Annotated in this window: 76 protein-coding genes, 3 tRNA genes and 1 pseudogene; 26 read left to right on the top strand and 54 right to left on the bottom strand. The window is 54.8% G+C overall.

Annotation, left to right across the window (positions count from 1 at the left end):
* Positions 1 to 20: 20 nt before the first annotated feature.
* The 11 genes from F3J28_RS21795 to F3J28_RS21745 all read right to left on the bottom strand — a co-directional run bounded on the left by F3J28_RS21795 (position 21) and on the right by F3J28_RS21745 (position 8673).
* Positions 21 to 97 (bottom strand) — tRNA-Arg (locus F3J28_RS21795).
* A gap of 66 nt (positions 98 to 163) precedes the next feature.
* Positions 164 to 240, bottom strand: a tRNA-Arg gene (locus tag F3J28_RS21790).
* Between the two features lie 4 nt (positions 241 to 244).
* A tRNA-Ser gene (locus tag F3J28_RS21785) sits at positions 245 to 337 on the bottom strand.
* 304 nt (positions 338 to 641) lie between these two features.
* Entirely contained in the window at positions 642 to 827 is a 186-nt protein-coding gene (csrA, locus tag F3J28_RS21780) for a carbon storage regulator CsrA (RefSeq protein WP_008458257.1), read from the bottom strand.
* Positions 828 to 1071: 244 nt separating this feature from the next.
* Entirely contained in the window at positions 1072 to 3699 is a 2628-nt protein-coding gene (gene alaS, locus F3J28_RS21775) for an alanine--tRNA ligase (RefSeq protein WP_166879739.1), read from the bottom strand.
* A gap of 139 nt (positions 3700 to 3838) precedes the next feature.
* Complete coding sequence (locus tag F3J28_RS21770) at positions 3839 to 4354, bottom strand: regulatory protein RecX (protein WP_166879736.1); 516 nt, start codon at positions 4352 to 4354, stop codon at positions 3839 to 3841.
* Positions 4355 to 4430: 76 nt separating this feature from the next.
* Entirely contained in the window at positions 4431 to 5495 is a 1065-nt protein-coding gene (gene recA / locus F3J28_RS21765; protein WP_008458263.1) for a recombinase RecA, read from the bottom strand.
* Positions 5496 to 5580: 85 nt separating this feature from the next.
* A complete protein-coding gene (gene pncC, locus F3J28_RS21760) occupies positions 5581 to 6090 on the bottom strand; it encodes a nicotinamide-nucleotide amidase (protein WP_166879733.1) in 510 nt (169 codons plus the stop codon).
* 131 nt (positions 6091 to 6221) lie between these two features.
* Positions 6222 to 7100 (bottom strand): metal ABC transporter substrate-binding protein, encoded by an 879-nt coding sequence (locus F3J28_RS21755; RefSeq protein WP_166879730.1) that lies wholly within the window; start codon positions 7098 to 7100, stop codon positions 6222 to 6224.
* Positions 7097 to 7981 carry a metal ABC transporter permease gene (locus tag F3J28_RS21750; RefSeq protein WP_166879728.1) on the bottom strand — a complete coding sequence of 295 codons (885 nt, stop codon included), beginning with the start codon at positions 7979 to 7981 and terminating at the stop codon, positions 7097 to 7099. The genes F3J28_RS21755 and F3J28_RS21750 overlap by 4 nt, the downstream gene beginning before the upstream one ends.
* Positions 7978 to 8673, bottom strand: coding sequence for a metal ABC transporter ATP-binding protein (locus F3J28_RS21745; RefSeq protein ID WP_166879725.1), 696 nt, complete (start codon positions 8671 to 8673; stop codon positions 7978 to 7980). The genes F3J28_RS21750 and F3J28_RS21745 overlap by 4 nt, the downstream gene beginning before the upstream one ends.
* Positions 8674 to 9074: 401 nt before the next feature.
* Between F3J28_RS21745 and srlA the strand changes: the two genes are divergently transcribed.
* The 7 genes from srlA to gutQ all read left to right on the top strand — a co-directional run bounded on the left by srlA (position 9075) and on the right by gutQ (position 13998).
* Positions 9075 to 9623, top strand: coding sequence for a PTS glucitol/sorbitol transporter subunit IIC (srlA, locus tag F3J28_RS21740; RefSeq protein ID WP_166879722.1), 549 nt, complete (start codon positions 9075 to 9077; stop codon positions 9621 to 9623).
* A gap of 9 nt (positions 9624 to 9632) precedes the next feature.
* A complete protein-coding gene (gene srlE / locus F3J28_RS21735; protein WP_166879718.1) occupies positions 9633 to 10601 on the top strand; it encodes a PTS glucitol/sorbitol transporter subunit IIB in 969 nt (322 codons plus the stop codon).
* An 11-nt stretch (positions 10602 to 10612) separates the two neighbouring features.
* A complete protein-coding gene (gene srlB, locus F3J28_RS21730; RefSeq protein WP_166879715.1) occupies positions 10613 to 10975 on the top strand; it encodes a PTS glucitol/sorbitol transporter subunit IIA in 363 nt (120 codons plus the stop codon).
* Between the two features lie 29 nt (positions 10976 to 11004).
* Positions 11005 to 11784, top strand: coding sequence for a sorbitol-6-phosphate dehydrogenase (srlD, locus tag F3J28_RS21725; protein WP_166879712.1), 780 nt, complete (start codon positions 11005 to 11007; stop codon positions 11782 to 11784).
* Positions 11785 to 11841: 57 nt separating this feature from the next.
* A complete protein-coding gene (gene gutM, locus F3J28_RS21720) occupies positions 11842 to 12201 on the top strand; it encodes a transcriptional regulator GutM (RefSeq protein WP_008458281.1) in 360 nt (119 codons plus the stop codon).
* A 68-nt stretch (positions 12202 to 12269) separates the two neighbouring features.
* Entirely contained in the window at positions 12270 to 13055 is a 786-nt protein-coding gene (gene srlR / locus F3J28_RS21715; RefSeq protein WP_166879710.1) for a glucitol operon DNA-binding transcriptional repressor SrlR, read from the top strand.
* On the top strand, positions 13036 to 13998 hold the full coding sequence (gene gutQ, locus F3J28_RS21710) for an arabinose-5-phosphate isomerase GutQ (RefSeq protein WP_166879707.1): 963 nt from the start codon (positions 13036 to 13038) through the stop codon (positions 13996 to 13998). The genes srlR and gutQ overlap by 20 nt, the downstream gene beginning before the upstream one ends.
* A 41-nt stretch (positions 13999 to 14039) precedes the next feature.
* Here the strand turns inward: gutQ and mltB are convergent, their stop codons facing one another.
* Together mltB and trpS are read right to left on the bottom strand one after the other, a co-directional pair.
* Positions 14040 to 15116 carry a lytic murein transglycosylase B gene (gene mltB, locus F3J28_RS21705; RefSeq protein WP_166879704.1) on the bottom strand — a complete coding sequence of 359 codons (1077 nt, stop codon included), beginning with the start codon at positions 15114 to 15116 and terminating at the stop codon, positions 14040 to 14042.
* Positions 15117 to 15210: 94 nt separating this feature from the next.
* Entirely contained in the window at positions 15211 to 16230 is a 1020-nt protein-coding gene (gene trpS / locus F3J28_RS21700; protein WP_166879703.1) for a tryptophan--tRNA ligase, read from the bottom strand.
* Between the two features lie 277 nt (positions 16231 to 16507).
* Between trpS and F3J28_RS21695 the strand changes: the two genes are divergently transcribed.
* On the top strand, positions 16508 to 17179 hold the full coding sequence (locus F3J28_RS21695) for an HAD-IB family hydrolase (RefSeq protein WP_008458304.1): 672 nt from the start codon (positions 16508 to 16510) through the stop codon (positions 17177 to 17179).
* Between the two features lie 46 nt (positions 17180 to 17225).
* Here the strand turns inward: F3J28_RS21695 and F3J28_RS21690 are convergent, their stop codons facing one another.
* The 5 genes from F3J28_RS21690 to F3J28_RS21670 all read right to left on the bottom strand — a co-directional run bounded on the left by F3J28_RS21690 (position 17226) and on the right by F3J28_RS21670 (position 21323).
* Positions 17226 to 18266, bottom strand: coding sequence for a TerC/Alx family metal homeostasis membrane protein (locus tag F3J28_RS21690; RefSeq protein WP_166879700.1), 1041 nt, complete (start codon positions 18264 to 18266; stop codon positions 17226 to 17228).
* Between the two features lie 129 nt (positions 18267 to 18395).
* Positions 18396 to 19166, bottom strand: a complete 771-nt coding sequence (locus tag F3J28_RS21685) for an anti-sigma factor family protein (RefSeq protein ID WP_166879698.1) — start codon at positions 19164 to 19166, stop codon at positions 18396 to 18398.
* Positions 19163 to 19675: an RNA polymerase sigma factor gene (locus tag F3J28_RS21680; RefSeq protein ID WP_008458310.1), complete on the bottom strand. Its 513-nt coding sequence runs from the start codon at positions 19673 to 19675 to the stop codon at positions 19163 to 19165. The genes F3J28_RS21685 and F3J28_RS21680 overlap by 4 nt, the downstream gene beginning before the upstream one ends.
* A 20-nt stretch (positions 19676 to 19695) precedes the next feature.
* Positions 19696 to 20238 carry a cytochrome b gene (locus F3J28_RS21675; protein ID WP_166879695.1) on the bottom strand — a complete coding sequence of 181 codons (543 nt, stop codon included), beginning with the start codon at positions 20236 to 20238 and terminating at the stop codon, positions 19696 to 19698.
* A complete protein-coding gene (locus F3J28_RS21670; RefSeq protein WP_502706917.1) occupies positions 20235 to 21323 on the bottom strand; it encodes a catalase family peroxidase in 1089 nt (362 codons plus the stop codon). The genes F3J28_RS21675 and F3J28_RS21670 overlap by 4 nt, the downstream gene beginning before the upstream one ends.
* A 577-nt stretch (positions 21324 to 21900) precedes the next feature.
* On the opposite strand from F3J28_RS21670, the gene F3J28_RS21665 reads away from it, so the two are divergent.
* Positions 21901 to 23466 (top strand): methyl-accepting chemotaxis protein, encoded by a 1566-nt coding sequence (locus F3J28_RS21665; protein ID WP_166879692.1) that lies wholly within the window; start codon positions 21901 to 21903, stop codon positions 23464 to 23466.
* Positions 23467 to 23503: 37 nt separating this feature from the next.
* On the opposite strand, the gene F3J28_RS21660 is transcribed toward F3J28_RS21665, so the two are convergent.
* Entirely contained in the window at positions 23504 to 24220 is a 717-nt protein-coding gene (locus tag F3J28_RS21660) for a Type III secretion system effector HopBA1 (RefSeq protein ID WP_166879690.1), read from the bottom strand.
* 131 nt (positions 24221 to 24351) lie between these two features.
* Positions 24352 to 24768 (bottom strand): hypothetical protein, encoded by a 417-nt coding sequence (locus F3J28_RS21655; RefSeq protein ID WP_166879687.1) that lies wholly within the window; start codon positions 24766 to 24768, stop codon positions 24352 to 24354.
* Positions 24769 to 25050: 282 nt separating this feature from the next.
* On the opposite strand from F3J28_RS21655, the gene mutS reads away from it, so the two are divergent.
* A complete protein-coding gene (mutS, locus tag F3J28_RS21650) occupies positions 25051 to 27612 on the top strand; it encodes a DNA mismatch repair protein MutS (RefSeq protein ID WP_166879684.1) in 2562 nt (853 codons plus the stop codon).
* 67 nt (positions 27613 to 27679) lie between these two features.
* On the opposite strand, the gene rpoS is transcribed toward mutS, so the two are convergent.
* The 12 genes from rpoS to cysD all read right to left on the bottom strand — a co-directional run bounded on the left by rpoS (position 27680) and on the right by cysD (position 37448).
* Positions 27680 to 28672: an RNA polymerase sigma factor RpoS gene (gene rpoS / locus F3J28_RS21645; RefSeq protein ID WP_008458325.1), complete on the bottom strand. Its 993-nt coding sequence runs from the start codon at positions 28670 to 28672 to the stop codon at positions 27680 to 27682.
* Between the two features lie 56 nt (positions 28673 to 28728).
* Positions 28729 to 29862, bottom strand: a complete 1134-nt coding sequence (nlpD, locus tag F3J28_RS21640; protein WP_166879681.1) for a murein hydrolase activator NlpD — start codon at positions 29860 to 29862, stop codon at positions 28729 to 28731.
* A 130-nt stretch (positions 29863 to 29992) separates the two neighbouring features.
* On the bottom strand, positions 29993 to 30619 hold the full coding sequence (locus tag F3J28_RS21635) for a protein-L-isoaspartate(D-aspartate) O-methyltransferase (RefSeq protein ID WP_008458329.1): 627 nt from the start codon (positions 30617 to 30619) through the stop codon (positions 29993 to 29995).
* Positions 30613 to 31374, bottom strand: a complete 762-nt coding sequence (surE, locus tag F3J28_RS21630; RefSeq protein WP_039287134.1) for a 5'/3'-nucleotidase SurE — start codon at positions 31372 to 31374, stop codon at positions 30613 to 30615. Before surE ends, F3J28_RS21635 begins: the two co-directional genes overlap by 7 nt.
* On the bottom strand, positions 31355 to 32401 hold the full coding sequence (gene truD / locus F3J28_RS21625; protein WP_166879678.1) for a tRNA pseudouridine(13) synthase TruD: 1047 nt from the start codon (positions 32399 to 32401) through the stop codon (positions 31355 to 31357). The genes surE and truD overlap by 20 nt, the downstream gene beginning before the upstream one ends.
* Positions 32401 to 32880 (bottom strand): 2-C-methyl-D-erythritol 2,4-cyclodiphosphate synthase, encoded by a 480-nt coding sequence (gene ispF / locus F3J28_RS21620; protein ID WP_008458332.1) that lies wholly within the window; start codon positions 32878 to 32880, stop codon positions 32401 to 32403. The genes truD and ispF overlap by 1 nt, the downstream gene beginning before the upstream one ends.
* A complete protein-coding gene (ispD, locus tag F3J28_RS21615; RefSeq protein WP_166879675.1) occupies positions 32880 to 33590 on the bottom strand; it encodes a 2-C-methyl-D-erythritol 4-phosphate cytidylyltransferase in 711 nt (236 codons plus the stop codon). Before ispD ends, ispF begins: the two co-directional genes overlap by 1 nt.
* Positions 33591 to 33609: 19 nt before the next feature.
* Positions 33610 to 33936 (bottom strand): cell division protein FtsB, encoded by a 327-nt coding sequence (gene ftsB / locus F3J28_RS21610; protein WP_166879673.1) that lies wholly within the window; start codon positions 33934 to 33936, stop codon positions 33610 to 33612.
* Between the two features lie 185 nt (positions 33937 to 34121).
* Entirely contained in the window at positions 34122 to 34445 is a 324-nt protein-coding gene (locus tag F3J28_RS21605; RefSeq protein ID WP_008458338.1) for a DUF3561 family protein, read from the bottom strand.
* 50 nt (positions 34446 to 34495) lie between these two features.
* Complete coding sequence (cysC, locus tag F3J28_RS21600; protein ID WP_039287155.1) at positions 34496 to 35101, bottom strand: adenylyl-sulfate kinase; 606 nt, start codon at positions 35099 to 35101, stop codon at positions 34496 to 34498.
* Positions 35101 to 36528: a sulfate adenylyltransferase subunit CysN gene (cysN, locus tag F3J28_RS21595; protein ID WP_166879670.1), complete on the bottom strand. Its 1428-nt coding sequence runs from the start codon at positions 36526 to 36528 to the stop codon at positions 35101 to 35103. The genes cysC and cysN overlap by 1 nt, the downstream gene beginning before the upstream one ends.
* A gap of 11 nt (positions 36529 to 36539) precedes the next feature.
* Positions 36540 to 37448: a sulfate adenylyltransferase subunit CysD gene (cysD, locus tag F3J28_RS21590; RefSeq protein ID WP_008458345.1), complete on the bottom strand. Its 909-nt coding sequence runs from the start codon at positions 37446 to 37448 to the stop codon at positions 36540 to 36542.
* A gap of 278 nt (positions 37449 to 37726) precedes the next feature.
* On the opposite strand from cysD, the gene F3J28_RS21585 reads away from it, so the two are divergent.
* Positions 37727 to 38767: an aminopeptidase gene (locus F3J28_RS21585; RefSeq protein WP_166879667.1), complete on the top strand. Its 1041-nt coding sequence runs from the start codon at positions 37727 to 37729 to the stop codon at positions 38765 to 38767.
* 39 nt (positions 38768 to 38806) lie between these two features.
* On the opposite strand, the gene F3J28_RS21580 is transcribed toward F3J28_RS21585, so the two are convergent.
* The 5 genes from F3J28_RS21580 to cysJ all read right to left on the bottom strand — a co-directional run bounded on the left by F3J28_RS21580 (position 38807) and on the right by cysJ (position 46897).
* Positions 38807 to 40651, bottom strand: coding sequence for a glycoside hydrolase family 9 protein (locus F3J28_RS21580; protein WP_166879664.1), 1845 nt, complete (start codon positions 40649 to 40651; stop codon positions 38807 to 38809).
* Between the two features lie 24 nt (positions 40652 to 40675).
* Positions 40676 to 41992, bottom strand: coding sequence for an OprD family porin (locus F3J28_RS21575; RefSeq protein ID WP_286178427.1), 1317 nt, complete (start codon positions 41990 to 41992; stop codon positions 40676 to 40678).
* 373 nt (positions 41993 to 42365) lie between these two features.
* Positions 42366 to 43097: a phosphoadenosine phosphosulfate reductase gene (cysH, locus tag F3J28_RS21570; protein ID WP_166879663.1), complete on the bottom strand. Its 732-nt coding sequence runs from the start codon at positions 43095 to 43097 to the stop codon at positions 42366 to 42368.
* Positions 43098 to 43379: 282 nt separating this feature from the next.
* Positions 43380 to 45092, bottom strand: a complete 1713-nt coding sequence (gene cysI, locus F3J28_RS21565) for an assimilatory sulfite reductase (NADPH) hemoprotein subunit (protein ID WP_166879659.1) — start codon at positions 45090 to 45092, stop codon at positions 43380 to 43382.
* Entirely contained in the window at positions 45092 to 46897 is a 1806-nt protein-coding gene (cysJ, locus tag F3J28_RS21560; protein WP_166879657.1) for an NADPH-dependent assimilatory sulfite reductase flavoprotein subunit, read from the bottom strand. Before cysJ ends, cysI begins: the two co-directional genes overlap by 1 nt.
* Before the next feature lie 302 nt (positions 46898 to 47199).
* On the opposite strand from cysJ, the gene queD reads away from it, so the two are divergent.
* From queD to F3J28_RS21540, 4 genes are all read left to right on the top strand, one after another.
* Positions 47200 to 47565: a 6-carboxytetrahydropterin synthase QueD gene (queD, locus tag F3J28_RS21555; RefSeq protein WP_166879654.1), complete on the top strand. Its 366-nt coding sequence runs from the start codon at positions 47200 to 47202 to the stop codon at positions 47563 to 47565.
* A gap of 111 nt (positions 47566 to 47676) precedes the next feature.
* Entirely contained in the window at positions 47677 to 48951 is a 1275-nt protein-coding gene (locus F3J28_RS21550) for an FAD-dependent oxidoreductase (RefSeq protein ID WP_166879652.1), read from the top strand.
* Positions 48948 to 49220, top strand: coding sequence for a ferredoxin family protein (locus F3J28_RS21545; protein ID WP_166879649.1), 273 nt, complete (start codon positions 48948 to 48950; stop codon positions 49218 to 49220). Before F3J28_RS21550 ends, F3J28_RS21545 begins: the two co-directional genes overlap by 4 nt.
* Before the next feature lie 13 nt (positions 49221 to 49233).
* Positions 49234 to 49809: a glycerol-3-phosphate responsive antiterminator gene (locus F3J28_RS21540; RefSeq protein WP_166879647.1), complete on the top strand. Its 576-nt coding sequence runs from the start codon at positions 49234 to 49236 to the stop codon at positions 49807 to 49809.
* Here F3J28_RS21540 and F3J28_RS21535 read toward each other — a convergent pair.
* The 5 genes from F3J28_RS21535 to F3J28_RS21515 form a co-directional block, all read right to left on the bottom strand.
* Complete coding sequence (locus F3J28_RS21535; RefSeq protein ID WP_166879644.1) at positions 49793 to 50659, bottom strand: electron transfer flavoprotein subunit alpha/FixB family protein; 867 nt, start codon at positions 50657 to 50659, stop codon at positions 49793 to 49795. The genes F3J28_RS21540 and F3J28_RS21535 overlap by 17 nt on opposite strands.
* The gene (locus tag F3J28_RS21530) at positions 50656 to 51435 is read right to left on the bottom strand and encodes an electron transfer flavoprotein subunit beta/FixA family protein (protein WP_166879641.1); all 780 of its coding nucleotides are present in this window, start codon (positions 51433 to 51435) and stop codon (positions 50656 to 50658) included. Before F3J28_RS21530 ends, F3J28_RS21535 begins: the two co-directional genes overlap by 4 nt.
* Positions 51413 to 52768, bottom strand: coding sequence for an MFS transporter (locus tag F3J28_RS21525; protein WP_205247281.1), 1356 nt, complete (start codon positions 52766 to 52768; stop codon positions 51413 to 51415). The genes F3J28_RS21530 and F3J28_RS21525 overlap by 23 nt, the downstream gene beginning before the upstream one ends.
* A gap of 70 nt (positions 52769 to 52838) precedes the next feature.
* Positions 52839 to 54293, bottom strand: a complete 1455-nt coding sequence (locus F3J28_RS21520) for an FAD-binding oxidoreductase (protein WP_166879639.1) — start codon at positions 54291 to 54293, stop codon at positions 52839 to 52841.
* 70 nt (positions 54294 to 54363) lie between these two features.
* The gene (locus tag F3J28_RS21515) at positions 54364 to 55149 is read right to left on the bottom strand and encodes an SDR family oxidoreductase (RefSeq protein ID WP_008458368.1); all 786 of its coding nucleotides are present in this window, start codon (positions 55147 to 55149) and stop codon (positions 54364 to 54366) included.
* A gap of 350 nt (positions 55150 to 55499) precedes the next feature.
* Here F3J28_RS21515 and F3J28_RS21510 point away from each other — a divergent pair, with 350 nt between their 5' ends.
* Together F3J28_RS21510 and F3J28_RS21505 are read left to right on the top strand one after the other, a co-directional pair.
* Positions 55500 to 56798 (top strand): MFS transporter, encoded by a 1299-nt coding sequence (locus tag F3J28_RS21510; protein WP_166879637.1) that lies wholly within the window; start codon positions 55500 to 55502, stop codon positions 56796 to 56798.
* Between the two features lie 26 nt (positions 56799 to 56824).
* Positions 56825 to 58303 (top strand): FGGY-family carbohydrate kinase, encoded by a 1479-nt coding sequence (locus F3J28_RS21505; RefSeq protein WP_166879634.1) that lies wholly within the window; start codon positions 56825 to 56827, stop codon positions 58301 to 58303.
* Positions 58304 to 58348: 45 nt separating this feature from the next.
* Here the strand turns inward: F3J28_RS21505 and queE are convergent, their stop codons facing one another.
* Entirely contained in the window at positions 58349 to 59020 is a 672-nt protein-coding gene (queE, locus tag F3J28_RS21500; protein WP_166879631.1) for a 7-carboxy-7-deazaguanine synthase QueE, read from the bottom strand.
* A 262-nt stretch (positions 59021 to 59282) separates the two neighbouring features.
* Here queE and F3J28_RS21495 point away from each other — a divergent pair, with 262 nt between their 5' ends.
* Genes F3J28_RS21495 through F3J28_RS21485 form a run of 3 tightly spaced genes read left to right on the top strand, consistent with a single transcriptional unit; the run spans position 59283 to position 61572 of the window.
* On the top strand, positions 59283 to 59996 hold the full coding sequence (locus tag F3J28_RS21495) for a nucleoside recognition domain-containing protein (protein WP_166879630.1): 714 nt from the start codon (positions 59283 to 59285) through the stop codon (positions 59994 to 59996).
* Entirely contained in the window at positions 59989 to 60456 is a 468-nt protein-coding gene (locus F3J28_RS21490) for a YjiG family protein (protein ID WP_166879627.1), read from the top strand. The genes F3J28_RS21495 and F3J28_RS21490 overlap by 8 nt, the downstream gene beginning before the upstream one ends.
* 3 nt (positions 60457 to 60459) lie before the next feature.
* Complete coding sequence (locus tag F3J28_RS21485) at positions 60460 to 61572, top strand: M20 family metallopeptidase (RefSeq protein WP_166879623.1); 1113 nt, start codon at positions 60460 to 60462, stop codon at positions 61570 to 61572.
* Between the two features lie 141 nt (positions 61573 to 61713).
* On the opposite strand, the gene F3J28_RS21480 is transcribed toward F3J28_RS21485, so the two are convergent.
* The 6 genes from F3J28_RS21480 to rlmD all read right to left on the bottom strand — a co-directional run bounded on the left by F3J28_RS21480 (position 61714) and on the right by rlmD (position 70409).
* Positions 61714 to 62367 (bottom strand): hypothetical protein, encoded by a 654-nt coding sequence (locus F3J28_RS21480; RefSeq protein WP_166879620.1) that lies wholly within the window; start codon positions 62365 to 62367, stop codon positions 61714 to 61716.
* Positions 62368 to 62598: 231 nt separating this feature from the next.
* Positions 62599 to 63903 (bottom strand): phosphopyruvate hydratase, encoded by a 1305-nt coding sequence (gene eno, locus F3J28_RS21475; RefSeq protein ID WP_166879618.1) that lies wholly within the window; start codon positions 63901 to 63903, stop codon positions 62599 to 62601.
* 87 nt (positions 63904 to 63990) lie between these two features.
* Positions 63991 to 65628 (bottom strand): glutamine hydrolyzing CTP synthase, encoded by a 1638-nt coding sequence (pyrG, locus tag F3J28_RS21470; protein ID WP_008458383.1) that lies wholly within the window; start codon positions 65626 to 65628, stop codon positions 63991 to 63993.
* A 225-nt stretch (positions 65629 to 65853) separates the two neighbouring features.
* The gene (mazG, locus tag F3J28_RS21465) at positions 65854 to 66645 is read right to left on the bottom strand and encodes a nucleoside triphosphate pyrophosphohydrolase (protein ID WP_166879615.1); all 792 of its coding nucleotides are present in this window, start codon (positions 66643 to 66645) and stop codon (positions 65854 to 65856) included.
* 167 nt (positions 66646 to 66812) lie between these two features.
* Positions 66813 to 69044, bottom strand: a complete 2232-nt coding sequence (relA, locus tag F3J28_RS21460) for a GTP diphosphokinase (RefSeq protein WP_008458386.1) — start codon at positions 69042 to 69044, stop codon at positions 66813 to 66815.
* Between the two features lie 51 nt (positions 69045 to 69095).
* On the bottom strand, positions 69096 to 70409 hold the full coding sequence (gene rlmD / locus F3J28_RS21455) for a 23S rRNA (uracil(1939)-C(5))-methyltransferase RlmD (RefSeq protein ID WP_166879742.1): 1314 nt from the start codon (positions 70407 to 70409) through the stop codon (positions 69096 to 69098).
* Between the two features lie 61 nt (positions 70410 to 70470).
* On the opposite strand from rlmD, the gene barA reads away from it, so the two are divergent.
* Positions 70471 to 73227, top strand: coding sequence for a two-component sensor histidine kinase BarA (gene barA, locus F3J28_RS21450; protein ID WP_166879612.1), 2757 nt, complete (start codon positions 70471 to 70473; stop codon positions 73225 to 73227).
* A 56-nt stretch (positions 73228 to 73283) separates the two neighbouring features.
* Here barA and F3J28_RS21445 read toward each other — a convergent pair whose 3' ends face one another.
* Positions 73284 to 73856: a TetR/AcrR family transcriptional regulator gene (locus F3J28_RS21445; protein ID WP_008458392.1), complete on the bottom strand. Its 573-nt coding sequence runs from the start codon at positions 73854 to 73856 to the stop codon at positions 73284 to 73286.
* 182 nt (positions 73857 to 74038) lie between these two features.
* Between F3J28_RS21445 and F3J28_RS21440 the strand changes: the two genes are divergently transcribed.
* Both F3J28_RS21440 and F3J28_RS21435 read left to right on the top strand, forming a co-directional pair.
* Positions 74039 to 75166, top strand: coding sequence for an MBL fold metallo-hydrolase (locus tag F3J28_RS21440; RefSeq protein ID WP_166879609.1), 1128 nt, complete (start codon positions 74039 to 74041; stop codon positions 75164 to 75166).
* Positions 75167 to 75208: 42 nt separating this feature from the next.
* Positions 75209 to 75550: a helix-turn-helix domain-containing protein gene (locus F3J28_RS21435; RefSeq protein ID WP_166879606.1), complete on the top strand. Its 342-nt coding sequence runs from the start codon at positions 75209 to 75211 to the stop codon at positions 75548 to 75550.
* A gap of 46 nt (positions 75551 to 75596) precedes the next feature.
* On the opposite strand, the gene F3J28_RS21430 is transcribed toward F3J28_RS21435, so the two are convergent.
* The 4 genes from F3J28_RS21430 to syd form a co-directional block, all read right to left on the bottom strand.
* Positions 75597 to 76046 (bottom strand): flavodoxin, encoded by a 450-nt coding sequence (locus tag F3J28_RS21430; protein ID WP_039297682.1) that lies wholly within the window; start codon positions 76044 to 76046, stop codon positions 75597 to 75599.
* Positions 76047 to 76063: 17 nt separating this feature from the next.
* Entirely contained in the window at positions 76064 to 76843 is a 780-nt protein-coding gene (gene truC / locus F3J28_RS21425) for a tRNA pseudouridine(65) synthase TruC (RefSeq protein ID WP_166879604.1), read from the bottom strand.
* Positions 76843 to 77172, bottom strand: a complete 330-nt coding sequence (locus F3J28_RS21420) for a YqcC family protein (protein ID WP_008458400.1) — start codon at positions 77170 to 77172, stop codon at positions 76843 to 76845. Before F3J28_RS21420 ends, truC begins: the two co-directional genes overlap by 1 nt.
* Before the next feature lie 651 nt (positions 77173 to 77823).
* A complete protein-coding gene (syd, locus tag F3J28_RS21415) occupies positions 77824 to 78369 on the bottom strand; it encodes a SecY-interacting protein (protein ID WP_166879602.1) in 546 nt (181 codons plus the stop codon).
* 64 nt (positions 78370 to 78433) lie between these two features.
* On the opposite strand from syd, the gene queF reads away from it, so the two are divergent.
* The 3 genes and pseudogenes from queF to F3J28_RS21400 all read left to right on the top strand — a co-directional run.
* Positions 78434 to 79276, top strand: a complete 843-nt coding sequence (gene queF / locus F3J28_RS21410) for an NADPH-dependent 7-cyano-7-deazaguanine reductase QueF (protein ID WP_166879599.1) — start codon at positions 78434 to 78436, stop codon at positions 79274 to 79276.
* 115 nt (positions 79277 to 79391) lie between these two features.
* Positions 79392 to 80756, top strand: a complete 1365-nt coding sequence (gene ppnN / locus F3J28_RS21405; RefSeq protein WP_166879596.1) for a nucleotide 5'-monophosphate nucleosidase PpnN — start codon at positions 79392 to 79394, stop codon at positions 80754 to 80756.
* Positions 80757 to 81264: 508 nt separating this feature from the next.
* Positions 81265 to 81555 (top strand): annotated as a pseudogene (locus F3J28_RS21400) (hypothetical protein); the annotation flags it as partial.

Here is an 81555-nt window from a genome sequence, read left to right as displayed (position 1 = left end):
GCTAATGATGAGGAAGAATATGGTGCATCCGGGAGGATTCGAACCTCCGACCGCTCGGTTCGTAGCCGAGTACTCTATCCAGCTGAGCTACGGATGCATCGGGATTACTGCTTTTACTGCTGACTCAGTACTACCTACACTCTCAGGCAATACCGGAGAAGAATGGTGCATCCGGGAGGATTCGAACCTCCGACCGCTCGGTTCGTAGCCGAGTACTCTATCCAGCTGAGCTACGGATGCAAAATGGCGGTGAGGCGGGGATTCGAACCCCGGATGCAGCTTTTGACCGCATACTCCCTTAGCAGGGGAGCGCCTTCAGCCTCTCGGCCACCTCACCACACGCCTCTTTCGAGTGCTTCAAGTTACTCGTAAGAGCTTCTCGTCGCTGCGTGGCGCACATATTACTTTCTGGGACTTATAAGTCAAACAATTTTTCCCTACTCGCTATCGATTGCACAAATCACGCTCGATTAGCGTAATTTGGAGACAAAAAGAGTGTTTTATCAACAGGCAAACGGCAATAAGCGCGCAGAAACGGCACACAGATAAGCGAAGCAAAAATGGGGTTAACAACAGAGAAAGGGAAAAGCAGGAAGAAGAGAGATGCGCCTCGCTGTAGATTTTAGCGAGGCGCGATATTTTTAGAAATTCGTTTGCTGGGATTTTTCAGCCTGGATACGTTGGTAGATTTCTTCGCGGTGTACAGAGACTTCCTTCGGGGCGTTAACACCGATACGGACCTGGTTGCCTTTTACCCCAAGCACAGTCACGGTCACCTCATCCCCAATCATAAGGGTCTCACCAACTCGACGAGTCAGAATTAACATTCTTTGCTCCTTGAAAGATTAAAAGAGTCGGGTCTCTGTATCCCGGCATTATCCATCATATAACGCGAAATCGTAACGAATGACAAATAGATAAGATGCACTCTGTCATAGCATTACACTCTGTTATATCTAAGTTTAGCCGATATACACAACTTCAACCTGACTTTATCATTATTGATAGTGTGTAAATGGTAGTACGCCATAACTGAGAACAGTTATGGCGTAATTACACTTTTAGTTATTTTCAGAGTTTTGCCGTAACCCAGGCCTCAACGCCGGCCAGTGCGCCCGGCAATGCCGCTGCGTCTGTACCACCCGCCTGAGCCATATCAGGACGACCGCCCCCTTTGCCGCCTACCTGCTGTGCAACCATCCCCACCAGTTCCCCCGCTTTCACGCGGTCGGTCACATCTTTGGAGACACCAGCAATCAGAGACACTTTCCCTTCTGCCACGGTGGCCAGAACAATCACGGCGGAGCCGAGCTGATTTTTCAGGTCATCGACCATGGTGCGCAACATCTTAGGCTCGACGTTGCTCAGCTCGCTTACCAGTAATTTAACGCCTTTTACTTCAACCGCTTTGCTGGAGAGGTTTGCGCTCTCCTGCGAAGCCTGCTGTTCTTTCAACTGCTGCAGCTCTTTTTCCAGCTGGCGGGTACGTTCCAGCACCGAACGGACTTTCTCGTTCAGGTTCTGGCTGTCGCCTTTCAGCAGTTGAGCAATGTCGTGCAGCTGGTCGCTTTGCGCATGGAGATTGGCCAGTGCGCCTTCGCCGGTTACGGCTTCAATACGACGCACCCCAGCCGCCGTACCGGACTCCGCAACAATGCGGAACAGACCGATGTCGCCCGTACGGGAAGCGTGAGTACCGCCACACAGCTCGGTGGAGAAGTCCCCCATGCTCAGAACGCGTACATGGTCGTCATACTTCTCGCCAAACAGCGCCATTGCGCCCTTCGCTTTCGCTGCTTCCAGATCCATAACGTTGGTTTCGACAGGCAGGTTACGGCGAATCTGCGCGTTAACGATATCTTCTACGGCGCGGATTTCAGCCGGCTTCATCGCTTCAAAATGAGAGAAGTCGAAGCGCAGGCCTTTGTCGTTTACCAAGGAGCCTTTCTGAGCAACATGGGTACCAAGTACCTGACGCAGCGCGGCATGCAGAAGGTGCGTTGCGGAGTGGTTCAGACGAATACGAGCGCGACGAGCTTCATCAACTTTCGCTTCCACGCTGTCGCCGACTTTCAGCACGCCGGAAACCAGCTTGCCCAGGTGGCCGATGGCCTGGCCGTATTTCTGAGTATCGCCAACCGCGAAATCAACGCCGTTACCTTTGACGGTACCTTTGTCGCCAACCTGGCCGCCGGACTCACCATAGAATGGCGTCTCGTTCAGCACCACGACAGCATCCTGACCAGCAGTAATCTGGTCAACGGATTTGCCGTCAACGAACAGCGCGGTCACTTTCGCGTTCAGGTCGAGGCTGTCATAGCCTTTAAATTCAGACGCAGAATCCACGCGGATCATACTGTTGTAGTCTGCGCCAAAACCGCTGGACTCGCGCGCGCGACGACGCTGCTCTTCCATTGCGGCTTCAAAGCCGGCTTCGTCAACTTTGATGTTGCGCTCGCGGCACACGTCAGCCGTCAGGTCCACAGGGAAGCCGTAGGTGTCATACAGGCGGAAAGCGGTTTCGCCATCCAGCGTGTCGCCCTTCAGCTTCGCCAGTTCGTCATCCAGCAGTGCGAGACCACGCTCCAACGTGCGGGCAAACTGCTCTTCTTCGGTTTTCAGAACCTGCTCAACCAGCGCCTGCTGTTTGGCCAGTTCTTCGCCTGCGGAACCCATGACTTCGACTAGCGGGCCAACCAGCTTATAGAAGAAGGTGTCTTTCGCACCCAACATGTTGCCGTGGCGAATAGCGCGACGAATGATGCGACGCAGAACGTAACCGCGGTTTTCGTTAGAAGGCGTTACGCCATCCGCGATCAGGAATGCACATGAACGAATGTGGTCCGCAATAACGCGCAGGGATTTATTCGACAGATCGGTCGCGCCGGTCACTTCGGCAACGGACTGAATCAGCTTTTTGAACAGGTCGATATCGTAGTTGGAATTAACGTGCTGCAGAACAGCTGCAATACGCTCCAGCCCCATACCGGTATCTACAGAAGGTTTTGGCAGAGGCAGCATCGTGCCGTCGATCTGACGGTTGAACTGCATGAACACGATGTTCCAGATCTCAATGTAGCGATCGCCATCTTCTTCAGGACTTCCCGGAGGGCCACCCCAGATGTGATCGCCATGATCGTAGAAAATCTCGGTGCAAGGACCGCAAGGGCCAGTGTCACCCATCTGCCAGAAGTTATCGGATGCGAAGGCTGCGCCTTTATTATCGCCAATGCGAATAATGCGCTCCCGCGGCACACCCACTTCCTTTTCCCAGATCTCATAGGCTTCGTCATCGGTTTCGTAGACGGTCACCCACAGGCGTTCTTTCGGCAGCGCAAACCAGTTTTCGCCAGTCAGCAGTTCCCAGGCAAAGTTAATCGCATCGTGTTTGAAATAGTCGCCAAAGCTGAAGTTACCCAGCATCTCGAAGAAGGTATGGTGACGCGCGGTGTAACCGACGTTTTCCAGATCGTTGTGCTTGCCGCCTGCGCGGACGCAACGCTGAGACGTTGTAGCGCGGGAATAGTTACGTTTGTCGAGGCCCAGGAAAACATCCTTGAACTGGTTCATCCCGGCATTGGTAAACAGCAAAGTCGGATCGTTGTTCGGGACCAGGGAGCTGCTCGCTACAACCTGGTGGCCTTTACTATGGAAAAAATCGAGAAACGCCTGACGGATCTCAGCGGTGCTCTTGCTCATAATTATCCTGGAATCAAGCTAACGAAGAGTTGTAAAGCTGCCATGACGGCCGTAACGCAGACGGCTCAGGCCAGCTTACCTGGAAAAAAGTGGGAATAAGATAAGTTTTCTGGCGAGGGAAGTAAAATCCAGTGTGGCCCTAATCAGCAAAATTTCGCCAGATCTCCTGAATGTCTTCCATAAAGAAGCCACGATAGAGAAGAAAACGCTGCACTTTCGCCTTCATCTGCCACTCTGTTGGCAGCGGCGAGCCAAACTTGCGTTCGGCCAGTTCGCGCGCTAGCGGCTGCCAGTCAATTTCACAGGCCATCATCGCGGACTCCCCAATGGCCCGTTCGATGCCCTTTTGCTTCAGTTCTTGCCGAATACGCTGCGGGCCATACCCTTTCCGACTGCGGCTGGCAATAAAACGTGACGCAAACTGCACGTCGTCCAGCCAGCGGTGTTCGTAACACCAGGCAATAACCTTATCAATGTCTTCCTGAGTGACCTCAGGTTCGTCCTCTTTAGCAAATTTTGCCGCAAAGGCAGAAGGCGTTGCCAGCTTACGGCGCAGCTCATATTCGCTGTGGTCACGCATGGCAAGAATACGGGTCGCCTTATCCAGAAGGCGGGCAAAAGGACTGCGGCGGGGAGAAGTGGTGTTGTCGGACATAAGGTCGTGTGGCAAAAGTCGAGTTCAGGAGAGAGATAAAGCACAAAGGGCCGCGTTAGCGGCCCTTTGTCTTGTTTTAGAAGTCTTCGTTAGTTTCGACCGCGTCTTCGTCGTGGTCATCAACCGTGAAGTCCGGCGTGCTGTCCTGGTTATTCAGCAGCATTTCGCGCAGTTTCTTCTCAATTTCTTCCGCCATCGGCTTATTCTCTTTCAGGAAGTTGCTGGCGTTTGCCTTACCCTGACCGATTTTTTCACCGTTATAGCTGTACCATGCACCCGCTTTTTCAATCAGCTTGTGCTTCACGCCCAGGTCAACCAGCTCGCCGTAGAAGTTGATACCTTCGCCGTAGAGGATTTGGAATTCAGCCTGTTTAAATGGCGCGGCAATTTTGTTTTTCACTACCTTCACGCGGGTTTCGCTACCGACGACGTTTTCGCCATCCTTCACTGCACCGATACGACGAATGTCGAGACGGACAGATGCGTAGAATTTCAGCGCGTTACCACCGGTCGTGGTTTCCGGGTTACCGAACATCACGCCAATTTTCATACGGATCTGGTTGATGAAGATCAGCAGCGTGTTGGACTGCTTCAGGTTACCCGCCAGCTTACGCATTGCCTGGCTCATCATACGTGCCGCAAGGCCCATGTGAGAGTCGCCGATTTCACCTTCGATTTCCGCTTTCGGCGTCAGCGCCGCAACGGAGTCAACGATGATGACGTCAACCGCACCTGAACGTGCCAGCGCGTCACAGATTTCCAGCGCCTGCTCACCGGTATCCGGCTGGGAACACAGCAGGTTGTCGATATCAACGCCCAGCTTTTTGGCATAAACCGGATCCAGCGCATGCTCGGCATCGATGAACGCACAGGTTTTACCGCTTCGCTGTGCGGCCGCAATAACCTGCAGGGTCAGCGTTGTTTTACCGGAAGATTCAGGCCCGTAAATTTCTACGATACGGCCCATTGGCAGACCGCCGGCGCCCAGCGCGATATCCAGAGAAAGTGAACCGGTAGAGATCGTTTCCACGTCCATGGAGCGGTCTTCACCCAAGCGCATGATGGAGCCTTTACCAAATTGTTTTTCAATCTGGCCTAGTGCTGCCGCTAACGCCTTCTGTTTGTTTTCGTCGATAGCCATTTCTACTCCTGTCATGCTGAGTGATGCGATAATTCGCAACCCCGCGTTCTCAATACTGTTTCGTTGAGGCAATTATACTGTACAGTCATACAGTATCAAGTTTATTTTTTAGAAAATCGTCCCACAGGCTCTGCAGGGCGAATTCCGTGGCCTGGCGGCGAACGGCATCGCGGGCGCCGTCAAAGCGCTGCACTTTTGCCAGCGTTCTGCCGTGCTTATCCGCAAACCCAAACCACACCGTACCGACCGGTTTTTCTGGCGTGCCGCCATCTGGCCCGGCGATACCGCTGACAGAAACCGCATAATCCGCTTTCGCAGCGGCAAGCGCTCCCTGAGCCATCTCAAGCACCACGCCTTTACTGACGGCGCCATAGGCTTCCAGCGTGGTTTCGTTCACGCCGATCAGCTGATGTTTGGCTTCATTGCTGTAGGTCACAAAGCCCCGCTCAAACCACGCTGAGCTGCCGGCAACGTCAGTAATCACTTTCGCGATCCAGCCGCCGGTACAAGATTCTGCAGTAGTCACCGTGGCCCCAAGCTGCCCAAGGCCATTCCCTACCCGCTGGCTTAGCTCAAACAATGCGCTGTCTGTCATGCTGGCTCCGATTGTAGACATATCATTAGCCAACACGATAGCACTTTACGGGCGTTGCAGGGGATTACATCGGGATACTCGGGAAGGATTCCAGAAATGGAACGGCCAGCGAAAGCTGGCCGGGAGAAAAACTACTTCATGCTGTTGGCGATGGTGTTCACGTTGTGCTTGAACGCCTTTTCGTAGGTACTTGCCGGGCCGCCTGGGCCTGAAAGCGCCTCAGGATAAAGCTCACCGCCGGGCTTAGCGCCGGTCGCGCTGGCAATTTGCTTCACCAGACGTGGGTCGGTCTGATTTTCGATGAAGTAGGTGGAGATATGTTCATCTTTCAACTGTTTAATCAGAGATGCAACGTCGCTGGCGCTGGCCTGAGCTTCAGTGGAAAAGCCCACTGGTGCCAGGAACGTGACGCCGTAAGCCTCGCCAAAGTAGCCAAATGCATCATGGCTGGTCAGTACCTTGCGTTTAGCCTGCGGCACATCCGCAAAGCGTTTTTTCGCCCAGCCGTCTAGCTGCTTCAGGCGAGCTGCATAGCTATCGCCGCTTTTACGGATAGCCGCTGCATCCTGTGGGTCGGCAGCAACCAGCGCCGCAGCGATATTTTCCGCGTAGATTGCCCCGTTTGCCGCGCTGTTCCACGCATGTGGGTCAGTGATTGATTTACCGTCTTCTTCCATGCTGCGGGTGTTAATTCCCTGGGAAGCCACGATAACTTTGCCCTTGTAGCCGGACGCCGTCACCAGGCGATCCATCCACCCTTCCATGCCGAGCCCGCTCACAATCACCACATCCGCATTACGCAACGCGACGCTGTCTTTCGGCGAAGGTTCAAAGCTATGCGGATCGCCATCCGGCCCCACCAGGCTGGTGACTTTGACGTGATCGCCGCCAACCTGCTTAGCCATGTCGGCCAGCACGGTAAAACTTGCCACTACATTCAGCGTTTTCGCTGCAGCCATCTGGCTGGAGAGCGCCAGAGCCAGCGCAATACCAATCCCTAAACGTTTCATTTAACCCCCTTTATGATTGCCAATTTCCTACGCAGCAGGCTCCCTGCAAGCACGCTGCGCGGTCCGAAAAGTATTGAGATAAAGAATGCGACGCTCGCGGTAAGCACAATGGCCGGCCCGGCGGGTAACGAGGCGTAGAAAGACCACACCAGCCCTAACCAGGCACAAATCAGGCCACACACCACGGCAAGAGCGATCGAGCCTGGCAATGTCTTAGCCCAGCAGCGCGCGGCAATGGCGGGGAGCATCATCAGGCCAACGGACATTAATGTGCCGAGGATTTGGAAACCGGCAACCAGGTTAAGCACCAGCAGCGCCAAAAACGTGCCATGTATCAGCGACGGCAGCAGCCGGTTGTTCACCTGTAAAAAGCTGCGGTCAAACGACTCCAGCACCAGGCCGCGATAAAGCAGCGCCAGCGCAATCAGCGTCACGCTAGCAATGAGACCCACAAACTTAATAGCCTCACCATCCACGGCGAGAATTGAGCCAAATAGCAGGTGCAGCAGGTCAACGCTTGAACCGCGCAAAGATATCAACGTCACGCCGAGCGCCAGCGAACCAAGGTAGAATCCGGCAAAGCTGGCATCTTCTTTTAACGGCGTCCGGGCGCTAACCCAGCCAGAAAGTAAAGCCACCAGCACGCCAGCGACAAACCCACCAATGCCCATTGCCACCAGAGACATACCGGTAACCAGATAGCCCACGGCAACGCCGGGTAAAATGGCATGAGAAAGCGCGTCACCCACCAGACTCATACGACGAAGCAGAAGAAAAATGCCGAGCGGAACGGTACTAAGAGAAAGCGACAGGCAGGCCACCAGCGCGCGGCGCATAAAGCCGTAAGCCACAAACGGCTCAATAAAAAGGTGATAAATCATGCAGTTTGTACCAGGCGTGGGCGAAAGGAAGCATATTGCGCTAAGGCTTCGTCGGCATTACCCCACTGGTAACCCTCCGGGGTGAGCAACAAGACTTCAGGAAAATGCCGGCGTACCAGCTCGTTGTTATGCAGCACGCTGATAAGCGTCTTGCCATCCCGGTGCATCTGGCACATCAGTTCCATTAAAAATTCACTGGTCTGCGCATCCACGCCGGTGAACGGCTCATCGAGCAGGACCAGCGGTGCGTCCTGAACCAGCAGGCGAGCAAACAGCATGCGTTGAAACTGTCCCCCTGAGAGCACATCAATCGGCCGCAGGTAATGGTCACTTAATCCCACGCGCTCAATCGCTTCCGTCACGCGTTCACGGTGCTGGCGACGAAGGCCGGAAAACAGCCCGCGTCCCGGCCAGCTCCCCATACAAACCACGTCATAAACCGTGGCGGGAAATTGCCGATCCATCTCCCCTAACTGCGGCAGCCAGGCAATGCGCGGGCGCATATTGTCCTGAAACTTTACGCTGCCGGAAATGGGAGGCAGTAGCCCGGCCAGGGTTTTTAACAACGTCGATTTACCGCAGCCGTTCGCCCCAATCACCGCCGTCATGCTGCCGCGCTGAAACTGGCCGCTGAGGGCCGACACAACCACGTTGCCGTAGTAGCCCAGCTCGAGATTCTGCAGTTCGATCATGGCAGGATAACCGCCCAATGAATGGCGCCCCACAGGCCGAGGATCAGCAGCGCGACAAGGGCCGCGCGAAATAGCCCGGAAAGGCTAAACAGTGAAGAGGGAGCTGCAACAGACATACCGGCACCAATATTGTTTCGTTATAACATAACATAATCTACCCAATAGTCCTTGTAAATTCCTGTTTTATACCTCGGCATAAACGAACCCTCAATCAAGCCCCCTTTTCCCTTCCGTTAATCAGAACGTCATTTTTTCACCTCTTTCACCACCCAATAATCTTTCAAACTGACAGATTTATGTTTCACAATGAGATCTAAATAACATATTTACGCATTTCAAAATGATTAATATGAGCCACCACCGGGAACAACGGTGAGCAGATAACCCTACAGGAGACAGAAATGATCGACATGATTACCCACGGGGCGGAGTGGTTTATTGGCCTGTTTCAGAAAGGCGGAGAGGTCTTTACCGGTATGGTGACCGGCATTCTCCCTCTGCTGATCAGCCTACTGGTGATAATGAACGCGCTGATTAACTTTATCGGCCAGCACCGCATTGAACGAATGGCGCAGCGCTGCGCCGGCAACCCCGTTTCGCGTTACCTCTTGCTGCCCTGCATCGGCACCTTCGTGTTCTGCAATCCGATGACGCTCAGCCTTGGCCGGTTTATGCCGGAGAAGTACAAGCCGAGCTATTACGCCGCCGCATCGTATAGCTGCCATTCCATGAACGGCCTGTTCCCCCACATCAATCCTGGCGAGCTGTTTGTTTATCTGGGGATTGCCAGCGGGTTAACGACGCTGGGCCTGCCGCTAGCCCCGCTTGCAGTGAGCTATTTGCTGGTTGGGCTGGTCACCAACTTCTTCCGCGGCTGGGTAACCGATCTCACCACCTCGATTTTCGAGAAAAAAATGGGCATTGAGCTGGAACGCCAGGTCCGTCTCTAAGGAAAAATCATGACTCAAAGCATTCGTATTGAAAAAGGCCAGGGTGGATGGGGCGGGCCGCTGATCGTCCCGGTCGATTCGAGCAAAAAGATCGTTTACATCACGGCGGGTACGCGCCCGGCAATCGTCGATAAGCTGAGTGAAATGACCGGCTGCCAGGCAGTAGACGGTTTTAAAGACGGCGAGCCGCCGGAGGCAGAAATTGCGCTGGCAATCATAGACTGCGGGGGCACGCTGCGCTGCGGGCTCTACCCCAAACGCCGCATCCCGACCATCAATATCCACGCCACCGGCAAATCAGGCCCCCTGGCGCAGTACATCGTTGAAGATATTTACGTATCAGGCGTCCGGGAAGAAAACATTAGCTGGGCCAGCGATGAACCGCAGGTCGAGCGCAAACCTGCGCCAGTCAGGGACTACGACACCAGCAAAAAAATCACCGAACAAAGCGACGGCCTGCTGGCCAAAGTCGGTATGGGAATGGGTTCAGCCGTCGCCGTGCTGTTTCAGGCGGGGCGCGACACTATCGACACGGTTCTGAAAACGATTCTGCCTTTTATGGCCTTCGTGTCGGCGCTGATTGGCATCATTATGGCGTCCGGCTTAGGGGACTGGATTGCCCACGGCCTGGCCCCGCTGGCCAATAACCCTCTCGGTCTGATTACGCTCGCGCTGATTTGTTCTTTCCCCCTGCTCTCACCTTTCCTTGGCCCTGGGGCGGTGATTGCGCAGGTCATCGGGGTGCTGATTGGGGTGCAGATTGGCCTCGGACATATCCCTCCTCACCTGGCGCTGCCCGCGCTGTTCGCCATTAACGCCCAGGCCGCCTGCGATTTTATTCCTGTTGGCTTGTCTCTGGCGGAAGCGCGCCAGGAAACGGTGCGCGTCGGCGTGCCTTCTGTGCTGGTCGGGCGCTTTTTAACGGGCGCCCCCACCGTGCTAATTGCCTGGCTGGTGTCCGGCTTCATCTACCAATAAAGGAAAGCCCCATGCAAACCATTTACCAGACCACCATCGTCCAGATTGGAGAGTGCGCGCGCGAGGCGCTGGCAGACAACATGCTTATTACCTTTCGGGAAGGCGCCCCGGCGGATATTCAGGATTACTGCTTTATCCACTGCCACGGCGAGCTGACCGGCCAGCTAAAGCCAGGTATCCACTTTGAACTCAATGGCCAGCATTACGCCGTTACCGCCGTCGGCGACGTGGCCCAGCAAAACTTGCAGGAGCTCGGGCACATCACCCTGCGCTTCGATGGTGAAGCACGGGCGGAATACCCCGGCACCGTACACGTCGCTGGCCCACTGCCTCAGGACATTGAACCCGGCTGCCAGCTGAAGTTCGTTGCATAAACATTGTCATTTAATCAAAGGAGTAAAACATGAATCAGGTTGCCGTTGTCATCGGTGGAGGGCAAACGCTCGGGGCGTTTCTCTGCCATGGGCTGGCCCAGGAAGGCTACAAAGTTGCCGTGGTGGATATTCAAAGTGAGAAAGCGGCCCGCGTCGCGCAGGAAATTAACGACCAGTACGGGCCGGGTTCTGCCTGGGGATTTGGCTCGGACGCCACCAGCGAGCAAAGCGTTACCGCGCTGGCTCACGGCGTGGACGAGATTTTCGGCCAGGTCGATCTGCTGGTTTACAGTGCGGGCATCGCCAAAGCGGCGTTTATTGGTGATTTCGCTCTGGGGGATTTTGACCGTTCGCTGCAGGTAAACCTTGTGGGGTACTTCCTGTGCGCCAGGGAGTTCTCCCGCCTGATGATTCGCGACGGGATTAAAGGCCGCATCATCCAGATTAACTCAAAGTCCGGCAAGGTCGGCAGCAAGCACAACTCCGGCTACAGCGCGGCGAAATTTGGTGGCGTGGGGCTGACGCAGTCTCTCGCCCTCGATCTGGCGGAATACGGCATCACGGTGCATGCGCTCATGCTGGGCAACCTGCTCAAGTCGCCAATGTTCCAGTCTCTGCTGCCGCAGTATGCGGAAAAACTCGGCATTGCTGCTGACGAAGTAGAGCAATACTACATCGACAAAGTCCCCTTAAAACGCGGCTGTGACTATCAGGATGTGCTTAACACGCTCCTGTTTTACGCCAGCGATAAAGCCTCTTACTGTACCGGACAGTCGATCAACGTCACCGGCGGGCAGGTTATGTTTTAACTCTTGGGTCACCGGTTGCCTCTGGCCCTCAGCCAGAGGCTGCCTAAAGGAGGATGCATGATGAATGCACTGATCGCCCTGGCGGCGATCGCCTGGCTAAGCCAGCTACTGCTCGGCGGCTGGCAAATTCGCCGTTTTAATCGGGCCTTTGACCGGCTCTGTCAGCAGGGTGCCGTTGGCGTAGGCCGTTCATCCGGGCGTTTTCGGCCCAGAGTGGTCATTGCCCTCGCCTTTGATGAGCGGCAAAACGTCCGCGACAGCCTGATAATGAAAGGCCTGACGGTTTTTGCCCTCCCACAGCCAGTAATGCAGTTACACGGCATGAATCGGCAGGAATTGCAGCCCGATGTGATCTTTCCCCATGATCGTGATTGTCAGAATGCTCTATCATTAGCGCTTAAACTGAAACAGGGTTAATTTCGTTTCGAATGCTTATTGCTTGCGAAATTACCGAATCGAAATTTATTGCAAGGTAATAAGAGCCTATGAAACCACGTCAGCGGCAGGCGGCGATCCTGGAACATCTGCAAAAGCAGGGAAAATGCTCGGTGGAAGATCTCGCCCAGCATTTTCAAACCACCGGCACCACGATCCGTAAAGATTTGGTGCTGCTTGAAACGGCTGGCACCGTGATTCGCACCTATGGCGGCGTAGTGCTCAGTAAAGACGAACCCGATCCGCCCATTGACCACAAAACGCTGATCAATACCCAGCAAAAACAGCAAATTGCCGAGGCGGCGGTCAAGTACATCCATGATGGCGATTCCATCATTCTGGATGCGGGCAGCACCGTTTTGCAGCTGGTCCCGCTGCTCCAGCACTTCAATAACATTACGGTGATGACCAACAGCCTGCATATCGTCAACGCGCTGTCTGAGCTGGACAACGAACAAACCATCCTGATGCCGGGCGGCACCTTCCGTAAGAAATCAGCCTCGTTTCATGGCCAACTGGCGGAAAACGCCTTCGAACACTTCAGCTTTGACAGGCTCTTTATGGGCACCGATGGCATCGATCTCACCGCCGGGGTCACAACCTACAACGAGGTTTATACCGTCAGCAAAGCGATGTGCAACGCGGCGCGCGAAGTGATCCTGATGGCCGACTCCTCAAAATTTGGCCGTAAAAGCCCGAATATTGTCTGCGGGCTGGAGAGAGTGGATACGATCATCACCGACGGCGGCATTAGCCACGAATTCCTCACCGCGCTGCGTGAAAAAGGCGTGAAAGTGATTGTTACCGGAGAAGAAGATGCATCAGCGAATGATTGACGCCGCACGAGAAACCCTGCTGCTGGAATTACAGGAAGCGAGCCGCCTGCCGGACAGACTTGGCGAAGATTTTGTCGCCGCCGCCAACGCCGTGCTCACCTGTCAGGGGAAAGTGATTGTTTCCGGCATGGGCAAGTCCGGGCATATCGGGAAGAAAATTGCCGCCACCTTTGCCAGCACCGGCACGCCCGCCTTCTTCGTTCACCCCGCCGAAGCGTTACACGGCGATTTGGGGATGATCGAAAGCCGCGACATCCTGCTGTTTATCTCCTATTCCGGCCATGCGAAAGAGCTGGATTTAATTATTCCTCGCCTGAAGGAAAAGGCCGTTAAGCTGATTGCGATTACCGGCAAAGCTGAGTCGCCGCTGGCGAAAGCGGCCTTTGCCACCGTAGATATTTCGGTAGAGCGTGAAGCCTGCCCGATGCGCCTTGCGCCGACCTCCAGCGCGGTTAATACATTAATGATGGGCGATGCACTGGCCATGGCCGTCATGCAGGAGCGCGGCTTTAACGAAGAGGACTTTGCGCGTTCACACCCTGCCGGTGCGTTAGGCGCCCGTTTGTTAAACCGGGTTCATCACCTGATGCGCACCAGCGAACAGCTCCCGCAAGTGGCGGACAGCGCCTCCGTCATGGATGCCATGCTGGAGCTAAGCCGCACAGGCCTGGGGCTGGTTGCCGTCTGCGACAAAACGCAGCAAGTTGCCGGCGTCTTTACCGATGGGGACCTGCGCCGCTGGCTGGTGGGCGGTGGTAAGCTGGAAGCCGGGATCAAAGATGCCATGACGAAGAATGGCATAGTGCTGAATGCCGAAGCCCGGGCGATAGATGCCAAAGAGATGCTGATGAAAAAACGCATTAGCGCGGCGCCGGTCGTGGATGAAAACGGCAGGCTGCTGGGGGCAATTAACCTGCATGATTTTCATCAGGCAGGTATTTGAGAACCGCCTTTATCGCCCCCAAACGGGGGCGATAAAACGTATTACTGAACGCGAGCCAGCGCGACGGCCTGCCCTAATTGCCATACCGCCATCGCGTAGTGGGTGCTGTGGTTGTAGCGGGTAATGGCGTAGAAGTTTGGCAGCCCGTACCAGTACTGATAACGGTCGCCCATATCCAGGCGCAGCAGGCTCACTTCCTGATGGTTGCCCAAAGCGCCCTGCGGGCTCAGGCCGGACTGGCCCAGCGCCGCCACGGAGTATTTGGTGTTGAAGCCGTTAGCCAGCCCCGGTACCTGCCCATTGGCCGGGACGGCAACCATGTCGCCCTTCTCCCAGCCGTGCGCTTTGAAATAGTTCGCCACGCTGCCGATGGCATCTTCCGGATCCCACAGGTTCACGTGCCCGTCGCCGTTGAAGTCCACCGCGTACTCTTTGAATGAGGAAGGCATGAACTGTCCGTAACCCATTGCTCCGGCGAAGGAACCTTTCAGCGCCAGCGGATCGTCCCCTTCATTACGCGCCATCAGCAGGAAGGTTTCCAGTTCGCCCGCAAAGTATTGCGCGCGGCGCGGATAGGCAAAGGCAAGCGTCGCGAGAGCATCCACAATGCGCGTTTTACCCATCACGCGACCCCAGCGGGTTTCAACCCCGATGATCCCGACGATAATTTCCGGCGGCACGCCATAAACCTGATAGGCGCGGTTCAGGGCCGATTCATACTGGTTCCAGAACTTAACGCCGTTCTGTACGTTATCCGGCGTGATGAATTTAGCGCGATAGCGTAGCCACGCCCCGTTCGGCCCGGCTGGCGGCGCGGTCGTCGGTGCCTGCTGATCCATCAGGCGCAGCACGTAATCCAGACGTTTGGCCTGGGACAACACTTCATGCAGCTGGCGACGGTCGAAGCCATGCTCATTCACCATTTTGTCGATGAATTTTTCTGCTTCCGGGTTGTAAGCAAAGTCACCGGTTTGCATAAAGACATCGTGCTGTGGCTGGAGCAGGAAACCGCCAGACGGCGTGCCGCTGGTCGTCTGCTGTTCGGCGGTTTTCGGCTTACTGCTACAGGCAGAGAGTAAAACCAGCATAGGAAGAAGTGCTGCGACTGAATAACGCATCTGATGGGCTGTCCCTGTGAATGTTCGCGAAAGTTTCGCAATAATGGTAATCCATAATCACTCATCTGAGTATGCCTCGCGCGCCCTTCTGCCGTTAAAATAGCACCGGCAGCCCCAGCGCACGTTTCACTTCGTCCGCCGTTTGCTGCGTCAGCGCTCGCGCTTTCTCACTCCCGGCTTTCAGCACCTCTTGCAAATAAGGCTTATCTTCGATAAAGCGATTTCGCCGCTCTCTGATCGGCGCCAGCAGGTTTTGCAGACAGGTTTCCAGCTCGTTTTTACACTGCCGATCCCCCAGCCCACCGCGCTGGTAATGCTCTTTCATCGCCTCAACTTTCTCTTTGTCTTCATGGAAAGCATCCAGCCAGGTAAATACCACATTGCCTTCAATTTTTCCCGGATCGTTGACGCGCAGATGATCCGGGTCGGTAAACATGGCGCTCACGGCCTGATGAATCTGCTGTTCGCTGGCGGAAAGGGTGAGCGTATTGCCCAGGGATTTTGACATCTTAGCGTTACCGTCAATGCCCGGCAGACGGCTGACCGGGCTGAGCAACGCTTTGCAGGGAGTTAATATCGGCGTCGGCGTCAGGCTATTCATTTTGTGCACAATTTCATTGGCCTGTTCGATCATCGGCAGCTGATCGTCCCCCACCGGCACCAGGCTGGCTTTAAATGCGGTAATATCCGCGGCCTGGCTTATCGGATAGACAAGAAAACCAGAAGGCAAAGAGCGAGCAAACCCCTTCTGGGCTATCTCGCTTTTTACCGTCGGGTTTCTTTCCAGCCGGGCGACGGTCACGATGTTCATATACAACATGGTGAGTTCGGCCAGCGCTGGCAGAGAGGATTGCAGGCAGATTGTGGTTTTCTGCGGATCAATGCCAACCGCCAGGTAGTCCGCCATCACCTGCAGAATGTTTTCGGCGACTTTCTCCGGGCGGCTGCCGTTGTCGGTTAGTCCCTGAAGGTCGGCGACCAAAATGTGCTGCTGGTGCTCACCCTGAAGCTGAACGCGTTTACGCAGTGAGCCGACGTAGTGCCCAAGGTGAAGCTGGCCGGTTGGACGGTCGCCGGTAAGAATGGTTTGCTGTAAAGCGTGTGAACTGCTCATAACTGCCTCCTGGGGCTGATAAATCTTGCCGGAGGGCGAACAGTTAAAACGAAATAGCCGCCTTCCGGCGGCTATTAGAAAAGGGTGAACGAATTCCTGCCGCCTCTAAAGAGACAGCCACCAGCGGCTAACGATAAGTGCGGTGTGATTTATGTTCATTCGGCTACCCTATCACATTTCGCGATGGTTTCCGTAGCGGGATTTAAAAGTTTATAATTTCCCCATCGTTCGCAAGATGCCCTCGCGACGAACAGATAAAAAGGAAAGTTGGGAATCTATGGTTGTTATGAATGATCCTTCGCCAGGCGTCCTGTCGGTTTTTGATTTTGACGGCACGCTGACCCATAGCGATAGCTTTGTCCCGTTCCTGCGGTTTGCCTTTGGGCGCAAAACCTTCGCGCGCAAGATGATGCGTATGGTCATTCCGACGCTCAAATGCCTGCGCCGGAAACTGACCCGCGATGAATTAAAAGAAATCCTGATTTCAACCTTCTTAACCGGCGTGAATGAGCAGTGGGTTAAGGATAAAGCCGAAGTGTATTGCGCGAAAAACTTCGAAAAAATGATGCGCCCGCGTGGGCTGATGGCGGTTGCCGCTGAGCTGCGTTCTGGCGCTGAAGTTACGCTGTGCTCTGCGTCTCCGGCCATCGTGCTGCTGCCGTTCGCCGAACGTCTGGGCGTGAAGCTCATCGGCACTCAGCTTGAAGTGGTGGACGGCGTGTTAACCGGCCGCATTAACGGCCATAACTGCCGCTGCGATCAAAAGATTCAGCGTCTGGAACAGATTTATGGCCCGCTTAATCAGCTGCATTTGCGCGCCTGGGGGGATTCAAGAGGGGATTATGAGCTGCTGACCGCAGCCAGGGATTACCACTGGCGCCACTTCCACCGCGCCAAATCTCGTCGTCGCTCACCTATCGAAAGATTACGCCTCGACAAACATCTCTGAGTCTCGTCATCAGGACGCCCTCGCCCGAAGACGTCCTTCATCCTGTTCAGTTCTTACTGTCGCTTGATTCCGCTTTTGCCGGGAACATCACGCTGAGGATGATGCCCACGGCCAGCACGCCCAACACAACGTACAGGCTGGCGGTGGCCGAGATGCTGTACCCGTGGTGCCAGATATGTTCGCTGGCGTTAAGTCCGAGCTTAACGGCGATAAAGAACAGCAGCACCACCACCGCTTTTTCCAGGTGAACGAGATACTGTTTTAAGGCTTCCAGCACAAAATACAGGGTACGCAAGCCAAGTATCGCAAACATCATTGCGCTGTAGACGATCAGCGGTTCACGGCTGACGGCAATAATGGCCGGGACAGAATCAAAAGCGAACATCACGTCAGACAGCTCAACCACCGCCACGCAAAGCATCAGCGGCGTAGCATACAGCGTGGCTTTTTTTACTCGCCCAACGGTGATGGCCTGGTTTTCTGGCTTCGCCAGCTCGTGGTCAACCTCAGCCTGGTTAAGCAGGAATTTGCGCCCGGCAAGCTTTGGCCAAAGAGGGAAAAAGCGTTTTATCAGCCGATAAGCCAGATGCTGAGAGTAGTCCTCAACTTCGTCCTCTCCATCGTTGCCTTTGAGCATCATCACCGCCGTCCACGCCACAATCAGCGCAAATACGATTTCAACATAAGGCCCCAGCGACAACAGCCCGGTGCCGATGGCCACAAAAATGCCTCTGAAAACAATCGCGCCGATAACGCCCCAGTACAACACGCGGTGCCGGTAGCGATCCGGAATGCCGAACCAGGCAAAAATCGCCATCATCACAAACAGGTTATCGACGGAAAGCACCTTCTCAAGCGCGTAGCCGGTGACAAACAGGCTGGCGACTTCTGCGCCGTGATGAAGATATAAAAAACCGGCAAAAAGCATTGCCACTGCAACCCAGAACACCGACCACAATGCGGCACTTTTCAGCGAGATGGGCTCGTCTTTGCGGTGCATAAAGAGGTCGATAAAAATGGCACCCACCGAAAGCGCAAGAAATACCGCTACCGTTTCGGTCGGGAAGCCAATATGTGTAGATATCATGTTTTATCCTTCAGGAATGACGGAGGCAGCTTCGGGGGATCCGAGTGCCGCCTCACTCCATTCAGGATAAGACCTTCAGGCAAAAATGGTATATTTTTTCTGACATTGGCGAATAAACCGACGCCTGCATTAAATTGCTCGCGCATCCCCCGCGTACTGCGCTACCGCCTGTTGTAACCTCGCCGTCTGGCTGTCATTGGCCGGGCTTATCATCGCGTAGTTATAGCGGCGATCGCTCCAGTACTGCGCGGTCAGGTTATCGGCCTGTCGCTCCCCTTTCCCCAGCGTAAACATGCCGGAGGGCCGGATATAATACGCCACGCGCGTGCCCTGAGCGTCCCGGTAGACCACCAGCGCCGCCGGCCCCTGCTCGGTTACCATTAAACGGCCGCCCACCAGCGTAAAACCGTAATTATCGAGGTCTGGTGCCAGCGCCCCGTTAATAAAGTAGCGACTCATCCAGTTATTCACCTCCGCACGATCGCTGGCCACAACGTCCAGCGCTTTCACGCTACCGCTGTTCACCAGACGATAGGCCTGCACGGCATCTTCCATCGGCAGAATTTGCCGCAGAACTTCGCTGGCATGCAGCTGCCACCCGGCCACGCCGCCCATGCCGACGGAGAACAGCAGGCTAAAAGCAACGGCTAACCGCCACCGGCGAGTGCGCTGGATTTGCTGCCGCGCCCGCTGTACTTCCGAAGCAGGGGCAGAAACCTTTGGCACAAATTCGTCCAGCGAAAGACGTAAACGCCGGGCATCGGCCTGCCATTTTTTGACCTGTGCGGCCTGCTCGGGGTGCTGCTGCAAATAGTGCTCAACCCACTTTTTGCGTTCGTCATCCAGCTGCCCGTCAACCCAGGCATGGAGATCCTGCTCGTCAGGTATGCGCGATTTCATTTTAATCTCCTTAACGCCGGGGTGGATGGCGTGCCTTCATCCCATTTTTGCAGCTGCTTTCTGGCTCGGGATAAACGCGACATCACGGTTCCCAACGGAATATCCAGCGACTCAGCCGCCTCTTTATAGCTCAAACCTTCTACGCTGATGAGCAGCAGTAATGCGCGCTGCTCCACGGGAAGCTGGCTGAACATCGCCAGCATATCGTCGTTGATCAGCATCTCCTCCGTTGACGCGGCCACCGGGTGTTCATCGCCGGTAAACAGCGACAAAATACGCTGATAGCGTCTTTTTCGCCGCTCGCCGTCAATGAATTGCCGGTAGAGAATAGAGAACAGCCAGCTGCGAAGGCTTTCCCTTGCCGCCAGATTCCTCTCGCGGGTAAATGCTTTCTCAAGGCAGGACTGCACCAAATCCTCCGCGGCATGAGGATTGCGCGTGAGCCATAGGGCGAAACGCTGCAGATGCGGCAGCATTTCCCGTACTTCCTGTTCGCTCAGTTTTGACATGATTTACTCCACTGGCGACGTTAGCCCCGGCCTTTGTAGCCCGTCATACTGCTGAACACGCCATCACGCAATAGCAGCGCATGAAATAATGCGGCAGTCAGATGCAGAATCACGATGACGAATAGCAGCAGAGCAAGCCAGGTATGCAGCGGCCGAAGCACGGCATAAAGCTCAATATTTTTCGCCACCAGCGCCGGTAGCGTAATGCCGCTCCCCAGCGTCACCGGGTAGCCCGCGGCAGAGAGCATGGCCCAGCCGACCAGCGGCTGGGCTACCATCAGAAGATAGAGCAGCCAGTGGGATAAATGTGCCAGCGCTACCTGAAAACCCGGCAGATTCGCCGGGAGCGACGGCGTTTTATAACGAAGGCGGAGATAAACCCTCAGGATAACCAGCAGCAGAATGGCGACGCCAAGCGGTTTATGCAATGAGTATAAAAAAGCGTGTAATGCCGACACCGTGGACACCATCCCCACGCCGATAAACAGCATTGCCACGATCATCAGCGCCATCGCCCAGTGAACGACGCGCAGCAGAGGGTGAAAATACGTCACTTTGCTCATAACCGGCCCCCTTTATTTACCTGAGCTTCTTCATGCGTACGGCGATTGAAGGATGATGAATAAGCCGCAGAGCGCGCGCTAAGCAGCGGATCGTCTGAGCCAGAAATACCTTCCGGCAAGATCAGAGGATCGTAGTTGATGTCCCGACAGTTGCCGTCAGCTTGATCTTGTGCGGTAGTGAGCACCAGCGTGCCTGCGTTAAGTTTTTGGTGGCTGTCTGGCCAGGCTTTTGTCGCATCGTTAGTCGCGTCGCCTTTTTCAGCCACGCTGATAATCAAATCCCATTTTAGCGGCCCCTGCTGCAGGCGCTGCTTGATGTCCTGCTGAAGGAATAAAGGATTCGCCTTGTCCTGCGCCGTCACCGGTACGCCGGGAGTCTGCGCCTGCATGCTCCAGCGCACGCCGTGAACCTCCCCTGCTTTATTGGTAAACAAGAACGCATTCAGGCTGTTGTAGCTGTCGCTGGCCCAGCTCGACGTCGGCACATAGCTCTTCACCCAGGCAAAAAACGGTTTTGCCTCCGGGTGAGCACTGATAAAGGCGTTCATTTTGGCCGGATCGGGCTTGCCCGTTTTAGGGTCGGGAATACCCGCCATTTGCTGATCGTAGAAACCCTGAGGAGTAGCAACGCTAAAGAACGGCAGCGCGTTCATCCCCGTGCGCCACTCCTGGCCATCGCGGGTGATGAACTGCAGCGCCATGCTGCGCACCGGAACGGCACCATCGGGCGCGTTGGGGTTCCCCCCGGCAATCGCCAGACGGCCAATAACCGGCGTATTGCCCGGTGAAAACACCGTTGCTTTTGACAGGGCGCTGGCGCTGCCGTTGGAGTCAAAATATCCCACCACACAGACCCCTTTGGCATGATTGCGGCGATAGCCGGGGTGCTCTCCTCCCGTTTTTTCCAGCGCATTAACCAGCTTGTCGGGGGATAAACGCCCCGGCGTCAGGGCCCCCCAGGCCCAGGCAAACAGCAGGCAGAGGGCTAACGGAATGGCGACTATCACGGTGCCACGCAGTAAAAATTGCTGCGGGTAGCGTAAATTTTTAAACATCGCGCAGAAAGACGGACGAGGTTCTCGCATAGGATCGGCTCACAATAATGAAACGGGATTGGGTTTTGGAGCACATAGGACGAACGAAATGAGCATTTATTCCCAGGTAATTAAAAATTTTTACCGCCCGTATTCCACTATCAAAAGCAGGGGAATGACTGCTATTAATTTTTATATATTCCGGGAATGTGAACATTAAAAACACCGATTCGGCCTTTTTCATCAATAGGTAAAAAAGTTAAATATTAAAAAAATAATAAACTTTTGTTAGCAGACGTAACGAACTCGCCACGATAATGACTTCAAGTTCGCGGACTCAGGTTCAAAGCATAAACGCAAAGTAAAATCACATATTAAAAACACAGTAATTTAGCTTAGAGGGAGAAAAAATAAACGCTATTGTTATTTATAGAATAAAGTATTCCGCCCTCGACAACACCGTGTGCATCGGTGTAAACCCGCCCTATTGACAACTTTTTGCCTGCAGATTAATTTCCTTTCCACCCTGTAAGCCAGCAAGACAACTTACCCGCCTGTATCCACTGCAGGAAAATACTCCGACAACACCATTAACATCACGCTCAATATTAATTAAAAGAGAGTTATTATGTTTAAAAACCTTTCCGTAGGTTCGCGAATAAGCGGCAGCTTTATCATTATTTTATTAACGCTGATTATGCTGACGCTGGTGGCGATTATGCAGGTAAATAAAATAAACAACGCGTTGATCGCCATCAACGATGTCAATAACGTTAAACAACGCTACGCCGTGAATTTCCGGGGTAGCGTGCATGACCGTTCGATTGCCATCCGCGACGTGACGTTAGTGCCGGCAGGCGAGCTGCAGGGCGTTGTCGAACACATCCGCAAGCTGGAGCAGGATTACCAGGCCTCCGTCCAGCCGATGAAAGGCATCTTTGCTCAGGGCAACGATGTCACCGCTGAAGAACGCACGCAATATGAAAAGATAAAAGAGGCCGAGCAGCAAACGCTCCCGCTGGTGAATGAAATTATCACCCTGCAGCAAAAAGGTGACGTGGAAGGGGCACGCCAGATAATCCTGAATCAGGCCCGCCCTGCATTTGTTAACTGGCTGGCCACTATTAACGGTTTCATCGATATGGAAACGCAGCTTAACGACGCGCTCGCGAATACGGCGCGCGGAATTGCCCGCACGTTCCACCTTCTGATGCTCACCCTGGCGCTGGCTGCCGTGGTCATTGGCCTGCTAATCACCTGGTCAACCACGCGTAAAATCACGCTTTCCCTCGGCGGTGAGCCGGTTGATTTACTGCATATGACCAACGCCATCGCCGCCGGAGATCTGACACAATCGCCTGAACTGCGTAAAAAAGATTCCAGCAGTATTCTGGCCTCGCTCAGCCATATGCAAAATGCGCTGCGCCAGCTGGTGCTGGAAGTTCGCCAGAACGCAGAGGGTGTGGCGAGCGCCAGCGCGGAAATTGCCAAAGGAAGTAGCTCGCTTTCTGCAAGGACGGAGAACCAGGCTGCGGCGCTACAGCAAACATCAGCGGCGATGGATCAGGTGGCGAGCACGGTGCGGAACAATGCGGAAAGCGCGCAGTACGCCAGTAAGCTTGCCAGCTCAGCCGCCACCGAAGTCGCCCAGGGGAGTGAAATGGTGCAGGGGATCGTCAGCACGATGGACGAGATCACTCAGGAGTCCGTGCGTATTGCGGACATTACCTCCGTGATCGAGGGGATCGCTTTCCAGACCAACATTTTGGCGCTGAACGCCGCCGTTGAGGCCGCCCGGGCGGGTGAGCAAGGCCGGGGTTTTGCGGTTGTCGCCACTGAGGTTCGTGCCCTTGCCCAACGCTCTTCCACCGCGGCGAAAGAAATTAAAGGCCTGATTACCGGCTCAGTACAGCGGGTAAACAGCGGTGCGCAGGAGATAGATCGGGCGGCGGAAACCATGAGCAAAATTTTAACCACCGTCAGCCAGGTGAACAGTATCGTGAACGAAATTGCGCATAATTCTGCCGAACAGGCGACCGGCGTGAATGAGGTTGCCCAGGCCGTTGCACAGATGGATAAAAACCTGCAGCAAAACGTCGCGCTGGTTGAGGTGACGTCCTCCACGGCAACCTCTCTCGATAGGCAATCTCGCGTTCTGCGTGAAACCGTCAGCGTTTTCCAGGTTGCCTCCTGAGCCTACAAAGTACGGGGAATCGCCATTCCCCGTTTTTTTATTTCGGGAAATTAATCACCAGGTGGCTGTTGTCGTCCTTCTCGTTCAGCGAACAGCCAGGGGATTTATCAGTCGAGTCGAAAGAAACCACAGGGCCGGGACGCATATCTTTAGGGCCTTGTTCACGGCTATGGTGAAAATGACCGCCGCCGCCCCAAACCAGCGTTTTACGTGCGCCAATGGCACGCTCTTCTTTTTCTGCAGCAGCGTTCCAGGCAATATTGAGCGCCAGCCGTTTGTTCATGTATTTGATGGCTTCCATCGGCGTTTTCGGCGCAGCGCCGGGAATATGGCGGTCAATGCCGGCGACGGAAATACCCGCTTTGTGCGCTTCATAAAGTGCCCCGGCAACCTTATCTACCCAGGCCTCGCCGTGTTTTGACCAGGCGTTCATGATGAAGTTTTTTGTCGCCTCTTTGCCATGAGCCAGCGCTTCGTGAAACAAGGCGTTATCGCTGTATTTCACAAACTCTACCGCCAGCAGATCCACACCAGCCTTTTTCAACTCGGGAATGGCATGGCCGACAAATTCAGGGATCGCAAGCTGACCATGCACGTCGCCCAGGTAAGCAAGCTTGTTATCCCGGAACAGGTTAGCCAGGGCCTGAACGGGATCGTTTACCGGCGGCTTAATTTTAATATCAGGGTGGATCCTTCCGCTGGCGTTAAGAGCGGCGGGCTGAACGCGATTTGACTGACCGACTGCAGAAAACATGGTTATCTCCGATGTTGGGATGTTTTCTGGTAAGTGGGTCACTGAAAATTGAGTTCCTGAAAGCGGAGCGAAAAAAATGTGTCTAAACGCAACATCCGGCAACTCACATACGTTGCCGGATCGGGCGGGATCTATCTTTTATAGTAATTATTAAGGCTTTTAATGTAGTTCATGCAGCCCATCACGCTGGGATCGGTGCTGTTGTATTTATAGTCTTTGATAATGCCGTTGCTGTCGGTAGAGATCTGAATTTTGCAGCTGTAGTTAACCGGCACAAACGTGGTTTGTGTTGTCGTGGCCTCAAACGGTTTACCGTTGACCGTACCGGTGGTCGTTTGCGGCGAAATATAAGGCTCGGCTCCCGTACTGTTCGTTATCCACGTATAAACTTTCGTGTCGTCAAACGTTTGCTGATTATCGGGGTAGCCTAATATTTTAAATGCGACGGTTTTATCCTGGCCCACGAGGCCACGCAAACCCTCATCAAGCTGTTGAAAAGAAACGCACCCCGTCACTGCCAGCACGCCCGCCAGTACCCACTTTCTCATAGACACCCTGGAATTTAACCGTTTAAACAGAATGAAGGCGAAAACGTTCGCCAAACTGCGGTATTACAGCCAGCCGCAGCTAGAACATATCAGAACAGCAACGCGTTGCGAGGCTTTCAGCAATGTCGTTTAACCGCTGTTTTCCTGCCTTTGATACTCCGTTATCATGGGCCATCTGCGGGGCGATTCCCGCGTGCAGTTTACGCCGTATTAGTGAGCAATAATGAGAACCAGAAACATCACTAACCACTTAAAATTCAACGAAATGGATATCATCACTCCATGAGTACTAGCGAAACCTTCGACGCCCACACCCCGATGATGCAGCAGTATCTGCGTCTTAAATCCGAGCACCGTGACATCCTGCTGTTTTACCGTATGGGTGACTTCTACGAGCTGTTCTATGACGATGCAAAACGCGCATCTCAACTGCTGGATATCTCCCTGACCAAGCGCGGGGCTTCAGCGGGCGAACCTATTCCAATGGCGGGCGTGCCTCATCACGCGGTGGAAAATTACCTGGCTAAACTGGTGAACCTTGGTGAGTCCGTGGCCATCTGCGAACAAGTTGGCGATCCGGCAACCACCAAAGGGCCTGTTGAGCGTAAAGTCGTTCGCATCGTCACGCCGGGCACCATCAGCGACGAAGCGCTGCTGCAGGAGCGCCAGGATAACCTGCTGGCGGCAATCTGGCAGGACAGCAAAGGTTTTGGCTATGCGACGCTCGACATCAGTTCCGGTCGCTTCCGCCTGACCGAGCCTGAAGACCGTGAAACCATGGCCGCCGAGCTTCAGCGCACCAATCCGGCGGAGCTGCTGTATGCGGAAGACTTCGCTGAGATGAGCCTGATTGATGGCCGCCGTGGCCTGCGCCGTCGCCCGCTTTGGGAGTTCGAGATTGAAACCGCGCGCCAGCAGCTAAATCTGCAGTTTGGCACTCGGGATCTGACCGGCTTTGGCGTCGAGAACGCCCACCATGGGCTTTGCGCCGCCGGCTGCCTGCTGCAGTACGTCAAAGATACCCAGCGCACTTCCCTGCCGCATATCCGTTCCGTGACCATGGACCGGCAGCAGGACAGCATCATTATGGATGCCGCCACCCGCCGTAACCTTGAGATCACCCAAAATCTGTCCGGCGGCGTGGAGAACACGCTGGCTTCGGTGCTGGACTGCACCGTAACGCCGATGGGCAGCCGTATGTTCAAACGCTGGCTGCATATGCCGGTGCGTAACGTCGATGTGCTCACCCGGCGGCAGCAAACTATCGCGGCCCTGCAGGAGCGCACCGCAGATATTCAGCCTACGCTGCGTCAGGTCGGCGACCTGGAACGTATCCTTGCCCGTCTGGCGCTGCGCACCGCTCGCCCACGCGATCTGGCACGTATGCGTTATGCCTTCCAGCAACTGCCCGCCTTGCGCGAGACCCTGTCTGACGTAAGCACCGACTACGTGCAAACCCTGCGCGAGCAGATGGGTGAATTTGTAGAGCTGCGCGAATTACTTGAGCAGGCGGTTATCGAATCGCCACCGGTGCTGGTGCGCGACGGCGGCGTTATCGCTCCCGGCTATAACGAAGAGCTGGACGAATGGCGAGCCCTGGCCGATGGCGCAACTGACTACCTGGATCGCCTGGAAATTCGCGAGCGCGAACGCCTGGGCCTTGATACGCTGAAAGTGGGATTTAACGCCGTGCACGGCTACTACATCCAGGTCAGCCGCGGCCAAAGCCATCTGGTGCCGATCAACTATGTTCGCCGCCAGACGCTGAAAAACGCCGAGCGCTACATTATTCCTGAGCTGAAAGAGTACGAAGACAAGGTCCTGACTTCCAAAGGCAAAGCGCTGGCGCTGGAGAAACAGCTTTACGATCAGTTATTTGATTTACTGCTGCCGCATCTGGAAGCGCTGCAAAAAAGCGCTACCGCGCTGGCGGAGCTGGACGTGCTGGTGAACCTGGCCGAGCGCGCTTATACCCTGAACTACACCTGCCCGACGCTGACGGACAAGCCCGGCATTAAGCTGGTCGGTGGCCGCCATCCGGTAGTGGAACAAGTGCTCAGCGAACCGTTTATCGCTAACCCGCTAAACCTTTCCCCCCAGCGTAGAATGCTGATCATTACCGGCCCGAACATGGGTGGTAAAAGTACCTATATGCGCCAGACTGCGTTAATTGCCCTGCTGGCCTATATCGGCAGTTTTGTGCCAGCTCAGCAGGCAGAAATTGGCCCGGTTGATCGCATCTTTACCCGCGTAGGCGCTGCCGATGACCTGGCTTCCGGTCGCTCAACCTTCATGGTGGAGATGACAGAGACCGCCAACATTCTGCACAACGCGACCGAACACAGCCTGGTCCTGATGGATGAGATTGGCCGCGGCACGTCGACCTATGATGGCCTGTCGCTGGCCTGGGCCTGCGCCGAAAGCCTGGCCAACCGTATTAAGTCGCTGACGCTGTTCGCTACCCACTATTTCGAGCTGACCACGCTGCCGGAGAAAATGGAAGGCGTGGCTAACGTCCATCTGGATGCTGTGGAGCATGGGGATACCATCGCCTTTATGCACAGCGTGCAGGACGGCGCGGCGAGCAAGAGTTACGGCCTGGCCGTAGCCGCGCTGGCGGGTGTGCCAAAAGACGTGATCAAACGTGCGCGCCAGAAGCTGCGCGAGCTGGAAAGCATTTCCGGCAATGCGGCCGCAAGCCAGGTGGATGGGACGCAAATGTCGCTGCTGACCACGGCGGAAGAGACATCCCCCGCCGTCGAGGCGCTGGAGAACCTGGATCCGGATTCTCTTTCTCCGCGTCAGGCGCTGGAGTGGATCTATCGGCTGAAGAGTTTGGTGTAGCCGTTACCAAACGGCAGGCATAAAAAAAGCGGTGATTTGCATCACCGCTTTTTATTTGAAGAGTCGATTATTCGCGGAACAGCGCTTCGAGGTTCAGCCCCTGAGCCTGCAGGATTTCACGCAGACGGCGAAGGCCTTCAACCTGAATCTGACGAACGCGTTCACGAGTCAGGCCGATTTCACGACCCACATCTTCCAGCGTCGCAGCTTCATAACCCAGCAGACCAAAACGACGGGCCAGCACTTCACGCTGCTTAGCGTTCAGTTCGAACAGCCACTTCACGATGCTTTGTTTCATGTCATCGTCTTGCGTGGTGTCTTCCGGGCCGTTGTCTTTCTCGTCCGCGAGGATATCCAGCAGCGCTTTCTCAGAGTCACCACCTAATGGGGTGTCTACCGAGGTAATGCGCTCGTTGAGACGCAGCATACGGCTAACGTCATCAACCGGTTTATCCAGCTGCTCGGCAATCTCTTCGGCACTCGGCTCATGGTCGAGCTTGTGGGAGAGTTCACGAGCGGTACGCAGGTAAACGTTCAGCTCTTTCACAATGTGAATGGGCAGGCGAATCGTACGGGTTTGGTTCATGATTGCCCGTTCGATGGTCTGACGAATCCACCATGTGGCGTACGTTGAGAAACGGAACCCACGTTCCGGATCGAACTTCTCAACCGCACGAATCAGCCCCAGATTGCCCTCTTCAATCAGATCCAGCAGCGCCAGACCACGATTGCTGTAGCGACGGGCAATTTTCACCACCAGACGCAGGTTACTTTCAATCATGCGTCGGCGGGAGGCTACATCACCGCGCAGCGCGCGGCGAGCAAAGTAAACTTCTTCTTCGGCTGTTAATAATGGAGAGTAACCGATCTCCCCAAGATAAAGCTGAGTCGCATCTAGTACACGCTGTGTTGCACCCTGTGACAGCAGCTCTTCTTCTGCAAGGTCGTTATCACTGGGTTCCTCTTCTACAAGGGCTTTTTCGTCAAAAGCCTCAACTCCGTTCTCATCATATTCCGCGTCTTCGTTTAACTCGTTAACTTTCAGCGTATTCTGACTCATAAGGTGGCTCCTACCCGTGATCCCTGGGCAATACACTCAATGAATGTTTTGCCGGTTTATCGCTGCGGCAAATAACGCAGCGGGTTTACGGATTTCCCCTTGTAACGAATTTCAAAATGCAATCGTGTAGAACTGGTTCCGGTGCTACCCATGGTAGCTATTTTTTGCCCCGCCTTAACTTCTTCTTGTTCCCGGACCAGCATTGTATCGTTATGGGCGTAGGCACTCAGATAATCATCGTTGTGTTTGATGATGATTAGATTACCGTAACCGCGCAGCGCGTTACCGGCATATACCACGCGCCCTGCGGCGGTCGCGATAATGGCCTGTCCTTTACTGCCAGCGATATCGATCCCTTTGTTGCCCCCTTCGGTTGCCGCAAAGTTTTCGATGATCTTACCGTCGGTCGGCCAGCGCCAGGTTGAAATTGGCGAGCTGTTAGACGTACTGCTGACGGTAGGTTCGGTAGAGCTAACCACAGGTGCCGTCACCGGTGCTGTGACAACAGTCTCAGCTGGCTTATTGCCCGGTAACATTTTAGTAGCACTCTGTTCACCTGAATCCTCAGAATACGTAATTGTCGGTTTAGAAGCAACTACCCTGGTTGAGTTTTGTTCAACTGGCGTCGCGACGCCCTGCGCGCGGGCATCGGCGGCGGTCACCGCGTTCCCGCCGGTGATTGGCGTGCCGGAGGCGTTGCCGACCTGAAGGGTTTGCCCTACTTCCAGACCGTATGGCGCCGGTACGTTGTTGCGCTGCGCCAGGTCACGGAAGTCGTTCCCGGTAATCCACGCAATGTAGAACAAAGTATCGCCGCGTTTAACGGTGTAGGTGCTGCCGCCCGCGTAGCTTCCTTTAGGGATGTTGCCGTACTGACGGTTGTAGACAATGCGGCCATTTTCAGTCTGTACAGGCTCTGACGCTACGGGCTGGGCCTGAGGCTGGCGAACCGGTTGAATTTGTGGCTGCTGCACGGGTTGAATCTGAGGTTGCTGGATCGGAACGGACATTGTCGGTGGCTTCGTCACCAGCAGGCTGCCGGTTGAAGAGCCTGAAGAACTGCCATTGCCGCCAACGGAACTGATCGGCGCCTGGGTATTATTGTTGCTTGTACAGCCTGCCAGCCAAAGGCTGGTTAGCGTCAACATCGCCGCCCGGCGTAAAGTGAAAGTTGGGCTTCCCGCGCTCATTTATCCCCCAAAATGATAACAACCAGATATGCATAAAACACTGTAGAAAAGCGGCGTAATCCACGCCAGCTTTTGCTGAATTCGGCTACGTTACGCCGAATTGGCAGCAAAAAAACCGGATATTTCCGGGTTATGCTAATTCGCCACGCACTAAGGGCACAAAGCGAACAGCTTCTACCGTGTCGATTAAAAATTCATCTCCGTGGCGCCGCACGCGCTTCAAAAACTGCCGGTCGTCACCCACGGGTAAAACAAGAATGCCGCCGTCATCCAGCTGCGACAGCAGCGCAGTGGGAATTTCCGGCGGTGCCGCTGTCACAATGATAGCGTCGAACGGCGCTTTTGCCTGCCAGCCCTGCCAGCCATCGCCGTGACGGGTCGAAATATTGTGTAAATCCAGCTGCTTCAGGCGGCGCCTGGCGTGCCATTGCAGCCCTTTGATACGCTCCACGGAGCAAACATGCCCTACCAGATGCGCCAGAATCGCGGTCTGGTAGCCAGACCCGGTGCCAATTTCCAGCACTTTTGACTGCGGCGTCAGCTCCAGCAGCTCCGTCATCCTCGCCACCATATACGGCTGAGAGATAGTCTGACCAGACCCAATAGGTAACGCGGTATTTTCCCAGGCTTTGTGTTCAAACGCTTCGTCGACAAACTTCTCACGCGGCACCTGCGCAATAGCCTCAAGAACCTGTTCATTCTTGATACCCTGGGCACGTAATTGATCGAGAAGAGCCTGTACGCGTTTGCTTACCATTGCGCCTCAACTCCGGCTTTTTCAAGCCAGTGGCCAACGACTTCATGGGCGCTATGTGCGGTTAAATCGACATGCAGCGGCGTCACCGACACATAGCCTTCGTCGACGGCGGCAAAGTCGGTGTCCGGTGCAACATCCAGCTTTTCCCCCGGTGGGCCAATCCAGTACACCGTGTTGCCACGCGGATCTTCCTGGCGAATCACCTGGTCTGCCGGATGACGGCTGCCGCAGCGTGTGACGCGAATGCCTTTGATTTGGTCCAGCGGTAAATCTGGAACGTTGATATTCAGAATGCGCCCGGTGCGCAGTGGCTCCCGAGCCAGCGCCCGGAGAATAGAGCAGGTGACCGCCGCAGCGGTCTCATAATGCTGATGGCCATCCAGCGAGACGGCCAGCGCCGGGAGCCCCAAATGACGCCCTTCCGTCGCCGCCGCAACGGTGCCGGAATAGATAACGTCGTCGCCGAGATTTGGCCCGGCGTTGATGCCCGACACCACAATATCCGGCCGCGGATGCATCAGAGCATTGACGCCGAGATAGACACAGTCCGTCGGCGTTCCCATTTGAACGGAGATATCCCCGTTGGCGAGGGTAAAGGTTCTAAGCGATGACTCCAGCGTCAGCGAGTTTGATGCGCCGCTGCGGTTTCTGTCCGGCGCCACCACCTGCACCTCGGCAAATTCACGCAACGCCTTCGCCAGCACCTGAATACCAGGCGCATGGACTCCGTCATCGTTACTCAGCAATATTCGCATAATCACCCGCTGTGTTCATGAGTTCCCTGACAACGCTGGTGGCAAAACTTCCCGCCGGTAACCAGAAGTTCAGCTCGACGGTGACATCATCCCACCAGTTCCAGCTCAGCTCTTTCGGCTGAACCAGCATCGCACGGCGCGCCGCTTCCACTCGCTCACGCTTCAACAACCCCAGCAGAATCTCTTCGTCCGCCACGGATTGCTGCTCAAAAGCCAGCGCTGCATTTTGCGTTCCCCACTCGCCATCGCCCGGCAGCGAAGCGGTGATCAGCAGTTCGCCGTCATTCACTCGCTGTTGCAGGCCAGGAAGTTCTTCCGGGGTCGCCACAAACCAGCTGCCGCGCCCTGCCAATTGTAGCGCATCGCCATCAACAACTTGATTAAAGTCTGTTTTTTTCAGGCGCTGGCTAACAATCTGATTAAACAACGCGCTGCGGGCTGCCGACAACCAAAAACTGCGTTTATTTCTGTCGCGCAACGGCGCATTGCTTTCTGCCCAGCGTTTCGCCTGATGCAGGTTATTGCCGCCGATGCCAAAACGCTGACTGCCGAAATAGTTAGGCACGCCCTGCTCCGCTACGGCCTGCAGGCGCTGCTCCATCTCGTGGCGATCGCTTACCTCGCGCAGCACGAGGGTAAAGCGGTTTCCCTTCAGAGCGCCTAAGCGCAGCTTGCGGCGGTGACGAGCAAACTCCAGCACCTGGCAGCCTTCGAGCGTAAAAGCGCTCATGTCCGGCATCTCTTTGCCCGGCAGGCGAACGCAGAACCATTGTTCGGTCACCGCATGTTTGTCTTTTTGCCCGGCAAAGCTGACTTCGCGCGCATGAACTTTGAGGAATTTCGCCAGAGCATCGGCCACGAAACGTGTATTGCAGCCGCTTTTCAGAATGCGCAGCAGCAGATGTTCACCGCCACCGTCCGGGCCAAAGCCCAAATCTTCGATCACCACGAAATCTTCCGGGCTGGCCTTGATGACGCCGCTGCCCTGCGGCTTGCCGTGCAGCCACGTCAGGTTTTGCATGTCCATTACTTGCCGGCCTTGTGCAGCAGCGCCACGGCTTCGCAGGCAATACCTTCGCCGCGGCCGGTAAAGCCGAGTTTCTCGGTGGTGGTGGCTTTGACGTTGACGTCATCCATATGGCAGCCGAGGTCTTCGGCAATAAACACGCGCATCTGAGGGATGTGCGGGGCCATTTTTGGCGCCTGGGCGATAATCGTCACGTCTACGTTCCCGAGGGTAAAACCTTTGGCCTGAATACGGCGCCAGGCTTCCCGCAGCAGTTCACGGCTGTCCGCCCCTTTGAAGGCCGGATCGGTGTCCGGGAACAGCTTGCCAATATCCCCCAGCGCGGCCGCACCCAGCAGCGCATCGGTCAGGGCATGCAGAGCAACGTCACCGTCGGAATGAGCCAACAGCCCCTTTTCGAACGGGACACGAACGCCGCCAATAATAATCGGGCCTTCGCCGCCAAAAGCATGAACATCAAAACCATGTCCGATACGCATTATACATTCTCCGTTTGGGTTAACCGCGTAAGATAGAAAGCCGCCAGGGCCAGATCTTCAGGGCGAGTCACCTTGATATTATCCGCCCGGGCGCTAATCAATTCTGGATGAAAGCCGCAATATTCCAGGGCCGAAGCTTCATCGGTAATGGTGGCGCCTTCATCCAGCGCGCGCAGCAGGCAGCTGCGCAAAAGTTCGAGTGGGAAAAGCTGCGGCGTCAGGGCATGCCAAAGATCTTCACGATCAACCGTATGGGCAATCAGCCCTTTGCCTGGCTCGCCCCGCTTCATGGTGTCGCGAACCGGGGCTGCCAGAATACCGCCGACTTTGCTGCTGGTGGTAATCGCCAGCAGATTATTCAGGTCATCCCGGTGCAGGCAGGGGCGTGCGGCATCGTGCACCAGCACCCATTCAGCATTACCTGCGGCCTGCAGGCCAGCCAGCACGGAATCTGCACGTTGCTTGCCGCCAGTCACCACGGTGACGCGAGGATGGATTGCCAGCGATAAAGAGGAAAAATAGGTGTCGTTGGGGCTGAGAGCCACGATCACCTGGCCCACGCGCGGATGCGCCATCAGGCTGGCCACCGCGTGTTCGAGAATCGTTTTGTCGCCGATGTGTAGGTACTGCTTAGGACATTCCGTTTGCATACGGCTGCCGATACCGGCGGCCGGTACCACGGCAATTACGTCCGGGGAGGAGTCTGCCATGCCTTTCACTTATGCTGAGTTATCGATTATTTTGCCCGGCGTTGGAGGTATTACCGTTGGCTGCGCGTTTGGAGGCATCCGGCACCAGTCGGTAGAAAGTCTCTCCCGGCCTGGTCATGCTGAGTTCGTTGCGAGCGCGCTCTTCGATCGCTTCCTGGCCGCCGTTGAGGTCGTCAATTTCGGCAAAAAGCTGATCGTTGCGAGATTTTAGTTTGGCATTGGTTGCCTGCTGCGCAGCGACATCTTCGCTGACGCGCGTGTAATCGTGTACGCCGTTTTTTCCGAACCACAGCGAATACTGAAGCCAGACCAGCAAGGCCAGCAACAGCAGCGTTAGTTTACCCATCCTGCCCCCTGAAAAACGGCACAATCATCCCACAACTTTTTCGTCGACTCCACTGCGGCAAGCCACCCTGCGCGCCAAATCGCGCCAGAATTTACCACATAACGCGAATTCATGCGCGATTGGAGCAAGTTTAGCTTAACGTTGCCCATAAATAGTCTGTTACGGTTTGACGCAGTTCGGCACGGCTAACCCATAAGCCACATGAAGAGCACGCCGAACATCAGCGCCACGGAGAGCAGCGTAGCCACACAGCTGAACAGCAGCTTGCCACGCAAGATGGAGTGCAGGGCTATCCCCACCACCACCGCGACCGGCATCAGCGCCAGGAAGAATGGCCAGGTGTAGAGGAAGAAAAAGAGCGTGTTGGGGCCATAGACCAAAAAGGGAATACCTAGCGCCAGCAGCCACGACAAAAAGCCGATAAACGCCCCGGGCAGTGACCAGGTGGTTTCCTCGACCGTCGGGCTGGGTTCAGCCTGAGAGATAACGATATTCGTGCTGTTGCGCATAACTGATTTCATAACCCTGATGGCCGGAAGCGTTGTGCTTCCGGGCGTCTTCAGCAATTGATGATATCGTCGCGACGCAGCAGGTCTAATATTTGGGCCACTAAATTTGTTACTAATTGTTCGCCGTCTAAGTGAATTTCGGCCCGCAACGGCGCCTCATACGCCGAATCAATCCCGGTAAAATTCTTCAGTTCCCCAGCCCTGGCCTTCTTGTAAAGCCCTTTAGGATCGCGCGTTTCGCAAATGGCTAACGGCGTGTCCACAAACACTTCGTAGAAACGCCCTTCCCCGGCCCGCTCGCGCACCATTTGCCTTTCAGCCCGGTGAGGCGAGATAAACGCACTGAGCACGACCAGGCCCGCATCCACCATCAAGCCAGCCACTTCGCCAACTCGCCGGATGTTCTCCTTGCGGTCCTCATCGCTAAAACCCAGGTCGCTGCACAAGCCGTGGCGCACGTTGTCGCCATCAAGCAAGTACGTGCTTACGCCAAGTTTATGCAGCTCTTGCTCAAGGGCACCGGCTACGGTCGATTTCCCGGAGCCGGACAAGCCGGTAAACCACAGCACCGCGCCGCGATGCTTGTGCAAGGCTTCACGCTGTTCGCGCGTCACCGGATGAGCATGCCAGACCACGTTTTCATCATGGTCGGCCATTATTTGCCTCCCAGCAGGTCGCGCGCGCCCCAGTGTGGGAAGTGGCGACGCACCAGGGCGTTAAGCTCAAGCTCAAACGCGCTGTAAGCGGAAGGTTCCTGATAAACCTCTGCCTGCGGCTCACGCACCATACCCGCGCCGACGGTCACGTTGCTCAGTCGGTCGATGAAAATCAGCCCGCCGGTCACCGGGTTGGACTGATATTTATCGAGCACCAGCGGCTCGTCGAAGGTCAGATCTACCAGCCCAATGCCGTTCAGCGGCAGGCTTTCGACCACGCGCTGAGTGAGTGAGTTAATCTCGACCTGATACTGAATATTGTCGACGCGCGCACGGGTTTTCTTCCCGGCGATTTTGATATCAAAGCTCTGGCCCGGTACCAGCGGCTGTTCCGCCATCCAGACGACATCTACTTTTGCGCTCTGCACCGCAGCCAGTGATTCCGTCGCCTCCACCAGCAGGTCGCCCCGGCTGATGTCGATTTCGTCTTTAAGCACCAGGGTAATCGCTTCCCCCGCGCCGGCTTGTTGCAAATCTCCATCAAAAGTCACGATTCGGGCGATGCTGGATTCCACGCCAGACGGCAGCACTTTGACGCGCTGGCCTACGCTAACGGTGCCGGAAGCGAGCGTCCCCGCATAGCCGCGGAAGTCGAGATTAGGGCGGTTTACGTACTGCACCGGGAAGCGCATTGGCTGCTGCTCCACGCCGCGAATAATTTCTACCGTTTCCAGCACTTCGAGCAGCGTCGGGCCGCTGTACCACGGCATTTGAGCGCTGGCGCTGGCGACGTTATCCCCTTCCAGCGCGGAAAGCGGCACAAAACGGATATCCAGGTCCGCCGGCAGCTGTTGAGCAAAGGTCAGGTAATCCTGCTTGATCTGCTCGAAGGTCTGCTCGCTGAATGCCACCAGATCCATTTTGTTGATCGCCACGACCAGGTGTTTGATCCCCAGCAGCGTGGAGATAAAGCTGTGCCGACGGGTTTGATCCAGCACGCCTTTTCGGGCGTCGATCAGCAGGATCGCCAGGTCGCAGGTTGATGCCCCGGTCGCCATATTGCGGGTGTACTGTTCGTGCCCCGGCGTGTCGGCAATAATGAATTTGCGCTTCTCGGTGGAGAAATAGCGGTAGGCCACGTCGATGGTAATGCCCTGCTCGCGCTCGGCCTGCAGGCCATCCACCAGCAACGCTAAGTCGAGCTTCTCGCCCTGCGTGCCGTGACGTTTGCTGTCGGTATGCAGCGACGAGAGCTGATCTTCATAAATCTGGCGTGTGTCGTGCAGCAGGCGGCCAATCAGGGTGCTTTTGCCGTCATCGACGCTGCCGCAGGTCAAAAAGCGCAGCAGGCTTTTGTGCTGCTGGGCGTGCAGGTAGGCTTCGACGCCACCTTCATCAGCGATTTGTTGTGCAATAGTGGTGTTCATCTGGCGGCTCCTTAGAAATAACCCTGGCGTTTTTTCAGCTCCATCGAGCCGGCCTGGTCGCGGTCAATCATGCGTCCCTGGCGTTCACTGGTAGTGGAAACCAGCATCTCTTCGATGATCTCCGGCAGCGTCTGCGCGGTTGACTCCACCGCGCCGGTCAGCGGCCAGCAGCCCAGGGTACGGAAGCGCACCATACGTTGTTCAATCACTTCACCCGGCTGCAAATCGATACGATCGTCGTCAATCATCATCAGCATACCGTCGCGCTCCAGCACGGGACGCGGTGCCGCCAGATACAGTGGAACGATGTCGATATTTTCCAGGTAGATGTACTGCCAGATATCCAGTTCGGTCCAGTTAGAGAGTGGGAACACGCGAATACTTTCGCCTTTATTTATCTGGCCGTTGTAGTTATGCCACAGCTCAGGCCGCTGGTTTTTTGGGTCCCAGCGGTGGAAGCGATCGCGGAAAGAGTAAATACGCTCTTTCGCACGGGATTTCTCTTCATCGCGCCGCGCACCGCCAAAGGCAGCATCAAAACCGTATTTATTCAGCGCCTGTTTAAGCCCTTCGGTTTTCATGATATCGGTATGTTTGGCGCTACCGTGAACGAACGGGTTAATGCCCATCGCTACACCTTCAGGATTGCGGTGTACGATAAGATCGCAGCCGTAGGCTTTCGCCGTGCGGTCACGGAATTCGTACATTTCGCGGAATTTCCAGCCGGTATCAACGTGCAGCAGAGGGAACGGCAGCGTACCTGGGTAGAAAGCTTTACGGGCCAAATGCAGCATGACCGAAGAGTCTTTGCCAATGGAATACATCATCACCGGATTAGAAAATTCGGCAGCGACCTCACGGATAATATGGATGCTTTCAGCCTCCAGTTGCCGCAAGTGAGTGAGTCGTTTTTGGTCCATAACCTTCCCTTAAGCAGATGCGCCGCGGCCGTTCATCGCAGCCGCTTGAGATTTAATCTAAGGGGACTATAAGTCTTGGGCTTATTTGTTATGAAATTACGAATTGGAATGACTAGTTCCCGAAAAGAATAACGCCACGGCAAAGCTAACGACAAAATGTGCTTAACCAGTCGTTTTTTCGCGGGTTTAAGAGCAAATGAAATTGTTTAACCTGGCTCACAGTTTCATACTAACGGCGCTTAAAACTTCCGACTAATAAAGATGAATAAGGACGTACTATGTTTTCCGCATTGCGCCGCTCGGTGATTTGCCTGGCGCTGGGCGCGTGCTTTAGCTTTCCCGCAGTGGCGAAGGTCACGCAGCAAGGCGACCTTGCCGACCAGCAAACCCGCCATATCGCGACTTATTTTCCGGGCCGAATGACCGGCAGCCCTGCCGAAATGCTGGCCGCAGACTATATTCAGCAGCAGTTTAAAAGCTGGGGATACCAGAGCGATATTCGCCAGTTTAATACCCGCTATATCTACACCACGAAAGCGGGGCATCAGACCTGGCATAACGTCACTACCAGCAGCGTGATTGCCGCCCGGGAAGGTAAACTGCCGCAGCAAATTATTATCATGGCGCATCTGGACACCTATACGCCGCTCAATGATAAAGACGTGGACAATAATCTCGGTGGCCTCACGCTGCAGGGCGTGGACGATAATGCTTCCGGCCTTGGCGTGATGCTGGAACTGGCCGAGCGCCTGAAAGATATTCCTACCCGCTACGGCATCCGCTTTATTGCCACCAGCGGAGAAGAAATTGGCTCCCTGGGCGCGAAAAATATTCTGACGCGCATGAGCAAAGAGGAGCAGGCCAACACGCTGCTGGTGATCAACCTGAACAGCCTGGTCGTGGGCGATAAGCTTTATTTCAATAGCGGAACATCAACGCCTGCGCCCGTGCGTAAACTGACCCGCGACAGAGCGCTCACGCTTGCTCATCGTGCCGGGATTCAGGCCACCAGCAACCCGGGACTCAATGCGAAATACCCGAAAGGCACCGGCTGCTGTGGCGATGCTGAACCGTTTGATAAAGCCGGGATCCCGGTGCTTTCCGTAGAAGCCACCAACTGGGCGCTTGGGGCGAAAGACGGTTATCAGCAGCGCAGTAAAAACAAGGCATTTCCAGACGGCACCAGCTGGCATAACGCCACGCTCGACAACCTTGAGTATCTGGATAAAGCACTACCGGGCAGGATTAAGCGACGCAGCCATGACACGGTGCGTATTCTGCTCCCGCTGGTGAAAGAGTTGGCGAAGGCCGGGAAGTGATCGGGCAGGAGCGGCTAAAGCGCCGCTCCACGCCATTTATTACTGCTGTACCGGCAGGCTCACGGCGTACAGGTACCACGCTGAATGAGGCAGCCAGCCCTCGGCCCAGCGCCAGTCGTCATCTTTCCCGGTGACGGCATAACCCTGGTCAAACGCGATCCCGTCCACGTTCTGCTGCGGATCGGCGGTAATACCGTTCACAATACCGCCAGGCAAGGTCGTATAGCGCCAGGAATTAAAGAACATATAGCTAATGTGGCGGTAACCGCTGCCGGTCAGCATGCTGACATCAAACGGGTTTCTGCCGAGGATCCAGTCCAGCTGGTTCCAGGCATAGGCGTTGAGCCGTTGGCTAAAACCAGTATCATTGGCAAACAGCGGCATCGCCTGACGCGCCGCGGCAGCAAGCGAGGCTATGCGGGCGTTCTCCCCCTGCCACCACGGTGCAGCTTCCGTATCATGCGGGAAGAAGAAGCTGGTGCGCCTGCTCCCATCTTTCAGCTGAATCAGCTGGCGAGCATAGCCAAACGGGTTATTCACATCGGCGGTGGTTGTCAGTTCAAAGTCGAGCGCCTGTTTTACCGTGGAGAGGATTGCCGCCCGCTGATTCTCAGGGGCAACGGCGTGATACTCCAGCAAAGCGATAACCGGTAAGCCAGCATCTGAAGGATGGAAATAAGGCCGACTGGCGTCATCTGCACGCCAGTAATGCTTCCATTGGCCTTCTGAAATTTGACGATCCATCAGGCTTTTTGCCCGCAGGGAAGCCACCTCAAGGTAATGCGATTTCTCGGTCGCTTTGTACAATTCAGCGGCGGCCAGCAGGACGTTATAGTCATCGACGATATTCTCTTTGCCGTCGTTCACCATCTTCAGATTATTTTTCTCCAGGAAGGCAAAAGCCTCTTCTGCAGTCTGCAGGTATCGGGCGCGCGTAAACTGCCCGTCCTCATCCTGGGTGCTGGCGAGCGCCAGTGCAGCAATCGACATCCCGGCGCCTGAACGGAAGCTAGCCTGGTAAGCCAGCCGCCCAACCGCCGACTCTTCAACAATGGTCGAATCAGACTCTTTTTCTTTGATTTGCGTGCGCCAGTTAGGATTCGCTACCACGCGATCCTGCGCCAGTTTATCTTTACCCGGCGATGATATTGCCTGCAGGAAAGATTCCCCTGGCTGCTTCATGCGCACCAGAAAATCTGCCCCATAAAGCCCCTCATCCAGCATACGTCGACGATACTCGGAGAAATTGACGTCGTTACGCGCCCCGAGACGCTGGTAGCTTTGCAGCAGGCTCCATGCCACCAAAGGCGCCTGTTGAGGATTAAACCAGGAGGTTAAATTCTGATGGGAAAGGTGAACGCCATAGTCACCGGTTGCGTCATACCAGCCTCCGTGAACATCCACCGTACCTTTCTCGCCCCACGGTTTCGGCAGCTTGCGATCCGCTTTGTCAAAAAGCCCCGTTACGCGCTGGCTTTTGAAATAGGCAATCACATCGGAGAGCGTATAGCGTTCAAGTAAATCTTTATTGATGATAAACGGCCCCGAACGCACATCACCGTCGCTGCTGACCACCTTAACCACATAACGCCCGGCTTTATGCCAGCCGCTAAAATCCGCCTGATAAAAAGTACGATTCTCCCAGCTCGGGACGCTTCCCTGCCCGACGAGTTCACCGCTGTACACCACTTTGTTACTTTCGCTGTCCAGCAGCTCAAATTTGTCCCCGGCATTAACTTTCGCGCCATCGCTCAATTGAATAACGGCGGATTTTGGTCCATTGAGGTCGTAGCCAACCTGGTTAATTAAAACGTGCGTTTGTGCATGGACGAAAAGCGCGCAGCACGAAAGCGCCAGCCCGAGGCCTGCCTGTCGAATCAACATTATTTTTCCTTAGCGTGGGTCGCGTTAGAGAATTGAGAAAGGAGCAATCATCATGAATTTGATATCCTTTTCATCCTGGAAAACGTTGGCGTAGCCGCCGCCCCAGTCAGGATTGTCGGAATGGTTGTTGTAGCGGGTGTAATGCAGCTTAAACATCACATCTTTGGCCCAGCCCTGCTGGACTTGCCAGACGAGATCCAGGTTCCAGGCGCTTTCTGTCAGACGCTGCCTGGCCGACCAGTCTCCTCCCCGGGCCGGTTTGCCATCCCAGCCCCAGGCCAGAGATGCCCCGGCGCTGATGCCCGGATAAATTACGTCGCCTAAATCGACCATCGTGCCGAAAAACACGGCCTTTTCGCCATCGGCGTTGTAGTCAGAGCGGGCATCCCACCACATATCGATGCGCCCCGCCGAGTTTGGGTAAATGGGCGTTGCGCTGACGGTATAATATCCCTGCTTGCCCGGGGCATGGACCAGGCTCCCCTCTAACCGGAACTGCCACCGTCCGCGCTGATATTCAGCCGTCAGGCCCTGCTGCCAGGCAAACTCGTCGTAGACGTCATGGCGCCCCGTCGCATCATGCGAACCGTAGAACTGCCAGCTGGTTCTTAGCTCGTTGTCCGCCTCACCGAACCGCCAGCCTAGTTTGGTAAAATACTTATCCAGGTAGCCCTGGGATTGTCCAAAGGCAAGCTCCCAAATCACACCATTTTTAAAATCAAACTTACCACCCAGCGAGTGCAAATAAGGAATTTTCGTTTTCTTGTCTATTTCCTTAAAGTCATACATTTCGCGATACCACGGCGCTTTATATTTATTGGCCCAGAAATAAGAAAGTGAAAACGTGCCGTATTCCCCTAAATCGTAAGCGGCGCCAATTTCCGCCCCCTGGTAAGTTCCGGGTAAGAATCCCCATTGAGTGCCTAATAAACTCTGTCCAACGGGTTGAATATAACCGGCCCTGAGCCAGTAATTTTCCTTTTGGAACTTGAGCGCGGCCAGATAAAGATCCGCTGCGTTTGCCTCTCCGGTTCCCCGGTCTCGCCACATGGATTTACCGCCGCTAAAACTTATTTCGTTGGGATGCGCAGCGCTGCCTTCAAATAAATCGACGGTGGCAAATGCCCCTAAATCAACCCCGACAGTATCGTCATAAAATCCAGAGCTGTAGTCCAGGCGCGCCGTGGCAGTACCATGATGCAGATTGGTCTGGTATTGCCCGTAGTGCGGGCTGCCAGGATTCATATCTTTGCGTTCACGGTGCCGCTGCCAGTAATAAAGCGCTCCGGTGACCAGGCTGTCATCGACAAATCCTGCCGCCATCGCAGAGGGCACCGGCATCACTGAAATCAGACCTGACAGAAGCAGGATGCCTTTTATGCCATTCTTTTTTATACGAAGAGGTAAAACGAACATCATTCATTCCCTTTAGCTAAGTTCTTCCCTGAAAATAAAACCGCACACCCTACGGTCTTTTTTCACCTACTCGATCAATTATTATTTTTGGTTTTTCATCAAAAACTGAAAACGTTTTCAGGTTTTGATGAAATTATCCGCTTAAAGAAAAAATGGTCAATATCCGATCGCACATTTCTTTGTGATGAATAGCCCATTTTGGGGAGTAAACGTGATGAGTTGTTTTTTTAGAGACAGGACAGCAGAAAAGAAAACGTGGGCACTTGTCCCACGTTTTAAAAGAAATGATAAAAGAAATTTATTCGTGCAAACCACACTCGCGTTTCAGACCAAAGAAGCGAGTCTCTTCTTCTGCCATTCCCGGCTCCCATTTACGGGTAGTGTGGGTATCACCGACGGACAAATAGCCCTGATCCCAGAGCGGATGGTATTTCAGTCCGTGCTCGGTCAGGTACTGGTAAACCGTACGGTTATCCCAGTCGATGATCGGCAAAATTTTAAAGACTTCACGCTGTACCGCCAGCACCGGCAAATTAGCGCGGCTGCCGGACTGTTCACGACGCAGGCCAGCAAACCAGGTTTGCGCCTCCAGCGTTTTTAGGGCACGGTTCATCGGCTCAACTTTGTTGATGTCGTTGTAGCGCTCAATCCCCTCCACGCCCTGCTCCCACAGCTTACCGTAACGCGCTTCCTGCCAGGCTGGACTTTCGGTCGCACGAAACACCTGCAGGTTCAGCTTCAGCTTGTCGGCGAGCTCATCGATAAACTGGTAGGTTTCAGGGAACAGATAGCCGGTATCGGTCAGAATCACCGGGATATCGGGGCGCTGCTGGGTGACCAGATGCAGACACACAGCGGCCTGAATGCCGAAGCTGGACGAGAGCACAAATTCCCCCGGCAGATTTTCCAGCGCCCAGGTCACGCGCTGCTGCGCGCTAAGTTTTTCCAGCTGAGCGTTGACTTCGGCGAGCGCCATGACGCGTTCGACTTTAGGAAGGGCGTTCAGTTCGTTTAAATCAAGTACGGACATACGTGCCTCACTTAGTAATCAATGACCCTCACCCCGGCCCTCTCCCTGGAAGGGAGAGGGGGAAACCGAAGTATTCTTTCATCCCAATCTTCTTCTGGCAGGGAGAGGGGGAAACCGAAGTATTCTTTCATCCCAATCTTCTTCTGGCAGGGAGAGGAGGAAAGCGAATTATTCCCTTATCTCAGCCTTCTTCTGGCAGGGAGAAGGGAAAGTCAGATTCGGTATTCCTGGTATCCTAATCCCCTCTCCCCTTTGGGGAGAGGGTTAGGGTGAGGGGAAAAACTAGTCCCACAAATCCCTGGCCGGATCGAGCACCGGGCGAATAATGCCTGCACGCACGGTGAAATCACCAAAGCCTTCGTCGGTCTCACGTTCTTTCGCCCAGCGGCCCACCAGCTCATCAATCAAGCTGAGGATCTCCGGCTCAGTGATGTTTTCGCGGTACATGCGCGGAATACGCGTCCCGATACGGTTCCCACCGATATGCAGGTTATAGCGCCCTGGCGCTTTCCCCACGAGACCAATTTCGGCCAGCATCGCGCGGCCACAGCCGTTCGGGCAGCCGGTAACACGCATCACAATGTGCTCATCCGGCACTTTGTGTTTATCCATCACCTGCTCAACTTTGGTGACAAACTCCGGCAGGAAGCGTTCGGCTTCCGCCATCGCCAGCGGGCAGGTCGGGAACGCCACGCAGGCCATCGAGTTCTCACGCTGCGGCGTAACCGCATTCATCAAGCCAGACTCGGTTGCCAGCTTCTCAATTTTAGCCTTTTCGCTTTCCGGCACGCCGGCGACGATCAGGTTCTGGTTTGCCGTCAGGCGGAAATCACCTTTGTGGATCTTAGCGATCTCCAGCAGGCCAGTTTTCAACGGTCGCCCAGGGTAGTCCAGGATGCGGCCATTTTCGATAAACAGCGTCAGGTGCCATTTGTCATCAATGCCCTTCACCCAGCCAATACGATCGCCGCGGCCGGTAAATTCGTAAGCACGGGTTGGCTCAAACTTGATGCCAGCGCGGCGCTCAACTTCCGCCTTAAACACGTCAACGCCAACGCGCTCAAGGGTATATTTAGTTTTAGCGTTTTTACGGTCAGTGCGGTTTCCCCAGTCGCGCTGGGTCGTCACCACCGCTTCCGCTACCGCCAGAGTATGCTCCAGCGGAATGTAGCCGAATTCGCTTGCCGTGCGGGCATAGGTATTTTTATTCCCGTGCTCGATGGACAAGCCACCGCCGACCAGCAGGTTGAAGCCAACCAGCTTGCCGTTTTCCGCAATCGCAATGAAGTTCATGTCGTTGGCGTGCAGATCCACGTCGTTCTGCGGCGGGATTACTACCGTAGTTTTAAACTTACGCGGCAGATAGGTCGGCCCCAGAATCGGTTCTTCGTCGGTGGTGGCGACTTTTTCTTTGTCCCACCAAATCTCGGCGTAGGCGCGGGTGCGCGGCAGCAGGTGCTCAGAGAGCTTTTTCGCCCATTCGTAGGCTTCCTGATGCAGCTCAGACTCCACCGGGTTAGAGGTACACAGCACGTTACGGTTCACGTCGTTGGCCGTCGCCAGCGCGTCCAGGCCCACCTCGTGCAGCATTTCATGCGCGGGCTTGACGTTCTTCTTCAGAATGCCGTGGAACTGGAACGTCTGGCGGTTGGTCAGGCGAATGCTGCCGTAGATAGTCTTATCTTCGGCAAACTTATCAATAGCCTGCCACTGCTGGGTGGTGATAATTCCCCCCGGCAGGCGACAGCGGAGCATCATCGCGTGACGCGGCTCCAGCTTCTGCTCAGCGCGTTCGGCGCGAATATCGCGATCGTCCTGCTGATACATGCCGTGAAAGCGGATCAGCAGGAAATTGTCGCCGTTGAAACCGCCGGTCAGGCCATCCTGCAGATCTTCTTTAATGGTGCCGCGCAGAAAATCGCTGTCGCGCTTCAGGCGTTCGGCGTCGACCAGTTTGCCTTCGACCACCAGAGGGCCAGGGTGTTTTTCGCTCATTAGTAGACATCTCGCTGATAACGGCGCTCAACGCGCAGCTCACTTAAAAATTCATCTGCCGCTTCGGTGTCCATGCCACCGTGGACGGCAACCACTTCCAGTAACGCCTGCTCAACGTCCTTCGCCATACGGTTGGCGTCGCCGCAGACGTAAATGTGGGCACCTTCCTGAATCCAGCGCCACAGTTCCGCGCCTTTCTCGCGCAGTTTGTCTTGTACGTATATTTTATGCTGCTGGTCGCGGGACCAGGCTAAATCGATGTTCGTCAGCAGGCCGTCTTTGACGTAGCGCTGCCATTCAACCTGGTACAGGAAATCTTCGGTAAAGTGCGGGTTGCCAAAGAACAACCAGTTCTTGCCGCCAGCGCCGTCGCTGTCGCGCTGCTGAATAAAGGCGCGGAACGGGGCGATGCCGGTGCCCGGGCCAATCATAATGACCGGGGTTTCAGGGTTGGCCGGTAAGCGGAAGTTATCGTTATGTTCAATGAACACGCGCACTTCGCCGTCTTCCTCAAGGCGGTCGGCCAGGAAACCTGAAGCGCCACCGCTGCGGGCACGGCCTTCGATGTCATAGCGCACCGCGCCCACGGTAATGTGGACTTCGGTTTCAGCTTCCGCCTGCGAAGAGGCAATAGAATAAAGGCGCGGCGTGAGCGGACGCAGCAGGCCAGTCAGCTGTTCAGCCGTCAACTCTGCCGGGGCGAAGCGCGCCATGTCCACAATCGGCGTGGTCTGCGCGTAATGCTGTAATTTGGCTTTATCGCCCACCAGCTCCAGCAGCGCCGTGTTGCGGGTCAGTTGGGCGTAGTTTTCAACGATATTGCCGGTGTTGACCGTCAGCTCGAAGTGCCACTGCAGCGCTTCGCTTAACGGCAGCGTTTTGCCATCGACGGTGACGCTTTCATCGCCTTTCAGCCATAGCAGATCCGTCAGCTCTTTCACCAGCGCCGGATCGTTCTGATACCAGACGCCAAGCGCATCGCCCGGCTGATAGCGCAGGCCAGAGTCGCCAAGATCGATTTCGATGTGGCGCACGTCTTTATCGGAGTCACGGCCGGTAATTTTCTGGTTCACCGCAAGCGTGGCGGTCAACGGTGATTCTTTGCTGTAAGGGCTGGTGAAGATTTCGTTGCTCACGCCCGTGGCCGTCGCGGCAGCCTGAGCCGGGGTTTCGGCCGGGACGCGGGATTTCAGCAGTTCAACGATTTTGCTGCGCCATGCCTGGGCCGCAGGCTGGTACTCTACGTCGGTATCAACGCGATCCAACAGGCGCTCGCCGCCTAATTCAGCCAGTTTGCTGTCAAAGTCTTTACCGGACTGGCAGAAGAATTCATAAGAGCTGTCACCGAGGCCAAAGACGGCAAACGCGGTGCCGTTCAACTTCGGTGCTTTTTTCGAGAACAGGAATTTGTGCAGGGCCACGGCCTCTTCAGGCGGCTCCCCTTCCCCTTGCGTGGAACTGACGACAATCAGCAGTTTTTCCTGGGCAATTTGTTTGAATTTATAGTCGCCCGCGTTCACCAGATTGACGTTCAGCTTCGCCGCCAGCAGGTCGTCCCGCAGCTGCTCACTCACGCGGCGTGCGTTGCCGGTCTGCGACGCGGAAATCAGCGTAATCACCGGGACTTCTGCCGCAGGGGCCGGAGCCGCCGCAACAGTACCAGGCTGCTGGTTAATCATTCCCCAGAAATAACCGGATAACCAGGCCAGCTGAGTGGTTGAAAAATCAGTGGTCGCCGCCTGAAGGCGTGCCAGCTGGTCCGGCGTTAACGGCAGCAAAGCGCTCGGTGGAACCTGAGAAGTCATAAGTATTTAGCTTCCAGTAGCAAAGGGCAAAAAAGGGCTTACAGACTGTAATGAGTCAAGGTTAACCAGCAGGTTATCAACAATTAAAGAAGGGATGGAAATAATAAATAACTAAAACGACTAATCGTTTTTTCAGGTAAATCATAGTGTTAAAAGTGATTAACTAACTACCTGATGAATATAAGATTTCAGCGCATTCACCGCTATTTACACCATGCTGCAGGGCAATGCGCCGTTTAGTTAATGCGAAAAATAGTCCATTCCGCTATCATGCGGCGGTTTTTTGAATTCCAGAGAGTCGAATGATGTCCACCACCCTGTTTAAAGATTTTACCTTTGAAGCCGCCCACCACCTGCCGCACGTCCCGGAAGGTCACAAATGCGGTCGCCTGCATGGCCACTCCTTTATGGTGCGCCTGGAAATCACCGGCGAGGTAGATCCTTATACCGGTTGGATCATGGACTTCTCCGAGCTGAAAGCCGCGTTTAAGCCAACCTACGATCGCCTCGATCACTATTATCTGAACGATATCCCAGGGCTTGAAAACCCCACCAGCGAAGTGCTGGCGAAATGGATTTGGGATCAGATGAAACCTGTTGTGCCGCTGCTGAGCGCGGTGATGATCAAAGAAACCTGCACCGCAGGCTGCGTCTACCGCGGCGAATAAGCTAAAAAAAGTCCGGAAATCACTCCGGACTTTTCCTCTCTGCGCCCCCCATCAAGCTAATTTTCATCCCACTTTGGTAAGCTGCGCCGTCGCAACTAAAAGGTGCACGGGATGGCCACTACAGATTTCGATATTATCGTCGTTGGCGCGGGGATCGCAGGCTCCTGCTGCGCGGTAGAGTGCGCGCGCGCCGGGCTAAATGTTCTGCTTGTTGAGCGGGCAACTCAGCCGGGAGGCAAAAACCTGTCGGGCGGCAGGCTTTACACCGCCGCGTTTGATGCCCTCTTTCCTGATTTTTGTCGCGCCGCCCCACTCGAACGCTGTATCACCCATGAAAAACTCTCCGCGCTGACGGCAGAAACGTCCACGACGTTGAGTTTCCAGCACCCTTCGGCAGCGTCATACAGCGTGCTGCGTGCCCGGCTGGATCCGTGGCTGTTCCAGCAGGCTGAACAAGCGGGCGCGCAGTGCCTGACGGCGACTCAGGTCGATAGCCTGCATGTTGAAAGCGGCGCGGTGAGCGGCGTGGTGATCGAAGGCGAAGTGCTGAGCGCCAAAGCCGTGGTTATCGCCGAAGGGGCCAATACCCTGCTGGCGGAACAGCACAAGCTGTTGCACAAGTTACCCGAGCACAGCGTTGCCGTGGGCGTGAAAGAAGTGCTGGCGCTGCCGAAAGAAGATCTCGAGAACCGCTTCTCGCTTGAAGGTAACGCCGGTGCCGCCTGGCTGTTCACCGGCGGCATCTGCGGCGAACAGCCTGCGGGCGGGTTCCTCTACACCAATCTCGATACGCTGTCTGTCGGCATTGTCTGCCCGCTCTCTTCAATTCGGGCTGCCTCTGCTTCGCTTCCCGATCTGCTGGAAAACTTCAAGCAGCACCCGACGCTGCGCCCGCTTTTGCGCCGTGCCGAGCTGGTGGAATACGGCGCGCATCTGATTCCTGAATGTGGCCTGAACGGGCTTCCCGAGCGCCTGGCCGGCCCCGGCTATTTGCTGGTGGGCGACAGCGCCCGTTTCTGCATCAATACCGGTTTTACCGTGCGCGGCATGGATTTGGCGGCGCTTTCGGCAAAAGCGGCGGCGCAAACGCTGATTCAAGCGCTACAAGAAAATGTCAGTGTCGATCTTCATCACGCGTACCGCCACCAGTTGGCGTGCACTTCGCTGTGGGCGGTGCTGGAGCGCTATCGCAAAATGCCTGATTTTTTACAAACGCCGGGGCTGTTTCAGGACTATCCGCACCTGCTGGCTGAGCTGCAGCGTGATATCTTTGATCCCCAGTATTCACCGCCGCCACGACTCAGCAGCCTGCTGTGGAAACATGCCCGCAAAACGGGTATTTCCAGACTGGTTAAAGACATTTTTCGCGGAGGGCGCAGCCTGTGAACCTGCATGAGAAACTGGCCAGGAACGCCTGGCAACCTGCGGAGAAACCACATATTGTCCCCGCAGATAATCCCGATATCGAACAGCTTACTCTGCTGGTACGAGCCTGCCCCGCCGGGCTATACCGACAGAAAGAAGACGGCAGCCTGCACATTGATACCCCCGGCTGCCTGGAGTGCGGCACCTGCCGCCTGCTGTGCACCGAACAAACCCTCAGCCGCTGGCGCTACCCGCCCGCAGGCTGCGGCATCCAATTACGCTTTGGTTAATGGAGTCCAAGCTGTGTCCCTGATATCCCTACTCAAGCAACACCCGCTGATTGCAGCGGTAAAAGATAACCAGAGCCTGCAGCTGGCGCTGGAATCCGACTGCCAGGTAATTTCCGTGCTGTACGGCAATATCTGCACCATTACCGGCATCGTGCAGCAAATTAAGAAGGCGAATAAATACGCGCTGGTGCACGTCGATTTACTGGAAGGGACATCGAATAAAGAGATTGTGATTAACTTTCTGAAACTGGTGACCCAGGCCGACGGCGTGATCAGCACCAAAGCGCCAATGGTGAAAGCGGCCAGGGCGCAGGGGTTCTTTGCCATTCACCGGCTGTTTATCGTCGATTCCATCTCTTACCACAACATCGATAAACAGGTGGCCCAGTCGAACCCGGACTGCATCGAGATCCTGCCGGGATGTATGCCGAAAGTGATGAAATGGGTCACAGAAAAAATCGACCTGCCGGTGATTGCCGGTGGCCTGGTGTGCGACGCGGAGGATGCCAACAACGCACTCAGCGCCGGGGCGTTGGCTATCTCCACCACCAATACCGGCGTCTGGCAGTTGGCTAAATATCTTCCCTGACACAGGTTTGCAGCTCGGTTAGTACCGGCAGCAGGCCATCGACGATCCCCACATCGGCGTGGCGGAAAATCGCTGCCTGCGGATCGTTGTTGATGGCAACAATGAACCGGCTGTGGGCAATGCCGCTGATAAAGGCCGGTGCGCCGGAGACGCCTGCCGCAATACAAACGTCAGCGGCAACCTGGGTACCGGACATCCCCAGCAGTTTGTCCATGCTGCACCAGGCGTGCATCACCGCTTCGCGGCTGGCGCCGGTTTCCATGCCCAGCCCGCAGGCAATCTCCTCGACCTGCGCCATGGCTTGAGGGCTGCCAACGCCCCGTCCCACCGCCAGCACAAGCCTGGCATCGGCCAGGCCGGATTCAGCTTCATCGGCAATTGCCCCGGATTCAACCAGCCAGGCGGGCTTCTGTGCTGCCGCGGGAATATGTACATACTCGATCTCCGGCTGCCAGGTTTTGGCTCCCGGCGCGGCGGCTACGCTCAGGCACCAGGGCTTATTGTGCAGTTGAAGCTCAGCCACCAGTGCGCCGCCATAGGCGTTTTTGCGCACCACCTGCCGGGCAAAATCCGCGTCGTTAATCGCGCTCCACGCCTCTCCTTGCAGCCGGTGCGCCAGCCGGGTGGCAAGCTCTGCGCCCTGCCAGCCAGAAGGGAATAACAGCATGTCTACTGGGGCAGGCACGAAATGGGTATACAACCCTTCCAGCAGCGGCTCGCTGAATTCACTCTCCGGCAGCAGCCAGGCTTCGAAATGTTCTGGTGCCATTTCACTGCACGCAATGAAATGCCCTATCTCATTGAGCGCCGACGCTTGCCTCGCTTCAGGCAGAACCAGGGCAATTTTCATGATTTCATCCTTTTACCTAGCCAGTCGCGGTAAAGGCTGCGGACCTTTTCGCGCACATCGCTACCCTGAATGATTAAGCCGCCGCGCTGCCGCTGAGGGTGATCCAGCCCGACCAGAGGAGAGAATGCCTCCTCATGACCAGGGACTTTCACAGGCAAGACCTCAACGTCCGAAGCTTTCACCGCCAGCTTTTGTCGCAGGCCAGGCGTTCTCAGGCAGTAATCGCCGCGGCTTTCAATCATCAGCACCGCAGGCAGCCGCACGGTCAGGCTGCGTTTTCCTGCGCCGTGCCGCTGTTTCAGGCAAAGCTGCTGCCGTTCAGCGTCAAGCGTGAAATCATAGACCTGAGTGAAACACGGCCAGCCCAGCTGTTCGGCGAGGTAAAACCCCGTCTGGCCGCTGTTACCTTCGGCGCTGCGTGAGCCCATGACCACCAGAGATTGAGAATTTTGCTGCTGCCATGCGGCCAGCAAGGCAGCCACTGAGGCGGGAGAAAAAGTCAGCTCGTCATCCGGCTGCAGCCGAACGGCTCGCAGGAACCCCAGCGCTTTGAACTGGCGAAGAAAGCTGTCAGCCCGCTCGTGACCAATGCTTAAGGCGGTAAGGTTTGAGCCTTCAGCCTGACGCAGCAGTATCTCCGCGGCAGCAGCCTCATCTTCTCCCAGACAAGGGCGCGTTATCGAGGTGTCCAGGCTGCCCTGCCCGGCGGCCAGCCAGTCTTTTTCCGCCAGCATGGCGAGGTCTGGCTCGGCCTTAAAGGCTAACAGAATGTTCATGATTCACTCCCGGCGGCTGCTCTTTATTCCCGGACGCGGCCACAAGGCTCATGTTGCGCGTTTCCGGCGCCCAGAAGACGGAAACCAGCAGGCCCAGCATCAGAACCGCGCTCAGCAACAGCATGGTGTTTTGCACCCCGAAGGAGACCAGCGCCACCGGCAGCAGTCCGGTGCTAATTGCCGAACCCAGGCGGCTCATCGACGTCGCAAACCCTACACCCAGCGAGCGAATATCCGTCGGGAAACTCTCAGCGGGGAGAACGCCGACCAGGTTGCTGACCGCCGAAATGGTCAGCGTAAAAACAAAGAACAGCAGCAGGATAATGGTACCGTGTTGTTCGGGCACCAGCGCCAGTGCGGTAAGGCTGAAGAACAGCACCAGAAAACCGCCTATCAGGAAGCCGCGTCTTGAGCAGCGGTGGGTCAAAACAAGGCCCGCGCTCGCGCCCACCACCAGCACCACATTCAGCAACAGGCTGGCGGTCAGGCCATCCTGCATACCCAGCAGCCCGGTAATGGACGGCAGCCAGGTATAAATCGCAAACCACGGGATCACCAGGCAAACAAAGAACAGGCTATTAAACGCGGTACGCCGCCAGTATTGCCCGGAAAACAACGTGCGGAGATGACGGGAAGTTGGCACCGCAATCTCATCGCTAATAACAACATGTTCGCCGAAGCAGCGGCGCACAATCTGATGCGCTTCGGACACCCGCCCCTGGCGAAGCAGCCAACGAGGAGATTCCGGGGTGCCCCAGCGCAAGAAAGTGATTAACAACGCAGGCAACGCGGCCGACGCCAGCAGCCAGCGCCAGGCTTCCGGCCCGCTCTCCACTAGCTGATGCCCAATGAGGCTCGCCAGCACATAACCCAGCGTCCAGACCACGCTAAAAGCGCCGAGCAGCACGCCACGATGTTTGCTCGGGGCAAATTCGGCCAACATGGTGTGGCCCACGGAGTAGTCGCCGCCCAGCCCGATGCCAATCAGCACCCGCAGCAGAATCAACTGCTCTACGTTACTAACGAAAAATTGTAAAAAGGAGGCCAGCGTGATGAGCACGAAGCTGAAGTTAAAGATTTTCTGACGACCAATATGATCGGAGACCCAGCCCAGCACCAGGCTGCCCAGAAACAGCCCAAACAGCGCCGAGCCGCCCACTAATCCTTCCTGAAGCGGCGTCAGGCTCATTTGCGGCGCAATCATCACCAGCGCAAAGCCAATTACGCCGAGCACGTAGCCGTCCGTCAGGTGAGCGCCGAAGGTCAGCCCGGCAATGCGTAAATGAAAGCGATTAAGCGGCAGGTCATCCATACGAACCGGTTCGGCGTGCATACTGATTCCTTTGTCGATCCGTAAATGAAGAGGTCGGCTCCTGAGAGCCGACCCGTGCGGTTATGTACGATTATTTTTCAATCGGCCAAATCGTGCCGGTGTTCATGATGCCGTTCGGATCGTACTGATCTTTCAGGCCCTGCATGATTGGCCAGGCGGTGCCGTGCTCCAGCCTGGACCAGTGCACGCGGTGCTTGCCGATCCCGTGGTGGTGCACCATCGAGCCGCCGAGGCGAATCGTCTCTTCCACGATGATTTTGTTCAGCGGGTTGTGGTACTTGTCGATCTCCTCTTCCGGCTTGCAGCCCACCACGTTGTAGTCGTACACGAAGTACATGTTGGTGCCGTTGATGTAGCTGTGGGAAGAGTGGCCGCCCAGCATAGTGATATCACCCGCATGTGGGAACTCGTTGCGAATGCGCTCGATCACATTGTGGTAAATCTCATTAATGCAGCTCCAGCTGCCAGAAACTTCCGTGGTAAAGCCCATGTTGCCGGTTTTCAGGATCTGCACACGTTCGGCGGCCACTTTATCTGGCCCCCAGTTCAGGTTGTTGAACCAGGTTTCGATGAGCTTGCTGTCCACTTTCTTGCATTCCGGGTGGCGGGCAACAATTTCTTCGATGCCCGCGCCGGTCGCTTCGGCCAGGCGCTTAGAGCCTTCTGCCATAAAGATCAGCACGCATTTGCCGTCGGCAAAATGGGTGAAGTGCTGGGTGCCATCTTCGGCGTCATACAGGCGGGCAATCGACGGACGGTAGCCTTCCACCATCACTTCACGCAGGATGTTGAACCCGGTCTTCATGTTGTCGAGGATATAGCCGTAGAACAGGTTGTTTTCCGGCATGTACTTGAAGATTTTTACCGTTACTTCCGTGATGTAGCAGAGCGCCCCTTCGTTGCCGATGATCACGTGGCGAATGTCCGGGCCAGCGGCACGGCGCGGCACGTTTTTAATGCGCGTGATGCTGCCGTCCGGGAACACGGCTTCCAGACCAACTACCATGTCCTCAATCGCCCCGTACAGGGTTGAGAACTGGCCGATGCTGCGGGTTGCCACAAGGCCGCCCATTTGTGCCAGCGGTTTGGACTGCGGCGAGTGGCCGGTGGTGTAGCCTTTTGCACGCAGGGCATCTTCCAGCACTTCCAGCGGCACGCCGCACTGGGCGGTGGCCTGCATGTTTTCAATGTCGATATCGACAATCTTGTTCAGCCCGGAGCCATCCAGCACCACGGAGTTTTTCACCACCGCTTCCAGGCCGCCTTCCGTTGCGGAAGCACCGGTTCTCGGGATACAGGTGATGTGGTTGCTGTTCAGAAACGCCAGTACGCTGGAGACTTGCTCAGTGTTCTGCAGTTTCACTACCGCGGCCGGCAGCGGCTGAGTGTACACGCCATGAATATCCGCATATTTTCTGAACCGGTCGATACTGTTTTTCTGTAATACTTTTTCATCGGTAATAACCTGCTGCGGGCCAACGATTTCTTTTAGTTGATCCACAATTGCTTCGCGAGATAAAGACATGACAACTCCTTCCTGACAAATAAGGGAATACAAATATAAATAAGAGAAGGCAGGAACCACCCTGCGAGAACTACCTGACTAAATAACCACCATCAACGACTAACAAATGGCCATTAACATAATCTGAAGCACGGCTGGATAAATAAACCATTGCCCCCATAAGATCCTGCGTTTCACCCCAGCGGTTGGCTGGAATATGATCCAGTACGCGCTTGTTGGTTTCCGGGTTTTTACGTGTTTCGGTCGTAATATCGGTGGCATAATAACCAGGCGCAATACCGTTCACCTGAATATTATATTGGCCTAATTCATCGCAATACGCTTTCGTTAAACCGGCCAGCGCGTGTTTTGTGGCGGAATAAGCCGGAGACCATTGGCCGCCAAGATAAGAAAATAGCGAACAGATATTAATAATTTTTCCGTGCTTTTGCGGGATCATCACTTTGGCCGCCTCGTGACTTAATTCGAACGCTGCGGTCAGGTTGATGTTAATCATCGGGTCCCAGTCGGCGCGGCCGAAGTCCAGCACCTTGTTGAGCTTACAGATCCCGGCGTTGTTGACCAGAATATCCACCGAACCAAAGGTTTCCAGGCACTGGGCGATGACCTGAGCCGGGGCACCTTTCTCCGTGATATCCACGGTCATAAACGCCACTTTTACGCCTTGCTGTTCAATAAGTTGGCGCGTTTCGCCTTTCTCTTCCACCACCGTTGGAATAAACACATTCGCGCCAGCCTTAGCCAGCGCCATGGCGAAGGCCTGCCCCAGCCCGCTGTTACCGCCGGTGACAATCGCCGTCTTCCCCTTGAGCGAGAAGAAGTCCAGTGAGAATTCGTTGAGTGCGCTGAGCGACATGATGAACTCCTTAAATTTTTTAAACGCAAAAAAAAATGAGAAAAGCAAGCTCCCCCCGAAAGGGAAGTTACTTTTCTCATCGTCTCTAGTAACTGGCTAAAATAAGTATCACAGCGGTGGGGGCATGTTATGTGATCAACATCACAACTCATTAACAAGAAGGTTTTATCGCTAAATTATTCGCCGTGAAAACCAATATCGTGATATTTCTCACACTAAAAAACCATGCTGCATGTTAATAATCTCCGCAATTACTAGAGCCCATGAGAAAAGTAATCAGCCCTTTAAAGGGGATTGGTTACTTTTCTCTTTTTTTTGTCTTTAACAATCCTGATTACTGAGAGCACACCATGCGTGATTCAAATTTTCGTCGCTGGCTAACGCTGGCAATAATAAGTATCAGTGGTGGTGTAAGTTTTGACCTTGCTTATTTAAGGTATATTTACCAAATCCCTATGGCAAAATTTATGGGGTTTAGCAATACCGAAATAGGCTTAATTATGAGTACTTTCGGAATAACCGCAATTATCCTTTATGCGCCGAGCGGAATTATTGCTGATAAATTCTCTCACCGCGTAATGATGACGCTGGCGATGATTGCTACCGGCCTGTTGGGGATTGTGATGGCTTTCTATCCGCCGCTGTGGGTAATGATCGTCATTCAGGTCGCCTTCGCCGTGACCACCATTCTGATGCTGTGGTCGGTCTCCATTAAGGCGGCTTCCCTGCTGGGGGATCATAGCGAGCAGGGAAAAATTATGGGCTGGATGGAAGGCCTGCGCGGCGTCGGCGTGATGGCGCTGGCGGTATTCACCATGTGGGTGTTTTCGCGCTTTGCGCCGGAAGATGCCAACAGCCTTAAAGCCGTTATTCTTATCTACAGCGGCGTTTATATTGCGCTTGGCGTGCTGTGCTGGTTCTTTGTCAGCGACGGCTTTACCGGCCGCACAGAAGGTGCTCAGGCAGCCAAAAAACCGGCCTTCCAGCTCAAAGATATTCTGTCCGTTTTACGGATAAGTACCACCTGGTACTGCAGTATGGTGATCTTCGGGGTTTACACCATTTATGCCATCCTGAGCTATTCCACCAACTATCTGACCGAGATGTACGGCATGTCGCTGGTGGCCGCCAGCTACATGGGTATCGTGATCAATAAAATCTTCCGCGCCTTTTGCGGCCCGCTGGGCGGCATTATTACGACCTACAGCAGAATTAAATCGCCCACTCACGTGGTGCAGTTGCTCTCTATTGTTGGCGCAATCGCACTAATAGCGCTGCTGGCGACCAACGCCAATCCTCAGTCCGTTGCGATGGGCATTGGGCTTATTTTGCTGCTGGGGTTCACCTGTTACGCCTCACGCGGGTTGTACTGGGCCTGCCCCGGCGAAGCGAGAACGCCGCCCTATATTATGGGTACCACCGTGGGTATCTGTTCGGTCATCGGCTTCTTGCCGGACGTATTCGTGTACCCGCTTGTCGGCCACTGGCAGGACACCCTGCCCGCAGAAGAAGCCTACCGCAACATGTGGCTGATGGGATTAGCCGCACTGTGCATGGTCATCGTGTTTGCCTTTTTGCTGATTCGCAAAATTCGCGCCGCCGACATTGCACAAGAAAAATTGGCATCGCTGGCCGCAACGGGCGAGTGATGAGGGAAAATTGAAGGAGAAAGGTAATGTCGAAGCAATACATCATTGGGATTGATGGTGGAAGCCAGAGTACAAAAGTCGTGATGTACGATCTGGCGGGCAATATCGTCTGCGAAGGCAAGGGGCAGCTGCAGCCGATGTACACGCCGGACGCGGATACCGCCGAACACCCTGACGACGATCTGTGGGACTCGCTGTGCCGCGCCGGGCAGGATTTAATGAGCCACTTCACAGGAGACATAAGTGCGATAGTTGGGATTGGCCTCGGCTCCATACGCTGCTGTCGCGCCTTATTAAAGGCCGACGGCACCCCAGCTGCACCGCTGATCAGCTGGCAGGATGCGCGCGTCACCCGCCCCTACGAGCACACAAATCCTGATGTGGCCTGGGTGACTTCATTCTCGGGTTACCTGTCCCATCGCTTAACCGGCGAGTTCAAAGATAATATCGCCAACTATTTTGGCCAGTGGCCGGTGGACTACAAAACGTGGTCATGGAGCGACGACAGCGAAGTGCTGAAGAAATTTAATATTCCGCGCACCATGCTGTTTGATGTTCAGATGCCGGGCACGGTCATTGGTCATCTTACCGAAAATGCGGCGAAGGCTACGGGCTTCCCGGCCGGATTACCGGTCGTTTGTACCACCAGCGATAAGCCGGTTGAAGCGCTTGGGGCCGGGCTGCTGGATGATGAAACCGCTGTGATTTCTCTCGGCACCTATATCGCGCTGATGATGAACGGCAAAGCGCTGCCAAAAGCCCCCGTGGCCTACTGGCCCATTATGTCGTCTGTGCCTGAAACGCTGTTGTATGAAGGCTACGGCATCCGTAAAGGGATGTGGACGGTAAGCTGGCTGCGGGACATGCTGGGCGAGTCATTGATTCAGGATGCCAAAGCGCAGAATCTTTCCCCGGAAGGGTTATTGAACAAGAAAGCGGCGCTGGTGCCGCCGGGCTGTAACGGCTTAATGACCGTGCTGGACTGGCTGACCAACCCCTGGGAACCGTTTAAGCGTGGGATCATGATAGGTTTTGATTCCAGCATGGACTACGCGTGGATTTACCGCTCGATCCTCGAAAGCATCGCCCTGACGCTGAAAAACAACTACGACAATATGTGCCATGAGATGGACCATTTTGCCAAACATGTGATCATCACTGGTGGCGGCTCCAACAGCGACCTGTTTATGCAGATCTTTGCCGACGTGTTTAACCTGCCGGTCAGGCGTAACGCGATCAACGGCTGCGCAAGTCTGGGAGCGGCAATCAACACCGCCGTCGGGCTTGGGCTGTATACCAGCTATGAAACCGCCGTCGAAAAAATGGTGCGGGTCAAAGACGTGTTTATGCCCGTTGAAAGCAACGCTAAACGCTATGAGGCGCTAAACAAAGGAATTTTCAGGGAGTTAACGCAGCACACTGACGTTATTCTGAAAAAATCGTATCAGGTGATGCACGGGGAGTTAGATAACACGGACTCGATTCAAAGCTGGTCCAACGCTTAACTAGCGGTTTACGCCGGGTGTGATGGCTACACCCGGCTTTGCTCATCAGGCAATATTCAAATACTTGTGCGTCTGCATCGACAGGCGCCAGTTGCGCGCGATGCAGGTTTCGATGCACAGACGCGTCGCGTCCTCTTTTTGACTGATAGGCTGCAACGCGATGATGCGGCTTTTCTCATCCGTCAACGTAGCCAGCAGTTCGTCCAGCGCTTCGACGTCACGCATACGCCCAACCGGGTGCTTAATTTCATCCGCGCGCTCCAGCGCCTGGGAGAGAATGTCGTACCCGCCGCGCATGTTCACCTTCGGGGAAACCGTCACCCAGGTATTTGCCGTGCAGCGCACTTCATGCGTGCCGCTCGTTTCTATCTGGCAGCTAAACCCGTTTTTCTCCAGCAAATCTGTCAGCGGAGTTAGATCATGAATGCAAGGCTCACCGCCGGTAATCACCACATGCCGCGCGGTATAGCCCTGGCGGCCAATCACGGCCAACAGATCTTCGGCGCTTGCCGCGCCCCATTTATCACTTTCTTTAGTTTTGGCCAGGATGCTGAACAGCGACACTTCACGATCCGCGAGCTTATCCCATGTATGTTTGGTATCGCACCAGGCGCAGCCTACCGGGCAACCCTGCAGGCGAATAAAAATGGCGGGCACGCCGGTAAAATAGCCTTCCCCTTGCAGGGTCTGGAACATCTCGTTAATCGGGTACTGCATAATCATCTCAGTCATAGTCACAAAAAGTAATTATCGCAGAACTGGCGATGGAGATCATGCGAAAGCGGCTGCACCACGGCGATGCCTGATGCCCATGTCGCGCAAACATTCTCTATTCTCACGGTTACTGTGTGCCAGTTCTCAACTTTCTTATGGTGATTAAACGTTCGTTCCTCATGTTGATCGCCGTCATAACAGCACGTATTGCTAAATTCTAGCATCCCTCTGGCTTTCCCCCTGAAATCACATAAGGAAATGATAAATGGATGATTCTTCTGTTCCCGGACAACAAAGAGTTGGGCCCGCCGCCTGGTTTAGCCTGCTGTTTGCGATGGTCTTTTTTTCTGGCCTGTTAGGCGGAAAAAACTGGTACGGGGTGTTTGACTTCACCACGCTAAACGGCGCCTTTGGCAAAGTGGTAAGCGGCGTTAACCCGGCCGGAGAATCACTGGATGTTGCCAAAAGCGCCTTCCGCGGCAACGGCGGGTATGGCGCAATGGACGGTTTTCTCTTCGCTTTCGGCCTGATTCCCGCCGTGATGTTTGCGCTGGGCATGATTAACGTGCTGGAACACTACGGCGCGCTGCGGGCCGCAAGAAAACTGCTGACCCCTCTCCTTCGTCCCCTGATGGGCGTGCCCGGTTCCACGGGCCTTGCGCTAATCGGCAGCCTGCAGAGTACCGACGTTGGCGCGTCACTCACCCGCGTGCTTGCCGATGAAGGCCAGATTACTGAAAAAGAAAAAACCGTGTTCACTATGTTCCAGTTTTCCGCTGGCGCCATGATCACCAACTTTTTCTCTTCCGGGGCCGTGCTCTTCACGCTGATCGCCGTTGACGGCAGCCAGGCCGTGCCAAGCTCTATCGGCATGTGCGTCGCCGTGATGTTCATTATGAAAATCGTAGGGGCAAACATGATGCGCCTGATCCTGAACGTCACAGAACGGAAAACAAAAACGGAGGTGCAACATGGCTGATGCAGCAAAACCGATGATCACCGATGTCTTTGTTGCCGGCGCGCGCAAAGGCTGGAACATAGCCACAACCAGCACGCTGCCTAATGTGTTGATGGCATTCATTATTATTTATGCGCTCGAGCTGACGGGCGCGCTGCAGGGCATGGCGTGGTTGTTTGGCCCGGTCATGAAACTCTTTGGGCTGCCGGGTGAAGCCGCAGCGGTGCTTATCGGCGGCTGGATGTCGATGGGCGGCGGCGTAGGCGTCGCTATCAGCCTGTTTGAAAGAGGGATCCTCAGCGGCGAACACCTGGCGATTCTCGCACCGGCCATCTATTTGATGGGCTCTCAGGTGCAGTACGCCGGGCGTATCCTCGGCGTGGTCGGTATTCCGGCGAAACGCATTCCTCTGATGATAGCCCTTTCCGTACTCAACGCATTTTGCGCCATGCTGATCATGCGCGTGCTTATTCTGGAGTAACCCATGGATCTGAAACAGTATCTTCAAGAGTTAAAAAGAGTCGTGAATATCGACTGCGGCACCGCCACCGTTGCGGGTGTGGAAGAAGTCAGCCGTATCTTTCAGCAATGGTACCTGTCAGAAAACTGGCACTGCGACAGCGTCGACCTGGGGAACAAAGTGGGGCCGGGTTTGTTCGCCACTAATAAACCTGACGCCGCACAATACGACGTTTTGCTGGTGGGGCACATGGATACCGTCTTCCCGCCGGGAACCGTCTCAGAGCGCCCTTTCAACATTGAAGGCGACCGCGCCTATGGACCAGGCGTGTCAGACATGAAAAGCGGGTTGTTATCTATTCTTTGGGCTCTACGCGGCCTGGACAAAGCCGATCTTGAGCGGTTAGCTATCGCCGTGGCCATGAACCCGGACGAAGAAACGGGTTCAGCCCATTCACACGAATGGATAGGCGGCATAGCAAAACGCAGCCGCTGCGTGCTGGTATGCGAGGCGGCTAGAGCCGACGGCTCTCTGGTGAAAGCCAGAAAAGGCATGGCCCGTTACCGCCTGACTTTTAAAGGCGTAGCCGCCCATGCGGGCAACGATCCGGAAAAAGGCCGTTCTGCGGTGAAAGCGCTCGCCCACGCGGTGCTGGCAATCAGCGATCTGGCCGATATGACGAAGGGTACCACGTTGAACACCGGCGTGATTTCCGGCGGCGTTGGGGCGAATATCGTGGCGGATCGCGCGGAGATGATTGTCGATCTCCGCTTCAATGATAACGACGAATATCTGCGGGTTAACGAGGCCGTTCAGTCGTTCCGCCACCGCCAGTTCGAGCCCGATGTGTTAACCATCGTCGAACAGCAGGCACAAACGCCCGCGATGTCACCTTCCGCTGAAACGGAAAAGCTGATGAAACTGGTGGAAAAAGCCGGTCAGGCTGTAGACGTGGAAGTTCGCTGGCAGGCGGTGGGAGGCGGCTCAGACGCCAACCACACGGCGGCCCTGGGCGTACCTTCCCTGGACGGGTTTGGCCCTGTCGGCGCAGGATTCCATTCCCCTTCCGAATATCTGGAGCTCAACAGTATCGAACCACGGGTTCGACTGCTGCGCGAAGTGATCCGATCGCTGTAAAAAAGGGCCGGGGAATTCCCGGCCTGCTTCATTATTTTTTCATTTTAAAATCAATCACCATGCGGCCTTTGATGTTGCCGCTCTCCCTTTCATGGAAAAGGGCAATGAGCACCAGAATCCGATCGGGTGTCCGGCCCTGGATTATTTGATCTTAACCGCCTTCACATCCAGCATAGGTGTCAACAGGCAGGTATAGCTAAGTTTGTCATTGTCTGGCCCTTTCCCCGGGAAAAATGCCGAACCTTCTACGACAACGTCATAGCGTTCGCTCTTCTTACCGGCAATGACCTTACCGGGAGCAAAAGCGGGTGAGTCAGGGCTAATCTCAACCAACCGTTCAAGTCCGGTGCTGATAACATCACTACGGTTAGATTTCGACATCGCCGCGTTGAGACAAGCCCTGTTTGCAGCATCACGTCCCTGCATCGTGCCCATACCAGGCTCATACTTTTGTGGAAGATTAGCCAGGCGCCAAATGTCTGATTGTGGCATATAGACGCCAGGTTCAAACCGCCCGGTTCCAGAGCGCACGGCACAAACGATCAGTTGCGGACTGACTCCATCGATAGCAACGAAAGTGGTACCAGGCTCAGATTGCAGGGTGAGTTTTGCATAATTTGCATTGATCTCAAAAGGGACCGACTTCTCTTTCGCCATCGTCGAGCGTGACTTGCAAAGCGCTACTTTTGCAGGGTCTTGCCCCAGACTGTCACTTGAAATCATCGCCGCATGCGCAGAAGAGATACCTAACAGCATCAGCGGTAGTAAAGATAAAAAAATGCTCTTTTGATTCATTATGTCCCCGGAGGTTAGTCCTTCATTGTTATTGATATACATACAGTTTAATCATACTTATCTTTCAATTCTCGTCCATTTACTCCAGAGCCAAATCTGTGATCCTTCAGGCCCAGAAAACCACGTACAGTATTCATTCGTAGACCTGCAATCTATGGTTAAGTAATAAATAATGGACGAAAAAAAACCCGCCGAAGCGGGTTTTTCAAAGTCTAAAGCAGCAGTAAGAACTTACTGGCCTTTAACTTCTTTCAGACCGTTGAACGGTGCTGGGGTGCCTTGTGCAGCCAGAGCTTCTTCGATACGAATCAGCTGGTTGTACTTAGCAACACGGTCAGAACGGCTCATAGAACCGGTTTTGATCTGGCCAGCAGCGGTGCCCACAGCCAGGTCAGCGATGGTTGCATCTTCGGTTTCGCCAGAACGGTGAGAGATAACCGCAGTGTAGCCAGCGTCTTTCGCCATTTTGATCGCAGCCAGAGTTTCGGTCAGGGAACCGATCTGGTTGAATTTGATCAGGATGGAGTTAACGATGCCTTTTTCGATACCTTCTTTCAGGATCTTGGTGTTGGTTACGAACAGATCGTCACCAACCAGCTGGATTTTGTCGCCCAGCACTTTGGTCTGGTATGCGAAACCAGCCCAGTCAGATTCGTCCAGACCGTCTTCAATAGAAACGATTGGGTAATCTTTGGTCAGGTTTTCCAGGAAGTGAGTGAACTCTTCAGAGGTGAACGCTTTGTTGCCTTCGCCGGCCAGAACGTATTTGCCGTCTTTGTAGAACTCAGACGCTGCACAGTCCATTGCCAGGGTAACATCTTTACCCAGCTCGTAGCCTGCTGCTTTAACCGCTTCAGCGATAACAGCCAGTGCTTCTGCGTTGGAACCCAGGTTAGGCGCGTAGCCACCTTCGTCACCTACAGCAGTACTCATGCCTTTGGACTTCAGTACTTTTGCCAGGTTGTGGAACACTTCAGAACCGATACGTACCGCTTCTTTCAGGGTTTTCGCGCCAACAGGCTGAATCATGAACTCCTGGATATCAACGTTGTTGTCAGCGTGCTCGCCGCCGTTGATGATGTTCATCATTGGCAGAGGCATAGAGAATTTGCCTGGGGTGCCGTTCAGTTCAGCGATGTGAGCGTAAAGCGGCAGGCCTTTAGAGGCAGCAGCAGCTTTAGCAGCAGCCAGAGAAACAGCCAGAATGGCGTTTGCGCCAAACTTGGATTTGTTCTCGGTGCCATCCAGATCGATCATGATCTTATCGATGTTAGCCTGGTCTTTAGCATCTTTGCCAATCACAGCTTCAGCGATCGGGCCGTTAACCGCAGCAACAGCTTTCAGTACGCCTTTACCCATGAAACGAGATTTGTCGCCATCGCGCAGTTCCAGAGCTTCACGGGAACCGGTAGAAGCACCTGATGGCGCAGCTGCCAGACCAACGAAACCGCCTTCCAGGTGAACTTCGGCTTCAACAGTCGGGTTACCGCGGGAGTCGATGATTTCACGACCGATCACTTTCACAATTTTGGACATAGTAGGTTTTCCTCAAGTCACAACGTTAAACTAAAACTCCAGACAAACAACGCGCGAAAATGTCGCGCGTTGCCGTTCTAACTCTGCTTACTTCGCCTGGCGTTTCTGGTACTCACCGGCGGCTTTCACGAAGCCTGCAAACAGTGGGTGCCCGTCACGCGGAGTCGAAGTGAATTCCGGGTGGAACTGGCAGGCAACAAACCATGGATGATTTGGCACCTCGATGATTTCCACCAGTTGGTCATCACCGGAACGACCTGCAACACGTAAACCAGCTGCTTCAATCGGTTTCAGCAGCATGTTGTTGACTTCGTAGCGATGGCGATGGCGTTCAACAATAGTTGGCTCACCGTACATCTGGCGAACCAGGCTACCGTCGGTCAGCTGGCACTGCTGGCCGCCGAGGCGCATGGTGCCGCCCAGATCGCTCTTCTCGCTGCGCACTTCAACATTGCCTTCTTCATCGCGCCACTCGGTGATCAACGCCACCACAGGGTACTTACAGTCTGGCACAAATTCAGTGGAGTTGGCGTTATCCATGCCCGCCACGTTACGGGCGAACTCGATAAGCGCAACCTGCATACCCAGGCAAATACCGAGGTACGGGATGTTGTTTTCACGGGCATAGCGCGCGGTGGCAATCTTGCCTTCAACACCGCGGTAGCCGAAGCCGCCAGGGATCAGAATCGCATCCAGACCTTTCAGCAGCTCAACGCCACGGGTTTCAACATCCTGTGAATCAATCAGCTTGATGTTCACGGTCAGACGGTTTTTCAGCCCGCCGTGTTTCAGCGCTTCAATCACCGACTTATAGGCATCCGGCAGTTCAATGTACTTGCCGACCATACCGATAGTGATTTCGCCCGTTGGGTTGGCTTCTTCATAGATAACCTGTTCCCATTCTGCCAGATTGGCTTCCGGCGCGTTCAAGCTGAATCGTTTACAAATATAATCGTCCAGCCCCTGGGATTTCAACAGGCCTGGAATTTTATAGATAGAATCGACGTCTTTCAGAGAGATTACCGCTTTCTCTGGGACGTTACAGAACAATGCAATCTTCGCACGTTCGTTGGCCGGTACAACGCGGTCAGAACGGCAGATCAGCACGTCTGGCTGGATACCAATAGAGAGCAGTTCTTTTACGGAGTGCTGAGTCGGCTTGGTTTTCACTTCACCGGCTGCGGCCATGTAAGGCACCAGCGTCAGATGCATGTAGAGCGTGTGCTCGCGGCCCACTTCTACCGCCATCTGACGAATCGCTTCAAGGAACGGCAGGGATTCGATGTCACCGACGGTGCCGCCGATTTCAACCAGCACCACGTCGTGGCCTTCGCCGCCTTCCAGAATACGTTCTTTAATGGCGTTGGTGATGTGCGGGATAACCTGCACGGTCGCGCCAAGATAGTCACCACGGCGCTCTTTACGCAGAACGTCAGAGTAGATACGGCCGGTGGTGAAGTTGTTGCGGCGGCTCATCTTGTTACGGATGAAACGCTCGTAGTGACCCAGATCCAGGTCGGTTTCAGCGCCGTCTTCGGTAACGAACACTTCCCCATGTTGAATAGGGCTCATGGTACCCGGATCGACGTTGATGTACGGATCGAGTTTCATGATGGATACGTTGAGGCCACGGGCTTCAAGAATAGCTGCGAGGGAGGCTGCGGCAATGCCTTTACCCAGAGAGGAAACGACCCCGCCGGTCACAAAAATATAGTTCGTTGTCATGCTGAACCTGAGAAGTTAGGTTTAAAGACGATGGAATAACCAGGACGGGAAAGTAGTATACCCGAACAGCATGGGCGCCACAAACATTCATTCTGTTCCCCGGAAATCAATCCGGCCCCACAGTCAGGCTAAGAAAATAGCCCCTCCGTGATAAATGTTTTTGACGCAAATCAATCGCTTGTTAAATAAAAAGCGCTAAAAAGTGCAGCTGATAGCAAAAACGCTTTAGATTTCAGTTTCCTGGCGTTTCACTTCTTGCCAGGCTTTTTCCATAATTTCCAGCCCGGCCTGCTCCATGGTTAACCCCTGAGCGGCGACAATCGCCTCCACTTTTCGGAAACGAGCCTCGAATTTTCGGTTAGCTTTTTGTAACGCCACCTCAGCTTTGGTGCCCAAATGGCGAGCCAGATTGACGGTGGCGAACAATAAATCACCCACTTCTTCTTCCAGCTTTGCCTCGTCCACCACGGCCTGCTGGGCTTCAAACATGACTTCGTCGATCTCTTCGTGCACTTTATCCAGCACCGGGCCAAGCGTCTTCCAGTCAAAGCCGACGTTTGAGCAGCGTTTCTGGATTTTTTGCGCTCGCATCAACGCGGGCAGCGCCTCTGGGATGTCGTCCAGCGCCGAGTGTTGTGCCTTCTGCGCGCGCTCTTCAATTTTGATTTGCTCCCACTTCGCCAGCACTTCACCGCTGGTCGCGGCGTCGCCGTCAGCAAAGATATGCGGGTGGCGGCGCTCGAGCTTGTCGCCAATCTCCTGGCAGATCTCTTCAAAATTAAAGCGCCCTTCTTCCTGCCCCATCTGGGCGTAAAACACCACCTGGAACAGCAGGTCACCCAGCTCGCCGCGCAGGTCGTCAAAATCTTCACGATTAATGGCGTCGAGCACTTCATAGGTTTCTTCGAGCGTGTAAGGGGCGATGGTGGCAAAGGTTTGCTCGCGATCCCACGGGCAGCCGTTTTCAGGGTCACGCAGACGCTGCATGATCCCGAGCAGGCGGTCGATTTGAGTCATTGTAATTCCTTGTTTTTTTACCCTCACCCTAGCCCTCTCCCTAAAAGGGAGAGGGGATGGACTGAGTAGAATTGTTCGCCCTCAACCTTTGGAAAGCGTACGAAATTGAGCAAAGTTGTTCCCCCTCTCCCTTCTGGGGAGAGGGTCGGGGTGAGGGGGACAATAAATTAGCCGTGCAGCCTGCGGGCATCGATAATGTCCGGCACCTGGTTAAGTTTGCCCAGCACGCGGCCAAGCACCTGCAGGTTATAGATCTCGATAGTCATATCGATGGTGGCAAGCTGCTGTTTCGTGTCACTGCGGCTGGCCACGCCAAGCACGTTGACCTTTTCGTTCGCCAGAATAGTGGTGATGTCGCGAAGCAGGCCGCTGCGGTCGTTCGCCGTGACGCGCACCACCAGCGAATAACCGCTGGAGTAGCTTTCCCCCCAAACAGCATCGACGATACGTTCCGGCGCGTGGGATTGCAGCTCGGCCAACTGGTCACAGTCGGCACGGTGAATCGAGATCCCGCGCCCCTGGGTAATAAAGCCGACGATTTCATCCCCCGGAATCGGCTGGCAGCAGCGGGCGATATGGTGCATCAGATTTCCTACGCCCTCAACGACCACGCGACCATTGTCTTTACTGCGCGACTGCGGCGGCGAATAGCTTTTTTGCGTCAGCTGACGTAGCGCGGCGGCATCCTGCTCCTCGGCGCTTGGCTTATTAAACTGCGCCTGCAGGTAGTTGCTCATCTGGTTGAGGCGGATGTCGCCCCCGCCGATAGCCGCCAGCAGCTCTTCAATTTCGTTGAAGTTGTAGCGCGGCAGCAGCGTTTTCTCTGCTTCCTTCAGACTGATGCCCAGATGCTCAATCTCATCGTCCAGGATCTGGCGTCCGGCAAGAATGTTCTTGTCCCGGTCCTGCTTGCGGAACCAGTTGTGGATCTTCGCGCGCCCGCGGCTGGTAGTGATGTACCCGAGGTTAGGGTTCAGCCAGTCGCGGCTCGGGTTCGGCTGCTTCTGGGTGATGACCTCGATCTGGTCACCCATTTGCAGCTGATAGGTAAACGGCACAATGCGCCCGCCAATTTTTGCCCCGATGCAGCGGTGCCCGACATCACTGTGAATATGGTAGGCAAAGTCCAGCGGCGTCGAGCCAGCAGGCAGGTCAACCACGTCCCCTTTCGGCGTAAATACATACACGCGGTCGTCAAAGACCTGGCTGCGGACTTCGTCAAGCATTTCGCCCGAGTCGGACATCTCTTCCTGCCAGGCGATAAGCTTACGCAGCCACGCAATGCGGTCTTCATGGCCGGAACTGCCGCTGCGCGCATTGCCTTCTTTGTACTTCCAGTGCGCGGCCACGCCCAGCTCAGACTCTTCATGCATCTGCTTGGTGCGGATCTGAATCTCTATGGTTTTGCCGTTCGGACCAAGCACCACGGTATGAATAGACTGGTAGCCGTTGGGTTTAGGGTTTGCAACATAGTCGTCAAACTCATCCGGCAAATGGCGGAAGTGAGTATGCACTATCCCCAGCGCCGCGTAGCAATCCTGCAGGCGCTCGGCGACGATACGCACCGCACGCACGTCAAACAGCTCGTCAAACGCGAGGTGCTTTTTCTGCATTTTGCGCCAGATGCTGTAGATGTGTTTTGGTCGGCCATAAACTTCAGCCTTTACGCCCTCTTCTTTCATCGAAGAACGTAATGTGCCGACAAAATCGTCGATGTACTGCTCGCGATCGATTCGGCGCTCGTGCAGCAGCTTCGCGATACGCTTATATTCTTCCGGGTGCAGGTAGCGGAAACAGTAATCTTCCAGCTCCCATTTGAGCTGGCCAATACCGAGGCGGTTCGCCAGCGGGGCGTAAATGTTGGTACATTCTTTGGCCGCCAGTACGCGCTCATCTTCCGGCGCATCTTTCACTTCACGCAGATGGGCGATACGTTCCGCAAGCTTGATGACCACGCAGCGGAAATCATCCACCATCGCCAGCAGCATGCGGCGAACGTTATCCACCTGGTCGGAAGAAACAGAGTCGTTATGGGTCGCTTTCAGGTGGCGGATCGCGTCCATGTCGCGCACGCCGTGAATCAACGTCACCACCTGCTTGCCGACGCTTTCCAGCATCACTTCTTCACTGACTACGCCAGCATCCGCCAGCGGGAACAGCAGCGCGGCACGCAGCGTATCGTTGTCCATGCTCAGCATCGAGAGGATTTCGACCATCTCCACGCCGCGCCACAGCAATAATTCAGCGTCAGGATGACCTTTGGTCTGGCGTTCACAATACGCCCAGGTTTCGGCTAAGCGTTCACACGACTGCTGGTTGGAAATCCCGAGGCTTGCAATCCATTTTTCGGGCGCAAATTCGCCAGCTTTGTTGAGATGTGCACTTCTTACCGCAACCATTATCCTCTCCTGTCGGGCTAACGCTCAGGCCAATACGCCTGATTAACCCTTTCAATTACGCTCAAAGAGCGCCATAGACTCCAGATGCCCGGTGTGGGGGAACATATCGAGCATGGCCAGTCGTTTAATGTGGTACCCGGCGGCCAGCAACGTTTCGCTGTCGCGCGCAAGCGTGGTGGGGTTACAGGAAACGTACACCACGCGGCTCGGCGCCAGTTTGATGACGTGCTGCATAACACCCGCCGCACCGGCACGCGCCGGGTCGAGCAATATTTTAGTAAATCCTTGTTGCGCCCAGGGCTGACGCGTCACATCATCCTCCAGGTTTTCATGGAAGAATGTCACGTTTTTCAGCGCATTACGCTGAGCATTATATTCGCCTTTCGCCACCAGCGCAGCAACGCCTTCGACCCCCACGACCGCGGCGGCTCGTTTTGCCAACGGCAGGGTGAAATTCCCCATTCCGCAGAACAAATCTAGCACCCGATCCTCAGGCTGCACCTCCAACCACTCGATCGCCCGCGCCACCATTTGCTGATTCACCGCGTCGTTAACCTGGATGAAATCTCGTGGACTAAAGGTTAAGCGTAGCCCGTCTGAATGATACCAGGGCTCTTCCTTGGCCAGGGATTCCAGACTGTCGCTGTCCGGGGCGAGGAATAACGCCACCTGATGGGAATGCGAAAACTGTTCCAGTTTTTCCCTATCGTCTTTGCTGAGCGGGGCCAAATGGCGCAGCACCATCAGCGGCCCACCGTCGGCCAGAACCAGTTCCACGTGCCCTAACCGGTTCACGATACTTAATTCAGACAAGCACTGGCGTAAAGGATTCAGTAATGCTTCAAGCCGGGGCGCCAGCACGGGGCAATGATGAATATCCACCAGCGCTTTATCGCTCGCCTTACGAAAACCCATCTGTAAGGTTTGCGTGCGGGGCAGATAATTCAACCCCAGCCGCGCGCGACGCCGGTATCCCCATGCCCCGGCAGAAATAATTTCATCCACCTGACGAGGCTGTTCGCGCTCGCCCATCATCCGCCCAAGCGCCTTAGATTTTGCCTCCTGCTGCAGCGCCACGCTCGCGTGCTGCTGCTGGCAGCCGCCGCAAACCCCAAAATGCGGACAGCGCGGCTTCACCCTTTCCGGGCTGTCGTTTAAACGGCGCTTTACCTCAGCCTGAGCGTAGCTACGCTTATCTTCGGTAATGCGAACCTCAACCTGTTCGCCGGGCAGTGCCCCACGAATAAAGAGCGCTTTGCCTTTGTGGCGCGCGACGCCCTGACCAAATGGATCGAGGTCGGTGACGGTCACGGTTAGTAATTCACGATTCGTATCGCGTCGCTTTGCAGAGTAGAATTGCGCCATGATGTAAGTAGATGTGTTCTCAAATGTCACTGTTGCTTTTATTGTCCCATATCGGAACCCCATGACCAACTACAGCCTGCGCGCACGTATGATGATCCTGATTCTGGCCCCGACGCTGTTGGTCGGTTTGCTGCTCAGCATCTTTTTCGTTGTCCATCGTTACAATGACTTACAGCGTCAGCTGGAAGATGCCGGCGCCAGTATTATTGAGCCCCTGGCGGTCTCCAGCGAATACGGCATGAACTTCCACAGCCGGGAGTCGATTCGCCAGTTAGTCAGCGTGCTGCACCGCCGCCATTCGGATATCGTGCGGGGCATTTCAATTTACGATGACAGTAACAAGCTGTTCGTCACCTCTAATTTTCAGCATAACGCCGCTCGCCTGAAGCTGCCCGACGGGGAAAAGCCCCCGAAAGATCTCACCGTCACCCGCGCGGGCGACATTATGATCCTGCGAATGCCGATTATTTCCGAAAGATACTCACCGGATGAGTCCGCTGAAACTAACGTAAAACAAAGCAACAGTACCCTCGGCTACGTCGCCATGGAGTTGGATCTCAAATCCGTTCGCCTGCAGCAATACCGCGAAATCTTTATCTCCACCTTGATGATGCTGTTCTGTATTGGCATTGCGATGCTGTTTGCCTATCGCCTGATGCGCGACGTGACCGGGCCGATTCGCAATATGGTAAATACCGTAGACCGCATTCGCCGCGGGCAGCTCGACAGCCGCGTGGAAGGGTTTATGTTGGGCGAGCTGGATATGCTGAAAAACGGCATTAACTCGATGGCAATGTCGCTGACGGCGTATCACGAAGAGATGCAGCACAACGTCGACCAGGCCACATCCGATCTGCGTGAAACCCTTGAGCAGATGGAAATTCAGAACGTGGAGCTCGATCTTGCCAAAAAACGGGCTCAGGAAGCCGCCCGTATAAAATCTGAGTTTCTGGCAAATATGTCCCACGAGCTGCGAACGCCGCTCAACGGCGTTATTGGCTTCACTCGTCTGGCCTTAAAAACCGACCTGACGCCAACCCAGCGCGACCACCTCTACACGATTGAACGCTCGGCCAATAACTTGCTCACCATCATTAATGACGTGCTGGACTTCTCCAAGCTCGAAGCTGGCAAGCTGCTGCTGGAATCCATCCCCTTCCCGCTGCGCAACACGCTGGATGAAGTGGTAACCCTGCTGGCACATTCCGCCCACGACAAAGGCCTTGAGCTGACGCTAAATATCAAAAATGACGTGCCGGATAATGTGATTGGCGACCCTCTGCGACTGCAGCAGGTGGTCACCAATCTGGTAGGCAACGCGATTAAATTCACCGAAACCGGCAACATCGACCTGCTGGTGGAAAAACGGGCGGAAGGGAACAACAAAGTTCAGATTGAAATGCAGATCCACGACACCGGCATCGGCATTCCTGAACAGGAACAATCGCGTCTCTTCCAGGCCTTCCGCCAGGCGGATGCCAGTATTTCCCGCCGCCACGGCGGCACCGGGCTGGGGCTGGTGATCACCCAGAAGCTGGTGAATGAAATGGGCGGTGATATCTCCTTCCACAGCAAGCCGAATCGGGGCTCAACGTTCTGGTTCCACATCAGCCTGGATCTGAACCCGAACGCCGTGAACGACAGGCAAGTGCTGGACAAACTGGCGGGTAAACGTCTGGGCTACGTCGAGCCGAATGCGACCGCCGCGCAGAGCACCCTGAATTTACTGCAAAATACGCCGCTGGACGTCGTGCACAGCCCGTCGCTCACCGGACTGCCCGATGAGCACTACGATATTCTGCTGTGTGGCATTCCCGTCACCTTTACAGAAACGCTCACGCTGGCAAACCCTAAGCTCGCCAAAGCAGTCACCATGGCAGATTGCCTGATTCTGGCCTTGCCCTGCCATACCCAGGTCGGTGCAGAAGAGCTTAAGCGCCAGGGCGTGGCGGGCTGCCTGTTAAAACCGATCACCTCTACGCGCCTGTTCCCGATGCTGCTTGAAAGCTGCCCGAAAGCTAATCTGGCTCTGCCGTTCGTTGAACATAGCGACAAGCTGCCGATGGCCGTCATGGCGGTGGACGATAATCCGGCCAACCTGAAACTGATTGGCGCGTTACTGGAAGACAGAGTTCAACAAGTTGTGCTGTGTGAAAGCGGCACGCAGGCGCTGGAGCGCGCCCGGCAAATGAACATCGACATTATCCTGATGGACATTCAGATGCCGGAAATGGACGGCATCCGCGCCTGCGAGCTGATTCGCCAGTTGCCGCATCACCAGCAAACCCCGGTGATTGCTGTTACCGCCCACGCGCTGGCGGGGCAAAAAGAGAAGCTCATGAGCGCCGGTATGAACGACTATCTCGCCAAGCCGATTGAAGAAGAAAAGCTGCATCGCCTGCTGATGCGCTACCATCCGGGTAATATCGGCCAGCTTCCCGTTCAGCAGGAAGAAACCGTCCCGCCGGCGATTAATATCAATAAGACGCTGGACTGGAACCTGGCGCTGCGGCAGGCCGCCAACAAAGCCGATCTCGCCCGGGAGATGCTTGACATGCTGCTGGAGTTTTTACCGGAAGTGAGAAATGTCCTCGAAGAACAGCTGGTGGGCGACAAGCCCGAAGGATTAATTGATATCGTGCATAAACTGCACGGAAGCTGCAGCTACAGCGGTGTCCCTCGGATGAAAAAACTCTGCCAGACGCTCGAGCACGAGCTGCGTCACGGCGTAGCGCCAGAGGAGATGGAGCCTGAAATTCTGGAGCTACTGGACGAAATGGATAATGTCGCGCGGGAAGCGAAGAAGTATCAGATTTGAGCTTAAACCAGGTACGAAGAGGGATCCCGCCCGCCCTCTTCGCTTTTACAAAAATGTTAGCCTTTAGTCATGCCGCGCCACATCACGTCAAAGCCGGCAGATTTGTATTCATCCCTGCGTGAAGGATCGCGTCCGGCAAATTCCATCGTGGTTTCGGCCAGGCCAAAGAAAATAGCGTCGGCAAATGCCGACTCAATGCCGGTCAGCGCCTCGTTGGTGATACATTCCTTCGACAGGTCACGCAGATCCGGGTAAGCAAGGTAAACCATTTCCAGCGTTTCGGACGTGATCTTGCCGGAAACCGCCAGCTGGCGCATCGCTTTACGCGCATTCATATTCACCAGCCCCCAGTCGATGTAATTCCCCCACACCGTCCTGGTGCGCTCTTTGCTTGAGGCATGTCGATCGTAGGTTTTCATCAGCTCGTTGCCAAGATCTTGCTTATGATGGAGATAAACGGCGTTCAGCAACTCGTCTTTAGTCGGGAAATAACGGAACAATGTCCCTTCGGCAACGCCCGCCTTTCTGGCAATTAAAGAGGTCGCCGCCCCTAATCCCAGTTCCGCTATCGCATCGGTTGCCGCATCGAGTAATGCTAATCGTTTATCTTCACTTTTTGGACGAGCCACGGTTCCTCACAAGCCAGTTATCTGAGTGGATAGGATTTCAACCATCGGGATCGCCGCGATCGCTGAATGTCATGTTCTTTATCATACCGTAAATTTTGTTGACGGTTGACCTCGCCTGCTTATAATGAGTGTTTACTCACTCAATAGCAATATAACCCGCACAGTTTCTACGAGAATTCCTTATGGCTGCCGCGCAATCTGGCAAGCGTTCGTTAACCCTAAAATTCATGGTCGTGATTATGTTATTAGGCCTTACTGCCACTAGTGCTGCGCTGTTCCCGATGACTGAATTTGGCAAACTGCCACAGGGCAGCCGCCTTGAACGCATCCAGCAATCCCCCCAGTACCGCGACGGCAAGTTCCACAATCAGCAGGACACGCCAATGATGACCGACAAACGCGGTCGCATTGCGGCGCTGTGGGATTTCTTTTTCGCCCGGCCAGATACGGTAAAACCCGATCGTCCCCTGCCGCTGATCAAAACCGATCTGGCAAAGCTTGATAAACAGCAGGATCTGGTGGTGTGGCTGGGCCATTCCTCCTGGTTTATTCAGCTCGGCGGCAAGCGCATTCTTATCGATCCGGTGTTCAGCCACTATGCCGCCCCGTTCGCCTTTCTGAACAAAGCGTTTGCGGGCGATTATCCGTGGCGAGCGGAAGATATGCCGGACATAGACACGTTGATCATCTCTCACGATCACTGGGATCACCTGGACTACCCCACGCTGCGGGCGCTTAAGCCAAAGATTAAGCAAGTGGTCGCCCCGCTTGGCGTTGGCGCACATTTTGAAGCCTGGGGCTTCGATCCCGCGCTTATCCACGAACTGGACTGGCAGGAAAAAGTCGCCATTGACGATGAATTAACGATTCACGCCCTGCCGGCACGCCACTTCTCTGGTCGCGGGTTAACCGGCAACAAAACGCTGTGGGCAAGCTTTATGTTCGTCACGCCGCAGCGAAAAGTTTATTACAGCGGTGATTCCGGCTACGGCCCGCATTTCAAACAGATCGGTGAGCAATTTAGCGATATCGATCTCGCGATCATGGAAAACGGCCAGTATGACGAAGGCTGGAAATACATCCACATGATGCCGGAAGAAGCCGCTCAGGCGACGGAAGACCTGGGGGCGAAAACCATGGTGCCGGGGCACGCAGGCCGGTTTGCATTGGCGAACCACAGCTGGGACGAGCCTTTTCGCCGCATAGCAACCGCCAGCGCGGGCCGCAGCTATCAGCTGCTCACGCCGGAAATGGGGCAAATACTGGAAGTCAGTCAACCGCGTCAGGCCTTCGATGCCTGGTGGGAATAGCATTATCAATTATCGAACGAGCAAGATGTAGAAGGAGGTGATATGTCCATGCCTAAAGATTTTATGGAATCTCTGCTTGAGTGGGTCGATGGCAACATGCAGCGCCCGCTGCGTATTGAAGAAGTCGCCAGGCAGTCCGGCTACTCGAAGTGGTACCTGCAACGGATGTTCTCAGACTGGGCGGGGAAAAGCCTCGGCGCCTACATTCGTGAACGTAAATTGCAGTTAGCGGCAGAAGATCTGAAAAATACCGAGGACAAAATCCTCGATATCTCAGTGCGCTACGGTTTTGATTCGCAGCAATCTTTTACCCGCACGTTCGGGAAACGGTTCAATACCTCTCCCGGCGCCTACCGTCGCGAGCACGAACACCCGCTTAATTAAGATCTTTTCTGGGTGGGTATGCGCCGCTTACCCACCCTGTTGTCACTTACTTCAGTAAAGTCGCCCACTGCTCAACCCACGGGCCGGAAACCACTTCTGGCTCCGGATGGTCGTTGGCGTCAATCGTTAAAACCTCAGCAATGCGGGTTGCTCCCTGCTCCTGCAATAAAGCGTCAAACTGCTTGCCGCCGCCGCAGAAGTGGTCGTAGTTGCTGTCACCCAGTGCAATCAAGCCGTAATGCAGTTCAGGCTGGTAACCCAGCTGATCTTTGATGGCCTGAAATAGCGGAACAATGCTGTCCGGCAGATCGCCCTGCCCCGTCGTGGACGTGACCACCAGCGCATAATGGTTGCGGTAATATTGCCACTCGGTCAGGTCGGGATCTTCAAACACCTTTGCCTGATGGCCGTGTTTTTTCAGAATGGTTTCGGCTTCTTCCGCCACTAACAGCGCATTGCCGTACATCGTGCCTACAAAAATACCCACTTCGGCCATCGGTAACTCCTTAAGAATTAGGGACAAGGCTTATCCTGGCAGCTCGCCGGATCATACTCACTATTTTCAACATCCGGCAACAGACCGCGCCAGCCAAATTGTGTCAGCATTTGCATCCAGGTCTCATCCAGCCCCGCTTTTAGCGTCAGCGCTTCCCCGGTAACAGGATGCTTTAAAGAGAGCTGGCTGGCATGCAGCATCAGGCGCTGGCAACCGAAATGCTCCGCCGCCCCGCGATTCTGACGCAAATCGCCGTGTTTGGAATCGCCAATAATGGGATGCCGAAGATGCGCCAGATGCCGCCGAAGCTGGTGTTTACGGCCAGTCTTTGGCTCAAGCTCTACCAGGCTGTAGCGCGCGCCTGGATAGCGCCCCACCGCCACCGGCATTTCGACCGTTGCCAGCCCGCGATAATGCGTCACTGCGGGCTGTGGCCCTTTGTCCTGGTCGCTAAATTTATCGGCGATTTTATCCAGCTCTTCAACCAGAGGATAATCCAGCACGGCTTCGTCCTGCAGCCAGCCGCGCACCACGGCATGGTAGCGTTTCTGCATTTGATGCTGCTCAAATTGCTGTGACAGCAGACGGCCTACTTCGCTGGACAGCCCCATCAGCAGCACGCCAGAGGTTGGTCTGTCGAGGCGATGAACGGTAAAAACGTGCTGGCCAATCTGGTCGCGGACGGTTTGCATCACCACGACTTTTTCGTGCCTGTCCAGCCAGCTGCGGTGAACCAGCCAGCCGGACGGTTTGTTCACGGCAACCAGCCATTCATCCTGGTAAATAATCTCCAGCATCAACCCTGTTCCGCGTCAAACAGTGCATCCAGCTCAAGCAGCACGGCAAGGAGAGGTTCACGCACGGCATGCGTCGCATCCAGCGCCATCTCATAATAAGGGGCGATAGCAAAGGCGTCAGGCAGAGGATGCTGGCTGTCCAGCAGCGCGTGCATACGAGGGATCAGGACCCATTGTAGCCATTCGTGGGGCTGCAGCGTATCCATGCAGAAAGGCTGCGTGCTCTCAAATGCTGTGGGATCGGGAGGCAGGCCCTGCCAGAGGGAATGATCGCGCAGGATCTGCTCAATAGTGAGTAAATGATGGCGAACCAGCGTCTGGCGCTCCATGAAAACCTCATTCGTCAGTGGAAAAGAGCGGTACAGAATAACACTTCTTCGCTGCCCGTGAAAAAGGCATAAAAAAAGGGAGCACTGTTTACACAGTGCTCCCGGTTCGTTTCGCAGCTAATCCAGCTACTTTTTATGCTCCCTGCTCATCCATGACAACTTTGTCCTCTGGTCTCCTGACCAGCAATCCATCGCCAGGGCTTCCTGCTGCCATCATCCTGATGGGTGTCCAACATCATCCTGACGCGAAATCCTTGAGTCTTCCTGACCCACCGCACTCCTGTTACGGCTCTCATTCTCCGTCCTGGAGGTGTCCTTTAACTCTGCCTGAGTTATCCATGCTTCATCTGTGAAGCCTTCCTTGTTCGCCATCCCGGCGGGTTCCTTCTGTAAGAAGCGACATCATCCTAATGTCTCCTTCATTACGTCGACATCCTGTCGATGGGTATAGAATCCCCTATTTGCCCGCATGTGACAAGGGATGCAGCGGTGCTGCGGGCAGAAACTTTCATTCGGAACTTTCCTAAAATAAAAATAACTCATTGTTTTATAAAGGCATCGATAAATGAGAGTCGCTTTCATCTGCCGTCAAATGTAGCGATCTCTCACACGGCTTGTAAGAGATCTCTCACAAGACCTTGGGCAAAAAAGCTAGATCACCTGTGGCGTTAAGGCATTCAGAAAGTCAGGAAGAGAGGCGGAAAGCACGGTCCGCTGCGGGGTGCCGATTCTTTCAAGCACCACTTCACCTGTCAAGTTGCATAGTGAGATAACTTCCATTTCATCGTCAGTCGTCGCTAAAAACAGCGTCGGAGATAACTTCAAACGTTTCTGTGTCACCAGATGACCAATCAGGTTTTCCTGCACGCGAACAAAGTCGTCCTCGCTCCACGTCTGCAGCAGCGTCAGCGCAGTATTCCCATGCACGGCGGGCATATCGCCGGCAAATTGCGTGGTGTAAAACGCTTCAACGGCAGGTTGGAGGGAAATATCCAATGCTCGCTCTACGGCGCTTAAATCCGCTTCTGGTATAAACGGCTGGGGCTGCCAGCGCACGTCTCCCCCGGTGGTCGTTACAATGCACGGCGAAGGAATGCCGTACAGTGCTTCACTGGCAGGCCAGCCTCCCGTTTCCTCCTGCCACTGGTCGCAAAAACGGCGGGTAAACTCTTTAAGGGCAAAGGCGACTTCGTTCATTAATTTCTCACTCGCGTAGGCTGGGGTACAATAAAAGCCAATTGTACCTTTATCTCGGTGAAACATGTCCTACGAAAATCACCAGGCTCTAAGTGGCCTGACGCTGGGTAAGCCCACGGCTTATCAGGATCAATACCAGCCTTCTCTACTGCAGGCCGTACCGCGCAGCCTGAATCGCGACCCGCTTGGCCTCCACGCCGACAGCCTGCCATTCTGCGGCGGCGACATCTGGACGCTCTACGAACTCTCATGGTTGAACAGTAATGGCCTGCCTCAGGTCGCCGTGGGCCATGTGCAGTTAGACGCCAACAGCGTCAATCTGGTGGAGTCCAAAAGCTTTAAGCTCTACCTGAACAGCTTTAACCAGACCCGCTTCGCCGACTGGGAAACCGTCCAGGCAACGCTGAAGCGTGATTTAAGCGCCTGCGCCGAAGGCGACGTCAGCGTGGTGCTGTTCCGCCTGCATGAGCTGGAAGGCCAGGAAATCGCAGCGTTCAGCGGAGAATGCATCGATGAGCAGGACATCACCATCGACAGCTACGACTTCAATGCAGATTATCTGCAACAGGCCGCGGGGAATGCGATCGTGGAAGAGACTCTGGTTAGCCACCTGCTGAAGTCCAACTGCCTGATCACCCACCAGCCAGACTGGGGCTCCGTACAGATTCGCTATCGTGGTCCAAAAATCGATCGCGAAAAGCTGCTGCGCTATCTGGTCTCCTTCCGCCATCACAACGAGTTTCATGAGCAGTGCGTAGAGCGCATCTTTAATGACCTGCTGCGCTTCTGCCAGCCGCACTCGCTCAGCGTCTACGCACGCTACACGCGTCGGGGCGGGTTGGACATTAACCCGTGGCGGACGAATACCGATTTCCATCCTGCTTTTGGCCGCCTGACCCGCCAATAAGTGCGAAATAGCTCCCAGCACCAAAAGCGAATGTGGTTTACGGGTTGTTAAAGTGAACAAGCCAGGGCTATTGTAATCTGTGAGAACGGCACTTTTCGTTCCGTAAGGAGTTCACTTGATTACACATATTAGCCCGCTTGGCTCAATGGATATGTTGTCGCAGCTGGAAGTCGATATGCTTAAACGCACCGCCAGCAGCGACCTTTATCAACTGTTTCGTAACTGCTCACTGGCGGTCCTTAATTCCGGCAGTCAAACCGACAGCAGCAAAGAGCTGCTTTCTCGCTACCAGAACTTTGACATCAATGTGTTACGCCGTGAACGTGGCGTAAAACTCGAACTGATTAACCCCCCGGAAGACGCCTTTGTTGATGGCCGAATCATCCGCGCGCTGCAGGCTAACCTGTTTGCCGTCCTGCGCGATATTCTGTTTGTTAACGGCCAAATTACCAACGCAGGCCGTTTTCAGCATTTGAACAAAGAAAACTCTATTCATATCACCAACGTGGTGTTTTCTATTTTACGAAATGCCCGCGCGCTGCACGTGGGTGAAGCCCCGAACCTGGTGGTTTGCTGGGGCGGGCACTCCATTAACGAAAACGAATACCTGTATGCCCGCCGTGTGGGCACTCAGCTTGGCCTACGCGAGCTGAATATCTGCACCGGCTGCGGGCCGGGGGCGATGGAAGCACCGATGAAAGGGGCTGCCGTCGGCCACGCCCAGCAGCGCTATAAAGAAGGGCGTTTTATCGGCCTGACGGAACCTTCGATTATCGCCGCCGAGCCGCCTAACCCGCTGGTCAACGAACTGATCATAATGCCGGATATTGAAAAACGCCTTGAGGCGTTCGTGCGTATTGCCCACGGCATTATTATCTTCCCAGGCGGGGTCGGTACCGCAGAAGAGCTGCTCTACCTGCTTGGCATTCTGATGAATCCGCACAACCACGATCAGGTACTGCCGCTGATCCTCACCGGGCCGAAAGAAAGCGCGGATTACTTCCGTGTGCTGGATGAATTCATTGTTAGCACCCTGGGCGATAAAGCACGACAGCATTATAAAATCATCATCGACGACGCAACTGAAGTCGCCCGCCTGATGAAAAAAGCGATGCCACAGGTGAAAGAGAACCGCCGTGAAACCGGCGATGCCTACGGCTTCAACTGGTCCATTCGCATCTCGCCGGATCTGCAGATGCCGTTTGAACCGACCCACGAAAACATGGCTAACCTGCAGCTCTACCCTGATCAGCCTGCGGAAAAGCTGGCAGCCTCGCTGCGGCGCGCCTTCTCAGGCATCGTTGCCGGCAACGTGAAGGAGCCAGGTATTCATGCCATCGAAAAATACGGCCCGTACAAACTGCACGGGGACCCGGACATGATGAAACGCATGGATGTTCTGCTGCAGGGCTTTGTCGCCCAGCACCGCATGAAGCTGCCCGGCAGCGCCTACATTCCCTGCTACGAAATAGTGCGTTAACCTTCCAGGGCGGCCAGCGGTCGCCCTTCTTTTTCCTCTTCCACGTTCATTATTTACAATGAATGATAACCATTCAGAACTACGTCTAAAATGCTTCTGCAATATATTTGCTAAGCTCTCACCCTGATTTATATCGTACTTTTAAATTAATGACGCTCTAGTTTTACATATTACTCTATATAACTTCATTCACATTAAAGGCAATAGCCTAATAGATTACCCATTTCAATAATATAAAATCATCACCTGCCGCCCCCAAGAAATATCAATTCCCATAGAATTGCTGTCTTTCGTACTGAACCAATCATTGACAATGCTTACAACTATTTATCACATATGCATTATCATGATGAAAACAAGCTCACAGCACCTCGCCGCACGCCTCTTTATTCAGAGACGTTAAAATAAACGATCGCACCATATTTAAAATATCATTGCAGGATGCGTGGTTTAATTAAGAGAAAAAAATATTAATTAAGAAAAAAAAACACTGAGTAGCCTTTAAGCCATGCTCAAATACTCCCCCAATCAAAATTTTGCAGTGGTGGCTTTTATGCCTGCTCGTGGCCTAACTCATAACTTGCTCTTAGCTGTTTTCATCGCTCTGCCCATGCACGCTTTTGCTGGCCCGGTGATCAATGTGGGTCCGTTAAATGAGTATATTTATTCCGGTAAAAATACCCTCGCCAAACGCATTTATAACTCCGGGGATGCCACGGCATTTGTACGCGTTGAGGTTAGTGAAATCGTTTATAACGAGCATAGCCCGGTAAAGGAAATTCCGCTTGATAATGAGGCC

The organism is Enterobacter sp. Ap-1006, from assembly GCF_011752835.1.
Taxonomy (GTDB): Bacteria; Pseudomonadota; Gammaproteobacteria; order Enterobacterales; family Enterobacteriaceae; genus Cedecea.
Note: the sequence above shows the minus strand (reverse complement) of the source record. Positions and strands in the feature narration are given on the sequence as shown.

Excerpts from the sequence above, each read along its gene's own strand:
- csrA (WP_008458257.1), bottom strand. The coding sequence starts at position 827 with ATGTTAATTCTGACTCGTCGAGTTGGTGAGACCCTTATGATTGGGGAT.
- alaS (WP_166879739.1), bottom strand. The coding sequence starts at position 3,699 with ATGAGCAAGAGCACCGCTGAGATCCGTCAGGCGTTTCTCGATTTTTTC.
- F3J28_RS21770 (WP_166879736.1), bottom strand. The coding sequence starts at position 4,354 with ATGTCCGACAACACCACTTCTCCCCGCCGCAGTCCTTTTGCCCGCCTT.
- recA (WP_008458263.1), bottom strand. The coding sequence starts at position 5,495 with ATGGCTATCGACGAAAACAAACAGAAGGCGTTAGCGGCAGCACTAGGC.
- pncC (WP_166879733.1), bottom strand. The coding sequence starts at position 6,090 with ATGACAGACAGCGCATTGTTTGAGCTAAGCCAGCGGGTAGGGAATGGC.
- F3J28_RS21755 (WP_166879730.1), bottom strand. The coding sequence starts at position 7,100 with ATGAAACGTTTAGGGATTGGTATTGCGCTGGCTCTGGCGCTCTCCAGC.
- F3J28_RS21750 (WP_166879728.1), bottom strand. The coding sequence starts at position 7,981 with ATGATTTATCACCTTTTTATTGAGCCGTTTGTGGCTTACGGCTTTATG.
- F3J28_RS21745 (WP_166879725.1), bottom strand. The coding sequence starts at position 8,673 with ATGATCGAACTGCAGAATCTCGAGCTGGGCTACTACGGCAACGTGGTT.
- srlA (WP_166879722.1), top strand. The coding sequence starts at position 9,075 with ATGATCGACATGATTACCCACGGGGCGGAGTGGTTTATTGGCCTGTTT.
- srlE (WP_166879718.1), top strand. The coding sequence starts at position 9,633 with ATGACTCAAAGCATTCGTATTGAAAAAGGCCAGGGTGGATGGGGCGGG.
- srlB (WP_166879715.1), top strand. The coding sequence starts at position 10,613 with ATGCAAACCATTTACCAGACCACCATCGTCCAGATTGGAGAGTGCGCG.
- srlD (WP_166879712.1), top strand. The coding sequence starts at position 11,005 with ATGAATCAGGTTGCCGTTGTCATCGGTGGAGGGCAAACGCTCGGGGCG.
- gutM (WP_008458281.1), top strand. The coding sequence starts at position 11,842 with ATGATGAATGCACTGATCGCCCTGGCGGCGATCGCCTGGCTAAGCCAG.
- srlR (WP_166879710.1), top strand. The coding sequence starts at position 12,270 with ATGAAACCACGTCAGCGGCAGGCGGCGATCCTGGAACATCTGCAAAAG.
- gutQ (WP_166879707.1), top strand. The coding sequence starts at position 13,036 with ATGCATCAGCGAATGATTGACGCCGCACGAGAAACCCTGCTGCTGGAA.
- mltB (WP_166879704.1), bottom strand. The coding sequence starts at position 15,116 with ATGCGTTATTCAGTCGCAGCACTTCTTCCTATGCTGGTTTTACTCTCT.
- trpS (WP_166879703.1), bottom strand. The coding sequence starts at position 16,230 with ATGAGCAGTTCACACGCTTTACAGCAAACCATTCTTACCGGCGACCGT.
- F3J28_RS21695 (WP_008458304.1), top strand. The coding sequence starts at position 16,508 with ATGGTTGTTATGAATGATCCTTCGCCAGGCGTCCTGTCGGTTTTTGAT.
- F3J28_RS21690 (WP_166879700.1), bottom strand. The coding sequence starts at position 18,266 with ATGATATCTACACATATTGGCTTCCCGACCGAAACGGTAGCGGTATTT.
- F3J28_RS21685 (WP_166879698.1), bottom strand. The coding sequence starts at position 19,166 with ATGAAATCGCGCATACCTGACGAGCAGGATCTCCATGCCTGGGTTGAC.
- F3J28_RS21680 (WP_008458310.1), bottom strand. The coding sequence starts at position 19,675 with ATGTCAAAACTGAGCGAACAGGAAGTACGGGAAATGCTGCCGCATCTG.
- F3J28_RS21675 (WP_166879695.1), bottom strand. The coding sequence starts at position 20,238 with ATGAGCAAAGTGACGTATTTTCACCCTCTGCTGCGCGTCGTTCACTGG.
- F3J28_RS21670 (WP_502706917.1), bottom strand. The coding sequence starts at position 21,323 with ATGCGAGAACCTCGTCCGTCTTTCTGCGCGATGTTTAAAAATTTACGC.
- F3J28_RS21665 (WP_166879692.1), top strand. The coding sequence starts at position 21,901 with ATGTTTAAAAACCTTTCCGTAGGTTCGCGAATAAGCGGCAGCTTTATC.
- F3J28_RS21660 (WP_166879690.1), bottom strand. The coding sequence starts at position 24,220 with ATGTTTTCTGCAGTCGGTCAGTCAAATCGCGTTCAGCCCGCCGCTCTT.
- F3J28_RS21655 (WP_166879687.1), bottom strand. The coding sequence starts at position 24,768 with ATGAGAAAGTGGGTACTGGCGGGCGTGCTGGCAGTGACGGGGTGCGTT.
- mutS (WP_166879684.1), top strand. The coding sequence starts at position 25,051 with ATGAGTACTAGCGAAACCTTCGACGCCCACACCCCGATGATGCAGCAG.
- rpoS (WP_008458325.1), bottom strand. The coding sequence starts at position 28,672 with ATGAGTCAGAATACGCTGAAAGTTAACGAGTTAAACGAAGACGCGGAA.
- nlpD (WP_166879681.1), bottom strand. The coding sequence starts at position 29,862 with ATGAGCGCGGGAAGCCCAACTTTCACTTTACGCCGGGCGGCGATGTTG.
- F3J28_RS21635 (WP_008458329.1), bottom strand. The coding sequence starts at position 30,619 with ATGGTAAGCAAACGCGTACAGGCTCTTCTCGATCAATTACGTGCCCAG.
- surE (WP_039287134.1), bottom strand. The coding sequence starts at position 31,374 with ATGCGAATATTGCTGAGTAACGATGACGGAGTCCATGCGCCTGGTATT.
- truD (WP_166879678.1), bottom strand. The coding sequence starts at position 32,401 with ATGGACATGCAAAACCTGACGTGGCTGCACGGCAAGCCGCAGGGCAGC.
- ispF (WP_008458332.1), bottom strand. The coding sequence starts at position 32,880 with ATGCGTATCGGACATGGTTTTGATGTTCATGCTTTTGGCGGCGAAGGC.
- ispD (WP_166879675.1), bottom strand. The coding sequence starts at position 33,590 with ATGGCAGACTCCTCCCCGGACGTAATTGCCGTGGTACCGGCCGCCGGT.
- ftsB (WP_166879673.1), bottom strand. The coding sequence starts at position 33,936 with ATGGGTAAACTAACGCTGCTGTTGCTGGCCTTGCTGGTCTGGCTTCAG.
- F3J28_RS21605 (WP_008458338.1), bottom strand. The coding sequence starts at position 34,445 with ATGCGCAACAGCACGAATATCGTTATCTCTCAGGCTGAACCCAGCCCG.
- cysC (WP_039287155.1), bottom strand. The coding sequence starts at position 35,101 with ATGGCCGACCATGATGAAAACGTGGTCTGGCATGCTCATCCGGTGACG.
- cysN (WP_166879670.1), bottom strand. The coding sequence starts at position 36,528 with ATGAACACCACTATTGCACAACAAATCGCTGATGAAGGTGGCGTCGAA.
- cysD (WP_008458345.1), bottom strand. The coding sequence starts at position 37,448 with ATGGACCAAAAACGACTCACTCACTTGCGGCAACTGGAGGCTGAAAGC.
- F3J28_RS21585 (WP_166879667.1), top strand. The coding sequence starts at position 37,727 with ATGTTTTCCGCATTGCGCCGCTCGGTGATTTGCCTGGCGCTGGGCGCG.
- F3J28_RS21580 (WP_166879664.1), bottom strand. The coding sequence starts at position 40,651 with ATGTTGATTCGACAGGCAGGCCTCGGGCTGGCGCTTTCGTGCTGCGCG.
- F3J28_RS21575 (WP_286178427.1), bottom strand. The coding sequence starts at position 41,992 with ATGCCGGTGCCCTCTGCGATGGCGGCAGGATTTGTCGATGACAGCCTG.
- cysH (WP_166879663.1), bottom strand. The coding sequence starts at position 43,097 with ATGTCCGTACTTGATTTAAACGAACTGAACGCCCTTCCTAAAGTCGAA.
- cysI (WP_166879659.1), bottom strand. The coding sequence starts at position 45,092 with ATGAGCGAAAAACACCCTGGCCCTCTGGTGGTCGAAGGCAAACTGGTC.
- cysJ (WP_166879657.1), bottom strand. The coding sequence starts at position 46,897 with ATGACTTCTCAGGTTCCACCGAGCGCTTTGCTGCCGTTAACGCCGGAC.
- queD (WP_166879654.1), top strand. The coding sequence starts at position 47,200 with ATGATGTCCACCACCCTGTTTAAAGATTTTACCTTTGAAGCCGCCCAC.
- F3J28_RS21550 (WP_166879652.1), top strand. The coding sequence starts at position 47,677 with ATGGCCACTACAGATTTCGATATTATCGTCGTTGGCGCGGGGATCGCA.
- F3J28_RS21535 (WP_166879644.1), bottom strand. The coding sequence starts at position 50,659 with ATGAAAATTGCCCTGGTTCTGCCTGAAGCGAGGCAAGCGTCGGCGCTC.
- F3J28_RS21530 (WP_166879641.1), bottom strand. The coding sequence starts at position 51,435 with ATGAACATTCTGTTAGCCTTTAAGGCCGAGCCAGACCTCGCCATGCTG.
- F3J28_RS21525 (WP_205247281.1), bottom strand. The coding sequence starts at position 52,768 with ATGCACGCCGAACCGGTTCGTATGGATGACCTGCCGCTTAATCGCTTT.
- F3J28_RS21520 (WP_166879639.1), bottom strand. The coding sequence starts at position 54,293 with ATGTCTTTATCTCGCGAAGCAATTGTGGATCAACTAAAAGAAATCGTT.
- F3J28_RS21515 (WP_008458368.1), bottom strand. The coding sequence starts at position 55,149 with ATGTCGCTCAGCGCACTCAACGAATTCTCACTGGACTTCTTCTCGCTC.
- F3J28_RS21510 (WP_166879637.1), top strand. The coding sequence starts at position 55,500 with ATGCGTGATTCAAATTTTCGTCGCTGGCTAACGCTGGCAATAATAAGT.
- F3J28_RS21505 (WP_166879634.1), top strand. The coding sequence starts at position 56,825 with ATGTCGAAGCAATACATCATTGGGATTGATGGTGGAAGCCAGAGTACA.
- queE (WP_166879631.1), bottom strand. The coding sequence starts at position 59,020 with ATGCAGTACCCGATTAACGAGATGTTCCAGACCCTGCAAGGGGAAGGC.
- F3J28_RS21495 (WP_166879630.1), top strand. The coding sequence starts at position 59,283 with ATGGATGATTCTTCTGTTCCCGGACAACAAAGAGTTGGGCCCGCCGCC.
- F3J28_RS21490 (WP_166879627.1), top strand. The coding sequence starts at position 59,989 with ATGGCTGATGCAGCAAAACCGATGATCACCGATGTCTTTGTTGCCGGC.
- F3J28_RS21485 (WP_166879623.1), top strand. The coding sequence starts at position 60,460 with ATGGATCTGAAACAGTATCTTCAAGAGTTAAAAAGAGTCGTGAATATC.
- F3J28_RS21480 (WP_166879620.1), bottom strand. The coding sequence starts at position 62,367 with ATGAATCAAAAGAGCATTTTTTTATCTTTACTACCGCTGATGCTGTTA.
- eno (WP_166879618.1), bottom strand. The coding sequence starts at position 63,903 with ATGTCCAAAATTGTGAAAGTGATCGGTCGTGAAATCATCGACTCCCGC.
- pyrG (WP_008458383.1), bottom strand. The coding sequence starts at position 65,628 with ATGACAACGAACTATATTTTTGTGACCGGCGGGGTCGTTTCCTCTCTG.
- mazG (WP_166879615.1), bottom strand. The coding sequence starts at position 66,645 with ATGACTCAAATCGACCGCCTGCTCGGGATCATGCAGCGTCTGCGTGAC.
- relA (WP_008458386.1), bottom strand. The coding sequence starts at position 69,044 with ATGGTTGCGGTAAGAAGTGCACATCTCAACAAAGCTGGCGAATTTGCG.
- rlmD (WP_166879742.1), bottom strand. The coding sequence starts at position 70,409 with ATGGCGCAATTCTACTCTGCAAAGCGACGCGATACGAATCGTGAATTA.
- barA (WP_166879612.1), top strand. The coding sequence starts at position 70,471 with ATGACCAACTACAGCCTGCGCGCACGTATGATGATCCTGATTCTGGCC.
- F3J28_RS21440 (WP_166879609.1), top strand. The coding sequence starts at position 74,039 with ATGGCTGCCGCGCAATCTGGCAAGCGTTCGTTAACCCTAAAATTCATG.
- F3J28_RS21435 (WP_166879606.1), top strand. The coding sequence starts at position 75,209 with ATGTCCATGCCTAAAGATTTTATGGAATCTCTGCTTGAGTGGGTCGAT.
- F3J28_RS21430 (WP_039297682.1), bottom strand. The coding sequence starts at position 76,046 with ATGGCCGAAGTGGGTATTTTTGTAGGCACGATGTACGGCAATGCGCTG.
- truC (WP_166879604.1), bottom strand. The coding sequence starts at position 76,843 with ATGCTGGAGATTATTTACCAGGATGAATGGCTGGTTGCCGTGAACAAA.
- F3J28_RS21420 (WP_008458400.1), bottom strand. The coding sequence starts at position 77,172 with ATGGAGCGCCAGACGCTGGTTCGCCATCATTTACTCACTATTGAGCAG.
- syd (WP_166879602.1), bottom strand. The coding sequence starts at position 78,369 with ATGAACGAAGTCGCCTTTGCCCTTAAAGAGTTTACCCGCCGTTTTTGC.
- queF (WP_166879599.1), top strand. The coding sequence starts at position 78,434 with ATGTCCTACGAAAATCACCAGGCTCTAAGTGGCCTGACGCTGGGTAAG.